Genomic DNA, 115,343 nt, shown 5'->3' with positions numbered 1-115,343 from the left:
TGGATTTGTTTTTTTACAATCTAAAATCCACTAGTGGAAAGGATGTAACAAAATGATAGCAAAAAAAGCGAAAGATAGCCGAATTATTAATACTGCACAAGTGTTATCTTGTGATTTAAATAACTACAACACATTGTTTGGCGGCGTTTTGATGAAAAAACTTGATGATGCTGCTACATTATCAGCCCGCAGACATTCCAGAGTGAAAGAATGTGTGACAGCATCTACAGATTCAATCGATTTCTTATGTCCGATTCATCAAACAGATTCAGTCTGTGTAGAATCGTTTGTAACCTATACTGGAAAAACATCAATGGAAATCTTCTGTAAGGTTATTGCTGAAGATATGATGAATAGTGAGCGCCGGATTGCAGCAACAGCATTTTTGACGTTTGTTGCACTTGATGAACAGAAAAGGCCTGTTGAAGTTCCAAATATTATTCCTGAAACAGAAGAGGAAAAATTCCTTTACAACACAGGTAAAGAAAGAGCAGAAATTCGTAAATTAAGAAGACGAAAAAGCAAAGAATTAGCTGAATATATTTCACTTGAAAAACCTTGGGACAAATAAGAGGAGGAAAAATTCATGTTAACTTTATCGAGCATTGATGAACTAAAAGCTACAAACGAAGATCTTAAGAAGTTAAAAAAAGATTATCCTGCCCTTTATGAAAAACTTTTGGATATTATTAAACTTACCTATTCATTTCAATTTAAATATCATTATATGGGTTGTTTACTTATGGACGAAAATCCTGATAAATACTCTCCTAATTCTGTGTACGGTTCAGTACTGCGATTGTATAAAAAAGAACTGCAAAAGGTAAAAGAAGATCAAAATTTTACCGTGTTAAAACAGTTTTTAGCTAAATTTAGAAATACTGGTTACGCAAAAATTAGTCTATTAGTACTTGGTATGTCACCTGAATCATTAACTGGTCCTTCTATGATTAGATAAGCTTGTATCCTGCATTTTTCAAACTATATTTTTCATTATTTGCTTCAGGAAGATAATGAATGAATCCCTCTAGATACATTCCGATTTCAGGTAGTAGTTTAAGCCGATTATCCAGTTTGCACTTATAGCTTGCGGCCAGGCTCTCCTACTTCAGACTAATAGCCGATCTTTTTTAGTAGAAAGATCGGCTTTTTTATTCAATTTAAGAAAATACTTATGTATTAATTACATGGTGTGTCTGGGCTTGGACGTGCTTAGGGTAATACCTAATAGGAGCATTTACAGAAGTTAATGTTTGCCTTCAGTGTAAATTTGAAACTCTACGCCAAACTTATCTGTTACATTGCCATAAGCCGGACTAAAAAATGTTTCTTGCAGCGGCATATTCACTTTTCCGCCTTCCTGTAATGCATCATACATTTTTCTTGCCTTTTCTGGATCTTTCGTTGAAATACAAATTGTTACTTGATTTCCACTTTGATGTGGTTGACCAGGAAAAGTATCACTAAACATCAGTTCTGTTTCACCAACTTTTAACGTCGCGTGCATAACACGGTCCTTTGCATCTTCTGGTAAAGGATATTCTGGATTTTCCGGTCCCTCTTCGAAAGATTGCATATAAAGAACTTGTGCATCTAAAGCATTTTCATAAAATTTGATTGCTTCCTTTGCATTTCCATTCATCACTAAGTAGGGAATTAATCGCACTGTCAAAGTATTCAGCTCCTATAGTCATTAAATTTTTTACTAGCCTGCATGATCAATAGATCTTCAATTCAACAATTCAATTGACACTTTTCAATACTGCCTATCTCCTATTATTACCCATAATCACATTATAAACCAAGAACAAATGTTCGTAAATAGAAATTTATCAATAACCATGTTTTTATTTGAATAGTTCATTTTTGAGCTAAACACTGCATGACTTTTATTAACAAATAAATCACGACTATTCGTGAACCATGCTCCCTTTCCATTTTTTTGGCTCTTTTCAAAAAGATTGTTGTTTTTTAAGTAAAAAACTATTTAATATTTAAGGTTGATTGGAGCGGAAGTGCGAGACTCCTGCGGGTGTAGCGGGACGGGTGAGACCCCGCAGGCGTTTACGCCGAGGAGGCTTACCGCCCGCCCCGCGGTCATCGTGCATCTCTCGCTGCAATCACCCCCTTCGCACTACTAAGTAAATAGCAACAAAGTTTGCGAAAACAGCTCTCTTAAAAAAGTTCTTATTAGTTAGACTAAAGTATTTTCAAAGAGGGTATTAAAGATTGAAAGGATAAAAAGGGTTTGGAGGAACAGATATGCAAGGTGTCCTATTTTCTTTAGCAGCTGGGGTCTTAATCAGTCTGCAATCAGTTTTTAATACGAGGCTCAGTGAAAAACTTGGGTTTTGGCAGACTAATACAATTGTCCATGGCTCAGGTTTTATTTTATCGCTGCTATTATTTTTAATAATAAGAGATGAAACTACTACCAAGTGGAATGAGGTTGAAAAGATCTACTTTTTAGGCGGGGTGTTGGGGGCGGTAATTGTTTATAGTGTTATGCAGGGCATGACAAAAATTGGTCCTACATATGCTGTTATTTTACTGCTAATCTCTCAGTTAATCATTGCACTAATCATTGATTCTCTTGGGTTATTTGGAACAGAAAAGGTACCTTTTACTATTAATAAAGCCATTGGAATCGTGATTATGATTGCGGGAATTATTGTTTTTAAATATAAATAATCCCTATATCGCACACAAATATCGTAGTGATAAGAAATTTTCCATTTTTGTGTATATAATAAAAAAGAGCCTCTCCAAAGGGAAAGGCTCTTTGCTAACTAGTTCAGCTCATTTTTAGAAGGAAAAGAGAAAAAGGGCAAGCGTAACAGTTTGCTCCTCCTCTATCCGGTTGGCAGCTTCATTTTATCCACGATTGAAGAAAAATAACTTCTGACAGTTCCCTTTTTTTGATTTTGCTTTTTAGAGATTTCTCCGTTGATTTGGCCATCAGCCGACAGTTTTAAAACTTCAATTTCCCGTTCATTGGCAACGAAATCCTCTTCAACTAGCTCAGGCGAGTAAATTTGCTTTCCATCCATTATACTGCGAATCGAGCAGGCTAACTCTTCACTTGGTCTGTCCTTCAATAGATAACCTCTTATATCCGCTTTTAATGCATAATGGAAATAACCATTCTTAGCAAAGTTTGTTAAAATTATGACTTTACATCCAAATGATTTGATAGATTCTGCTGCCTCAGGTCCGATTTTTTTAGGAATTTCAATATCCATGATACAAACATCCGGCTGTAATCGGTGTACAAGAGTAAGGACCTCTTCTCCATTTCTTGCCTCCCCAACCACTTCCATATCATCTTCCAAATTAAGAAGGGAACCTATTGTACCTAACAGCATTTCCTGATCCTCTGCAATGACAATTCGAATCATTATGTTCTCTCCTTATCTGGCAATTATGAAAGACTCTTCCTTTCAATTTGATAAGGGAGTCCGTCATAATTGTTGATGTCATAGTTCTGGTTTAGGTTTAGATTGAACAGACATACTCTTTCTAGCTAAAGATTTAACGTCTTTAAAGCTTACAAAATTCTTTTTCTTCTCATCCCATAAACGGAAACGAAGTGATTGCAAGCTTGATGCAAGGGTAATCGTTGGTACATTTTGTAAAGGCTCAGTGTTATTATGTGCCTCTTCTAGTTTGTAGTTTGGCACCCTTGGGCTTAAATGGTGAACATGGTGATAACCAATATTTCCTGTTAAAAATTGCATGATTTTTGGAAGCTTATAGTAGGAACTTCCTTCAACTGCTGCTAACACATATTCCCACTCTTTATTTTCCTCAAAGTAGGAGTCTTCAAAAGTGTGCTGTACGTAAAATAACCAAATACCTGCTGAACCTGAAAGTAAGAAAATAGAACCTTGTACTAATAGGACTGCCTTCCATCCGACAATCAAGCAGAGCAAACCTATCAGAGCAACGATTAATATATTCGTTAAGTAGGTATTCATGCGTTCCTTCTTTCTGGCGCCTTTGCGATTAAATCTGTTTTTAAGAAGGAAAACATAAATTGGTCCTAATCCAAACATAACGAAAGGATTGCGATAAAAACGATAGGCTAAACGAGTTTTAAGTGGTGCTGCCAAATATTCATCAACTGTAAGGGTCCAAATATCTCCTGTCCCCCGCTTATCCAAGTTACCACTTGTAGCGTGATGAACCGCGTGGTCATGCCCCCATTGATCAAAAGGGAATAATGTTAAAACACCAGTAATAGTCCCAATTATTCGATTGGCTCGACGACTTTTTAAAAACGAATAATGTGTACAATCGTGAAAAATAATGAACGTTCTTACTAAAAAACCTGCAGCTAACACAATTGGAACTAATGCTAACCAATAAGAAACAGACAAGCTTTCATAGGCAAGGTACCATAAAATAATAAATGGCCCGATTGTATTGATAATCTGCCATATGCTTTTTTGGGTTGTTGATTTTTCAAAAGGAGCAATTTGTTTTCTTAAACTTTTCGTATTATTTTGTAAGGTCATTTTGTTTGAATTCCCTTCCTTATGTTGTTAACTCGAATTATAGAGTAATTAAATGAATCATGTTAGTAGCAGGTGTCATATGCAGGGTATGACAAATGTCATGTACAAGATGTCACTTCAGATATCTTGTATAATACCCGATAAATATTTTTAGAAAACTTGGCTCTTCTCTAGTAATTATGGTGACATTTTTATTTTTTTCTTATACTTGTTCCATTCAAAGTAAAACTAAAAAATAAAACCACAATTCATACTTTGAGGATGTCATTAGCCCTGTGTTTTAGTTCACACCCTAAGGTTTCGTACCATTACAAAAAAAAAACAAAAATGCAGGTAATCTTAATATAATTTTTTAATTTTAAAATTAGAGTGATTCTCTTGCATTTCAAGTATAATGAACCATATTCAGGTTATGCATATGATGTATCTTTGAGAGAATCCTATATATAAGTCGGATAATATAAAAAAAGAGGTTATTACATGAGTAAAAAAAGTTTTGAGGACTATCATTTAAGCGATGAAATTAAAAGAGCACTTGTTTTGTTAAAATACAAAGCTCCTACAGAGGTTCAAAGTGAAGTAATACCGAAAGCCATGGAATATCAAGATCTAGTTGTGAAATCACAAACAGGGAGTGGAAAGACTGCCTCCTTTGGTATACCTATTTGTGAAATGGTTAATTGGGAAGAAAAAAAGCCACAAGCATTAATTCTTACACCTACTCGGGAGCTTGCTGTTCAAGTTCGAGAGGATATAACCAATATTGGAAGGTTTAAACGAATTAAAGCAATGGCGGTTTATGGAAAAGAACCTTTTGCAAAGCAAAAAGAAGAATTGAAGCAAAAAACTCATGTAGTCGTCGGTACACCGGGCCGTGTAATGGACCATATCGAAAGAGGAACACTAGTCTTAGACGATATCAAGTATCTTATCATTGATGAAGCGGACGAAATGCTAAATATGGGTTTTATCGAAGAAGTAGAAGGAATCATTAAAGAACTTCCTTCAAACAGAGTCACGATGGTCTTTTCCGCTACATTACCAAAAGATGTTGAAAATCTCTGTCATAAATATATGAAAAACCCTATTAATATCGAGATATTAGCTACAGGGATAACAACAAATACAATTGAACATCGTGTAATCGAAGTGAAAGAGAAAGACAAGATTTCACTGCTTAAAGACGTAACGGTCGTTGAAAACCCAGACAGCTGTATCATTTTTTGCAGAACGAAAGAAAACGTCGACAAAGTGTTTTCCGATTTGGAAGAATCCAATTATTCTTGTGAAAGACTCCATGGTGGATTAGAACAAGAAGATCGGTTTGCCGTGATGGATGGTTTCAAAATGGGTAATTTCCGTTATTTAGTCGCTACCGATGTAGCTGCAAGAGGGATTGATATTGATAGTGTGACACTAGTGATCAATTATGACATTCCAATGGAAAAAGAGAGCTATGTCCACCGAACAGGAAGAACCGGTCGAGCCGGCAATAAAGGAAAAGCAATTACATTTGTGACACCTTTTGAAGAGAAATTCCTAAAAGCAATTGAAACATACATTGCTTTTGACATACCACTAATGGAAGCTCCTACACATCAGGAAGTTGTTGCAGGATTAAATGAGTTTGAAGAAAAAAGTAGCGGCCGCCGCGTCGTTAGAAACAATAAAACTGCTCGAATAAACCAAGACATCATTAAACTCCATTTCAATGGCGGGAAAAAGAAGAAAATACGAGCTGTAGATTTTGTTGGTACGATAGCAAAGATTCCCGGAGTAACAGCAGATGATATTGGAATTATAACCATTCATGATCAAATGTCATATGTTGATATCCTTAACGGAAAGGGCTCACTAGTCTTACAGGCTATGGAGAATGCAACAATTAAAGGAAAAAGGTTAAAAGTTAGTAAGGCAATTAAATAATAATAGTAGTTAGTTACCATTTCTAAAGTGAACCACTTTCATGCAAGCAAGACTGCATGAGTGGTTCACTTTATATTTTTACCTTTTCACTTATTATTAGTGAATTGCGTTTGTAGATTTACCCCTTTTTTCCCATATTTACGCTCTAAAGAGACCATTTCTGCTATATCTCTTTCATATTTCTTTGCACATTCATAGGAACATGTTCTATTAAATATTATTCTGCTTTTTACTCCAATTCCATCGATTCCTTTTACTTCATAATATGTATCACCACTATCAAGAGATACTTTTTCACCACAAATCTTACAAGTCCATGCCCATCTCTTTTTTCTGTTCTTCTCCTTTAACTTCATTTCTTTAATAACTATTTTCATCGTATATCCCCCTTTTGCGTTCATACTATATAAAAGTTAATATTTCCCTTTAGATACGAATTAAGTGTGACTAGTCCATTATCATTTTCCCAAATGGTGTTAGAAAATTCAATCATTACCTATTCATACAAAACTAGGAAGAGGGGAATTCCCTGGATTAAGATATCTAAATATTAATCTTGAAACAGGTCTTATATATATAACATCAGGAAGGGCTCCTCTATGCCAGAAATTGAACTACTTCCGTACTGTGGGATCTTCTGACAACTGTCCGTAATACAACAAGAGCCTCTCTAAATAGAAAGGCTCTTTCCTCACTGATGCATCTCATATTATTCTTGTCTTACATGTAGTGAATAGCACTCTACATGTTTGGACTGTGTCAACAGATCCAACTAAAACACAACCTGGGTATATTCAAGTTTTACTGATTTCTTAATCTAGATCCCTATGATTAATACGATCATATATCTTAAGAAAGAGAAGGCAAAATCATTACGTGCAGATTTTTTAAAGCACTTTATCTTTTATTCCTTCTCTTATATTAAATGGGAGTGCGATATAGAAGGTTGTTCCTTTATGTAGTGTGCTTTTTACTTTTATTTCTCCCTCTAATAGTAAAACAAGGTGCTTGACAATTGATAATCCTAGACCTGTGCTTCCTATTCTATTTGATCGGGATTTATCAACCTTATAAAACCTTTCAAATATATAGGGAAGATCTTCTTCTGGTATGCCAACACCTGTATCCTCTATTAAAAGATGTACTTTCTTTTTCTCTACCACCCCTTTTACTTTTATATGCCCATTCAACTTGTTGTAGCGAATAGCATTTTCCAATAAGTTCATTAGGATTTGTTCTAAACGAGCTCCATCTGAAAAAATAAAAGGAATATTTGTATCTAGTTCCTTTTGAAGGAGAATCTCTTTTTCTTTTGCTTTTAATGCTACCTTTATGAGACAGCTTTCAATCAATTCATGGACATTAATCCAGTTAAGTTGTAGATCTAATTGCCCGCTTTCAATTTTTGATAACTCAAACAAGTCCGTGATCAACACATTCAATTGATTGGCTTCATCAAGAATGATCGATAAATAGAGATCCTTTTCTTTTTCATCTTTATATAATTCATCCTGAAGCACCTGTATATAACCTTTTATATAGGAGATGGGGGTTCTTAAATCATGAGAAATGTTAGCAAAAAATTCCGTCTGCCTATTTCTGTATCTTTCTAGCTCTTGACCTAAATCATTAATAGCTGTAGCCAATGAACCTACCTCATCGTTTGAAGAGATGGTGACTTTCTTATAGAACTTTCCCTTAGCAACATCCCTTGTCACTTTTTCCATTTGCAATAATGGTGAAGCAAGCTTCTTTGAAGCGATATACGTAAAACCTAGTGCCATACAAAGAGCGCCAATCATAGTGACCCACAATAAAAGCTCAATATCATGAACTGATTTCTTTATATGTTTGGCATTAGAGAATACTAATAGACCAACATCTTCTTGGTTGGATAAATATAAGGGTTTTCCTGAAACAAAATAGTTAAGATTATTAGTGGTGTTATGATATTCAATTTGAGTATCTTTTTTTGAATAGGCCTCTTCTACTAGCTCTCTTTCAATTTGCGTATCTTGATGAAACGCTTCATCGTTAGAAGTAAATAAAATTTTCCCTTCCCGATCAATAATACAAATTTCCGTCTTTGTCAAATTTGCCACAGCTTGTAACGAATCAAGATCTTCCCTACTTGATAAGGAATTAGAATATTGAGCGGCTAATTGATTAATTTGATAATGGGCTTCACTTAAATAGCTTTTATAAAATAGTCGGTCAATGGTATAAATCAGTGGTAAAAGTACGCTAATTAATATAATAAATATAGTAGCCCCCAATTTAAAAACAATACTGTTCCATTTCATAAAGAGCCATCCACCGGGTTGAATTTATAACCTACACCCCACACCGTTTGAATTGGATTATATGTAGAGGCTAGTTCTTTTACTTTAATGCGGATATTTTTAATATGAGAATCGACAGTTCTGAGATCTCTCATATCTCTCATTCCCCAAATAACATCTAACAATAAATCTCTTGTAAACACACGTTGAGGCTGATTCGCCAATAAATAAAGTAATTCGTATTCCTTAGGAGTTAAATCTACCTTCTCCCCTTTTACGAAAACCGTCCTGCTTTCTGTTTTTATGATGATGAATTGATCCCCAAACATCAATGCATTTTCTGAATAGTGTTCATTAATAATAGACCGTCTCAATAAGGCCTTAATACGGGCCATGAGCTCTTCAGGCTCAAATGGTTTTTCTAAATAATCATCAGCCCCGATATCTAATCCATAAATCTTATCTTTTAACTCATTTCTTGCTGTAAGCATAAGAATGGGGGTATGCTTTTCTTTTCTAATTTCCTTACAAATCTTCCACCCATCCATGTTGGGGAGCATAATGTCTAGAATGATTAAATCAACATGTATGGAAGAAATAAAAGCTAACGCTTGTACGCCATCTTCCGCTTCTATAACATCATATTCTTCCTCTAGATAGATCCTTAATAAATTTCTCATATTCCATTCATCATCAACGACTAATATTCTCTTCTCCATCAATACCTCCCAAGGTTCGTTTCATTCTCTTACTTACCTTTCCTATCTGTTCATGAACACGAGAGCTATAAACAAAATAAGAATACATCATTCAAACGATCTGTAGCTCTTTCCCTTTCACTTTATTAACTAGTAGACAATAAGTGCTGCCACTTCCTCTATAACAAGAACATAGGCTGATATTTCCCGGCATCTCGGTGTCAGATAAAGTAACATCACTCACCCTAAATATTAATCTATATTTTTGAAAAATTGGGGAATAACCCCTATTTTGAGACTATCGATTCACTTTTTTGAAAATTAGGTAAAAAGAAGGGAAATAGAAAAACTGCACAGTTTCTTCAAATTTACTCAGTAGATTATTAATTACTTCTACAATCCTTAGAAAGGAGAAATGTTAAATAAGTGTTTATTCAAAAATGATCTATCAATAAAGCCTTTGTTGGACTGCTTCAAGTTTTCGTGGAGACATTCAACGTTCAAATTGGAACTTTGTGTAAAAAAGATCGAAATCGTTTCTCATCAATTTCTAATCGTTCTTTTATTAATTTCTAATCTACCTGTCATTTTATTATCATTTAGCACTCTTAAGATGGAACCTGAGTTTAAACAAAGGAGGTTTTAGGGTGGCGTTCATAAAACTGAGATTAATAAGGCAGAAAAATACGAGAGATCCAGATTTTTGTACATAAGCTATTTTTAGTAGATTCCTTCGCTTCACGAGTACTACCCTCTTGATAAAAAATGGTAATTGAAAGGAGCCGATTATATGACGATTATTTCTAGTGTTCTTAACTATAACAAAACATTTGTCGATCAAAACAAGTATGAGGAGTTTCAAACAACTAAATATCCAGATAAAAAGGCGGTTATTTTAACATGCATGGACACACGATTAGTGGAACTGCTTCCTAAAGCGATGGGGTTAAGAAACGGAGATGTGAAAATGATTAAAAATGCTGGGGCAGTTGTTTCTCACCCCTTTGGCAGTATTATGCGGAGCATCTTAGTCGCTATTTATGAGCTAAAAGCTGAGGAAGTATGTGTTATTGGACATCATGAATGCGGGATGGTGGGTCTTCACTCTTCTCCACTTCTTGAAGCAGCAAAGCAGAAAGGAGTTAGCGAAGAGCGAATCAATACACTTACAAACGCCGGTATTGATTTATCGAAATGGCTGACAGGTTTTCAATGTGTTGAGGAGAGTGTCAAAAATAGTGTTCAAATGATCAAAAATCACCCGTTAATGCCAAATCATATTGCCGTTCATGGATTGGTCATCCATCCCGGTACAGGTAAATTAGATCTCGTCGTAGATGGATACAGCACTGTTCATTCTAGCAACAATGAAATATACAGTATATAAAGGGAGGGTATTCTAAATGATTTCTTCTAGAAGATTTGATGGATACAACTTAGGCCATTTTCAGAAAGACCTCGTTGCGGGGTTGGTAGTTGGGATTGTCGCTATTCCTTTAGCAATGGCTTTTGCTATTGCTTCAGGGGTTAGGCCTGAATATGGACTTTACACCTCGATTATTGCTGGAATTATGGTTTCTCTTTTTGGAGGATCTAAATATCAAATAGCTGGCCCAACTGGAGCCTTTGTCCCGGTTTTGTTAGGAGTCGTCATGCAGTTCGGATACGAGAAATTGTTGATTGCCGGTTTTTTAGCAGGTATCATGATTTTTCTTATGGGTGTGTTCAAATTAGGAAGATTTATTAAGTTTATCCCTCGGCCTGTAACCATTGGCTTTACTGCTGGAATTGCAGTGATTATCTTTTCTGGCCAAATTGCTAATTTTTTAGGACTTAGTAACTTAAAGAAAGAAGAATCATTTCTTTTAAATATGAAAGAAATCTTATTGAATTTACATACAGTGAATATCTACAGTGTTCTCGTAGCTGTTATAAGTTTAGCTATTGTCATTTTGGCTCCAAGATATATAACAAAAATCCCTGGTGCACTGCTTGGATTGATTGTATCAACTCTTTTTGCTACCTTGTTCTTTCCAGATCAAGTGGCAACAATTGGATCGACTTATGGAGCAATTCCTAATGAATTACCTACCTTTGAGTTCCCTCAGATCACTGGTAGCCTAGTCATTGAACTCCTTCCTGCTGCGTTAGTTATTGCCATGCTTGGAGGAATTGAATCATTATTATCTGCGTTAGTAGCAGACGGCATGACCAACGGTAAGCATAACAGTAATAAGGAGCTAATCGGTCAAGGATTAGCGAATATGATCACTCCTTTATTTGGAGGGATTCCAGCTACTGGTGCCATCGCTCGAACAGCAACAAATATTAAAAATGGGGCTGCCTCCCCTTTATCAGGAGTGATACATGGGATTGTCGTATTACTTGTATTAGTCATTCTAGCGCCTTATGCCTCGGCCATTCCTTTGGCGAGTATGGCTCCTATTCTTATGTTTGTTGCGTGGAACATGAGCGAACGCAAAGAATTTGCTCATATTTTAAAAACGAAAACAATGGATTCGCTAGTATTAATCGTTACCTTCTTGTTAACCGTTTTTATCGACCTAACAACAGGTGTTGGGATCGGCTTACTTTTAGCCCTTGTCGCTTTTGTTAGACTAATGAGCCGTACTTTGAAAGTGTCAAAGGTTTTACCAGACCCAATTGATAAGCAAGTAAAACCAGAAATGGTCTATCAAGGGTCTAACTGTCCACAAATTAACATTTATACCCTAGAGGGACCATTATTCTTTGGATCGACGGAAAGATTTGAGGAAGAACTAGAGAAAATTCTTCGTTCTAAACCGAAAATTCTCCTATTAAGAATGAGTAAAGTTTCATTTATAGATACATCGGGGGAAGCACTTCTCACTACCATTGTGAAACAAATCAAGTCCAAAAACCAACAAGTGTTGATTTCCGGTCTCCAGCATCAGCCAAAAGAATTATTTGAGCGAACGGGTTTTTATCAAATAATTGGTGAGGAACATTTTTTTTCCCATACAGGTGATGCAATTAATAAAGCTCTATCGAAATTAGATGTTGGACGTTGTAAAGGCTGTAAACAATTTTCTTTTGAGGAATGTACAACACTCTCACAACAAGCTCCTAAGCCTTCCGTTATGAAGCAGAATAGAAAACAGGAGCTGGGATTGACATAAACGATTGTCATTCTTTTCTTTCATACAATCTTACCCTTTCCTCGTTATCATTCGGGGAAAGGTACTAAATAAAAAACCTTCCAAAAAGGAAGGTTTTTATTATATTTCTTGGATATTGTGAATTAACATCTAAAAAAGTCATGTAGACTTTACTCTCTTTATTAGTGGATTATCACCCTTCTTTTTAAAACACGTAAAGAAAGAACATATTAAAATGACTATTTCCCATATGTTTATTTTACCGAAAACCGAGTCTAAATCGGAAATGTTTATTTTTACTGAGAAATATTTATTTTTGGGTTACACTTTTAAAAGCATCTACGAGACCCAGAGTGTATGTGGCAACACACTCCATAACCACCTAACTACTGCTGGAACGCACAAATATTGTTAATGGAATATTAATCTAGTATTTTAGAGAATACCATTTTTCCTTTTTAGTCAGATTACGTCATTTGCTAATAGCCATTAGATTTGATCCTTTCGGTGGTCACTATTTTAAGCGCCTTTCCGTGTTTTCATATGTGAGACTTGTTGTTCGGAAACAATTGATTGATGACTGGATTAGTTTTTTGCATTGTCTTCTTAACAAAAATAGGATTTAGAACCACAAGTGTTATGATATTTGCGAGTAATCCCCAGAAACCTTCATAGATACCGAAGGATTTTCCTGTTGCGTATACAGTAAAGGTAACAATTAGTCCAACGATTAAGCCTATTATTGTAGCCTCTTTCGTTTGTTTTCTCCAGAACAGACTAAAGACAATTGCTGGGAAAATTTGAACCATTCCAGAAACACCAAGAAGCTGAAGAGATACAAGTGCTGTCGGGAATAGCATCCCAAAAATTAAAGCTAGTCCAATAACGACAAATACCATTGAACGGGTAATCATCGTTAATTTTTCTGGTTTTACCTTTGGATTAATAAAATCGCGATAAATATTATTCGCAAACAGGTTTGAAGCACCAATCGCCATAATGGAACAAGGAATAAGCGAAGCTAGTGCAATTGTAGAATATGCTAGTCCTTGAACAACACCACCGTAAGACATTTGAATTAAATTTAATAATGCGAAACGAGGATCGCTTCCTTCTGGCAATATATGAAATGCAACAAAACCCAGGAATATAACAAGAATCAAAACAATATTATAAAATGGCAAAAAGATTGCATTTTTTCGAAGCGCATCAGCATTTTTAGCGGTAAATACGCCTGTTGCAGCATGAGCCCACATAAATAACGCCAATCCTGAAACTAATGATGCTGTGATAAACCATGGAAAACCTTTTGGCCCTGTAGTAGGGATGGTTAGTAGCTGAGGAGATTCTGCCACGAGTTTATCCATCATTGAACCCCAACTTCCAAAATGTATGATTGGAAGTGATACAACCAGGAATAACATAATAACCCACACTAAAATATCTTTTATTATAGCTGTATAGGTTGGCCCTTTAATACCACTAAAGAATGTATAAAGTGCTACTAATAAGAACGATATAATAACAACGACTTTAACATTAATAAACCCTGTCCCAGCTACTGTTAGCGTATCTTGAATCCCAGCTAACTGTAAATCAATATAAGGGATTAACATTAAGACACCAACTATTGCGATTAATAAAGATAAAAATTTACTATCAAATCTTTCCTTTGCATAATCCGCAAGTGTTGTTAACTTACGATTTTTAGAAACTTCCCAAAGCTTCGGAAGATAGAAATAAGAAGTAAAGAAAGCAATAATGGTATAAGGAATCGCAAAAAAAGCAAGACTCCCGCCTGAATAGGCTGTACTAGTTAAACCTAAAAAAGTATAAGCCGTATATAAATCAGCACCTACTAAAAGCCAAACTAGTAATGGTCCAAATCGTCTGCCACCAACAGACCACTCTTCCACAGAGCTTCTATTCGCTTTATTTCGTCCAGCAATAAATCCGATTAAAACAACTGATAAAACAATGAAACTTGTGATTAACAAAGCTGTTAAATTACCTTGCATCATTCAATACTCCCCTCTGATTTTTGTAATCGATAAATTACATACGTACAAATTGGAGTGATAAGCATTCCTAAAAAGAGCCAAAAATGAAGAAATGGCAAACCAAAAATAATAGGATCAATTCGATTTACAAATGGTAATGCTCCTAGCATAAGTATAAAAGGCAAAACGACTAAGGTTATTTTTATGAATTTTTTTCCCATATATATTCCCCCTCTTTTAAATAATGATATTTCAGAATATTAATAATTTATTAATATTATCAATTAATAGATAGTAAAACAAGGGTATTGTATTAAAATGGAGAAAATAATGAAAAAATCAGATTACAAAAAAGTAAAAAACTTACAGTTAACTTCAGTTTTTTACGGTAACTCTAAAAAAGACCTTATCGATTTAATCGATAAGATCTTTCCCTTACTGTATCATTTTTTTATTCATTTCTTACAAGTAGTGAACAGCATTCGACATGCACCGTAAACCATAATGAATTAAACATTATATAATTGTTTTAAGTGCATAAATTGTAATACATATTCACTTATAGAATACTTTGATACACTGAAAAAACTTAAGTGTGTGGTCATTATGTGGTCAATTTGTTATCACCTTATTCAGCCCTAATTTTAGGGCTTTTTTTAATAGAATAAGATTTTTTCAACCTCTTACCACAGAAAAAAATAAAACTTATAGAATTGGAACTTACTTTTAAAATTTTATAAAAAATTAGTTAAAGGATTGTTTCATAGTTCCATTTCGTATGAAAGTTCGTTTATTTTTAATGATGTATACGACGGAGTAGAAGAACTCTTAACAGGTACATTAACTTTATATAATTTAATATCTTCTAATGCTCTAGGATCCATAAAGGAAAAAGGAGAGTCCACTTCTTGAAAAGATAGTAGTTGCCTTGATTTGAATTACAATGAGTACAATAATGCTGTGCATTTTTTCTTTTAACCAAGTTCATATAACTTTCTACTACAGGATAACTACTTGATAGTAAATCATGGATTTTCTTAGGAGTTAAGACAGATACTGGCGCAAAAACGGTTCATAATCTTTATGCCTACTATACCAAATTACAATTAACCTTCATGATTCTTAAATGTTTTCCCATCATGATAGTAAAGTTCAGAGCCTAAATAAACACTTCCTTCTTCTTTCAATTGTTGAACAAGTTCTTCACTTTTTTCTTTATTCATTTCCCTATACCATGTCCCTTGTGGGTATAAAACAACAATTGGACCATACTTGCATTGGCCATTACATAATGTTTTTGTTGTGTGAATCTCCTTTTGCAGCTCTAAGTTTTTCAATTCTCCCCTTATAGTCTCTGTTACTTCTTCTGCTCCATTTTTCGTACATGTTTTCCCATTGCAAATTAATAGATGTTTGCTAACCCCATCTAAATTCATAAAAACTCCCCTTTATTTCCCTTTTTATTTAACTTCTATTACAAATGGATAGGCATGAACCTTACCTTCAAATTTAAATTCTCCCCACACTTTGTAGATCCCAGGTTTATCAAATTTCGTTTCAAATGATGTCTTTTCTTCTGAGGCAGGGTGCACATGAACAAAATTGTCACCCTTTTCATCCAAAATAACAACATGACCTAAAGCTCCCAGATAAGGCTCTGGTGTAATCCCTTTTGTATCAAAATTTAACGTAACATCTTTATTTACTCCTAGCTCTGTAGTTAGTAATTCAACGGTCTTTTCATTGATTGTTTTTGTTAGGGTAGTATCAACCTTTAGTGAATAATTATCATGTTCAATATGACCTTCCCCCACATGCAGCTCAATTGGACTAACCTGGTAGGCAAGGTTTTTTGGTTTAATATCAACAAACGCTTTATAAGAGTTTTCATGCAGTTCGAATTTTAAAGTATATACGCCATTTCCATTTTCCTCAGGATGTAAATGATAATAATCTTCTAGGTCAGTACTTACAATAATTAAATGCATAATCTTTTCATGTGATATTTCTAATTCCGGTGAATTTTGGTCTTGATCCTTCACATCTATAGCAATGATACTACCATCTTCATATTTTACAGTTGTGATTACTTCACTTTCTGTTTGAGCATTATGAGCTGAATGCCCATTACCAACACTTTTTTGTCCGGTATGATTATCGTTATGTGCTTGCTCATTAAGAGACTTTTCCTCGTTATCATTTGCTGACTCATGGGTATAACCGTGATCGTCATCATTGTCCAAGCTTGCATATACGGTGTATCCCCCAATTACTATCCCAAGATAAACAATGGCTGAAATCGCCCAGGTTAAAATGCTTTTTTGTTTCATAAAAACACTCCTCTGTTTTTTGATCGATTATCCCTTTAATTTAATCCGTTGTAATCTGAGTGCATTTAATACAACTGAAACTGAACTAAATGCCATTGCTACTCCTGCAAGCCATGGTGCTAGAAAGCCTAGTGCTGCAATTGGAACGCCTAAAGCATTATAAGCAAGGGCCCAAAATAGATTTTGCTTTATATTTCGAATTGTCATTTTACTCATAAAGATAGCATCGGCAATGCTAGTTAACTCGCCTCTGATTAAGGTGATATCAGCAGCCTCCATTGCTACATCAGTACCAGTGCCAATTGCCATGCCAATATCTGCAGTAGCTAACGCTGGCGCATCGTTAATACCGTCTCCGACCATCGCCACTTTCTTTCCAGCTTTTTGGAGCTTTTTCACTTCCTCTGCCTTTCCTTCTGGCAGAACTTCAGCTATAACATGGTCAATTCCGACTTCATTTGCAATCGCTTGAGCTGTCTGCTTGTTATCTCCTGTTATCATCACAACCTCAAGGCCCATATTCTTCAGCCTATCAATCGCTTTTTTAGAGGTTTCTTTAATTGTATCTGCGACAGCTATCACTCCAGCTAATTGATTATCAATTGCGACTAGCATTGCGGTCTTACCTTGCTTTTCTAAGGTTTCCATCTTAGGTAACATGTTCGTAACATCAATATTATTTTTCGCCATAAGTCGGCGTGTACCGATAAGCACGGATTTGCTTTCAACTTTAGATTCGATTCCAAAGCCAGGAATGGCTTCGAAATGTTCAGAACTTCCTAGGTCAATCCCCTTTTCTTTAATGCCTTCAACAATTGCCTCCGCTAACGGATGTTCAGAATTTCGTTCTGCTGTACCGACTAACTTTAAAAATTCCTTTTCTTCAAATCCATTTGCAAGAATCACATCTGTGAGTGTTGGTTTTCCATTTGTTACAGTCCCCGTTTTATCAAGGATCACGGTATCCAATCGATAAGTTGTTTCAAGATGTTCTCCGCCTTTGAACAAAATTCCAAATTCAGCAGCGCGTCCTGATCCTGCCATAATGGACGTAGGAGTAGCTAAGCCTAAAGCACATGGACAAGCAATAACTAATACAGCAATTAACTTTTCAAGAGCTACTGCAAACTCTCCGGGACTTACAACAAAATACCAAATTAGAAATGTTACAATGGCAATCCCAACGACAATTGGGACAAAAATTCCTGAAATCACATCAGCTAAACGTTGGATTGGTGCCTTTGATCCTTGAGCTTCCTCAACTACTTTGATGATTTGCGCTAAGGCAGTTTCCTTTCCTACCTTTGTTGCTTTTACTTTTAAAAACCCGTTCTTGTTAATAGTTGATCCTATAACTGTATCTCCCGCTGTTTTATCAACAGGAATACTTTCACCTGTAATCATTGATTCATCAAGGGCAGATCTTCCTTCAACAATCTCTCCATCTACAGGCACCTTTTCACCAGGCTTCACATAGACAACATCACCAGCAATTACTTCTACGATAGGCACGTTTAATTCTTGCCCATCTCTTAAAACTGTGGCCGTTTTTGCCTGCAGGCCCATAAGTTTCTTAATGGCTTCAGATGAACGTCCCTTTGCTTTTGCCTCAAACAGTTTTCCTAAAATAATAAGAGTAATTAATACTGCACTTGTTTCGAAATATAATTCCACCATATGGGTATCAGAGCCAATTGATAAAATGCTCAAGTAGATACTGTAGAAAAACGCTGCAGACGTTCCAAGCGCGACCAAGACATCCATGTTTGCACTTTTATTCCTTAATGCTTTATAAGCCCCTACGTAAAATTGACCACCGACTAAAAATTGAACCGGTGTTGCGAGCGCGAGTTGAACCCAAGGATTCATGAACATCTCAGGAAGCCAAATAAAAGAAGTAAATTCAAAATGACTTACCATCGCCCAAAGTAAAGGGATGGATAAAATAGCCGAGAAAATAAATTTTCCTTTTTGCTTTTCAATTTCTTTTTGTCTATGATCAACCTTTTCACTTTTATCTTCTTGCTTTTGCTCTAAACGATAGCCCAATTTTTTAATGGCTTCCTTCATATCCGTAATCGACACTTCATCGGGATTGTATTCTACTAGAGCTGATTCTAAGGCGAAATTTACAGTCGCGGTTTGAACACCATTTAACTTATTTAAACGCTTTTCAATTTTATTAGCACACGCTGCACACGTCATGCCACTTATATCAAACTCAGCTTTTTCACTTACTACTTTATATCCTAAAGCTTGCACTTTTTCTTTTAATTGATTTACATTTGCTTTAGACGGATCAAATGTTACTTTTGATTTTTCTAATGCGAAATTTACACTGGCATCTTCTACACCGTCGATTTTTTTGAGTCCTTTTTCTATTCTCACTGCACAAGCAGCACATGTCATACCAGCTATTTGAAGTGTTGTTTCTTTTTTATCACTCATACCTTATACTCCTTTAACCACATACTATAGTGGGGTATATTTCGATGGGAATAAAACGTGCCGAAGGGACAACACGTTTTTTTTCTTCTTAACGATAATTTTACTATACCCAGGTATAGTATTTTGGGTTTATAAAGAAATCGTGCTTTTTAGTGCACGCTCTTTATTACAATTTATTGAACATCATAACCTTGATCGTCAATTGTTTCTTTGATCTTATCAAGAGTTACTTCATTTGGGTTAAATTCCACTTTAACTGTTCCTGAATCCAAGTTTACTTTAACATTGGTAACTCCGTTTAGTTCCCCAACACTTCCTTCAATTGAGTTAATACAATGGCCGCATGACATTCCTTTTACGTTCAAAGTTACAATTTCCATTTAAGATCGTCTCCTTTATTTTTTAATTAATTTTTGAATGGTTACCATTACCTCATCAAGAATCTCTGTATCTCCTTCTTGAATTTTCTCTAGAACACATGTCTTCATATGACCTTCAAGTAAAATTCGGGCGACACTATTTAGAGCAGATTGAGTAGCAGCTATTTGAGTAATAACATCATCACAGTACGTATCTTTTTCAATTAATCCTTTTATTCCTCGAATTTGTCCTTCAATTCGATTTAATCTTGTTACTAAATTATTTTTCACTTTATCTGAGTGATGGCTTTTTCTCCCACCGTCTGATGAGCAGCATTGATCGATTTCAACAATATTATCATGACTTTCTGAAGTTATCGACATTGCCTCACCTCCTTAACCAAATAATACTATACCCCCCTAAGGTATGTAAAGTGTTTTTATTAAAAAATTTATAAATGGGGATTTGACATGATAAAATTATATTTTTATTGCTTTGCCTAATATGTATTTAGTGTAATTTATACTTAAATAACCTATGCAACAAGAAACGGCACGAAAATTCGGAGAAGCAATTTTAAAAGGCAATGGATAATATGTGGTCAAAATGTGGTCATTCACATATCCATTGCCTTAAAAATGTTGTTATATCAACGTTAATTGAGCAACACACTCCACATGCGCCGTATGCGGGAACATATCCACCGGCTGAATATACTCAACCTTGTAATCCTTTGCTAAATATTCAATATCCTTGGCTAATGTTGAAGGATTACAAGATACATATACAAACTTCTTCGGTTTTACTTTTTTAATCGCATCAAGAAACTTTTGATCACAGCCAGTTCGCGGAGGATCTACCACGACCACATCCGGTTTCCAGCCTTCTTCAACCCACTTCGGAAGCCAGTGCTCAGCTGTTCCTGTTACATAGGTTGCATTATCGATGCCGTGCCTCTTTGCATTTTCCTGGGCATCAATAATAGCTGCTTCAATGGTGTCCATACCGCGGACTTCACTAGCACCGCTTGCCAGCCACATGCCAATTGTTCCTACACCACAATATGCATCTGCAATCTTTTCTTGACCTGTAAGACCTGCTGCTTTTTTCACTTCATCGTACAACTTCACGGTTTGGACTGGATTTAGTTGAAAGAACGCACGGGCTGATAGTTCAAAACTCAGGTCTCCCAATGTTTCTTGAATCACTTCTTCACCGCTTAAATGAAGCGTTTTTTCACCAAAGATAAGCGAGGTTTTATTGCCATTTATATTTTGAACTAGTGATTTAACCTCTGGTAATCGCTTTTGAATTTCAGCCATAATTAGTTTTTTTCTTGGTACTTCTTTTTGTGTGGTAATTAAGACAACTTGGACTTCACCTGATCGGAAGCCTGCTCGCGTTACAATCGTTCTCACAATTCCTTTTCGTTTGCGTTCATCGTAGATTGGGACTTGAAAGTCTTCAAGGATTTGTTTGACTTCTTCTGACACTTTATTCGTTAATGGATGCTGAACCATACAGTTTTGAATCGGGACTAAACGGTGGGAATCTTGACCATATAAACCGGCAATGACTTTTCCGTTTTTAAGCTGACCTACTTGGAATTGGCTTTTATTTCGATAATTCCACGGATCTTCCATTCCGATCGTTGAGCGAATATCAAGTTTGTTTACATGCAACTTTGTATGGCGTTCCATTGCCTGAATGACAATATCCCGTTTTTCCTTTAATTGCTGTTCATATGCTAAATGCTGAAGCTGACAGCCACCGCATTCCTCATAAATAGGACAAGGCGGTTTAACACGAAAAGGTGATTGCTTGCGAATCTTTTTTACCTTTCCCTCTGCGTATTTTGGATGAATCTTAGTTGCCTCAACGACAATTTCTTCACCAGGCAGAGCCCCAGGAACAAATACAACCTGCCTTTTATAATGGCCTACACCTTCTCCATTAATGCCTAGCCGTTTAATTGTTAATGGAAAGGTTTGCCCTTGTGATATTTTTATTGAATGATTATTACTTTTTTCCCTCATCTTTTAAACGCTCCGTTTCTACTCAATGCTTCGCCAAAAATACAATGTTGCGTAGCTTAAATATGGCGCCCATTGCAGGCTATATTCATCCATTTCCTCACTTGTAGGTTTTTTCTCAAGTTTGAAATGCTTTTGAATGGCTTTTTGTACACCAATATCGGCTTTTGGAAATAGATTAGGGCGGCCAAGTCCTGCTAATAAGAGATTTTGAACTGTCCATGGACCAATTCCGCGTACTTTTATTAGTTTTTTCATGATTTCCTCATCAGACATCATCTTCAATTCTGCTAAATTCAACGTACCTTCAGCAATTAAACGTGATGTATCGATAACATACTCTGCTTTTCTCCCACTGAATTGCAATGCTCTTAAGTCATCATACTTAAGAGCGGCCACTGTTTCAGGTTTAGGGTAAAACCACACATCTTCAACTTGATAACCAAAGTTTGTCACAAACCGCTCTGTTAATGTGTGTGCAAATGCAAGGTTTAGCTGCTGATGAATAATGCATTTTATCAAACATCGATAAAGATCAAATTCTAACACAAGTGGAGTTCCGGCATGTTGTTGGAAGATTTCTGCTATATTTGTCTTTTCAAAATGTAAGCTAAGTGTTTGTAAGGGAAAATCAAATTGGAAGATTCTTTTTACTTCCTTTATTGCTTGTTCTTTTACTTTTTCATCATTTCCACTCACTTCAAAGAGAGGATCTGCAGTTGAACCGACAGCTTTCACTCTAATAACATAGGGCATTTCTTCGATAACTAATGGGACTTTTACAAATTTTTCTTCCAGATGAAGAAAATTCACAGGATCTATAGATAAACGATCTAACACTCGATCAAAATGATATGGGCCTGCCGTTGCGATAATTTCCTTCCACATTCCCTTCAGCGTCCTTTACTTCTTTTATTGCCTATTATAGCATTTTACATAACGCTAGTTTTAAGAGCAATTTTAAAAACCCTTTGAAAAAGATCAAAGGGAAATGAGAGCAGGATTGTCGATCATTTTATTTATCATTAAATCGTCTAAGCTTCTAAATATATAGCCTTGCTTTTCTAGATCTGTTATCGCTTGATCAAGTGCTTCTGCGTTATCTTTTGAGACAGTATGCAGAAGAAGAATAGACCCTGGATGAATTTGTCTCATAATATTATCGTAGGAATACTTCCAGCCCCTTTGTGCATCAACTTTCCAATCAATAAACGCCAGAGACCAAAATACGGTTGTATAGCCGAGCTCTTTTGATTTTGCTAAAACACGCTCACTAAAAATTCCTCTTGGAGGCCTGAGATAACTCATTCCTTTTTGACCAGTTAGTTCTTCCACCTTCAAACGTACGGACTCCAATTCTTCTTTTAGCTTTTCGTCACTTTGCGTTGTTAAATCTGGATGGTACCAAGAATGGTTTCCTACAATATGCCCTTCCTTGACCATGCGTTTAACGAGATCAGGTTCTTTTTCTAAATAATGGCCTGTAACAAAAAATGTAGCTGGAACCTTATGTTTTTTCAGTACATCCAGAACTTTTGGAGTATAGCCATTTTCATAGCCATTATCAAATGTTAAGTAGATTTCTTTTTTTGAAGGATCTCCTAAATAAAACGACCTATATTTTCCGATAAGTTCATCTAATTCAGCTCCAGCAGACGGTGGTTCATGATTTTGACTTCTTTTAAAACCCCAATGAATTGGTTTATTTGATTGCGCATGAACAGTATGAATAGATAGGAAAAATAAACAAAGTACACTTATAGCTATGGCGCATTTTTTCATTATCTTCTCTCCTCATTAATCTTCATTATTACTATTGTTTTTTTTAGAGAGAATTTCCATACTGAAAAAAACTTCCATTTGCCTCTATTTTTCGTAAGTGAGTTACGTACATATTTAAAGGAATGTAGAGGAAAAATAGTAAAAAAAGGAGGCAATTGTTAATGGAAAAAGATTCATTTGATGTCGCAAACTCACATGTAAAAAGCAATGACGAAGTGCTGGAAATAAGTTCAACTGGTTATGGGTTAGAATCTGTAGAAAAAAAGAACCTGGAAAAACAGAATGTGCAGGACTTAGATAATACAAATTCACCTGGGTGTGGCGGATTATAACATTATTTAATCAATATTAACCACTGATATTCCCTTCCACTGTTAGAGGCAGTCTTTAAGGTAACTGAAGGCTACCTCTTCACCATACATCGTATAAAAGCTAAAATTAGTTAAAAAAGACTATCTATTAATACTTCATTATATGTCATTTTCCTTAAAGTAACTGAGGCTGATTAATACGAAAATACCATATTATTTTGATCTCATAGAAAAATATTACATAACAGTAAAAATTTATTACATAATAAAAAACAATGTAAATTTCTATAGGTAATATTTCGCAGAAAAATTTACCAATTCCTAAAGTTCTTCAGACAATATTCTTAATTTCGACGGTTCTATCCCTGATGTTACAAATTTCTATCCTCTTAAAAAGAATATTCACGAATAATAAATATGGCTTTAATAAAGAGTTTACAGATAAAAGGTATGCTTTTTTTGTACTACATAACAAGGAGGGAAATACATTGAAAAAAGCAGTAAATCCTTTTTTATTATTGGCCATTGTAACAATGTTGGTGAGCAGCATCTTTACAGGAACATCCAATGCATTAGCATCAGAAAAATCAAGACAAGCATCTGCAGTAGATTTAAAGATCATGACTTATAATTTAAGGTATTTAAACAATAATGATCCTTCACCACATACCTGGGCAGAAAGAGTGCCGGCCATAAAAAAACTCATTCTTAATGAGCAACCTGATATTATTGGAACTCAGGAAGTTTTATATCAACAATTGAAAGATCTTGAAACGAATTTAGATAATTACGAATGGATTGGCTTAGGCCGAGAGGGAGGAAGCAAAGGCGAATACTCAGCTATTTTCTATAACGAAAATCAATATTCTCCTTTAGAATATGACCATTTCTGGCTATCAGATACACCAGATGTGATTGGATCTAAAACGTGGGGAAACACAATCCCTCGCATGGTAACTTGGGCTAAATTCCTTGATAAAAAAAGCAAGCAAAGCTTTTATGTTGTGAATACTCATTTCGATCATCAATCTGCAAATGCTAGAGAGAAGAGTGCACAATTAATTCTTGAGAAAATAAAAGAATTTGATCCAGCACTTCCTGTTGTTTTAACAGGGGATTTTAATACAAGTCCTGATAGTGTCCCACATCAAACCCTAACAAGTGAAGGAGCATTTAATGATTTATGGGATACTGCAAAAGTTAGAATCAATGAAGATCTTGGAACATTTAACGGATTCCACGATCCGACTGGCGGCGGACCTGAGAGACGAATTGACTGGGTCCTTGGAAAAGGAAACGTATTTACACATAAAATTGAGATCTTGAATGATTATAAAAATGGGCAATTCCCAAGTGATCATTACCCTGTCATGGCTGATGTAACATTGTCATACTAATGAAAACCAAGCCTATTTCTTAGTTTTCTACCCAATAATGAAAGGGAGTTCAATTCATTTGCAAATTGAACTCCCTTTTGAGTTTTTTCATCTTTTACTTTTTCATTCTCTAAAAAAGTTTAATTAAATACTGGCTCTTTAAATTGGGCAAGCTTTTCTAAAGAGGATTTATCAACATCAGCATGTAAGCTATTTCCATGAGAGTCCATTGTAACAACTGCAGTAAAGCCTTCTACTTTTAAGTGCCACATTGCCTCTGGGATACCAAATTGCATAAGGTCTACACCTTCTACAGATTTAATACAATCAGCATAATATTGAGCAGCTCCACCAATTGCATTTAAATATACTCCGCCATGCTCCCCTAATGCTTGAAGTGTTTTTGGTCCCATTCCGCCTTTTCCAATAACCGCACGAATACCAAAACGTTTCATAATGTCACCTTGGTATGGTTCCTCACGAATACTAGTTGTCGGTCCAGCAGCTTTAACATGGTAGTTGCCGTCTTCATCCTTCATCATAACCGGTCCACAGTGATAAATAATTTGTCCATTTAAATCAACTGGTGAATCATTGTCTGAAAGATATTTATGGATTGCGTCACGACCTGTGTACATCATTCCATTAATACGGACAACATCGCCGACTTTTAGTTCTCTAATTTTTTCTTCTGTAATTGGGGCTTCAAGGACAACTTCTCTTGGTGCCTCACTTTGTTCTTGTGTTGCTGCTACCTCATCTTGAGCAAATTCAACTTCTTCTCCATCTTGGTATAACCATTCATTGATTGAACCATTAACTGGATCAATGTATACACCTAGACGGCGATATGCCCAGCAATTGTACGCAACAGATACGAAAAAGCTTGCTGGAATACGGTTGATTACTCCAACTTTACAACCTAAAAGAGTTGTTTCCCCGCCGAAGCCCATTGTGCCAATTCCAAGTTCATTTGCATGTGTAAGTACATAGTCTTCCAGCTGACGTAGATCTTCACGCTCATTCACATCATCTACTCTTCTAAAAAGTTGTTCCTTCGCAAGCTCATAACCGCTTGTACGATCTCCGCCAATTCCTACTCCGATAAAGCCCGCACTACAGCCTTGACCCTGTGCTTGGTAGACTGAATGCATGATACATTTGCGAATACCATCAAGGTCACGTCCTGCTTTTCCTAAGCCGTCAAGTTCACATGGTAAGCTGTACTGAATATTTTTATTTTCACATCCGCCGCCTTTTAAAATCAAACGAGCGTCAATATAATCCTTTTCCCATTGTTCAAATTTAATGACAGGTGTTCCATCACCAAGGTTGTCCCCACTGTTCGCTCCAGAAATTGAGTCAACAGAGTTAGGACGTAATTTCCCATCCTTTGTAGCTTGTTCAATTGCACGCTTTATTTCTTTTTTCATTTCTATTTGATTTGCCCCTACAGGCACTTTTAATTTAAATGTTGGTAAGCCTGTATCTTGGCAAATTGGTGAAATATTTTCATCAGCCATTTTAATATTGTTTGTAATGGTTGCAAGCGACATTGCTGAACGTGTTCCGGCACTTTCTTTCAACTTGGCAGCAGCAATTGCTCTTCTTACGTCTTTTGGTAAATTAGTTGAAGTTTCTACTATTAGTTGATACATGCTTTCATAAAAATTCTCCATCTCGATTCTCCCCTTTAGTATAGTTAAGCTCGCAATAAGAATAGATATGCTAGACTATACCATTTTATCTAATTATTTTAACTTTCGGTCTCTTTCCCACAATTATTATTATACTCCTTCTGATATTCCTTGAAAAGGCATATTCAAAGCGCTTTCAGAATAGAAATATATGCTAGATACATAAAAGACTGGATTGTTTTTGCAACTTTTAAGGAGGATTTTGCAACATGGAGTACTTATTTTGCAACGTAAGAGAGGAATCTTGCAACTTTGACTATTTATTTTGTAACTTCTTTATTAATTCTTGCTTTCGATTAAATTCGACATTCTTCTTCAAAAAGAAGAGCTGACACATTTTTCGTGTCCAGCTCTCCTTTTTATTTATCCCAGTCTTTTTTAAATTGATCATGCTTAAATTCAAGCTCATCGAGCATTTGTAATAAACGATCTATATCATCTACATCTGTAGATTCTGGATCCATCGAATCAAGTACTTCTAAAAACATATTTAAGCGGTTTTTTAAATAAGATAGTTGTGAATCTTTATCTTGTACTGCGTTACCCATCTTATCTCTCCTTTCAGCTAAACTTATCGTAGCTTAATCAATATTTTTTGACAACCTTTATAAATAATCTTCAAATGATGAAACCCTTAATTCTTCGTGATAAAATGAGAGTTATGCAATCTGGAAACGGAAGCGTCGTGTAAGACTCCAGGCTTTCGCTAGATGCTGGACCAAACACTTTGTTAACTGTTAAATAAAGGAGTATCCTCATGAATGCAATAAAATCTTTAACACCAATAACAACTTCATATGATCCATGGGAAGCTTACCTTGATGTTGAGCAATATGGAAAAATGTCGTTGACGAATATTGAATTTACAACAACAACCTTATGCAATATGCGATGTGAACACTGTGCCGTTGGTTACACATTACAGCCAAAGGACCCGAATGCTCTACCAATTGAGCTTCTTTTAAAAAGATTAGACGAAGTATCGACACTCCGCTCCCTTAGTATTACGGGTGGTGAACCAATGCTTTCGTTAAAATCAGTTGAACAGTATGTTGTTCCTCTTTTAAAGTATGCCCATGAACGTGGTGTGCGTACACAAATTAATTCGAACTTAACACTTGATTTGAAACGCTATGAAAAAATCATTCCTTATTTAGATGTGTTGCATATTTCTCATAACTGGGGAACGATTGATGAGTTTGTCGAAGTGGGATTTGCAATGATGGATAGAAAGCCAACTTATCAGCAAAGAGCCGCTTTATTTGAAAGGATGATCGATAATAGCCGCGCACTTGTTAAAGCTGGTGTCGTTGTTTCAGCTGAAACGATGTTAAATAAACGGACTCTCCCTTATATTGAAAAAATTCATAAGCAAATTGTGGAAGAAATGCTTTGTCAGCGCCACGAGGTTCATCCTATGTACCCGAGTGATTTTGCGAGCAGTCTTGAAACTCTTTCATTATCAGAAATACGTAAGGCCATCCATCATTTATTAGATATTCGTGATGAAAATGTGTGGATGCTTTTTGGTACATTGCCATTTTATGCATGTAGTGATATCAAGGAAGATTTGAAACTTATTGAACGCCTTCGTCAAAGTAAAAATGTTACCGTTCGGAATGATCCTGATGGACGTTCACGTCTAAATGTTAATATTTTTGATGGCAGCATTATTGTTACAGACTTTGGGGATGCACCTGCTTTAGGAAACATTCAACAGAATACACTTCAATCAGCTTATGATAAGTGGATGGCCTCGTCATTAGCAGAAACTCTTAATTGCCACTGTCCAGCAGTAAAATGTCTTGGACCTAATATTCTTGTGAAGAATAGCTACTATAAGGATATAGATTTTACAGTTAAAGAATCGAATCTATAAGGTGTAATGTAGACAAGAACTGAATCGTACTTAAGATTCAGTTCTTTTTTAGTAAGACCATCGTTAATTTTCAGCTTACATAGAATTCCTTCCAAAACTTTCAAAAATCACCATTGCATAGCATTTTGTAATCAAACCAAAAAAGATCAACACGCCTCGCGCATTGATCTAATCTATCTTATCTTGGCCGATCTGAGGTAACAAAGCCAAATGATGCGTGGTCTTGTAATGGGATCCATGCACCTATTCCTTGTGATGTGATATTTTTCACGACAATACTCTTTTTATTTCCTTTTAATACTAAGTACACTTCCCCATATGTTACTTTTCCTTTTTCATTTACTGCTGGCGCATAAGCGTATAAATAACCAAGTTTTTTCGGTGGAATATTATAAACTTGATCCTTTTTTGTTCCCGCTCCAATAATTGTCTCAAAGGAGAGCGGCAGGTTTGTTTTCTTCATTGCCTTGAGAAGCATCATTTTTTTTACATGCTCTGCTTCAGGTACTTTTGCAGTTAATCCACCTTTAACAATTTTCTGCCCTTCTTGCTTATAGTGCACCTGGACAGGCAATTTTCCACCTCTATTATCTTGAAAGTTTGTATTAATTTTTTGATATTCCCAATTTGTAGCTGTTTCAGTCGATTCGTAATTCAGAGCCCATTCTCCTAAAAAAACCGTTGCACGATAACCCAATGCCAATGGTGCATCTGATATTGTCGACTCATTTAAAATCCGGATTAAATCTGGATTTTCGATTGGTACATCAGAAGTATCAATTAAGCTTCGAGTTAGTTCACTTGGTTGTAAGTACGGCAAATCTTGCGTTGGATTAGGGTAAGTGTTTTCCTTAGATATTTCCATCACAGAACTAGGGATTTTAGGCTTTTGTTTTCCTTCTGCTAATACAGCGCTTGAAAAACTAAATGATAACAAAAATACTAGTGAAACGAGCAAACTTTTTTTCATTATTCCTACTCCTTTCATAATCCGTACCATTATTGTTTTCAAGTGTGAATTTGATTATACTATTAGAATTTCCATCTTTGCGAACATACTAAAAAAACTTTCACCTAGGTTTTGGTGAAAGCATTTTATCTTATCTTTTGATTAAAATTTCGTACCGTTTTGTCATTGGTTTATTGATTAATTCAATAATCGGACCAATAAAAAACGTAATAATAAGCGTTCCTATTCCAATTGGTCCTTGAAGGGCAAAGGCTAAAATTAATGCACTTAGCTCACCTATTGTTTTAGCAGTCATGTAGCTTAATCGAAAACGCTCATTTAAAGAAATCATTAGCTGGTCAATAGGATTCACAGCAAAATGGGTTTGCAAGTACATGGCAACACCGACAGCAAGGGTTAATATCCCTCCGATCAATGAGAGAACTTGATGTAAGAACAAATCAAATTCAACATTTTTCAAGAGAAACATAAGCCAAAAATCAACGGAAAAGCCTATGAACAAGATAGTGATTAAAGAAAAAAATTTAGGTCTACCCTTTACAATAAACGCATTTAAAAACATCAAAATGATTCCAATAATAATAACCCAACTTCCTACAGTTAAACCAAATGCATTTGAAAGACCTACATTTAATGCATCCCATGCTCCTGCTCCTAAATCCGCTTTAATGGTTAATGTAACGCCAAACCCTATTAAAAATAGACCGATTACATAAAAAAGAATCCTAATTTTCATCTTTCATTTCCTTTCTAGCAAATACTATACAATATGCAGAAAACCGAAATATAAGACATGTTGTGAAATAAATAAACAGATTATTTACATTCTTTAGAGTTTGAGGTACAATAGGAAACATAAAGAGTGTCACTAGGTTATAAAATCGTTTCTTTTGGAAGCGTTACCAATACCTCTGGTCATTGTTTCGTCCTACACAAAATCTAAGACTCTGTGCCTGCTGCACAGAGTCTCTTTTTTTCCTCATATTACACGATAAGCTGCGTACTTATTTAATCTAAAGTAAGTAAAAGCCAATGCCCATAATCACATATGCAGCTAATAATGTAGCCCCTTCAAACCAGTTTGTATCTCCATCATTTGTGATCGAAATGGTTAATAGTACAGCGGTAACCATTGAGATAAGCTCTGGTAAGGTAAAGACCAGCGGCATTTTATCATTAAATAATAATGATATTAGAACTAATAAAGGTGCTACAAACATCGCAATTTGCAATGTCGATCCGACAGCGATTTCTACAGCGATATTCATTTTATTTTTATAAGCCATAATGATTGCTGAAGCATGTTCAGCAGCATTCCCTACAATCGCAACGATAATTACCCCAATGAATAGCTCTGACCATCCGAACTGTTCGCCAACTGCTTCAAACGTATGAACAAGATTTTCTGATACATATGCTACAGCGATCGTTGCAAGTAATAAAATAATTAAAGCCTTCTTCTTCGACCATTCGGGCTCCTCATGTTCTTCTACTACATCTGTTTTATGTTGATATACACCACGATGGGTAACAAGCTTGAAAAGGAGGGCTGCCAAGTATAAGACAATTAAAATGACGGAAATTCCGATACTAAGTGAAAGGGTTTTTGTTTCAGGCATTCCCATCGAAAAAACTTCAGGTATAACAAACGCAACAATAATAGCAAACATTAGTAACCCAGAATTATGACGTGCATCATAAATGTTGAATTCCTGACGCTTGAATTTTAAACCTCCTACAAAAAAACTTAATCCAGCAACAAGGAGAAGGTTTCCAAGCACTGAACCAGTTAGCGAAGCTAAAACAACTCCGACTAATCCTTCCTTTAAAGCAAAAATAGAGATAATTAACTCTACCGCATTCCCGAACGTTGCATTTAATAATCCCCCAATACGAGGGCCAGCTACAATGGCCAAGCTTTCAGTTGCTCTTCCCATAAAACCTGCAAGGGCAATGATTGTAAGACAGTAAACTATAAACATAATAACTGAAGGCCAATGGAAAATACTGCCTAGTACAGAAAGTGGAACACCAATTAATGCAATAATTAAAAATAATCGATTTACCATACATTCACCTATCCTCTATAATGACATTCATATAACATTCATTACATTACCTGTTTTATGCAATTTTTAAACAAGAAATACATTTTTAGTATTTACCTTGTAGGCAATATTATCATTATTCTTTTGATAGTCGGACGGGTAGGCAAATTTTTTATGCTAGTTCAAATGTTTCTTCAATAACAATGCTGTCTTTTACAGATTGAGCCATCGGACAATTTTTACTTGCTAGTTTAATCGATTGTTCAATTTTATTATGATTTAATTCTTTTCCTTTAATCGTATAGTGAATATGTATTTTTTCAATTCGGTTCGCTTTAGCTTCATTACGCTCAACATTCGTAGAGATGGTCATATCTTCAATTTGCATGCGTTTCTTCGCTAAAATTTTTCTTAACACTCCTCCGCTGCATACTGCAATTGATGCAACCATAAGCTGGTATGGTCGATAACCATATGCCTCATCACCTGCTACATGTAATTCACCATATTCCGTCGTTGTATGAAAACCAACTTCTTTCATTTTAAATTCCATGGGATTTCACCTCTCTTTTTATCCCGCCTTAACGGGCAGTAAGACTCCCACTTCAAGATTCGAGAGGAGCAAAGAAGTTAAGTGGGAGAAACTGCCCGTAAAGATCCGATAAGTCTCGCTTTATCGACATTGTATATGAAAAATGGAAATTACTGAAGTAAGTTGTTTCTATACTTGTATTCTTTATTATTTCGTAATAACATTTTAAGTGGAAAATTTTAAAAAAGAGGTATTTAAAAATGAATAAGCATCGCATACGATTTTGGCTACTTGTATCAATCGTCGGGATTTCTGGTTTTAGCCAAGGAATGCTTCTTCCGCTTATAGCCATTATTTTTGAAAACAGTGGAGTATCCTCAAGCTTAAATGGTTTAAATGCCACTGCCTTGTATATCGGTATTTTACTTGTTTCACCTTTTATGGAATACCCGCTTAGAAAGTTTGGCTATAAACCAATCATCATCCTTGGCGGACTCCTTGTTGCAGTGTCACTTAGTTTATTTCCACTTTGGCAGTCCTTCTGGTTTTGGTTTGCTTTACGACTATTGATTGGTATAGGTGATCATGCTTTACATTTTGCAACACAAACATGGATTACGTCTTTTTCACCAGAAAACAAACGCGGTCGGAATCTATCACTTTACGGATTATTTTTCGGAGTAGGTTTTGCAGCAGGACCGTTAATGACTCCTTTAATTAACTTACACGAGGCATTACCATTTATCATTTCTTCTATTTTGTGTTTTTGTGGATGGTTTTTATTATTTCTATTGAAAAATGACTTCCCTGAGCAAACAATTGAGGTAAATTCAATGAAAGAAACGATTAAACGGTTTAGAAGTGCTCTTAAATATGGATGGGTAGCATTTTTACCACCTTTTGGGTATGGATTTTTGGAATCTTCACTAAACGGAAGTTTTCCAGTATATGGTTTACGAATTGGTTTGGAAGTTCCAAACATATCTGTATTATTATTTTCATTTGCCATTGGCGCGATTGTTTTTCAGCTTCCACTAGGTATGCTTAGTGACAAGTTTGGGAGAAGAATGATTTTAATGTCGATTCTATTTATTGGCTTTGTCAGTTTTACATCAGCAAGTTTTCTTGAAGAATCTGTTTTTGCCCTTACAATATGCCTATTTATTGCTGGTATGGTTGTAGGTTCCACATTCTCATTAGGAATTAGCTATATGACTGATTTAACCCCTAAAAACTTATTACCAACTGGAAACCTATTATGCGGAATTGCCTTTAGTATCGGAAGCTTAACAGGTCCTTTTTTAGGTGGGTTATTCATTGAATATACGAATAACATTAGCTATTTTCTCATCATTAGCGGTATGCTGCTGATCATTTTCATCGCTATTTCAGTTTATCATCCAACACAAGTAAAAGAATACAAAACCCATATCACTTATTAAAACCAACAAGAAAGCTGGCAATTTGCCAGTTTTTTATTTTCAATTTTTTTATAAAAAAACAATTGAACATTCTAAATAATCTGTTATATAATAACATTAATAAAAGTATATTGTATTATAACACAAAAAGGGAGATGGTCCTATTGATGAACAGACAAGAGCGTAAGAATATGATTGATTTTATTGAAAGAATGAGGGGTATTGATAAACATTCCCTTCTTTATATGACAGATGCTGATATCGAACATATTTATCATACTGCTTATACTAAATTTATTGAGCTTGCTGAATAGTTTGTTTATGAAAAGCAAAAAAAAACAGCTGACATGTCAGCTGTTTTTTTTTTACTTAGTGATAGCCGTTCTGTCCGTTTGCGCTACCACTCGTCTTTTGCTTTGGCTTACTATTTGAATTTTGTTTGTTATGGCTGCCGCCTTTTTTTGTGTGTTTTGTCATTTTACATCCCCGCTTTCACAGTAGTAAAGACTCTTCGTCTTCAACAAATACTATTCCACAACGGTCATGTCTGTATGTGCAACAACAATTGGAAAATCATTTGATTGCATGTTTTCTTTTATATAACAAGGCATTAAGTTCTCCGCCTAAGATAATGATCATTCCCGATAAATAAAGCCAGATCATTAATACGATTACTCCACCAATGCTCCCATATGTTGCACTGTAATTAGCGAAATTTCCTACATAATATGAAAAGGCTAATGAAGCTAAGATCCAACCGATTGTCGCGGCAAACGCACCAGGCACTCCATGTTTTACTTGTAAATGTTTATTTGGTGCGACATAGTAAAGTGCGGTAAATACGATAAACAGGATGATGCCGCTGACCAGAAAGCGCAACGTATTCCATACGGTTAAAAATTCCTCTGAAAATCCAAAATTCGAAAATATAAATAAGCCAATTTCTTTCCCGAAAACAGGTAATAGCAACGCAACAACAATCACAAAAACCATAGCAATTGTCATAAGGATCGCCATCCCTCTTGCAACAAGAAATGAACGGGTTTCCTCTACCTCATAAGCTTTATTAAATGCCCTTACAATTGCATTAATTCCATTAGATGCAGACCAAAGTGTTGCAATAATACCAAACGATAATAATCCACCATTCTTATGATTTATGATTTGGTCTAATGTTTGATCAATTATTTGCAATGATTCACCAGGCGCAAACTGCTTAATCGTACCAAGCACATCTTCTTGTGTAATTGGTAAATAACCGACTAAGGTAATTAAAAAGATGAGAAAAGGAAACAAGGACAACAGAAAAAAGTAAGAGAGCTGTGCAGATAAACCTGGTACTTCATCACTTGTAAACCGCTGAAGTAATTCTCTTAGAAATGAGCCTTCTTTATACACCAAATCACCTCACGTTTATTGACGTTTTGACTGGAATCTGTCCCTCGTTTCTTGAATCATCTTGACCACTTGTGGTGTTGTTTCTTTCAATTCGTTTACTTTATCATTTAAAAATGCAAGGTCCTCTGACACTTCATGAACAGTATCTTTTACATCGTCAATTTTTTGCTTTACTTCTTTTGTAAATGTAGAGGGCTGTTCAATGTACTCTTTCATCTTTGATGAAACCTTTTGACTAGAAGCAATGACATCCTGACGAGTTTGTTTGTCCAAAAGGGAAACAGCAGCACCAACAAGTGCACCAACTAGTATCCCAGTTAACAGTTTATTCTCTTTTGCCATAATGTTATCCCCTCCTATTTATAGATGATGCTTTGTTTTAATTTCCATCAATAAATTTTCACAACTTTTACTAACTAATTCATAAACCTCATCAAAATTGCCAGTAAAATAGGGGTCTGGAACATCGGTAAAGGGATGATCCTCTAGATAATCAAGGAGACGAGAAATTTCACCAGTTCGATCATATCCTGCTAGTCGTCTAATATTCCCCATGTTTTCATTATCCATGCCAATTATGTAGTCAAAACAAGACAGATCAGCTTTTGTCAATTGTCTAGCTTTTTGCCCTTCATAGGATATTTTGTATTTGCTTAAAATATGACAAGTCCCTTCATGTGGCGGTTTTCCAACATGCCAGTTTCCTGTACCCGCAGAATCAACAGAAATGACTTTCTCTAATCCTTCCATCTTGATCAAATGTCTCATTACAGCCTCGGCCATCGGTGACCGGCATATGTTCCCTAAACAAACAAATAAAATTTTAATCATTTTATCCTCCTATTAATATGTACCCATATTTTTTTAATAAAAACGATCTCTATTTATAATGATAATCTTTTTTTAACATGTTTTCCTCAAGTTCGATACGAAAAATTGGTATTTACGGTTCATTTACGGAATATCCTTCAATAAGTGATCAAAGGGACAGTCCTTCTCCTAGGTCATACTACAATCAACAAGGGGGATATTATGGAACAACTAGAAGCTTTCATCAGTGATGTAAGTAGTTTTGTTTGGGGACCGCCGCTGCTCATTTTATTGGTTGGTACAGGTTTATATTTAACAATCCGTTTAGGTTTATTGCAATTTAGAATGTTGCCTTATTCACTAAAATTAGCATTCACAAAAAAACAGGACAAAAAATCTGATGGCGATATCTCTCACTTCCAAGCACTAATGACAGCACTAGCTGCAACGGTCGGGACAGGGAACATTGTTGGGGTGGCGACAGCTGTCTTAATGGGTGGTCCTGGTGCGGTATTCTGGATGTGGATCACAGCACTAGTCGGCATGGCTACAAAATATGCTGAGGCCATACTAGCAGTTAAATATCGCGTAAAGGATAAAAACGGCGAAATGTCCGGTGGTCCTATGTATTATTTAGAACATGGTTTAAAGCAAAAATGGCTTGGTATCCTTTTTGCCATCTTTGGGGCAATCGCAGCATTCGGCATTGGAAATATGGTGCAAGCTAATTCTGTTTCTGGAGTGTTGGAGTCAACGTTTTCTATCCCAACTGTAGTGACTGGGATAATTATTACGATCTTTACAGCGCTTGTTATTTTAGGCGGTATTAAATCAATCGGACGAGTAACAGCTTACTTTGTTCCAATTATGGCCTTATTTTACTTAATTTCAGGATTAATTGTGTTAATAATGAATGCTAGTTTAGTACCAGATGCAGTGGCGCTTATTTTTACAGATGCTTTTACTGGTGAAGCCGTTGCAGGTGGTGCAATTGGTACCGTTATTCGCTGGGGTGTTGCCCGTGGTGTGTTCTCAAACGAAGCCGGTTTAGGTTCTGCACCAATCGCAGCAGCTGCTGCAAAAACGGATTATCCTGCACGACAAGCACTTGTTTCCATGACACAGGTTTTTATTGATACGATCTTGATTTGTTCAATTACAGGGATCACAATTGTGATGGGTGGGTTATATACAAGCGGAGCTGAAGGAAATGCCCTTACATCAACCACCTTTGAACATTTTCTTGGTCCAATCGGTTCCATTATTGTTGCCATCGGCTTGTTGCTTTTCGCCTATTCAACTATTCTTGGATGGTCCTATTACGGAGAAAAATGCTTCACATATCTCTTTAGTGAATCAGTGATAAAATACTATCGCTATGCATTTGTGCTCGCTGTATTCATAGGTTCCATTACCACAATCGATATCGTATGGGGAATTGCAGATGTCATGAACGGGCTAATGGCATTACCAAACTTAATTGGCCTTCTCGGCTTATCAGGTGTTGTTGTAGCAGAAACGAAGAAATTTTTAAAAGTCGTAAAAGAAGAAAAGGAACAAGAAAAAGCCGATAGTGCTTCATAAGCCTTTATTTAGATAATTGACAAGTTTTTGAATGCCTGTCAACATTTCATGTTACAATAACAATAATTATTGAGTAGCAAGAAAGGGATGAATATAGTGAACTTAACTGAAAAATCTGTTGAAAACGTCGAGTATATGATTGAACAAATCAAAGAAAAGCTTAGAGTTCTTAACTTCGGTGCAATCAAACCTTCACATTTTGATGAAGAAATGTATGAAGAGCTTAAAGATATTTACGAACTTGTTATGAAGAAGAATACATTCAGCCCTAATGAAATGCAAGCCATCGTTGAAGAGCTAGGAAGTCTTCGCAAAGTCTAATATTCTTGTATTCTGACCTCCCCCTTATCCACATATACATGTGATAAGGGGGAGGTTTTTATGATAAATTGGTGGTTAACAACAATCAGTTTAGGTGGATTCCTCATTATTTCAATCAGTCTTTTTCTGTATGCATTGAAAAGTTCTGTTAACACAGAAGAATCTTATCGGATCGATCCTTTACCAAATGATGAAAATGAAAGTAAGGAAGAATGAAAAATCCCCCTCTTATTGAGCACTCTTCAATGCTCTAGAGGGGGGTTTTCATTATCACTATGTTATTTTTTCATATAATCGATGCTTAATTAAACGTTTGTTTATTAAGATTCGCTTAATAAATTTAGTGATTCTCTTGTAAAGGCAGGAATATCTTCAGGCGTTCGACTTGTTACTAATTGGTTGCCACAAACAACAACCTGTTTATCATGAAATCTTGCCCCGGCATTTTTCAAATCGACCTGAATAGATTTGTAACCTGTCACATCACGATCATTTAACGTTTCTGACGTAATCAGCAATTGTGGTCCATGACATATGGCAAAAACCGGTTTTTTGTCCTCCATAAACGATTTAGCAAATTGTACAAACCGATCATCTGCTCTTAATATATCAGGAGAGAATCCACCTGGAATAAATAAAGCATCGAATTGATCTGGATTAACCTCATTAATAGCAGCATCAATTTCTACTTTTGCCTCACCCTGTTTTCCTTGTACTGTTTTTCCTTTTTCTTTTTCAATAACTGTTATGTTATGTCCAGCCTCTTTAAATGCTTTAGCAGGTTCGGTATACTCCACATCTTCAAATGAATCAGTTAATAGAACGGCAATATTTTTTGACATGTTGAAAACCTCCTATTTTAATTTACACTTTCTTTTTACCCTAACTTATCCTAGTGAAACGTATATACCTCCATAAAAGCTGTTTTCCAGCCGTTAAACGAAATTCAAAATTCAATCCTTTAGAAAGGAAAAGCAGCATCAAATAAAGATTTCCTATCTTTATAAAATAGAAAAGAGTTGATCTTATGTGTATTCATATCAAACCTGCAACTTCAGAAGATATTCCATTATTATGGGACATGCTTTATGAAGCGATCCATATGGAAGATGGGGAAGAAAGGCCGCCCCGTAGTATATTGCAAAAACCAGAGCTAGCAAATTATGTTAAGAATTGGCGATCATGCACTTATTGCAACTGATTCCGATGGTAAAAAAATCGGGGCTGTCTGGATCCGGTTATTTAATGATATGGTTAAAGTCTACGGCTTTGTTGATGAACAAACCCCTATTTTAAGTATGGCGATTTCACATGATTATCGAGGAAAGGGAATCGGTACAAAGCTGATGAATGAAATGTGTAAGCTCGCTTCTAATCATCAATACAAAGCAATTTCACTTAGCGTTGATCCATCTAATCCTGCCTTACGGTTATACGAAAGATTTGGTTTTAAGAAAATCGGTGTCGATGGAACATCATGGAATATGATGATCTCTCTATAACCATATGTTGGCTTTTTCTCTTGAGCAAACATGTTCAATATCTCTAATGAAGTCACTAACTATCTTTTCATAGCCCTTAGGATCAGTGTTATAAGCTTCAGCATGGCCAGCTCGCGGAACTAAATATAATTTTTTATTGCCTATTTTACGTTTAAACATATCCAGCGTCATTTGCAGCGGAATAAATGAATCTTCTTTACCATGAATAAATAGAATCGGTGTTTTGGTTTTTTCTAGTCCATTGATCGGAGAAATGTCCGGAAAGCTCCAGCCATGACGCAGCTTTACGAGCAAGCTAATGATATCAATTAATGGGTAGAATCGAAGTTTATATTGATTTAATTTTTGCCTTAAGAGTGAATGAAAATCACTAAAGGAGCAATCAGCAATACAAAAACATACTCGTGAATCGGACTTACTAACTTCTAATGCAGATGCAGCTCCTAATGATTCTCCCAGCAATCCGATAATCGCCTTTTCGCCTACTCGATTTGATACATAATCCATCCAGGCTTTTAAGTCATCTTTCTCATAATAGCCATAGGAAGTATAATTACCGCCACTTAAACCATGAAATCTATGATCACATAATAAGACATGAAAGCCACGTTTTTGAAACATGTTTACGTATTTGAAGCTGCCATAAAGCGACCATGTAATTCCATGTGCAATAAGGATAACCTTTTCACTATTTTCAACTGGAAAAAACATGCCATGTAGTCTGTACCCATGATAAGAGCGAATAAAGATCTCTTCCTTTTTTATTGCATGAAATACATCGACATCAATGTCTCCTTTTTGAATTCCAAGCTTATATGTTTGTTCATATGAAAATCTTTTTGGGGAAAGAAGGAGACGGCTAAGTACATATACAAAAATGGCACTTATCATAACAACCGCTAGAACGAATGGAACAATCCAATTCCACATCAACTCTGCTCCTTTCTAGGCTTTTTTATATCTTATTAAAAAGCCTAGAAGGGTGTGATAAATCTGTATCCTACAAAAAAAGCTGAGTCATATTATACTTAAAACGACATATCCTGAGGCTTTTGCCAGTTTTGAACATCTTATCTTCTATTCTTCGTCAGACATTTATGGGCATTCATCCCCACCTCCGCATTTTGTCCTACCTTGCATAAGGGTGGCATTTTATTGCCCATATTAATAAGGCATAAAAAACCACCGCTTTTTGTCATTAGCGGTGGTTCACTCAACTTATATTGTCCATTGATCATGCACGATTGCCACTAGCTTCCACTCACCTTGGGCATCTTGTTCAAACACAAGGTTTAACGCCTTCCAATCCATATTATCATTTTCTTCAGTACCTTTAATATAGTATTCTACTGTGTGTGAGTTTGGGAAAACCTTGCTTATATTTCGAATTGTATTTCCTCTCGACTCCACTCGATCAACCGTTATTTCATCCGCTTGCTCAAAATCCCCATTGTAAATATACTTTTTTTCATATTCACTTGGCGTTAATTCAATCGGTTCACCACTGCCATCTTGAGCTCCCCAAGTATATGTTTTAGTATCCTCAAAAAATCCTTTTATCTTTTCTTTATCAAACGTTACCGCATCTGATTCTATATATACATAAGGAGAAAAAAGAACTCCTTTTTCAGGATGTACATATGCTGACAATTCTTCTCCATCTTTAGCCTTTAATAACTTCAATACCTCTTCAGCATTTTTCTGTACAATTTCCTTAGACTCATCATTAGTCTGATTATTTTTATTATCATCTGTTTTTGACTCTGATGCACCCTCGTTAGCAATCTCTTCATCCGCTTCCTGAGGTTTATCTCCCTCTAGTTCCTTTTCATTAGCAGCTTGATTTCCACAAGCAGTAGACATAAACATGGTCAAAAGGATAAATGGTAAAATTAATTTTTTCATTGTGCTCCTCCTTATTGTTTTTTCTACTACATCTTTTCCAAAACTTACTATTTCAAATAATATAAACGAACAGCTATCGGAAGGAAAGCCTCTATATTACTGTTTTTTCAATCGTTCTAACATTCTTTCTTTATAAAAAGCTGATGCTTTTGTATCAAGTGATTTTCGTTTCTTCAAAAGAGCCTCCAATTTCTTTTCGATCAACCGTTTTTCCTTATTAAGTCTGTTACTATTTTCACTACTTTTACATGAATCAATTAAATCATCTATTGTCATTAATTCTTTTTGCAATGTATCTAGATCATTTACTATGTTTGCATTTTTCATTACTTTATAGGCAACACGCAGTTCTTCTGGAATATGTGATAGGTCTTCTAGCTGTAATGGTTTTCCTTGTCCAGGCAGGTTATCAAACTCTCCATTTTCCATTGCTTTTCGGATTTTTTCTTCAGCAATTATTGAAAAAATATCCATCTTGACCACACTCCTTCTTTTTTAGTGTTGCCCTAGTGTGGAGGTAGAATCCTCCTTTATCCTATTAAATAGGTTTAGAAAGAAGTTTTCTTTATCCACCCTTAATTAAATTTGGACTACACTATTCTTTATTTTAAATGGTTACGCTTACTAACATAACATTTTTAATTATCCTGAGTTCGTGTACACGATATTGTATTTCATGTTTTGAGAGAGTATGATAGTTACGGTAGTTTACGAGAACAGGGGTAACAACTATGAAAATACGAGATTGGGATTATAACCTTAAAATCCGTTTATTTGGAGAGGCTTTGATGAACATCACTTATTGGATGTTTTTCCCTTTCCTTACAATTTACTTTGCAGATGCTTTTGGAAGAGAAAAGGCTGGATTATTCTTAATCATTTCACAAGTCTTTTCAGTCCTTGCTAATTTAATGGGTGGTTATTGTGCTGATCGTTTTGGAAGGAAGAAAATGATGGTTTTCTCATCCTTTTGTCAAGGGTTAGCCTTTGTGATATTTGCCATTTCAAATTCACCATGGCTTGATTTACCTATTTTAGGGTTTATCTGTTTTTCGTTAGCAGGAGTTTTTGGTGCCTTTTATTGGCCTGCTTCACAAGCAATGGTTGCTGACGTTGTAAGTGAAAAAGACCGTAGCAGTGTATTTGCTATTTTTTATACGTCAATTAATATAGCTGTTGTTATTGGACCTATTTTAGGAGCCATTTTCTATGTCAGTTATCCTTTTGAAGTTCTTTTAATCGCAGGTATTGTTTGCATGCTGCTTTCATTTATCCTTGCAAAATACACTCGGGAAACTGCTCCTGCCTTTTATCCTAGTAACAATGGAGTTCCAAGGAAATGGTATCACGCCATTGTTCAACAATTTCAAGATTACCGTATTATCTTTAAGGACAGCGTATTTTTACTTTATATAATAGCAGGTGTTCTCGTTGCTATTACCTTTATGCAGCTTGATATGATTATTCCTGTTTATATAACAGATACGATTCATCAACATGAATTCATTCAAATTGGTGATTGGTCATTACAATTAACCGGTGAACAAGCATTTGGTGTCATACTTTCTGAGAACGGTCTGTTCGTAGCACTTTTCACGATTGCTGTGACGAAATGGATGAGTAAGTATAAAGAACGAAATGTTTTTATTCTTTCCTCTGTTATTTATGGTGTATCTATTATACTATTCGGTTTGACTGCGTCATTATGGGTCTTTATTATTGCAATGGGATTATTCACTTTTGCGGAGCTCATGACTGCTGGGATTCAACAAACATTTGTTTCAAAACTTGCACCAGAGCATATGAGAGGTCAATACTTTGCAGCATCAAGTCTTAGATATACGATTGGGCGAACCATTGCACCAATCGTCATTCCAATGTCACTATGGTTTGGATATCCACTAACATTTGGATTTTTAGGAGTATTAACTTTTATTAGTGGTGTACTCTATTATGTCATGTTTCAAAAAGTTGAACAGCCTACACCTGAACACGTGGAGGCTGAATAAAGAAAAGCTGATCAAAGGCAATAACCTTTATCAGCTTTTCTTTTTTATCGGCTCAATTTATAAAAAATTGTGCTGTTGAAATAATTCATTATGACAAAATGTCCATCTTCAAGATTTATCAAATATATGTACATTGCAACATCCTTATTTAGATTTTACCTATAAGGTGTTTCTTGATAAAAATAATTTGGTTTTACGATTTCATTTTTATAGCCTCTATGAAAAATATGTGTTGTTGCAGGAGAAACTGGCGGTATTAGCCAAGTCCAGTCTCCAGTAATATGTCTGCAGCTTTCTGCCTCATTTTGTTCAAACCGTTTAAATTGCTGGGCTGCTGTGTGATGATCTACGATGCTCACGCCATCTTTTTTAAAGGAAAAGAGAACCGCTGCATTCAGTTCAATCAAAGCTCGATCCTTCCAAAGATTAACATGACTATTTGTCTCTAAATTCATGATTGAAGCTACCTTTGGTAATAAATTATATCGGTAAGAATCCGCTAAGTTACGGGCGCCAATTTCCGTTTCCATATACCAGCCATTAAATGGTGCTGCTGTATATTCAATCCCGCCGATCTCCAATCGCATATCTGCGATGATTGGAACGCTATACCACTTCAAATGCAAGTCTTCTATTCCACGGAGCTTTGGATGTGTAATTGGGACCTCTAAAACTTCATCTTTAGATAATGACAACCATTTTGGTGATTGATTATTTAATTGCACAACAAGTGGAAGAATATCAAAATGTGTTCTGTCACCACTCCAGCCTAATTGTTCGCATTGTTTTGTAAATGAAATAGATGCGGGATCTCCAATTACACCAGTTTCTGATTCATATCCAGCATAGCGAATGAGTTGATGATTCCAAATTCTAACTTGGTCATTTTCCCCTTTAAAAGGTTTAAAAATGGTTATAGTAGGTTTAATCTTTCCTTCATTAGTCGCATATGAAATATGATGCTGTAACGCACGAAAAATGGCTTCTTCCGAATTCGCTTTTCTTTCATCAAAGACATTTAAAGTATTCCAAAACAATCGCCCAATGCATTTATTACTATTTCTCCATGCCATTTTGGCACCATGTGCTAATTCTTCATATGTATGTTCATAATAGCCCATTTCTGCAATTTCAATTTTTATATGGTCCATTCTATCTTTTATTTCTTGCTCTGATTTCCCAAGTTCATTGTACGCTTTTTTAATAAATTGTTCTGCTTCAACTTCCAGCTGTGTTTTTGCAGCCAATACGGACACCTCTAATCGTACTATTTACGTGAATTTCACTTTTGTTGTTATAAGTTGGACATGCCGGGTAGAGTCATAAGGATGAATAAGTTAAACCTATCCATCATTAAGAAAGGATAAGGGGGTTTTCGATTGTTTGGTCTAGATGATTTACTTGTTTTTTTTCGTGCCTTTTTCATCATCTTTCCGATCGTTACTCTCATTCATGTGTTAGGACACTATCTATTTGCTAGAATGTACGGCTGTCAGGATGTAAAGCTAGTATTGGGGTGTGGGGCAAAGCTTTTTACTTTTCGATTTATCGAATTTCGTATTTGTTATTTTTGGTATGGCGGCTGTGAATTTTCAAAAATTAATGTGACTAATCGTTTACACCATCTACTTATTTATTTTGGCGGATCCTTTTTCAATATTTTAAGTATCATCATTATTCACATGTTTATTAAAATAAATATCATAAACGCTTCAAGTATAACTTACCAATTTATTTACTTCTCTATTTATACGATTTTCTTTGCATTATTACCAATGGATTATCCAGATGGAAGTCCGAGTGATGGTAAGGCGATTTATCGTATCTTAAGAAAAAGACATGTGCATCAATCAACTGATTGCAAAAAAAGAAAGAAGCAAAACAGTGTTAGAAGCTGGTGAAGCTAGACTTTTAAAGGGACCTAGTCCTTTCTTTTGAAAAAAATAGCCTTTAGCCTATGCTCTCTTATTATGAAAGAAAGAAGGTCTTCATTCTTCCTCTCGAAAGGTGAATGAGCTCCTTCTTTCTTTCTTTCTTATTTTTCTTGTTCAATCTCCTCGACAAGCAGAGACAATTCTTCCCAGCGTTCCATTGTTGCTTCTAATTCTACATCAATTTTTTCTTGTTCCTTATATAGCTCTGTTACTTTCCCTAAATCACTACCCGCAGAAGCAATTTCCTGTTCTAACTGCTCCTTTCTTTCCTCAAGGCTTGTGATTTTATCTTCAATCTGCTCCCATTCCTGTTGCTCTTTATAGGAAAGCCGTTTTTTCTTTTCCTTTTTATATGTTGTTTTATTAGTTGCAGGTTCCTTTTCTTGCATCATTTCTTGAAGCTTGCTTTCTTCCATGTAGTCTGTGTAACTACCTTGGAATCGACTGATTTTTCCATTACGATCAAAAACAATTAAATGATCCACTACTCGATCAAGGAAATAGCGATCATGTGAAACAGTTAGAACGACGCCTGGAAATTGATCTAAGTAGTCTTCTAAAACACTAAGTGTTTGTGTATCAAGATCATTTGTTGGCTCATCTAAAAAAAGGACGTTCGGTTCTTCCATTAATACCTTTAATAAATAGAGACGCCGTCTTTCTCCACCAGATAATTTGCGGATATATGTCCATTGGGCAGAGCGTGGAAATAAAAAGCGTTCTAACATTTGCTCTGCTGTAATGACTTGTCCGTCTATCGTATGAACAATCTCAGCTGTCTCCTTAATATATTCAACAACGCGAAGATTTTCATCCATTTCTTCATGGTCCTGTGTATAATAACCAATCTTCACAGTCTCGCCAACTTCAATTGTCCCTTTATCAGCTGCTATACGACCAGCCATAATATTGAGCAGCGTTGATTTGCCACTTCCATTTGGTCCAATAATCCCAAGTCGTTCACCTGGCGTAACTAAATAATTAAAATCTTTGATCAGATTTTTCCCATCATAAGATTTAGAGATATTTTCCATTTCAAGAACTTTTTTTCCTAATCGAGTAGAACCAATTGCAAAATCAAGGTCTTTAGATAGTGCAGGTCCTTTTTGGTCCTGAAGCTCTTCTACACGTCCTATTCGAGCCTTTTGCTTTGTCGATCTAGCTTTCGCACCTCTGCGCAGCCAGGCAAGCTCACGTCTTAATAGATTTTGCCTTTTCACCTCTGCTTGCTCAGTATTGATTTCTCTCTCTGCTTTCTTCTCCAAGAACACTTCATAGTTTCCTGCATATGTGTAAAGATGACCTTGGTCTAATTCAAAAATTTGGTTTGTAACACGATTTAAAAAATAGCGGTCATGTGTAATTAATACAATTGATCCTTTGTATTGGGCCAAAAATCCTTCTAACCATTCAATTGTTTCATTATCAAGATGGTTTGTAGGCTCATCTAATATTAATATATCAGCCGGCTGAATAAGTGCCTTAGCTATTGCTACACGCTTCTTCTGACCGCCCGATAAATACGCAACAGGCTTCGAAAAATCAGTGATACCAAGCTTCGTTAATACCGTTTTCGCAACTGTATTAGCTTCCCACGCTTCGTGCTGATCCATTTTTTGCTGCATATTCATTAAATGCTTTAGCTTTGTTTCATTTTCTGGATCTTTCTCTAATTCACTTAAAGCAAGCTCATACTCTCTCATCGTTTCCATAATCGGCGCGTCACCGTAATAAATTTGCTCAAGAACAGACAAACCTTCTGTGAGTTCTGGATCTTGTGGTAAATATTCAATCCTCATTGTATTTGAGTGAGTGATCTCACCTGTATCAGCTGATTCGATCCCTGCAATTACTTTTAATAATGTCGATTTCCCTGTTCCATTTACACCGATTAAACCGATTCTTTGCTTCGGTGCAATCGTAAAGGAAATATGATCAAATAAGACTTTTTCGCCATATGTTTTATATAAATTTTCAACTTGTAAAATACTCATAATTTATCCTATCCTTCTGCACAGTATGTTTCTATTGTAAAGCAAAATAGCTGCTCAATGCTATTTTTTGAACAGATCTTTTTCTATACAAATTTAGGCATTTACAGTCGGGCATGTTAGAGTCTTTACTCCATAATTTTTCAAATGATAGATTTAAGAAGAAAGTTGATAAATTTTTTTGAGAAGTTGATAGATTTCTTCGGAAAGTTGATAGATTTGAATATTGATGTTTCTTTATTGTTAAGTGGTGGTATATAAATGACAAACACTTAGAAGGCAGGTGGAAAGGTTGGATTCTAAAAATAATAAACAGAGAAAAGAAATGGATCATCCAGAACAATATAAAACAAATAATAAAACATTATTTGATCGTTTTGAAAGTGAGCAAAATGTAGATCCGATCCCAATGGAGGATTTAAAAATGGAATTACGAGAAGAAAAACAAAAGCATAAAACGAAAGATCAATCATCAAGTGAAGAAAAGTATAAATAGTATCGGTATTCTATTATGACCAGATTTTGATAAAAAAAAGGATAGACATACGCCTATCCTTTATATTTCTAAATTACCCCATAGATTAGACTTGTTTTATTATGCAATCTCAAGTTCAGTTTTCTCACGATAGGACTGTAACGAATGATAAATCACCGTTTCAACTAAGCTAGGATCAACCTCTTTTAAATAAGATTCCGCATAACGCCATGCATTTTCCTCAATCGTAAGTGCAAGCTTATTTCTTTCATGTTGAGTTGTGCATTCATCAAGCTGATCGCATAACATAGCTAGTTCTAAATCTTCTGCATGGCCTATTTCATGGGCAAAAACAATTTTTAGATAGTCTATAAAATAGGCATCTGTTGAAAATAACTGAACGCATTGCTTTTTTATTTCATCAATATATAAAGTAATTGTATGAGTACTGATATGATATTTTCCACCTACAAGACGATTCTCCGGGAACGATGACTCCATTTTCACCTTTACAGATGAGCCAGTATGTTGCAATAGCTCATGAACAACGTTTTCTATTACACTTTGTTGCAAATTTTCACACACCTTACTTTCAATGATAAAAACTTCATTTCCCATTCTATCTATCATCTCATATTTTTCATCCGCCATGTGACCTATTTTTCCACTTCCCCCCTTGTTTTTTCCTTTTTTATCCTATACAATCTAACTGTACTAATCACATTAATACAGTTAATACGAAGGGGGTACTCATGTTTCAACTTGATGTAAGAAGCAGAAAGCCCATATATGAACAATTAGTCGATAAAATTAAAGAATTAATTATTACTCAAATCCTTAAACCAGATGAACAATTGCCTTCAATAAGAATGCTTTCAAGCCAATTAACTGTTAATCCGAATACGATTCAGAGGGCATATCGCGAGCTGGAAAATCAAGGATACCTCTATTCAATAAAAGGGAAAGGTAATTTTGTCGCTGCAATTGAACATATGCCTAATGAACAGAAATTAACTGAACTAAAGGCAGAGATTAAAAAACTTATTGCAGAAGCCATTTACCTTGGGTTAACAAAAGGAGATTTAGATGTACTTTTTTTTGAGGTGAATCATACAAACAAAGGGGATAACAGTGATGATACAAGTTCTATCCGTAAGTAAACAATACAATAAACAACTCGCTGTAAATGACCTTTCATTGACAGTTAAGAAAGGCTCAATATATGGTCTGCTTGGCTCAAATGGGGCTGGTAAAACGTCGCTATTAAAAATGATTGCCGGCATAAATCGCCAAGATAAAGGAACAATCAAAATCGATAAACAACCAGCTTTTGAAAATATCCCGATCAAAGAACGCGTTGCCTTCATTCCTGATGTCCTTTATTTTTTCCCGCAAGCTACTGTTGCGCAAATGGCTGCACAATATAAAGAATATTACCCAAATTGGAACCAACAACGGTTTGAACAGCTTAAGCCAGCCTTTAAAATCGAATTAGATAGAAAAGTACATCGATTGTCAAAGGGGATGAAACGGCAGGTAGCCTTTTGGCTTGCCTTATCTGCAATGCCCGATGTATTAATTCTAGATGAACCAATTGACGGACTTGATCCCGTAATGAGACAAAAGATTAAAAATTTACTATTTCAAGATGTTGCTGAACGGGAAATGACTGTCCTTATCTCCTCACATAACCTACGTGAAATTGAAGATCTTTGTGATCATGTTGGGATTATGCATCAAGGTAAAATATTGATTGAAAAGGAAATTGATGATTTAAAAACAGATACTCATAAGGTTCAATTAGCTTTATCAGATCCTTCTCAAGAAGAACAGCTATTTAATAAACTTAACATTTTGCATCAAGAAAAAAGAGGAAGTGTTTCACTCTTAATTGTCAAAGGACGAGAAGATCAAATTCATGAGATCATCCATTCAACTGAGGTTATCTTATTTGATCTTTTACCACTAACACTTGAAGAAATCTTTATTTATGAAATGGAGGATGTCGGATATGAAATCGAAAAAATCCTTCTTTAAAAGCGGCTTGATTAAACAGGATATTAGACAGCATGGCTGGATTGGGATTATTTATTTTCTTTTCCTTTTATTCGCGGTACCTTTGGAGCTTATGCAAATGGCTTCTAGAGACTATATTATCTTTTCTGACTATAAGAATTACTTATATATTAACACTGAGTTACAGGTACTTATCCTCTTTTCAATACCAGTTGCAACTGGTTTGCTCTTATTCCGTTATCTACAGAATGAGGCATCTGTTGATATGATTCACAGCTTACCAATACGAAGAATCACATTATATATCAGTCATATTATTAGTGGATTGCTATTATTGTTAATTCCGATTTTCCTAACGTCAATTGTCACATTTTTCGTGACAAGATCAATTCCAGAATTTCAATCCATTTTAAGCTTGACAGAAATATTATCATGGACGGGTCTTATTATCCTACTAACAATCATGATGTATTTATTTACAGTCGCTGTTGGAATGTTGACAGGTATGTCTAGTGCACAGGCTATACTAACTTATATTTTTCTCTTTTTACCGATTGGAATGGCTACAATGGTAAGCTACAACTTATCATTTTTGCTGTTTGGATTCTCACCAATTGCAATCGAAGAAAATCTTGTTTACTTATCTCCTTTTTTACGATTTATCGATACTTGGACAACAACAAATCCTTTTTCTAGTCTTGAACTAGTCATTTATATGATTATTACCGTTTGTTTATTTTTTGTTGGAATGGGACTTTATAAGGCAAGAAAACTTGAAAGTGCAACAGATGTCATTGCATTTCACTTTTTAAAACCTGTTTTTAAATATGGTGTTACCTTTTGCAGTATGATTGTTGGCGGGACTTATTTCTCGGCTACTAGCACCCTAAATTGGAATTGGATTATTTTTGGTTATATAAGCGGGGCAATCATTGGTTATGTTGCAGCTGAAATGATCCTTCAGAAAACATGGAGAATCTTTCATTACCGTATATTTACTGGTTTTATTTGCTATAGTATACTATTTGCTTTTATACTTATTAGCATTAAGACAGATATTATTCAGTTCGAAAATAAACTTCCTCGTATGGACCAAATTAGCGAGGTATATTATGGTAAGAAATATGAAATGCAGGAATTATTAAGTAAAGATGAAGATATTTTCTCAGATTCAAAGCTTTATATTCAAGATGTAAGAAACTTACATGAAGCCATTATTGATCAACAACAGCATATCGAATCACTGACATATAATGAGAAATATCAAGAAAAAGTTGTGATCTCCTATCGTCTAAATAGTGGAAAATCATTTACAAGAGAGTATAGTCTCCCTGTTGACTTAATGAAGGATAAGCTAAAATCTGTTATGGAAGCAGAGTCTTACAAAAAGAATCTTCCGCAATACACACTATTACGTGAAGATATTCTTTCGATTAAATTTATTCCAAATGGCCCTGTTACAAAACAAGTGTTAATAACAGATCCAGAGGAAATCAAACAATTAAGAAACGTAATAGAAAACCAACTTCTTAAGCAAACACTAGATGATTTAACGGACCAGACAAGTCCTTGGGGATATATTGAATTCAGCTATCAAAAAGCGGATAAGAACCAACAATCATTCGAGGGAATTTCTGTAGATTGGAAGAAATCTTATCATGAGATCTCAAAGTGGCTTGAAGAGCATGGGTATTTAGATGATGCACGCGTAAATAGTGATGATCTAGTTAATGCAGAGGTAACGAAAATAACGAGTAAAAAAAATCGAAACGAAGAAGTTTATAGCCTTGTTGAAATATTCAAATCAGGAGAACAGTATTTTACGATTACAGACAAAGATGTTTTAACAAAAGCACTTGAACGGTTCACCGAGTATCCTGAAGAACAAACCTATCTCATTAAATTCCGTTTGAAGGATGGTAATGAATGGTATGGTTCATTCTCAGATGAACAAGTTCCTGATGAAATAAGAAACTTATTTAAATAATGATAAGAGGGCTGAACCGTTTAGTTGTTCAGCCCTTTGTTTTCTTTTCCTATTTCTTATTAACTTGTTTACCACTTTTCTTTTGGCTTTGATGCTTGCTATTTCCTACTTGAAAATCGCTGCCAAATTCAATATCATTTTCACCTTGCTGTTTCGCTATTTGCTGACCTGACTGTTGTTTATTCTGTTTCCCTTGTTTTGACATAGTGAGCCCTCCTTATAATTGGTACTCCTTTACTATGTGCAAAAAGATTTGAAACATTCCAATAATCTCTTCATCTAATAGTAAATCCAATTTTCCCTAATTGTTGTGCTTTTTCCAAGCGACTGAATGCTTGCTCATATTGTTCAAGTGGATACATTTGGTCAACAATAGGTTTGATTTGATGTTTCTCAATAAATTGGAGCATTTCACTATATTCTTCCCCACTTCCCATTGTCGAACCGAAAAGATTATATTGGCCATAGAAAAACTCACGAATGTTTAGTTGAACGACGTCTCCTGCTGATGCTCCAAATGTAACGATCGTGCCTCCGGAACGCAGTTGTTTTAATGACTTATTAAATGTTGCTGCACCTACACATTCAATGACAAGATCCACTTTTTCTCCATTCAATGCTTTATCCCAATCCTCTTCACTATTTATTGCTAGATCAGCACCAAGTTCAAGGGCCTTCTCGCATTTAATCTTTGACCTTGAAGTTACATATACTGTAGCACCGACAGCTTTTGCAAATTGCAGTAAAAACGTCGCAACTCCGCTACCGATACCAGGAATGAGCACTTTCATCTCAGGACTTATTTTACCTCTAGTAAACAAGGCGCGATAAGCTGTTAATGCTGCTAATGATAAAACACCTGCTTCTTCCCATGACAAATACTCTGGTTTATGTACTACATTTTCGGCTGGAACAATAATTTTTTCTGCAAAAGTACCATGTGTAGGGAGACCAATGATCCCAAATCCTTGTGGCGGCGCATCACTTTTTTCTCTCCATCCAAGGCTTGGATTAATGATCACTTCATCTCCAACTTTAACATTTTCTACTCCATCACCAACCGCATCAATAATTCCGGCACCATCAGAACCAATGATTATCGGTGGATCTGATGGTTTATGATTTTGGTCTATTGTAAACAAATCACGATGATTTAAGCCTGCTGTTTTAAGCAAGACTCTTACTTCCTCTGCTTTTGGAATTCTCTCTTCCATTTCTTGATAAGCTAATCCATTAATACCCGCTATTTCTGCATGAACTAATGCTTTCATCTTCTCGCTCCCATTATTTGTATATGTTTATATACTCATCTTACTAAAAATCTGCCATAATAGTTAGTCTTTTATTCTATGGTCGAAAGTATCATGTCATATTTTCTCACACGATATATTGATAAATTTACTAATATATGTAATAATTTTTTTCTAAGATGAAAATTTTATTTAAAAATAATATAAACGGATGATAGTTGTGAGAGAGTGCAAAATGTTTTTACGCCACCGAAGGAGCAAGTTCCAAAAAAAGACCCTTGGAAACGAATCTCTCAGGTAGATGGAACACAACTGGACGTAGCTCTGGAGAATGTGTATTAAATTAAGCTTCTATTAGTAATAATAGAGTTTAAATTTTAGGTACAAGGACAGAGAAGGGTACCCCTTTCTGTTTCCTTTTTACGTTTTACACCTAAACAACCCTATCACATTTTCAAAACATCTGAATTTATATTATAGCCGAATACATCAAGTTATATGTAAACTACTCACAATGGACTTCTTGTAAATATTTCAAAATTAAGTCTATTCCTAGAAAGAGTTTTTAGGACTTTAGTATATCGCTATACAAAGTCTTTATTAATATTAGTGTGACATTCATTAAAAATCTTAAAATTTATCTAGGGGGGAATGCGATTGATTTTGCGATTCTTTAAACAGGAAATGTAATATATTTTTCAGTATGAATTTTTGTATCAAGCTCATTATTTGTCATTCTTATATTTTTCTTAAAATGAAAAACAATCATGTTACAATTTCTAATTTGGTTTATAGACCAATCTATATGAAAACGTTAGAAATTTACGAATATTTAATTTAGGGGGGATTTTCTTGTTCGAACAAATCGTTACGAATCTTAGCAATTTTTTATGGAGCACACCAATGATCATCTTTTGTGTTTTAGTTGGATTATTCTTTACTTTACGTACTAATTTCTTACAGATTCGTCATATAAAAGAAATGGTCCGTTTATTATTTAAAGGAAAAAGCTCAGATGAAGGTGTTTCTTCCTTTCAAGCATTATCTTTAGCTTTATCCGGTCGTATTGGAGTAGGTAATATCTCTGGAACGGCAACAGCTATTGCATTCGGAGGACCTGGCGCTGTATTTTGGATGTGGGTGATCGCATTTGTCGGTGCCGCTTCAGCTTTTGTTGAGTCTACACTTGCCCAAATTTATAAGGAAAAGCAAGATGGAGAATATCGAGGTGGTCCTGCCTTTTATATCGAAAAAGGACTTGGCTGGAAGTGGTATGCTGTTATTTTTTCAATTGCCACACTAATTGCTATGGCAGTTTTAATGCCTGGCGTACAATCCAATTCAATTGCAGTATCCATTGATAATGCATTTAATATCGACACTACCATAACCGGTATCGTACTTGTTGCAATTTTAGCTCTTATTATTTTTGGTGGTATTAAGCGTATTGTAAATGTTGCACAATTTGTCGTCCCTTTCATGGCTTTAAGTTATTTACTTGTAGCTCTTTATATCGTAGCTATTAATTTCAATGATATTCCAGAAGTTTTTTCACTTATTTTTACCAGCGCTTTTGGGGCAGATTCATTATTCGGTGGAATAATTGGTTCGGCGATTGCTTGGGGTGTAAAACGTGGCCTTTATGCAAGTGAAGCTGGACAAGGAACAGGAGCTCACCCTGCTGCTGCAGCAGAAGTGTCTCATCCTGCTAAACAAGGGTTAGTACAAGCATTTTCTATTTATCTAGATGTGTTCTTAGTTTGTACAGCAACTGCTTTCATGATTTTATTTTCAGGAACGTACAATACAATTGATGAAAGTACAGGAGACTATTTAGTCCAAAATATTACCGGAGTGGAAGAAGGTCCCGGATATACGCAAGCAGCAGTTGATACAGTCTTCCCTGGATTTGGTTCAGGATTTGTTGCTATCGCACTTTTCTTCTTTGCATTCACAACAATTATGGCTTACTACTATATCGCAGAAACAAATCTCGCTTATCTGATAAAGGGTAGAAACAGTAAAATTGCTTTAAATCTATTAAAAGTTATTCTCTTAGTTGCCACTTTCTATGGAGCAATAAAAGAAGCGACATTAGCATGGACACTTGGGGATATTGGACTTGGAATTATGGTTTGGTTGAATTTAATTGCCATACTATTATTATCTAAACCAGCGTTTATCGCTTTAAAAGATTATGATCAGCAAAAGAAGCAAGGCCTTGATCCCACTTTTAATTCAACCAAATTAGGTATTAAAAATGCAGATTTCTGGGCTAATGGTTATGAACACACTGATAATAAAGAGAATGAGAGAGTTTCATAAAGCGAGATTTATTAGATCTTTACGGGCAGTTTAGCGCCACCTTTCTTCTTTGCTCTCTCCCCTGATTTTAAAATTGGGGTTTTACTGCCCGTCATGAAGGGATAAAGCAAAGCTTGATTAATAAAGAGTAAAAAGCACCAGCATGAAGCTGGTGCTTTTTTAATATCCTTCAAAGAAATATTGAGAACAATAGGTACGCCAAAACATGAAAAGTACTTGAACTACATTTTATTCTGAAGCTCATAATAAAAGCCCTTTTCCTTTAGTAAATCATCATGTGTCCCGTTTTCAATAAGTCGACCGTCTTTTAAAACTAATATTTGATCAGCCTTTCGAATCGTATTTAGTCGATGTGCGATAACAAAGGTCGTTCTTCCCTTCATTAACCTTGTTAAAGCTTCTTGAATTCGAATTTCAGTAATCGTATCGATACTGCTTGTCGCTTCATCTAGAATGAGAATTTTAGGGCTTGCAAGCATAGCTCTTGCAATGGCTAATAGCTGTTTCTGGCCATGGCTAATACCGTTACCTTCTTGTGTAAGGATAGATTGATAGCGATTTGGCAGCTTTTGAATAAATGAATCTGCATTTGCTAATTTTGCCGCTTCTACAACTTCCTCATCTGTTGCATCTAATCGTCCATATCTAATATTTTCTAAAATCGACCCTTGAAAAAGAAACGTATCTTGTAAAACAAAGGCCATTTGCCTGCGAAGATGATCACGACTCATTTGAACCATATTCATCCCATCAACACTAATGACTCCTTGATCTGGATCATAAAATCGGGAAATAAGATTAATAATTGTTGTTTTCCCCGCCCCAGTTGGTCCTACGATAGCAATCGTTTCACCAGGAGCTGACGTGAAGCTAATATGTTCAACTGTATGTCTCTCCTTTTCGTCATCATATGAAAAGGATACATCTGAAAAAACAACTTCTCCGCTAATCACCTCTCCACTAGAACCAGCTGTGTACTCATCTTTTTCTTCCTCTTCATCAAGAATATCAAACACTCTTTCTGCACCTGCAATTGCTGATAGTAAGGTATTAAATTGGTTGGCGAGATCATTTAATGGACGTGTAAATTGTCTAGCATATTCCGCAAAGATCACGATAACTCCAATGGTCACCATTTGATTCAGTGCTAAAATACCGCCAATTCCAGCAATAAGCGCAAAGCTTAGATTATTTAAGACATTCATCACCTTTGGAATAAAGCCCGAAATCGTTTGTGCCCAAAAACCCGAACCTTTTAGGTTCTGGCCCTTTTCAATAAAAGCTGCAATTACCTTTTCCTCTTGAGAATATGCTTTGATCATTTTTTGTCCAGAAATGACTTCTTCAATATAACCATTTAGTTCTCCTAAATGCTGCTGCTGTTTTTTAAATAATGTACCAGTTCTATTTGTTATCCATTTCATCCCGAATACCATTAATGGAATAATCACCATTGTAATGACAGTTAAAAGCGGACTAAGCCATATCATGATCGATACTGTACCAACTAATGTTAAGACACTTGAAAAAATTTGAATAACAGAACTATTTAATGTGGAGCTTACATTTTCAATGTCATTTGTCACTCGACTCATTAATTCGCCATGCTGTCTTTTATCAAAAAAAGAAATTGAAAGCTTATGTAAATGGTGAAATAAGTCTTTTCTCATTTGATTGACCGTAAATTGTGAAACACCAATCATCAAGTAATTTTGTAAAAACAATGAGATTGAATAACAACTATAGATGATAATTAGGACAATTATTAAGGGAAATAAGCCTTCTTCTTCTCTTGTTACAATATATTCATCGATCGTTATTCCAATTAAATATGGACCTAATAAACCGAGTCCAGAGCTTGCCAAAACCATTAACAACACAATTGACAACAGAACTTTTTTTACTGATAAATACTGCCACAATCGATATAAGGTCTGAACATTCATTTTCTGTTTTTGCCACTTTTTATCTTTATTTTGCAAGGGAATTTTTTCATATTTAAACGGACTAGTTAGTTGCTTGAACATCAATTAACTCCTCCATTTTTTGAGAGTGATAGATTTTTTCGTAAAGAGGAGATGTCTTACGTAACTGATCATGGCTACCCTCTCCTATTAGTATTCCATCCTCAAGCAGTAAAATTTTATGTGCCCCTTGTGCAGTACTGATTTTTTGTGTGATTAAAAGTGTCGTACAAGAATAACAGCGTAATGCTGCTAATAGCTTTGATTCTGTTTTGACATCTAATGCACTCGTACTATCATCTAATAAAAGCAGCTTCGGCTTACGTACTAAAGCTCGTGCTACAGATAGACGCTGCTTTTGCCCCCCTGAGAGATTGACACCCTTTTGACCTATTATCGTCTCATATTTATTAGGTAGTGCTTCAATTGTTTCATGAATTTGTGCTGCTTTAGCTGCTTCGATTATTTCTTCAAAGGTTGCATGCTCGTTACCCCACGCTATATTTTCCTTTACAGTACCGCTAAAGAGCACCGCTTCTTGGGGAACAAATCCAATTTGATCACGTAAATTCTTCAAGTTCATTGAATCAATTGCTATATTATCAATGGAAATTTTCCCTGAATTCACTTCATAAAGACGAGGTAACAGCTGGAAAAGTGAAGACTTACCTGATCCTGTACCACCCATTACAGCAATCATTTCCCCAGCATTTACAGTAAATGAAAGGTCGTTAAGAACAACTTGGTTCGTTCCAGGGTATGTGAATGAAACCTGGTCAAAGACCACATTTCCTTCTGTGAATGTATATGTATCCTCATATTTTTGCCTATCATTTTCTATATCTAGCACTTCTGAGATTCTTGATGCTGATGCATGTGAACGAGAAAGAAACATAACAATAAAAGAAAACATTGATAACGCAGAGGTTACCCGAAAACCATAATTAACAATGGCTACTACTTCCCCTACCTGAACACTTCCATTTATCACATGTGTATGTCCGTTCCACAAGATAAATAAAATTGCAATATTCATGATAAATAACAAAATTGGCATCGAAGTTTCAATCATCCGTAGAGCATTAACTGTTGAATCTCTAAGAGAATTTGTCGCATGTGAGAATCGCTTCCCTTCATGATCTCTTCTAACATATGCCTTAACTAATCTCATACCTATTAAATTTTCTCTCAATACGTCATTCACCTTGTCTAGCTTAGACTGAACTCTTTTGAAATAACGACTTCCTCGTTTCATGATCCAAATGAGTAAAAGAACAATTAGTGGTATCACCACCACAAAAATACCAGCTAATGCAGGGCTGACGATAAATGACATAATAATTGAGCCAATAATAAGAAGCGGCGACCTTAACATTATTCTAAGTCCCATAAATAACGTGTTTTGCAATTGGGTAATATCATTTGTCATTCTAGTAATTAATGATGCAGCAGGAAATCGACTTAAATTTTCAAATGAGAAAGATTGCACCTTAATAAAAATCTGCTTTCTAATATCAAAACCAAAACTTTGACTAACATGGGCTGCATAAAATGAGTTGACCATCCCTGAAGCAAATGCTAAAAGTGAAATTCCTACCATAATCCCTCCCCATTGCATAACAACAGAAAGGTCTTCTTTAAGTATTCCTTCATCAATAATTTTAGCCATTAAAAGTGGATGAATAAGTTCTACCGCCAATTCAATGAGCATCAATAGTAATGCAATCGACATCGGAAATCGATAGGGCTTAAGAAATGAGCGAAACTTTAGCATATCTGTCCTCCAAGCTAGTAATTACATATAACCAAGCATTTACAAAAAAAAGAATGGAAGCGTTTTTAATAGTTTACCAGAAATAGGTGATCACACCAAAGAATGAGACTATGTACAAGGTATAATACTTTCTTCATTATCTTTATGATAAACTTCCTTGGATTATTAAAAATTTGCAACGATTGCTACATTAAGTATGGCCATTTCAGAAGCTCGACTCTCCCTAAATTGTTCTATCACTCCCTATGCGATGTTTATACAAAGCAATAGTTAATCACAAACGATTAACCTAAAAGACTTTCTTTTATCACCACTAAAAGACAGTCTTTTATTTTCTCTATAAATCTCCACATCTTACGATTTTTCATATTTACACATACTTAACAAAATAAAAACCTTTTGTTTAACCACTCTTAATAATGAATTACTAGACTTATACTACAGGAGGTGAAATGGCGAGAACTACATAAGCTATTCAATTTTCACACGTGAATAAAAAGAGAAACCAATGAATTAATACAGGAGGTCAAAATGAAAATAATCAAAAAAACATTAACGTTTATGTTCATTCTTTTACTATTAGCAGCATGCAGTAGTAATACAGAAACAACTGGAACAGCGAATAATGAAAATGAATCGGAAGAACAAACAACAATAGAAGGAAATCTTTCTTTTTATACATCACAGCCTGACGAAGATGCGCAAAAGCTCGTAGATTCATTCACTGAGAAATATCCAGATGTAAAAATCGAGATTTTCCGTTCTGGAACTGAAGAAGTTGTGAGTAAAATCCTTGCAGAAAATAAAGCAGGTGAAGTACAAGCAGATGTTTTGCTAGTAGCAGATGCCGTAACATACGAGAATTTAAAAAATGAGGACTTATTATTATCCTACAAATCAGAAGAAGCAAATGAAATTCCTGAATCGTTTGTAGATAAAGACGGAATGTATACAGGAACAAAGGTTATGGCTACAGTTTTAGCTGTAAATACAGAAAAGGTAAAAGAATTACCTGACTCTTGGAATGTGTTAGCTTCAGAAGCTGCTAAAGGACAAGCTGTTATGCCAAGTCCCTTATATTCTGGTGCCGCTGCCTATAACCTAGGTGTTTTCACAAGAAATGGCGAATTCAATTGGGATTTCTATGAAGGCTTAAAGAAAAACGAAGTGATGATCACAGAAGGAAATGGTGCTGTTCAACAAGCAGTTGCTGCAGGTGAAAAATCTTATGGCATGATTGTTGATTATCTTGTTGCTCGTGCTAAAGCAGATGGTTCACCAATCGATCTTATTTATCCAAAAGAAGGTGTTCCAGTCATCACTGAACCAATCGCAATCATGAAAAATACAAAAAACGAAGCTGCAGCTAAAGCTTTTGTAGATTTTGTTCTTTCTGAGGAAGGTCAACAGCTTGCAGCAGAAATAGGCTACACACCAATCCGCAACGGAATTGATGCTCCTGAAGGACTAAAAACCATTGAGGAAATGAATGTTTTAGAAGCTGATTTATCCGAATTATATGAGGCACGTGAATCTGATAAGGAAGAATTCAGCAACTTATTCGGAGATAAATAGATAAGAAATGAGGCGTCAAACATGGCAAGATCCGCAATCACTTCGGGGAATCTTTTCACAAAGTATTCCCCTTCTTTTTTTAAGATATTTGTATTCTTCTTAGTTTTCCTCGTCTTTTTCATACCGATTATTAGACTAGTTTTGTTAAGCCTTAGCTCTGAAAACGGCTTAAGCCTCAGCCATTATGTTGAGGTATTAAAAAACCCTGTAACCTGGAAGACAATCTACAATACAATCATCATTGTTACTGGCTCTACAATTATTTCTGTCTTTCTCGGCCTGCTAACTGCCTGGATAGTAGCATATACAAATGTACGTCATAAAAAACTGTTGAATCTATTTATTTTTTTACCTTTCGTTATTCCATCTTATATTACAACACTTGCTTGGACACAATTTATGGGGGTTAATGGTCCTGTTGCTAAACTATTAAACATTCTGCCAGGTCATATACAGCCTATGAATTTATATAGTTTAACAGGCATTATTTTAGTAATGGGAATTTCTCATTATCCATTAGTTTACTTATTATCTGGTAGTGTACTAAGAAAAATACCAAGAGAACTAGAGATGGCAGCAAAAGTATCTGGTGGATCTAAATATATTTCACTTAGAAAAATAACAATACCTCTAGCTCTCCCAGGAATTGCAAGCGGTGGGCTCTTAGCATTTTTAGCAAGCCTTGATAACTTTGGCATTCCAGCTTTTTTAGGAATACCAGCTAATATTCGTGTTTTAAGTACATATATTTATGAACAAATTATTGGATTCGGGCCTTCTGCTTTTGCAAAAGGTGCGGCATTATCCGTCATTTTAGGGATATTCGCTATCATCGGTACCTTTTTTCAATGGTTGCTGCTTCGGCGATCTAAACAAATTGAAACTTCTAGAGTAGACAAAGAACCACGCGTGATATTACCTGGAAGAATGAGGTTAATAATAGAAACATTGTTATGGACCTTCTTAATTGTGACGAGTCTAGTTCCTCTTCTATCCATGGCTTCCACATCCTTAATAAAGGCATACGGATTGGATTTCAACTTGCAAAATATTAGCTTTAAACATTACGAATTTATTTTATTCTCTAGCTCGAAGGTGCAAGGAGCTATTCAAAATAGTTTACAACTTGCATTTATTGTGACATTGATAGGACTATTTGTTGGGACATATATTGCTTATATACGTGTTAGAAAACCATCTTTATTAAATAAATCGATAGAAGTTATGGTCGGACTTCCATATGCACTTCCTGGTACAGTTTTAGCACTTGCCATGATCTTTACATGGTTAGAACCTATTCCCGGTTGGAACCCAGGCATATATGGATCAATTTTTATCCTTTATATCGCATATATCACCAGATTTCTAATTCTGCAAATTAGAGGGAGTGTAACCTCTCTCTTACAAATAGATGGTTCAATGGAGGATGCTGCCAGAACAAGCGGGGCTTCTCCCTATTACAAATGGCGAAAAATTTTGATTCCACTTATCTTACCAGGCTTATTAAGCGGAGCTTTTCTTGTTTTCTTAACTGCCCTAACTGAATTAACTGTCTCTTCTCTACTCTGGTCTAGCGGCTCGGAAACAATTGGTCTTGTCATTTTTAATTTTGAACAAGCTGGAAATACAACATATTCAACTGCTTTTTCAACGATCATCGTATTGCTTATCCTAATTGGATTTATAATTATTTTTCTATTTCAAAAGTATTGGGAAAGAAAGGTGTTACCTAATGACGACAGAAATTAAAAATGTTAGCAAATTTTTCGGATCAACACATGCATTAAAATCCATTACCTTATCAATTAAAACTGGAGAATTCATTGCCATTCTAGGCCCTTCAGGTTGTGGAAAAACGACTTTGCTTAAACTATTAGCTGGATTTGATACACCATCAGAGGGTGAGATTTTTATTGATCATCAACTAGTTAGTGAGAAAAACCAATCAACACCACCTGAAAAAAGAAATATCGGTATGGTTTTTCAATCATTTGCATTATGGCCGCATATGAATGTAAAAGATCATATTAGGTTTCCACTGCTTCATCATCGATTTTTACAAGATGATCTTAAAATAAATATTGAAAATAGGCTTAAAGAGGTTTTAAACATTGTAGAACTTCAAAGCTTTGCAGAGAGAATGCCACATGAATTATCAGGGGGACAAAAACAGCGAGTTGCTCTAGCAAGGGCAATTGCTCCAAAACCTGCGTTATTACTTATGGATGAACCTTTAAGCAGTTTAGATGCAGAATTAAGAATGGAAATGAGACGTGAAATACAAAGTCTTCATAAAGTGACAAGAGCATCCATTGTTTATGTAACACATGATCAAGATGAAGCACTTGCATTGGCAGACAGAATTGTTGTCATGAACAATGGACAAATTCAACAAGTTGGTACCCCTCGAGAAATTTATGACAAGCCAAATACCGAGTTTGTTGCAACATTTGTAGGTAAAGCAAATTTGATTCATGGTGAATGGGTGGATGCCACTACCTTTAAGCCCTCTTACAAGAACATTCATTCACATTGGGCTAAATTGGATGTGTCAGCAGATTTAAGGAAAAAAGATCTTTGTCCGATTAGACCAGAGCAATTTTCACTATCATATACAGGAGAAGGCATTGAAGGAACGATTAAAAATGTTCAATATCAAGGGAAAGAAATTCATTATACAGTTGATATTGGTCCAGAGCTAATCACCATTCATGAGGATTCTCAATATGATCCTTTTCATGTTGATGATTTCGTTTATATAAATCTAAAACAAACAATAAAATCAGATAAACCAGCAGTTACTTTTCGTTAATCCTCATTTACTATTCTCTTATCCTCTTGAATTTTTTCCTTGTATTTACAATAATATGATTATTGGGGAAATTAGTGAGATGGAAAAATAAATTCACGAGGAAGAAGGAGTAATATGTCTATAGCTTCAATAACAAAACAACCTGTGAAAACACAACAGGAGACAAAGACCGTTTACAATATTTTATTTATTATTAGTCTTTGTCATCTTTTAAATGATAGTATCCAAGCCATTATTCCTGCGATGTTCCCAATTTTAGAAGGTTCGATGGGTCTAAGCTTTACTCAACTCGGGTTGATCGCATTTGCCTTAAATATGGTTTCGTCAGTAATGCAGCCTGTTGTTGGCTTTTATGCCGATAAAAAACCAATGCCATACGCTTTACCAATTGGATTAACGAGCAGTTTGCTCGGAATTCTTGGTTTAGCCTTTGCACCATCGTTTTTAACCATCCTTCTATCTGTCATTTTTATCGGATTAGGATCTGCGATTTTTCATCCAGAAGGATCAAGGGTTGCTTATATGGCAGCGGGAAAACGGCGTGGATTGGCACAATCGATTTATCAAGTTGGTGGTAACAGCGGTCAAGCGCTTGCCCCGCTCATTACAGCTTTAATTTTAGTACCGCTTGGTCAGTTTGGTGCAATTTGGTTTACGATTGTAGCGGCAATCGCAGTTGGATTATTAACGTATATTGCTATCTGGTATTCTAGACGTTTATCTATTACTAATACTGCTAGTAAACCAAAAACCGAACCGAAAGTGAAAAACGAGGCTATATCCAAATCGATTATTACAGCACTAATCATTATTATTTTCCTTATTTTTGCACGCTCCTGGTATGTGAGTGCCATTTCAAACTTCTATACGTTTTATGCAATCGATAAATATCATTTAACAATTGCTCAATCACAAGTATATATTTTTATTTTCTTACTAATGGGCGCTGTCGGTACATTCTTTGGGGGACCTTTAGCTGATAAATATGGTAAACGGAATATTATCATTATTTCGTTGCTTTCAGCAGTACCACTCACAATTATTTTGCCTTTTGTTAATGCTACCGTATCAATTATTTTGTTAGCTTTGATCGGATTCGTCTTAATGTCTAGCTTTTCTGTTACCGTTGTTTATGCCCAAGAACTCGTTCCTGGAAAAATTGGTACAATGTCAGGTTTAACTGTAGGTCTTGCTTTTGGAATGGGTGCAATCGGATCAATTGCATTAGGTGCGATGATCGATTTTGTTGGATTAACACCTACGATGATAACGGTTGCCTTATTACCTATAGTGGGAATTCTAGCATTTCTATTACCAACCGATCACATGCTAGTTATGTGGCAAAAAGAGAATAAATAGAATAACAGGAATAAATTGGATGAATATTTAATCTAATTGTAACCTAAAACAGCCCCTTTCTATGTTATAACTATATACGAGAAAGGGGTTGCTTTATGCGGGCTTTAAAGCGAACAATTGCCACACTTTGTATCCTTCTATTATTATTACCTTTTACTAATGTGGCAAATGCAGCATCAACTAAAGACACTTTACATAGTGCGGAGGAACAGCTAGAGCAGAATCAACAAACCATTCTTCAAAAGGAAAAAGAACAGCAAGCTGTTCATGAAGAAGTGAAAAGTATTCAAGAAAATTTACAAATTTTAGAGAATGATATTTCTCAAAACCAACAAAGCTTAGCTCAAGTTGAAGGTAAAATTGATGAAATTCAGCAAATCATCGAACAGAAGAAAGAAGAAATTGTCCTTCTACAGGACAAGGTGTATGCGCGTGAAGACATTATGCAAAAAAGATTAGTCGCTCTTCAGCATAGCGATCATACATCTATTGTCATTGAAACTCTCGTAAACTCTGAAAGCTTAGGAAATTTCTTTGAACGGGTTGGCGCAGTTGCGACACTTTTAAATGCGGATCAAAATATTTTAGATGAACAAGAAGCTGACCTAAAGCAAATTGAGGAAGATAAAAAAGAAATCGATCGACAAGAACAGCTCCTCATTAGTCAACAGGCTGAAATCGAAGAAAAAAAGGCAAAGCTTGAAGAGAATTTTTCAAAAAGAAACGCTGCATTAGTTGCAATGCAGGATAAATATACTAAGATAGCAAACGAAATCGACCTTGCTGAACAGGATAAAAACAATATACAATCACAAATTAAAACAATTCAAACTCAAATACAAAAAGAAGAAGCTGCAGCAAAAGCTAGAGCTGTGGAATTAGCTAAAGCTAAAAAAGCTAAAGAACAAGCAAAAGTCGTACAAACGGTTTCTGCTCCACCTTCAACAGCAAAAAAACCATCTGCATCTTCATCAGGACAAGCTTCAACTTCTAAATCTGGTAAAGAACTGTATGTAGCAGCAACAGCCTATAGTCACGAAGATACACAAAGTGACCTCACCTATCTTGGATACAATATCAAAAAAAATCCAAATATGAAGCTCATTGCTGTTGATCCTGGTGTTATTCCTCTCGGATCCAAAGTATGGGTAGAAGGTTACGGTGTTGCAATTGCTGGCGATACAGGCGGTGCCATCATTGGACATAAAATTGATGTATTAATGCCAAACAGCGCAAAGGCTAGACAATGGGGCCGTAAAACGGTGAAGATTATTATTTTAGATTAAAAGAACAATCATTTATGATTGTTCTTTTTTTATGTGGTTTGCCGAGTATTTTGCAATCAATTGGCTTGTTTATTAAGATGGATGTGTTCTTACTATTCCAAGTTCCTCTAGCTTCTATCCTTCTTTTATTAAGGCTGTTTTCGCATACTTTATTGCTATTTACCAAGTAATGCGGTGTGGTTGATTGCAGCGAGAGATGCTCGCTTTTTAGCGGGGCGGGCGGTGATCCTCCTCGGCGTAAACGCCTGCGGGGTCTCACCTGTCTCGCAATCTGCTCCAATCAACATTAAATAGTTTAGTTTTCGTTTTAAAAACAACAAAATCCTCTTTATTCTTTTATAGGAATAGTTCTTCTTCAACGAGAGATGTTAAGAATATGGTAAAAAAGGAGATGATAACATGGATAGAAGAAATCAACATTCAGTAATAACTCCTCATCCTGATGGAGAAAAAGAATCAATCATAAACGATTCATTAGCAACAGCTGGATCTCAAATTGGCATTAAATTAAATGCAGATCCTGAGTTTGCCCAAGAAAAGAATCCTTTTCATCTGCAAAACAAACAAGATCCAACTATGGCTCCATTTGAAAAACTAATGCGAGGAAATGAAGTTGAAGAATAAGTAAATATCTTACTTTACATGTGTGAGGTGATCTCTAAAATGGCTGATTGGAATGAACAAGCAGCACCTAATAATAATTTACCAGCTAAGACAATTCGTTCATCTGATTCAATTTCTAATAAGCAAAATACAACGAAATCTTTGAAAAAATCATCTGACAACAGAAAATAACGAATAAAGAGGCTGTCAATCATGCCCTGCACATATCAGCCTCTTTTTCGTTTATCAATGGTTTATTAAAAATCTGTTAGTTACTATTTTTCTTAATTAGTTGATAAATATCTTCCTTTGTCGGTAATGCTGAAATAGCCCCTTTTCCTGTTGTTGTTAAAGCACCACTTGCATTTGCAAATGATAGTATTTCCTGATTTTCTTCCTGTAAAGTCTTCATTAATTGAGGGACAGATGCATTTTTCTCTAATAATTTAAATAAAAATCCTCCGATGAATGCATCACCTGCACCTGTTGTATCCTCAACAGTAACGCCAAAGCCAGATGAACTGTAGCATTTTCCATTCACATAGAGATCGGCCCCTTGTGAACCTCTCGTATAAATGACTGCTTTTACGTCACCAACAAATAATGAGTGAATCGCTTCATTCTCATTCGCTATTCCTGTAATAAATTCTAATTCTTCATCAGAAATTTTTACGAGATGTGCTTCTGGAATAAACTGAAGAATCGTTTTTCTACAATCTTGCGGGTCTTTCCATAACGGTAAGCGAACATTTGGATCAAAACTAATGATCGCACCCTTTTCCTTTGCCGAACGGATAGCTTTAGCGTGAGCTTGCTTCATAGGACTTTCAACTAAATCGACCGAACAGAAATGAAGGATATCTCCTTCATTAAACCAGTTCTCACCAATCTCTTCCTCTGACAATAGTAAGTCCGCTGATGGATTGCGATAAAAAGAAAAATCTCTTTCTCCATCTTCTTTTAACGAAACAAATGCTAATGCTGTATTAGCTTCATTTGTTCTGTATACATAATTCGTATTTACGCCAACTTCATTTAGTGTATCAATGAGGAAGTCACCAAATGCATCAGATCCAAGTTTTGTAATCATTGAAGCATTCCCGCCAAATTTCGCAACAGCTGCTACTACATTTGCAGGTGCCCCTCCTGGTGCTCGCTCAAATGAAAAGACATCTTTTAATGCTTTTCCTTTTTGTGCAGGAATAAAATCGATTAGCACTTCTCCTATTGAAAATAATCTAGCCACAATTTTTCACCTCTTTTTTAGATATCCCATTTTTTAGCAATGAAAGTAACAGTCCCACCTTCTGCAAAAAAACGAATTTCATTACTATCTGCTTTCGGGAAAATTCTACTAGTAAATACTTCCTCACCATTATTAATAAAAATCTCCACAGATGATGTATCAACAAATAGATGAAATTTAATTTTTCTTGATTCCATTGAACACTGGCGTCTTGTACCAAAAGCTTCACCGACAGGTTGTCCAGACAAACTTCTGTCTAACATAACCCTTTTTTCATGTGCATCATACTGAATGACTGTTTTTTCATCACCTTTTGCACGGAATTCAATACCAAATACGGCTGAATCATTTTCAAGAACCTCACAGATTAGTTCATACTTCTTTCCACTGAAAGCTTTAAGTTTTTCATTCGTGATGGTAGCTTCCAACTCACTCTTATCTTTTCGCAGCTTCTTTAATTCCTTTGCAGGCTGCTGAAAAAGTTTTCCATTTTTTACGCTTAACTCTCTTGGGAGGGTTAGGCAATGTGCCCAATCATTTCGATCTGTTGGATAGTCAATTTCCGGAAGGCCCATCCAGCCAACTAGAAGACGACGTCCATCTGAGGATAATGTCGTTTGTGGGGCATAAAAATCAAAGCCACGGTCAAGTTCATGAAACTCTCCATGAGAAAAAGATAAGGTCTGTAAATCTAGTTTATCACCTACTAGATAACCTGATTGATAGATATTTTGAAAATGATCACCCTTTGGTTCTAATCCTTGTGGTGAAAAAACAAAAACTCCGTTTCCATCTAATTCAAAGTAATCAGGACACTCCCACATATAACCGAAATGCTCCAAATCTGTTTTCATTTCACCTAAAAAAGTCCAATCTGACAAATTGATTGATTTATATAGAACTGCACAACCAGTAGAATTCGCCCTTTGAGCACCGATTACCACATAAAATGTATCACCTGATTTCCATATCTTTGGATCTCTAAAATGGTCAGTATAGCCTTCAGGCACATCTGCTATAACTGGAGATTGAGACTTAATAATCTTCCCCTGTTTATTCATAACAGCCATTACTTGATAAGGATGGCGCTCCCACTGCTTATTGCGAGTATTCCCTGTATACATTAAATACAAGTGATTTTCATGCTCGATTGCACTGCCAGAATAGGCACCATGACTGTCATAATCATGATCTGGCTTTATTGCAACCCCAACATTTTCCCAATGAACCAAGTCCTTTGATTTTGTATGGTACCAATATTTTAGTCCATGAACTGGGCCAAGTGGGAACCATTGATAAAATAAATGATATTCACCATTGAAATAAGAAAATCCATTCGGATCATTCAATAACCCAGTTGTGGGCTGTATATGATAGCTTTGTCTCCACTCGCAGTTTTTTACCTTTTTTGTGATTGTTTCAATCTCTTCCTTGCTTGCATTTTCAAGTCGACGATATCTCATTTCTCTTGTCCATTCCATATTCATCGTTCTCCTCATGCTTAGTATTCATAACCTTAGAAATAAAGACAGGAGAATCATGTAGATTCCCCTCTAAATTGTTAAATTATCCTTGTTTTTTAGCAGCTCTTTTTCCTAATACAATTGTTACGATAAAAGCAACTGCACATGAGATGAGCATACCTAACACATAAAATGTGATCGTACCAGGTTTAATTGAAATAACACCTGGTAGTCCTGCAGCACCTAAAGCGATTGCTTTAACATGAAACAGTGACATAAAACCTGAACCTGCAGCTGCTCCAATTATTGCAGCAATGAATGGATAACGCAGCTTCAAGTTAACACCAAACATAGCTGGTTCAGTTATACCTAGTAGTGCTGAAATACCTGCTGCTGACGCTACACCTTTTACTTTTGCATCACGAGCTATTAATAATACAGCAAGAGTTGCAGCTCCTTGCGCTACATTTGACATAGCAGCAACAGGGAAAATGAAAGACCCTCCTGTTTTTGCAATATCAGCTAGTAATTGTGTTTCAACTGCAATAAAGCTATGATGCATACCAGTAATAACAATCGGTGCATATGCTAAACCGAACAATGCTGCTCCAATGAAGCCAGTTGTATCGTATAACCAAATAAGTCCATCTGATAATAGGTTTCCTGCAGTTCTAGTAATAGGTCCTACTAATGTGAATGTTAAGAGACCAGTAATAAAAATAGATAATAACGGTGTTAATAGATTATCTAATGATGACGGTGTTATTTTACGTAAATTGGTTTCAATTTTTGCTAAAATAAATGATGCTACTAAAACCGGTAAAACTGTACCTTGATAGCCTATCTTTGCAATCTCATATCCAAAAATATTCCAAACAGGTATTTCCCCATTTGTTAATGCCTCACCATATCCCCAGCCATTTAATAAGTCGGGGTGAACCATTAACATCCCAAGTGTTGCTCCTAAATAAGGGTTACCACCAAATCGTTGTGTTGCTGAAAATCCAATTAAGATAGGTAAAAAAACAAAAGCCGCATTTGCAAATGTATTAATAAGTGCTGCTAAATCAGCCATTCCGGGATTTGCCTCAACAAGTGACATTCCTTCAATAAATAAGTCTTGAGCTGTTAATAAATTATTAATTCCCATTAATAAACCACCAGCTACAATTGCTGGAATGATTGGCACAAAAATATCTGACAGCATCTTTACAAAACGCTGGAGAGGATTCATTTTCTTAGAACCCGCACTACTTACTTCTTTTGTGGACATTTCTCCCATGCCAGTAAGCTTTGACAGCTCCTTGTACACTTCATTTACAATTCCGGCTCCTAAAATGATCTGGTATTGTCCACCTGTTGAGAATGTACCCTTAACAATATCCATCTCATCTAACTTTGCTTGATTAACTTTTTCTTCATCATTTAAAACGAGACGAAGTCTTGTCGCACAATGTGCTGCAGCAGAAACATTTTCTTTTCCGCCAATTGCATCTACTATTTGTTTTGCAATTTGTGAATAGTTCATTGTTATCCCCCTTACCCTTATAAGTTTTACGGAACCGGTTCCATTCTTTTATAAAAAATATATGGTACCGGTTTCAATCATGATTAATTTATAAACCGGTCGTGGAACCGGTTCCATTAATAGTATATAAATTCTAGTTAAGTTTGTCAACACTCTCTCTAATAATCATGTCGAAATTTGAAACGGTAATCTTTTCTATTTCTTCATTATTAACCAATTTCACAATATTTTTAGCTGCTAGAACACCTGCTTCCTTATAGTTAAATTTTGCTGTCGTTATACTAGGATGAGTTATTTCTGTCACCTCATAGCCGCCAAATCCTGTAATCGATAAATCTTCTGGTACATGTAATCCTTCCATTTGTGCTGCCTTTAATACACCAAGAGCAATATTATCAGTTGCACAGACAATAATCGAAGGTTTGTAGGTTACATAGATTTCAGGAAACTTTTTTATTGCTTCTTTTAAATTAAAGCTTGTTTCAAAATAGGTAACCTCGCAATCACTTTCATGTGAGATAGCTTTTTTAAATCCAAGTTTCCTTTTCACTCCAACTGCTATATCTTCTTCTGTCACCCCAAGATAAGCAATTTTTCTGTGACCTTGACCAATAATATATCTCCCAAGCTCATACCCAGCTTCTTCATCATTATGGATTAAACTATAGCAACGTGGATCTTGCTGCCCAACTAACAATACTGGGACATCTATTTTTTGAAAGGCTTCAAAGTGCTCATCTGTTAATCGTGTCGCCAACAGAATGATTCCTGCAATTTTTTGATTTGCTAATGTATAGATACTTTCAATTTCGCGTTTAATATCTTGACTAGTATTTGATATGAGTAACTGATAATTCTGTTCTCTTAGTTGCTCATCAATTCCGATTAATGTTTGAGATGTTGCATAAGAATTAAGCCTAGGAACAATTGTGCCAATAATATTCGTCTTCTTCGCTTTTAAGCTACGAGCAAATGTATTAGGAACATATCCAGTCTCTTTAATAACACGCTCAATTTTTATTTTTGTACGTTCACCAACAGATCCGCCATTCAAATACCGCGAAACTGTACTTTTTGCAACACCAGCTAGTTTTGCAATTTCTCCAATTGTCATCTTTAATACAACTCCAACTTTAATTTGCTTGTAACAAGTATACACGAAATCAACTTATCTAATAATAGTTGAAACTGATTTTTAAAACAGCAAATAAAAAGGCCTCTTTTTTAAAGGCTGTTTTCTAAAAGATAGTTGCTTTTAAATAGGTTCCTTGAACAAAAACTATTTAGGTTGATTGGAACGGATATGCGAGACTACTACGGGAGCAGCGGGACAGATGAGACTCATGCAGGCGCTAGCTCCGAGGAGGCTCACCTCCCGCCCCACGGTCATCGTGCATCCTCTCGTTTTTAATCAACCATTCCTAATACTGTTATATAGCTACAAATTTTTCCTTTTTAAAAGATTGTTGTTTAGATTGTAACGAATTCAAGATAAATGTTTGTGATAAAGATTCAGCATAGTCCGGTCGACTCAAACCTGTAGAAAATTAGTGTTTGGTTTATAACTTTATGAGTTGGGACAAAAAAATTCAACAGGAAAAAATTATTTTGTTCAAGCAATACTATCGAATATAGACAATTTATTGTTTTCGCATATTTCATTATTAAGCCAATATTGCAATGCTTATGAAAACAACAAAAAAGACACTAGGTTAACCTAGCATCTTTATTCTTTATTTCTAACAATTAAACTGGCACAGCTACAAAAAACTCATTATAAAGGGCTTGAACAGCTCGTTTTTCCTGCAATTCTTTTACCCCAAACATCATGCTAACTTCTGATGAACCTTGATTAATCATTTCAATATTTACACCTGCATTAGCAAGTGCTTTTGATGCACGTGCTGTCGTACCGACATTATGACGCATTCCTTCACCAACAACCATAATCAATGTAAGGTTATGTTCTATGATCACTTCGTCTGCATGTAATTCAGTCATAATACGGTCTTGGATTGCTTTTTCCATTTCTTCATCCATTTGATCTTGTCTTAAAATAACTGTTACATCATCAATACCTGATGGTGTGTGCTCATATGTTAAACCGAAATCTTCTAAAATTTGCAGCAGTTTACGACCGAAGCCGATTTCTCTGTTCATTAAGTATTTGCTCACATAAATACTGCAAAACCCTTTATCACTTGCAATTCCGATGACAGGACCGTTCGAATTAGTTCGTTCATTAACAATTCTTGTTCCCGGTGCAGATGGGTTATTTGTATTCTTTACATTTACAGGAATACCTGCACGGAATGCTGGTATTAAAGCTTCATCATGAAAAACAGAAAACCCTGCGTATGAAAGCTCGCGCATTTCACGGTATGTTAGCTCTTTAATCTCCTTTGGATTTTTTACAATCGTTGGGTTAACAGAGTAAACAGCATCCACATCTGTAAAGTTTTCATATAAATCCGCTTTTATTCCGTTAGCTAAAATAGAACCTGTAATATCTGAGCCACTTCTTGAGAACGTAAGAACTTCACCGCTCTTTGTGTATCCAAAAAATCCTGGAAAGACAATGATTCCTGATCTTTCACGCAATTTATATAAATTATCATAAGACTCCGGCAAAACTTGCGCATTTCCAGGTTCATCTGAAACTAGTAATCCTGCATCCTTTGGATTTACATAGTGTGCTTCAACACCATGATGTTGAAAATAAGCAGCAATAAGCTTCGCATTATTGTCCTCTCCACTTGCTTTCACTGCATCTAAATAACTTTCTGGCTTACTCTTATCTCCGTTAAGAATATCCTTTAAATCATTAGAAATTTTCTCTATAATATCGAGGGAAATTGATAATTCTTTTGCAATGCATGCGTATCTCTCGATGATCGCCGCAAAAACAGGTTCAGCATGATCATTATTTAAATGCTTTTTGGCACACTCAATTAATAAATCAGTCACTTTAATATCGTCGGAATAACGTTTCCCAGGAGCTGAGACTACTACGATTTTTCTATCTGGATCTGAGACAACGATTTGCAGTACTTTTTTAAGTTGTTCCCCTGACGCTAAGGAAGAACCTCCGAACTTTACAACCTTCATTTCCACATCTCCTACAATTTAAAATTTTCAGTCAATAATATGTTTTATTATCGCCCGTTTTGCTTAATTAATCAAGAAATTTCTTCTGCATAAATACATTTGTTTATCCAGAAAGGACAATACATTGTAACTTTTAAGCCATGCAGGAGACTAGCATATAGCCTCCATATCCTCTATACAGTATGCTCTAAATTGGTAACAAATGTGCTTCAAATGGAAAAATCCATCCCGTTATTTTTTTCTGTAATAAGTAAGCGCAAGTGCAAATGCAAGTACTGTCCCTTTTACGATATCCATTGCAAAGTAAGGTACAGACATCATCACAAGTCCGTTTTGAAGAATACCGATTAAAACAGCCCCAATAAAAGTGCCAAATGCATTTGGCTTTCCTGCACCTAAAACAGAAAATCCGATAAACGCAGCAGCAACTGAATCCATTAAATAAGGAGATCCCGCATTTATTTCAGCTGTCATCACGCGAGAAGCAAGGACAATCCCGCCAATTGCAGCAAATAATGCTGATAACAAATAGGCGATTACTTTATATTTATTAACAGGAATTCCTGTTAACCTAGCCGCTTCGATATTACCGCCAATCACATACATATAACGTCCATGTTTTGTGTAAGTTAGGAAAACATGAACGACAACAACAACAACGACCATTATAAGGATAATCCATGGTACTTGACCAATTTTTTCAAAAAGAGGACTGATGATTCCTGTTGAAAAGGTTCCGTCAGGCATTACCATATTTTGCGATACTGTTGCTCCTTTTGTGTACGTGAGTGCTATCCCTTGTACAATGAACATAGTCGCCAGCGTTATAAGCATATCCGGAACCTTTAGCTTTACAATGACAAATGAATTTAAGGCTCCGACAAGCAGTGAAGCTACAATAGCCGAAAAAATAGCCACAACCGTATTTTGCGAAAACCACACAAACATTGAAATGACGATTGCATTCGATAGAGAGGCTACAGAACCAACTGATAAATCAAATCCATTTACAGCGAGAGAAATGGTGATTCCAATCGCGATAATTGTCACAATCGAAATAGAACGTAAAATATTAATTATATTATTACCTTGAATAAACGATGGATTCGTAGCGGCAAATATGATGATTAAGAGAAAGATTGTTAGGATTGTTCCATATTTATATAAAAATTGGAATAAATCGAATGTCCTTTTAGAAGGATTATTCACTTGTACAGGATGTGATTGATTCATCCTTACTTCCCTCCTGTTGAATAAAATAGTAGCTCTTCTTCGTTTGTTACGTTTGTTTCTATTTCCTTAGCGACTTGTCCATCATATAGAACATATAAACGATTCGTAATCCCAATTATCTCTGAAAGCTCAGAGGAAGCATAAATGATCGCTTTTCCTTTGTTGGCAAGTTCTAAAATGAGTTCAAAAATATCTTTTTTAGCCCCGACATCGACTCCTTTTGTCGGTTCATCAAAGATATATACATCAGCATCAGCGATTAACCATTTGCCAATTGCGATTTTTTGCTGATTTCCCCCAGATAAATGTTGAACCATTGCTTCTTCTGAAGGTGTTTTTATCCCAAGGCGCTCAATGAGCTCTAATGATGTGCTTCTTTCTGCCTTTCTATTTATAAAACCCAAACGTTTTGTAAAACGCCCTAAATTCGCTGCCGTTAAATTTGTCGAGACAGATTCCATAACGAGAATTCCTTCTTTTCTTCTTTCCTCCGGAACTAATGCGATTCCTTGCTTAACTGCTTGATATGGATTAGATAAGCGCAATACCTTTCCATGCAGTTTTACTTCTCCAGTCTTTATTTTTGTTTCGCCAAATAATGCCTTACATAATTCTGTTTTCCCTGCGCCAACTAAACCTGCTATCCCAACAATTTCACCTTTATTCACTGTTAAAGATATATTTGTTAATTTATCTGAATCGCAAAGATTTTTCACTTCAAAAATGGCTTCACCCGTCACGAAAGATAAAGATTTTTGAGGAAATTGTTCTGTAAGTTCCCTTCCTAACATTAGTTCCACGACCTTATTTGGTGTAGTATTCGAAATTAACTCATGTGTCACAACCTTTCCATTCCTCATAATTGTAATCTCTTCACAAATCTCAAATATTTCAGGAAGGCGATGCGATATAAAGATAATTCCTACACCTTTGTCTTTCAGCTCCTTCACAATACGAAAGAGCTCCTTTGTTTCTGAATGGCTTAACGGGGCCGTTGGTTCGTCTAAAATGAGAAAGCGGCAATTTGTTGAAACTGTTCTTGCAATTAGCACCATTTGTTTTTCTGCCAAGGATAATTCGCTAACTAATCTTTTGGAAGATACATTTATGTGTAAGCTTTGCAGAATATCTGTTGCTTCTTCATGAAGGTTCTTCCAATTTACAAAGAAGCTTCTCCCCTTATCATTAACAGTTTTGGATAACAGAATATTTTCCCCTACTGTTAAATAAGAAATTAATGCTGTGTCTACCTCTTGATGAACAATTTGAATACCGCTGCTTTGCGCATCCTTTGGTGTTCGGATATTCACTTGCTTTTGATCAATTAATATATCACCTGTGTAATGATCATAAGCACCTGATAAGACTTTCATTAACGTTGACTTTCCAGCACCATTCGCACCGATAAGTGCATGTGTTGTCCCAGTTTTTATTGAAAAACCGACTGAATTTAATGCTCTTATTCCTGGAAATTCAATCGAAATAGCTTTCATTTCTAACAACGTACTCAACATAACATGCCTCCTTTCTTATAAATCAGCATTCTACCTTATGCTAAAAACAAACACTCTCTTAAACTAGCAAAGAGAGTGTTTGTAAGACCTTAAAATTATTTTTTATAATACTCTTTTAATGTTTTGATCCACTCTTCTTCAAATGCTGTTGATTGTCCCCAGCCTTCAATTGAATCTGCAAGATTAACCATGTTAATAGGTTCACTAGATTTTGCTAATGCATCTTGAGAAATAAGTGAAGCTTCAAGGTTATACGTCTCAGGTGTTTCTTCACCAGCTAACTTTTTAGCTAGTAATCTCATATCTACCGCACCAATCAGCTTAGGATCAACTGCTGCTGTATATTTCCAAGAACTGCTTTTATCCTGGATTTCTTGAAGATCAGCATTTGAGACATCGATCCCATAAAGTTTTATTTCATCTCTTCCGGCTTCTTTAATTGCACGAGCTGCACCAATTGCAAATGCATCCCATGTTGCAAATATTGCGTCAATTTCACCTTTAGGATGTTTATTTAACATTGCTGCTACAGCATTTTGAGTTTGTACTGATGTATCAGCTGAAGCCACTCCAAATCGTTCAATTTCTTTCAAACCAGGATTACTGGCTAATTTTTCTTGATAGACCGCATTACGTCTCACCATTGGCGGAAAACCGTCTACCCAAAGATATACAATGTTAGCTTCACCTTTTGTATCTTTAATAAGCTGGTCTAAAGCTAACGTAGCAAGTGCTTCATCATCTTGGGATGTCAGTGTTACACCTTCAACTTTCGCTAACTCTTCATTTGAATCAAAAGTTACAACGCTTTTACCTGCATCAACAAGTTTTTGTACTTCAGCGACTGTTGCTGCATCATCTCCATGTGAAATAATAAACCCGTCATAATCTTCCTCTAATCCCTGTGCAATAGCATCATGAAATTTAGCTGTGTCACCATTTGCTGTAAATACATCTACCTGGAAGCCAAGCGCTTCACCCTCTTCTTTTGCACCGGCAAAAAATTGAGCAGTATGATCATCACCACCAATTTTTCGAATCACTTTAATTTTTGTTACATCATCACCAGTAAATCGTTCTGGAACACCATCTAGTGATACATCTTGATTTCCTTTCTCTTTAACAGACGCAGTTGTTTCTCCACCACCTGAAGAGCATCCAGTTAATAACAAAGTAAATACAAGAATTAATAAATATGCAGAATTTAGAAATCTCTTTTTCATGTGTTTGTGACTCCCCTTTTCTCTATTGATATTGCTTCAATTACATTTCATTAACATAATAAAAACTTGACGTAACACCATCGTTTAGTAGTGAAAGTCTTCGTTTTTCTTGTACTATCGCCTTTTAAAAGATAAAACCTGATAATACAAAAAACCTCTCTAAAGATAGAGAGGTTTCGCCACAAAATATATAAGGAGTCTCCTCTCTTATCTTTCAAAACCAAATAAGGTTTTGCAGGAATTAGCACCAATTCTATATAATAGAACGGTTGCCGGGCGTCATCGGGCCAGTCCCTCTGCCACTCTTGATAAGAGATTGTTTATATGCAATTCAGTAAAAGAAAGAATAAATATACTTTAATTGGGTATCGCAATAATGTCAACTATTTTTTGAATATTTTTTAAACAGAAAATATTTTATTCTCAATGAAAAAGCCGTTTATAAATAGAAGGTTCATACCCTTCAATTCATAAACGGCAGGAAATCTGTTAGACTGTATTTGTGATCTTTACGCAAAAATATGACAATATGGTTCACTTTTTCTTTTGGCTCTTCGCTCGATTACGATCAAGCTCTGCTGCATACTCTTCTTGAGATTTACCTTGCTTTTGACTTTCAGATTGTATCTTTCTAAATTTATTATCATTTAAATTTGGCATGGTTACACCTCCTTTTAGACTCCGTTATTATATTCATAATTGATTTTTATATACGTTGGTATATCTATTTAGTAAGATAAAGTATGTATAAATACTGATATAATCTAGAATCAAAAAAAGCATAAGTATGTCGTAAATGACCACTACTTATGCTTCTGTTTCATCCCATTTCTTTAGCTGAAAATTTCACATCCTTCTTCTGATCCTTCCTGTTGAGTACGAGGGGCATCACAAGTATGACACCAATTATCAGGCAAATGGCAGAAATTTGATAGGCTAAAGCTAAACCTGTAAGCTGTTTGACTATCCCTGCTAGGCTCATCATCAACACCATTCCACCCATAAAGAGCGGTGTCATAATCCCGTTTACCCGTCCAACAAATGGTTCTTCTGCATTTTGAAGAATCATTGTATTAATACTAATTTGGATTGCCGGCATCATTAATCCCGCAAAAAACTGTGCTGCTAATGTAAGCCAAAGAATAGTTGAGAAACCCATTATTGAAATCATAATAGCATTTACAAGCATTCCAGCCGCAAGCATTCGAATCGGCTTGACTTTTTTTGAAATGGCTAATGCAATTCCACCGCCTATAATCATGGCAACTCCATTTATCGCCATAAACCATTGGATAAATTCCTTATTCATCTGCAGCTTCTCTGTCACGATAAAAATACCTAATGGCTGTATTAAGCCGATTGCTAAACCAGCAACAAAGAAATTCGCTCCAAGAAGTGTTAAAAATTTATTTTTCAATACATACTTAAATCCCTGAACAAACTCTGTTACAACGGTTGTTTGTTCAGTCGTTTTTTCCATTGTTTTATCTGCAGGTAAAAACATTAATGCTACAGCTGAAAACAAAAACATAACACCGGTAATGGCTATTGATACTTCAATTCCAAATTGTTGAAACACCACAGTCCCAATAACTGGCCCAATAATCATAAACAAGGCAAACATTGTTTGGTAAATAGACATTCCCATTTGAAGTTGTGCTTCAGGAACATGTACTTTGAATAGCTTCATTCCAGACGGCTGTGAGAACTGCGAAAGTATTGATGATATTAGCATCGCAAAGAAGACAACATGCCAAGATGAAAAGATTAACGTAATTAAAACAGCAAAAACAGAAATAGCACTTAAAATATCACACCAAACCATCGTCCTCTTTGGTTTCCACCTGTCTGCAAACGTCCCTCCAATAATGGAAAAAATAAAAATTGGAGCATATTCAGCAACCGAAATCATTGATACTGCAAAAGGATCTTCATTCGTTTGTTCCATAACAAAAAGTAACACAGAAAAATTTCTTACCCAAATACCAAGCTGCAAGAACAAACCTGACAGTAAAATCGCGCGAATAAATCGATTTCCAATAAAGTCTTTAAAAGTAGTTTCTTTTTCCATCCGATTCCTCCACTAATTCTAGTCGCACTTCATGCTGTTTGCGGGTGTTAAGGCTGAAATAAACAACTATATTTCTAGTCCTGCAAAACCATAATGTACCATATATAATAATTGCAAATACCCAAAAAAATTCCTTTAATTAGGAAACTGGAAGAACTTAAATTTTTATTATTTTTTGTGGGTCCGATTTAACATGTTCACTTTTAAATACAACTCTGTTTCATACCATGTGGTTACTCCATATTCCTTCTTATCTTTTTTCTAATGAAACTCATCTGTATACAGATGAGTTATCATGTAAATAGTGATATTATTACTAAATATATTAAGAGAGTAAATTACCCTTTTTCGTTACTATTGGTATAATGGTTACAGAACTCATTTTTACATAAAAAAGAAAGGTTTGATTTCATTTGGAACACAATTCCTCAAACTTTATAAAAAGTATTATTAAAGAGGATCTTGAAACTGGAAAACGTGATAATGTCTATACTCGTTTCCCACCTGAGCCTAACGGATACCTTCACATTGGTCATGCAAAATCAATTGTGATTAACTTTGGATTAGCAGATGATTTTAATGGAAAAACAAATTTACGTTTTGATGATACAAACCCATTAAAAGAAGATATTGAATACGTTGAAGCAATCAAGGAAGATGTTGCATGGTTAGGCTATCAATGGGACGGATTATTTTTTGCCTCTGATTATTTTGAAGAAATGTATAATCGCGCAATGCTTCTTATTAAAAAAGGCAAAGCATATGTTGATGACTTGAACGCTGATGAAATTAGACAATACCGCGGCACATTAACTGAGCCTGGTAAAGAAAGTCCTTTTAGAAATCGTTCAGTAGAGGAAAATATCGATCTATTTGAACGTATGAGAAAAGGCGAATTCGAAAATGGTGTGAAGGTTCTTCGCGCAAAAATTGATATGTCTTCACCTAACATCAATTTACGCGATCCAGTTATTTATCGCGTATCACATGCAACACATCATAACACTGGTGATGCTTGGTGCATTTATCCAATGTATGCCTTTGCCCACCCACTAGAAGATGCAATCGAAGGAATTACACATTCTTTATGTACGACAGAATTTGAAGATCAACGCCCTCTTTATAACTGGGTGATTGAAGAATGTGAAATGGAAAATAAACCGCAACAAATTGAATTTGGCCGTTTGAACATTTCTAATACTGTTATGAGTAAACGAAAATTAAAACAGCTTGTAGATGAAAAGTTTGTTGACGGCTGGGATGACCCGCGTATGCCAACAATTTCAGGCTTACGAAGAAAAGGGTACACTCCTGAAGCAATCCGTGAATTCGTAAAAGAAACTGGCGTATCAAAAGGCTTTGGTACTGTTGATGAAGCAATGCTTGAACATTTTGTTCGTGAAGATCTAAAGCTTAAAGCACCTCGTACAATGGGAATTCTAAACCCGCTAAAAGTTGTCATTACGAATTATCCTGAAGATCAAGTTGAAATGTTAGACGCTGAAATCAATCCTGAAGTTCCTGAAATGGGTATGAGACAAATTCCGTTTTCTCGTGAAATTTACATCGAACAAGAAGACTTTATGGAAGATCCTCCTAAAAAGTACTTCCGTTTGTTCCCTGGTAATGAAGTACGTCTAAAACATGCTTACTTCATTAAATGTGAAGAGGTTATCAAAGACGAGGACGGAAATGTGCTTGAGATTCATTGTACGTATGATCCTGAAACAAAAAGTGGAACAGGATTTACTGGACGTAAAGTGAAAGGTACTCTGCATTGGGTTGATGCAAAGCATGCTCTTCCTGCCGAATTCCGTTTATATGAACCACTAATTCTTGATAATGAAGAAAACGAAACGGAAAACCCTGAAGAAGAAAGTTTTGAAGAAAAAACATTCTTAGACTTTGTGAACAAAAACTCGTTGGAAGTTTTACAAGGATTTGTTGAGCCAAATATGAAGGATGTAAAAGCACACGACAAATATCAATTTTTCCGTCATGGATATTTTAATGTTGACCCTAAACACTCAAAAAAAGATCATATCGTTTTTAACCGTATCGTATCATTAAAAAGCTCGTTTAAATTAAAATAAAAATGAAGGGACATTCTCCAAATGGAGAATGTCCCTTCATTTTTATTCCTTACAATTAATTAGTCTTCATCTTTTACATCAATATCCTCTGGTATTGGTTCCTTCATATAATCATCTAATAATCTTTTATACTTTTCTAATTGCTCAAAGTGTGTTTGAAATTGATCTTTGTATATTAAATATTGTTCACCATCATATAAAGCTCTAATTTTTTTTTGTAGTATTAAACTTTTTACTTGTTCTTCTGGTAAAGAGAGGTATTCTGCTGTTTCTTGAATGGTTAAGTACATGTGATCAGTCCTTTTATTATGTATCGTTTTATGTTAACAATTATGAAACAAGTAAAAGCATGATTGGTACAGTAATGATACTCAAAATTGTTGTAATAAGTGTACTTGATGACACAAATTCCGGCTCAGTATTAAATTGCAAAGCATACAAAGTTGTATTTGCAGCCGTTGGCATGGCTGCCAAAACAAGTAATATTTTAGCTAATAACCCTTCAATTGAAAATATCATGATAATGAAATAGGCAATAATAGGAGACACAACCATTTTTATCATAACCATACTAGCTACTTCACCTAATTTCATGTTGTTTCTACTTAATGTTGCTAATTGCATACCTAGAACAAGCATGACCGTCGGGATTGCCGCATCTGCTATTAATTCGACAGCTTGTATAACAAAATTCGGTACGATTAATCCTGACACTTGAATAATCAGACCAAGTGCCGCCCCATAAATAATTGGCATTTTAACTACTTTCATTAATGATTCTTTCATAGTATTTGTCTCTTTACTACCTTTTGCAGCATAATACAAGCCAACCGTATTCATCAATAATGATTGAATGACCATCATGATAACTGCATAATCAAATCCAACACTTCCAAATGCAAATAAAATAATTGGTGCCCCATAATTCCCGCTATTCATAAACACACCTGATAAAATCATTGCAGAAACTTTAGGTTGTTGCAATTTTTTCACTTTCCCAATGAAAAGAATTAAAACTAACAAGACTGCACATAGAGTAAGACAAAATAAAACGATATAAAGATACTCGATTGACACTTTATTCGTATAGAATGTTCGAAAAGCCAAAAAAGGCGACATTAAATAAAGGGCAGTAGTAGAGACTGATTTTCTATCGATTTTTAACTTTTTTTGCCCGATATACCCGATAGCTAAGATTAAAAATGCAGGTAATACAAGAATGACAAAGTTCATATAAATCCCACCAAATAATTAAATGATACCCTAACTATACAACTTTCTGGCTAATTTTACATTTAATTTTGTATGAGATCTATCTTTTCAATATGATCAATTAGGTTAAAGAGAAAATGCTTTTTAACACAACAAAACCGCTCGAATTCCGAACGGTTTCATCACTTTCTTCTATTTAAAAATCAAAATTATCAGGATCTGGTCCAACTCGTAAATCTTGATTTAATCCATTAATGCGTTCCATATCGGCTTCTGACAATTCAAAATCGAAGACAGAAGCATTTTCTACGATACGATGCTCTTTCGTAGATTTCGGTATGGTTACAACTCCATTTTGTAAATCCCAACGCAAAATGACTTGGGCAATAGATTTTTTATACTTATCTGCAATCTCTTGTAAGACTTTATTATCAAGCAATTGACCTTGCATTAAAGGTGACCAAGCTCCTAGTTGAATGCCATTGTCCTGACAAAACGATTTAAGCTCCTTTTGTGTCAATCGAGGATGGTATTCTACTTGGTTAACCATCGGTTTAATTTTTGAATCTTTTATCAAATTTTCAAGATGATGGACTTGGAAATTACTTACTCCAATTGCTTTTATTTTCCCGTCTGTGTAAAGTGTCTCCAATGCTCTCCATGCCTCTTTATATTTTCCTTCTACAGGCCAATGAATCAGATACAAATCTAAATAGTCCAATCCAAGCTTATTTAAACTCGTTTCATAGGCTGCGATCGTAGACTCGTATCCTAAATCAGCATTCCACACTTTTGATGTAATAAAAAGTTCTTCTCTAGTAACACCAAATTCAGTAATTGCTTCTTTTATGGCTTGTCCTACGCCCTCTTCATTTTCATAAATTGCTGCTGTATCGATACTGCGATAACCATGTTTAATCGCTGTTTTTACTGCGTTCACTAACTCTGGGCCTTCTTCTACTTTAAAAACTCCAATACCGAACCAGGGCATTTTCACACCATTATGCAAAGTTGTTGTATCTTGTAAATTTTTAATCATTTTATATAAACCTCCTAAATTTTTAAAAGTATTATTTATAACATGCAGCCGGTTTTTAGCAGGATCACCTCCTCTCATCCTGACTACTATCCTGCTAGTGCTTCACTCTTTTTATCCTTTTGTTCAAGTGCACGACTGAATCCTGTTAATATTGCAGCTGTTAATACCATCAATGCGCCGATCCATGAAGTATGAATAAGACCGATCGATTCAGTAATTAAACCACCTAAATACGAACCAATAGCAATACCAGCATTAAACGCAGCTATATTGATAGCAGAAGCTACATCCACTGCACTTGGCACGAAACGTTCAGCTAACATAACGACATAAACTTGTAATCCAGGCACATTCATAAAGGCTAATAGTCCCATTAAGAGAATCGTAATTAAGCCTGCTGTTTTAAATGGGGCTGTAAACATTAATAGAAAAAGGACAATTGCCTGTATAATAAACATATAAAATAATGAACCAATCGGATTTATATTCGATAACTTTCCACCAACCATATTTCCAATTGCAATCGCAAGTCCATAGGCAAGCAGGATGATAGCAACTGTATCTTCCTTAAAGCCTGTAATATCTTGAAGTAATGGAGATAAATAGGTAAACACAACAAATGTACCTCCATAACCAAGAGCTGTAATGATAAATAAGAGCAGTAAACGGCCATTGGTCACAAGCTTAAATTGGTCACGAAATGTTGTTCGAGTACCTTTTCGTAAATCAGATGGCACAAGGATACTGTTAGCAATTAAGGCGATAATACCGATAATAATAATAGCAATAAAAGCCGTTCTCCACCCTAGTTGCTGTCCAATAAATGTTCCAAATGGTACACCGGTAACGGTCGCGACAGTTAGTCCTGTAAACATAATAGATATCGCACTTGCTCTACGATTTTCAGGAACTAAATCTGCAGCTATTGTAGAGCCAATTGACATAAACACACCATGTGATAACGCAGAAATGACACGTGCCACTAGTAATACACCAATACTTGTCGCACTGGCTGCCAGACTATTACCAATGATAAAAATAATCATAATCCAAAGTAATAATGTTTTTCTCGACATACGAGATGTCAAAGAGGTTAGGATTGGCGCACCAAATGTTACGCCTAAGGCATATAAAGAAACGGTTAACCCGGCTGTAGTTACTGGAATCGTTAGATCCTCTGCAATTAATGGCAGCAGGCCTACACTAATAAATTCTGTGGTTCCAATTGCAAAAGCGCTGACCGCTAATGCAAGAAGTGCAAATGTACTTCGTTTTTTATCTAAAGTCATGATTTCTCCTCCTACTTATTAATCTTTAACTTTTGAACAAACTATATAAATAAAGCGAGATTATCACGCTCATACCCTGCATTGTGGCAATCTCCTAACTCTTGGACTTCATGGCCTACTTTGGTCTTCTTTACGGGTATTTCCCCTCCACAGATGATCAGCTTTCCTTTCACCTTAATCTTAATGGTGGGGTTTTACGCCAATAAAGAATGGAATAAAAATCTGTTCGTTATCAGCTGGCAAATGTTATTATGAGATATAACAGTCATAAAGAAAAGTACGCACTTTAAAGTGATTAAGGTACCTTTTTGTACTATAGGTACTTTTTAGTGCCTATTAAAATAGGAGAGATTCCATATGCAGAAAAAGAAATACAATATATCAGTTGAAGCAACACTTGAAGTAATAGGCGGAAAATGGAAATGTGTAATCCTTTGTCATCTCACACATGGTAAAAAACGGACGAGTGAATTAAAGCGACTTATGCCTAACATCACACAAAAAATGCTAACTCAACAATTACGAGAGTTAGAAGAAGATGGAGTTATTAATCGGATTGTTCATCATCAAATTCCACCAAAAGTGGAATATGAACTAAGTGAGTATGGCGAGACCTTACAGAGTATTTTGGACTCCTTATGTGCGTGGGGAGAAAAACATATTACAAAGGTTTATGGTGATCCTTCAGATTTATTGGAAGATAATATCCTAAATAACAAATGAAATAAAAAGCTATGCAGGTGAATGTTATAAAATGAAGTACGAATGGCGGAAAAGAGAAAAGGATATCTATTTACCTAATAAAAAAACCGACTTTATTGGATGATAGTGAAAAATGGTATATCACAGTAAATGGTGTAGGAAAACATCCTGATCGTGATACATTTCGTTTACATATAGAGCTTTTGTATGCATTGTCTTATCGTATTCGGATGATGCCGAAAAGAGGAATTGCTCCTGATGGTTACTATGAATATACGGTGTACCCGCTTAAAGGTATATGGGATTTAACCGAAGCAGGAAAAAAGTTAGACTATTTTGATAAAAATGAGCTTGTGTATTAATTAATGATTAGGCAGCCTGATTTTGTAACAGAAGACCTTTTTCAACAAACAATTGAACATGTAAGGATGAAAAAGAAACACCTGCCTGTCCAATTGGCAAAATATGAACGATTATCTGATGGACTTTTTACAGATGAGATGCATCATGGCAGTTACGATGATGAACCTGCTACTTTCTCAATTATGGAAAAATATTGCGAGGAGAATGGACTAATAAGAATTGATAAACGACACAAAGAAATCTACATTTCTGATGTAAGAAAAACGGTTGCAGAGAAATGAAAGACTGTTTTAAGATTTAAAGTTCAAAAATTATCTTAGTTTATTGTTATAAAAACAAGGCTCTTTTCGTAAAGATTGTTGTTTTTAAAACGAAAACTATTTAAGGTTGATTGGAGCAGATTGCGAGACTCCTGCGGGAGTAGCGGGACAGGTGAGACTCATGCAGGCGTTTACGCCGAGGAGGCTCACCGTCCGCCCCGCGGTCATCGTGCATCTCTCGCTGTAATCAACCACACCGCATTACTTGGTAAATAGCAACAAAGTATGCGAAAACAGCCAACAACAAAAAGGAGTGAGATGTACTCAACTCCTTTTTCTATTTAAAAATTAAAGGGCATTCCTCGCAAATATGTGACTCTTGGTCTATATTCACTTACTTTCCGAGAATGTAAAAGCCATCTTAATATACTAAATGATCTATATTTAAATAAACGATTGTATAACCACCAGTATGCTTAAGATAAATCCTATTATTCCCAGAAAGGAAAAAACGAATAACTCTTTTAGTTGCTTTTGTTTTATTAATTTGGGTATTTCCCAAGAGAATATAATGATAAAGATGACACCAATGAGCAAAAACTTAAACATATATCAACCCTTCTCTTTTTTTGATGAATAGTTTTTATTTCGTTAGACCAATCCGTCTTACATATACCTTCGGATTAATCGACACATCTAATTCTGGAAAATCCTTTTCCCATGATTTTTTATATTTTTCATTCCATTGTTTTGGATATTTTTTATATACAGCTTCACCAAATCCGAATATATCTGATTCCAAATCATCTTTTGCTTTATCTAACGCTTTTTGGATTCTATTTTTAATTTCTTTTTCGATTTCTTTTTGCAATTTCTCAATATTTTTCGAGTCATCTAACGATAACTCTGAAGCATTTTCCATTACATTCATCTCTGACGTGGTATTTACAGAAATATGTATTTTACCATTCTTTATTTTAGGTTCTATGTTTGTTTCAGATCGAATAATATTTGAGCTAATATGGCCATCACCCTTTCCTTTAGGGAGATCAACCGTTATGACTCCCATATTCATCTCATTGCGAAGCCATAATATTCCCCTTGTTTCGTTATCATTCATCCACCCAACTAATTTATCTCCCCTAAAAACTGCAGCACCAACAATCGCTTGTGCATTTTCACTTTGACTATCCGTATTAACTTCCAAAGGCTCTGAGGCAAATTGTGGAGCTACTGGTTCTAACCCTTCTGTAAGAAGCATATCTAGAAAATCTTTGATATTAACTGTTAATCCGACAGTAAGCTTCGTTAATTCTCTCGTTTCCTCAGCTGAAACACTTTCAAGTTGCGGCTGGTTTTTTATAACATCGAAAGCATCTCCTTTTGTAAACATGATATAACTATTCATACGTGGTTGATGGTACCGTGAATAGAAATCAAGAATATGGGAAACACCTTCCTTAGCTAAGTCTTCCCCTATCAATAAAACCCTGCTATGTGAGAAAAATACACGTCTTGATAACTTCCCTTGAAGGTGGCGGAACGCTTCAGAAAGTGTTGCACCTGTCTCAGATATCATAAACGTACTATTGCCGCTCCCTGATGTACCTGTACCACTAGTTGGCCCCAGCTTAGAGGGAATTGCAACTTGAAGTGATAAACGGATTTTATCATCTTCTTGGAGATCCAATCCAATAGCAGTCACAATGGCAATATCATTTACCTCGATTCGATTCCAGCAACCAGTAAGTAATGAGATCGAGATCATCACTATGAAATAGAATTTAATGGTTTTCATCAGCATCACCCTGTCTGTCCTCTTTGACATCTAGTTTTTTCTATTTTGTGAGCCTAACCTTTTTAAATTACTTTTCCCAACCTGTTCAGGGCGTTCGTTCATTTTCCACCATGGTGCTCGAATAAGGATATCTTTCATATTATTAAAATTAAAAGGGGCAAGAGGTGCCAAATATGGAACACCGAATGAACGCAGCTGAACAAGGTGAACAAGAATAAAAAATACCCCTAATAGAATTCCATAAAAACCAAGAAATGCAGCTAAAAACATCATAATAAATCGCAGGAGGCGAATTGCCCCTGTCATGCTGTAACTCGGAAACATAAACGAGGCAATCCCGGTAATTGAAACGACAATAACCAAAGGCGCGGAGACAATCCCCGCTTCTACCGCAGCTTGACCGATTACTAATGCTCCTACAATACTGACTGTTGAACCAATTGGTCTGGGTAATCTTAAACCGGCTTCCCTTAGGGCCTCAAAGGTAATCTCCATTAACAATGCCTCTACGATTGCGGGAAAAGGAACTTTTTCCCTAGAGGCTGCTACACTAAATAAAAGGTTTGTTGGTAATAATTCCTGATGAAAGGTTGTTACAGCAATATAAATAGAAGGAAACAATAAGGCAATATGAAGAAATAAATACCTGATCATGCGTATAAAAGTTGCCATAATAAATCTTCCATAATAGTCCTCTGGAGAATTCATCATTTGGAAAAAAGTAACTGGAACGACAAGTGCAAAGGGACTATTTTCGACGATTATGCTTACCCTTCCTTCAAGAAGATTTCCAACTACTCGATCAGGACGTTCCGTTTGCAGCACTTGCGGGAAAACAGAGTATGGTTTATCCTCAATAAATTCTAAGATGTACCCGCTATCTTCTATAGCATCAATATCAATCCTTTTCAGTCTTGTACGAACTTCCTCAACTAATGATGACTCTGCAATTCCCTCGATATATGTTATAACTACCTCAGTTTTTGATAATTTGCCAATCTTCATGCTTTCCAACTTTAGGTTGGATGATTTAATTCTCCGACGAATCATGCTTGTATTTGTTCGAATATTTTCAGTAAAACCTTCTCTAGGACCTAAAACAACAGCTTCTGAAGCCGGTTCTTCAACAGATCGTTTTTCCCATGATTGTTCGCTTATTAAAAGGGATTGAGTAAGACTGTTAATAAGTAATACTGTCCCTCCAGCTAATACATGATCTGTAATCTGTTGGATTGTATTTGCTATCTTTACTTTCCCTGAGCTTATTTCATCCTCTATTTCGTTAATTGTCAGATCATCTTTTTGAAGTAAATCCTTACTTTGATTTAATAATGGATCGATAATATTACTTTCCATTCTTTTCATATCTACTAGTCCATCAAGATATAGAATAATAGCTGTATACGTATTAAATTTGAACTTTCGATACGAAAAATCGGAAGCCCCCTCCATCTGGCGTTTAATTTTATAAAAATCTTCTTCTATCATCCCTGTTAATAAATCATTAGGATTTATATTGGTCCCTTGATTAGGACTTTTCTTACTTATAGCTTGTTGAGTAGAATTTAATAATTTCATCCACTTTAACATCTTCATACACTCACCTCCAGAAAGGCTGAATACTATTAATTATGAAAGTTTTTTATTTCGAATAAATGCGATACAGAACAAAAGAATCGGTATAAAAATCTGCAAAAATGTGTGAACGTATGGTACAAAAAAGTCAAAACCAATTTCAATATGCTCTATATAATTATTTGCACTTAAAAGCGATATGGGAACAATAATTGTACTGAGAGCTACTAGTACAGGCTTCATTTCCTTTACTTTGAATAATTGAGAAACGGCCAAAGCTGCCCCAAATGTCCATCCACCCGCTTTAAAAAACACTCCCGCTACCATCATTAAAATAACGACCGCATCAAAACGCTCTAAAAAATCTGCAATAGAAACCATTTGTGTAGCTGTTAAAAGTTGGAAATAATTCCCGCTATATATTTCAGGTCCTATAGTAGATATCAGCATAATTGAGTTAATGGTTAACAATATCCCTCCCACCAATACGACCAACATTCCTATTTTGCTGATATTCAATTTATTGCTTAGAAATGGAAAAAACATTGTTATGATAATTGTTTCACCAAATGGAAAGTTTATTCTATTTGGAAACACTTCATTCAAGACCGGTTTCACACCATTACCTAATACCGGGGTAAGGTTTCGGGTTGTAAAATCCTCTACACTTAATAACAAAATCCATATGACGGCTAATGAAAATAGATAGATTGGAAAAACCATCTCACTCATTCGGCCAAATGATTCGATTCCACCACAGAGACAATAGACGATTAACAACATAAAACTGCCAATAACAACAAAAATTGGAGTCTCAGTTAATATTGTTGCAAGGATAAGATCTCCTAACTCCCGACAAGCTCTCGCAGCTGAATAAGTAAAATGGCCAATATAAAGAATGATTATAGGATATGAAAGATATTTCCCAATAATCTTAGGTATCATCTGAATGAGAGTATCATCTGGGTAATAGGTCGATAATTTAATAAAAACCCCCATTACAATAAGGCTGCAAAGCATACCTAAAACTAAAACCAGCCATGTATCTTGCTTTGCTTCACCACCACCACCTAGAATTATGGCTGTCCCAAGTTCATATCCAACCATTATGTAGAAAAGTTGAAGCCCACTAATTTTTTCGATTTTCATGATAAACTCCCATATCACTAATTATTTTTGCTTGTAAGAAATTTCTTCCGGATAAATCCAATACAAAGCAACAAAAGAGGAATAAGTAATTGCATAATAGGTTGAACTTTATTATTGAAAAACCCTAAACCAAATTCTAAAAAGCTTACAAGGTTATTTCCTATTAATAGTGATAGTGGAGTGATAATGGTACCTAAACCTAGTAATATCGACTTCATAGTGTTGACTTTGATTAATTGTGATAACCCTAAAGCTGCACTATACGTATAAATACCTACCTTAAAAAACACTCCGGCAACCATCATTAGAATAATAATGGCGTCAAATCTTTCTAAAAAATCGGCTATACTAACTAATCTTGTAGCCGAAAGAAGCGGAAATTGAGCTTCCTGAATTATTTCCGGGCCTAGCACAGATAAAATGAGAACTGAATTAATTGTTAATAGAATTCCTCCAATTAAGATAACAGCAAACCCAGCTTTTCCAGCATTCTTTTTCTTGTTTAAAAATGGAAAGAACATCATGATCGTAACAGTCTCACCAAATGGAAACATTGTAACTGATGGAAACACCTCTGTTAATACCGGCTTTAATCCATTTCCTAATATAGGGGTTAGATTCGAAATATTGAAAGATTTGACCGTTAATAAGAGAATCCAAATAATACCTAAAGAAAACATAAACAAAGGAAATACAGCTTCTCCCATACGGCCAAACGTTTCAATTCCACCTCTAAGACAATAAATCATCAAAACCATAAAGCTGCCAATAATGACAACAATGGGAGTTTCAACTAAAATAGTTGTTACCATTAGTTCACCAAAATCGCGACACACTCTTCCAGCAATGTAAATAAAATAAATAATATAAATAACAATTATCGGATAACCCAAAAATTTCCCTAATGAAACTTGAAGCATTTGCACAAATGTTTGGTTAGGGTACAATGCTGCTAGTAGAATATAGATCCCCATTAAAATCAAACCACATAATGTACTAATTAAAAGAACGAGCCACTCATCTTGCCTTGCTCCTTCCCCTACTCCCAAAATAATCGTTGTTCCAAATTCAAATCCAATAAAAAGATAGAAAAGTTGCAGTGAACTAATGTTTTCCTTTTCCATTTCCATCTCCCTTTTATCGCCCGAAAATCAATCAACATTTAGAGGGAAAAATTTCATTCCTAGTTGAGATTATCATTTCCGAATCTATCCTTAATATGTACTCAATAAATCAGAAACAAAAAAACAAGACAGTCAATGTCTTGGTAAATAAGTCGTACACTTATGAATGATTTTTCCTTGATTGAAACTTCTTTCGCATAAACCCAATACAAAGCAAACTGAAGGGAATAATCATTTGCAGTACTGGATGAATATATACGGTGATAAATTCTAAACCAATTTCTAAAAATCTTATAAAGTTGTCTCCTATTAATAAAGATAGTGGCGTTAAAATCATACCGATTCCAAGAAGGATGGACTTAGTATTTTTCACATTGAATAAATGTGATATCCCTACTGCAGCGCCGAATGTGAACATTCCAACCTTAAAAAAAACCCCAGCTACCATCATAAGGATAATGATCGCATCAAATCTTTCTAAAAAATCTGCGATACTAACTAATCTTGTAGCAGAAAGAAGCGGAAAGAAATCATTCTTGTATATCTCAGGACCTAACACAGATAAAATGAGGATTGAATTAATGGATAAAAGGGTTCCTCCAATTAAAATGACAGCAAAACCTACCCTTCCAGCATGCTTTTTATTGTTTAAGAAGGGAATAAACATCAAGATAATGACAGATTCACCAAATGGAAAAGTAAGAGTATTTGGAAATACTTCCTTTAAAACAGGTTTTATTCCATTTCCTAATACAGGAGTAAGGTTTGTAATATTAAAAGAATGAACCGTTAATAAAAGAATCCAAATAATCACTAAAGAAAACATAAATAATGGAAAAACAGCTTCTCCCATTCGACCAAATGTTTCAATCCCACCGCGGAGACAATAGATCATTAATACCATCAGGCTCCCAATAACTACCGCAATTGGAGTTTCTACTAAAATAGTTGATATCATTAGTTCACCAAAATCGCGACACACTCTTGCTGCGATATAAATAAAATAACCTATATAAAGAACAATTATTGGATAAGCTAAATATTTTCCTACTATGACCGGAAGCATTTGCAGCAATGTATAATTTGGGTACAAAGCTGATAACTTGATATAAATAGTCATTAAAATCAAACTGGAAATAGCAGCAGTCAAGATGGCTATCCATACATCCTGCTTTGCCCCTGAGCCTACCCCTAATATGATCGTTGTTCCAAATTCAAATCCAATAAGTATATAAAAAAGTTGCAGTGAGCTAATCGTTTCTTTTTTCATTCGTAACTCCCTTTAATTACCCATAAGATCGTCATAGCATCTCATTAAAACTTTAATTGTTGTTGAATTTATCTTTTCCAACTTAATTTTTGTTATACGGATGTTCCTATTCTTAACAATTTATAGTAAAGGAATGTGTATTTTAATTATTTGGAGTTAAAGCATGTGTGAAAATCTCGAGGAAAATTGTCTTTTTCATAGAACAATTGTCGAAAGCATTTCAAAATCTTTCAAAATCCTTAATAATATAAATATACGATCTTACCATCTTATTAGGAGCTATGAACTATGACATATTTAGAATCTGAATTAGCAAATAAAATTAGTCTGGCTAGAAGGCTAATGATTGTAACCGCGCAAACAAAAGGAATGGATAACCCGGAAACAATTAAATATAGCCAAGAATTGGACAAATTAATTTTCGAAACTCAATTATTATTAAAGTCATGTAGTTAATGATTATCCTCTTGCTTCTGCCTAGTCATAATATTTTCAAAAAAAAGCCCTTAAAAAGCCCTTATTAAGGGCTTTTTAGTTTTTCGATATAAGAGGCTCAGAATCTATCTTTCTGAACCCATTTTGTGATTTTATCAAGTTAACATCATTAATGAGAGAAGAACTCTACGAACACTCTCTTTAATATGAGGGCATGCAGCCGATATAGTTACTAGTAATGGCAGGTGTTTTGTGAATTGTGTTAATTACATATTAAAAAAACTGCAGGCAAACTCAAATTTCACCGAGTTTGTCTACAGTCTGAAAATCCTTAAAAAGGGCTATTAATTCATGACACTATTCATGGTGTTTACCTTTTTTACTTCTAAATATATGATATGGTGACCATCAATCTCTTTCACTTTAAACACATAATCCTCTGCTTCAATTTCAGTGCCAACTTGCGCATCAAAATTTTGTGTCAGCATCCAGCCGCCAATCGTATCAATTTCTTCATCATCTAAATTCGTACCAAGTAAATTATTTACATCACTGATTAAAACTTTAGCATTCAAAAGATAATGATCTTCTGCTAATTTTCTAATTTCAGAAACTTCATCATCATCAAATTCATCCCTAATTTCTCCAACAATTTCTTCTATGATATCTTCAACAGTAACTAAACCGGATGTACCGCCGTATTCATCGATTAAAATCGCGATATGTGTGCGGTCCTTTTGCATTTTTACTAAGAGGTCATGAATTGGTATCGTTTCAATGACACGAATAACGGGATTAATGAATGTTTCTAATTTCATATCCTGGACATTTATATCATTCATTACCTTTGCAGTTAGAAATTCTTTTACATTTAAAAATCCAAGAATGTTATCTTTGTCTCCATCCACTACAGGATATCGTGTATAGTTCTCAGATTGTACGATCTTTACTACCTCTTCGTATGAATTATCAATTGAAATACTTACAATTTCAGTTCGGGGTACCATAATTTCTTTTGCGATTCTTTCATCGAATTCAAAAATATTATTTACATATTTCAATTCACTTTGATTTATTTCCCCGCTTTTATAACTTTCCGACATTAAGATACGTAATTCCTCTTCAGAAAGTCCCAATTCATGTTCTGAGGCTGGCTTCATCCCAAAGATCCCTACAAGCAATCGTGCTGAACCATTTAATGCCCAAATAAATGGGTACATAATTTTGTAAAACAAAATAATTGGACGAGCAGTAGCTAGGGTAATTGCTTCAGCTTTTTGAATGGCAACCGTTTTAGGAGCAAGTTCACCAACAACAACATGTAAAAAGGTAACAACGGCAAAGGCAATACCAAATGAAAGAATATGTGTTAAGGATTCATTAAAGTTAAATCTTTCAAACACAGGGTGTAGTATTTTTTCTACTGTAGGCTCTCCCAACCAACCTAAACCTAATGCAGTAACCGTAATTCCTAATTGGCAAGCTGATAAATATTCATCTAAATGAGAAACGACCTTTTTAGCGGCAAGTGCGCCTTTTTTTCCTTCTGCAATTAGTTGATCAATTTTAGACATACGTACTTTTACAATTGCAAATTCTGTTGCCACAAAAAATCCAGTTAAAGCGATTAATAATACAATTAATGATAAGTTAAAAATGGTCAATGAGTAGTCTTACAGTAGTAAGACCTACACCTCCTATAATGATTAATTTAATAGTAGCAATAAGGTTTGTATTAATGACAAACTTTCTTGAGAAATACTCTTTTTAATAGACTCATGAGCATTAGGATCGTTTTTATCAAAATTAGCTAACAGCTTTGAAACATCACTCTCTAGTCCTTTTATTTTCAATCTTAAATCTTGGACATCGATTTCTTCAGCATCCTTCTCAAGTAACTTACTCTTAATATCTTCTAAAGACATATTTTCTTTTTTACATTTTTCAATAAAATTCAGCTTTTCTATGGAACTATGATCGTAATAACGGTAATTAGAAGGAGAACGTTCTGCTTTTAATAAACCAATCGTTGTATAATAGTCAATTGTTCGCTTTGTTACATGTGTAAGTTCAGCTAGCTCGCCTATTTTCAGTTTGTTTTCCCCAATTTATCCTCCTCCAAACCATAACGCGATAGAATTACATAAAATTTTACCCTAACTTGGTATTCCATACAAATAATTTACCTTATTAAGGATTTGTTAAACCTGCCTGTTGATTGCAGCGAGAGGCGTTCGCTTTCCGCTACAATCAACATACATAATGCTAAAATCAACAATAAGCTTTCACAGAACCTTTATTAAAAATATGATATGTGCATTTTTAGCTGCTTATTTGGTACGACCTTTATCTTGCTGTGCAGTACTACCCCAAGCTTCAACATTTTTTAACCCTTTAATATTTGAAACATGAAAGACTGGATTTTTCCCGCTTGCTTTTTGCTTCATATAATCATTGAGTGCAGCGATAGCAATTTTCCCTAATAACACTATGGCTATTAAGTTAATGATTGCCATTATCCCCATAAGCAGGTCCGCAAGACTCCATACAAAACTTAATGATGCAAGAGAGCCAAAGGCAACCATAGCAACAACTGCAACTCGATATACATTTAACCACAATTTATTAGTGTTAATAAATTCAATGTTTGTTTCACCGTAATAATAATTTCCTACAACCGAACTAAAGCAGAATAGGAATACAATGACAGCAAGCAATATCCCTGCCCAAGATCCCATTGCTGTTTCAAGTGCATTTTGTGTAAGCAAGATACCGTCTGATTCATTTGAAGTATAAAGACCTGACAATAAAATGATGAAAGCTGTTGAACTACAAATTAAAAGAGTATCCACAAAAACACCAAGAGCTTGAATTAGTCCTTGTTTTACAGGATGACTAACATCAGCAGTAGCTGCCGCATTAGGAGCACTACCCATACCAGCCTCATTTGAAAATAATCCACGTTTAATTCCATTCATCATCGCAGCACCTAGTGCACCGCCAGCTACTTCATTTAAACCAAATGCGCTCTGAAAAATTAGAACGAATACACTTGGTATTTCCGTAATATTCACGATTACAATATAGAGAGCCATTAAAATATAAGCACCTGCCATAATTGGCACCATAAATTCAGATACTGTTGCAACCCTTTTTAATCCGCCAAATATGATAACAGCTGTAATAATTGACAGGACAATTGCAATTAACACCTTGTTAATTCCAAATGATCCATTAAGAGCACTTGTAATCGTGTTAGCCTGAACTGAATTAAATGCCAATCCAAATGTCAATGAAATGATCACTGCAAAAGTTACACCCATCCAGCGTGCATTTAGTGCTCTTTCCATATAGTAGGCAGGCCCGCCTCGGTATGTATCGCCATCTTTCACTTTATATATTTGAGCCAATGTACTTTCTATAAACGCTGACGCTGATCCTATTAATGCGATTAACCACATCCAAAATACAGCCCCAGGACCTCCAGTTGTAATGGCTATTGCAACACCAGCGAGATTACCAGTACCTACCCGTGAAGCAGTACTAATACAAAATGCCTGAAAAGATGAAACACCTTTTTTATCAGCCATTGCTCCTTCACCTAAAAGTCTGAACATTTCACCAATCATACGAAATTGAACAAATTTTGTCCGTACGGTAAAATAAACACCTGCTCCAATTAATAAAATAATTAGTACATAAGACCAAAGAAGATTATTCGTTCCATTTATTAAGTTTTCGATTACCTGCATTCCCTTCAACACCCCTTTAAAAATATTTCTATTTTTGACAGTATATTTTGTGCAATTATGATTCAATATACACTTTAACTATTTTAACATATTAATTTTTCTGCACTAAATTTCTATACTTTTCCCAACATTCAGATATTCAAAACATTTATATGTAAAAGCTAAAAAACCCACTCTCGATACAAATTACTCCAAATCGAAGAGTTGGTTTTTAACTTCTTATAATGTATCTAAAGCCTGTTTTAAATCCTCCCAAATATCTTCCCAAGCTTCAAGTCCAACCGATAAACGCAGCAATTCATTCGATATTCCCATTTCGATTCTTACTTCCTCAGGGACTACAGCATGTGTCATCGAGGCTGGGTGCTGAATAAGTGTTTCAGCATCACCAAGGCTTACTGCAATTGGAATTAACTTTAACTGATTAACGACCTTTACAACATCTTCAAATGTCCCGTTTACCTCAAATGAAAGAAGCCCCCCAGCTTTTTTCATTTGTTTCTTCATGATTTCGTAATCTGGATGGTGTTTGTCTCCTGGGTAATAAATAGACTTCACTTTTGGATGTTTTCTCAACTGATCAGCAAGCTTTTCTGCATTTTCACAATGGCGGTCCATTCTTACAGCTAATGTTTTAATCCCCCGCAGTAAAAGCCACGCATCAAAAGGAGAAATAATTCCGCCTATATCCTTCTGGGCTGATTTCTTTATTCCTGCAATCATGTCCTGATTCCCAACAACGAGGCCGGCAATAACGTCACCATGCCCGCAAATATACTTTGTCGCACTATGGATGACAAGATCACAGCCTAATTGCAAAGGTTTTTGCAAATATGGAGTTGAAAAGGTATTATCGACAACAACAATTATTCCCTTTTCTTTTGCAATACTAGCGATTAACTTTAAATCAATTAATTTCATTGTAGGATTTATTGGTGTTTCGATATAAATACACCTTGTATTTTTCCGAATATTTTTAAGGATGTCTTCTGTAGATTTTAATTCGGAGAAGGAATAATCGATCGAATATTTCTCATGGAGCATCTGTAGCAAACCGAAAGTGCAGCCATATAAACCTTTTGAACATAAAATATGATCATTCATTTTTGTTAATCCTATTAACGCAGCTGAAACTGCAGCTATGCCAGATCCAAAAGCAAGGGCAGCTTCACCTCCCTCCAATTGTGCAATGCGTTCTTCAAGTACGGAAACAGTAGGATTAGAAAGCCGGGAATAAATATAACCATCTTCAGTTCCAGCAAATCGATTCGCCCCTTGCTGTAATGAGGAAAAAGCAAAAGTAGAGGTTTGATAAATTGGCGGAGTTAAGCTATCCGAATGTTTTTTTGCATCATATCCTGCATGGATTGCTTTTGTTTCAAAGTGGTACGAGCCATCTTTTTTCATTGTTATCCCCCTTGTCCGGAAATACACAAAAATCTCTTTTTTATATCCTATTTTTATTTTTTTGGTTTTGTCACCTATGTACTAGTTGTTTTGTTAGAATTATCACCGAAGTTTACAAATGAATTTCATGTGAGTATTTATGTTAAACGAAAAAACAGGCTTGATTTTGTTTTTATCAAACCTGTTTTTCATTCTTATTTTATTGGTCCATTTGTAATTCTCGTTAAACCTTCATTGATGTCAAATATTCTGAATCTTGGATTTGAAACACCTAGATTCGCCATTCTTTTTTTGTGCATGTCTGCATATGTTACTGCATCTTCTTTTGTTGCAAAAGCATAAATACCGCCTGCTTCTTTTGTTTCTTGATTTTCCGTCCAAATCTTCCATAGAAAACCGGGCTCTTCTGTAATGCTTTTTGCTAAATCAGAGAACGCCTCTTTCATTTCATTTCCAAAAGGCCCCTCGAGTGGAAAGTCTACTTGTAATAATACAGCCATGATCTTAATCCCCTTATCATTTATGTTTTTCGAAATATACTTCACCAAGAATTTCCTTACGTTGATAATCACCTAAAGTAAGTTGTCCTTCTACAAATGATTCAACTTCGCTTTGTTTGAGATCATACATATCCTCTAGTTCTCTTGAAAACAACAAACCTTCTTTAGCTAGTAGATTTTTCAGTGTCGGAAGCTCTTGTATTTGTAGCGGATCCGTTAATTCCAGAACTTTTTCAAGTCCCTTTACATAATAGTCTAATGGTCGTGCACCAACAATTTTAACACCTTTATTTTCCTCATTTACCATAATAATTGTTGGAAATCCACGAACCCCCAGGCTCCTAGCAAGGGCAAAGTCTTGATCTAAAAGCATTTGACTTGATTCCTTACTAGCTTCTTTCACAATTTCTTCACCATCTAGTCCTAGATTATTTACAATCTCAATTAACACTTCATCGTCTGCGATGTTTTGATTAAAAGCAAAAACTGCTTCTCTTGCACGACGTAAGTAAGTGACAGCAAGCTGCTCATCCTTTTGTTGAATTAATTTATATACACGTGATGGCGGGTAAGAAGATTGCACAGGGTTATCAAGCCATAGTGTCCCATCAATTGGCATACGTGAATGCTCACCAACTTCTCTCCAATGACTTGCTACATCTGAAGGACTGCCTATCCCATTTGCAACATCTGCAAATCCCTTCCAGCTTGGTAATAATCCACCCATCACCGTTTGAGTGTTAAAATATTGTCCATATTGCTCTTTAAACCGGCGTAATACCGGCTCAACCGCCCAACAGTGTGAACATATTGGATCAGTAACATAATAAAGCGTGATCTTCTTTTGTGGTTGAATAAGGTTGATAAATTCCATTGAATCTTCCCCGGCTACACCGCATATACCTGTTTCTAAATCACAAATCATATTATTTTTATCCATCTATTCTCCTCATTTCCTTATTTATCTTTAAATTGTTGTGCCCATTCCTGTATAGGGGCTAATGCAGTTGTTAAGGAGCGACCTTTTTCTGTTAAATGATACGAAATGGAAACTGGAGATCCAGACGTGACTACCTTTTCAATTAACCCGTATTCTATAAGCTCAGTAAGCTTTAACGAAAGAGCTCTAGGTGTAATTTCTGGAAGATCTCTTTTCATATCAGAAAAATGAGCTGCTCCATTCGAACATAGGGATAAATAATGGATAATCAACCCATTCCATTTCTTACCTAATATTTCAAAAGCAAATTGTAAGTATGGACATATATTAATAAAAACCACCTCTTTGTATACTTAGTATATCAGATATAAAAAATATATCAATTTTTCTCTATTATCATTGTTATTCGTTGAAATTAACCACTAAAAAAAAGAAGCCTAGGATCCTCGATCCAGGCTTCTTCATTGATATTTATATTGAGGAACTATTAACATAACTGTTAGATTTCCCTTTTTTCATCTCTTTATTATTTTAAGAGTTAGCTTCTTTTAGAACAGGTTCCGTTCGGATACGATTAATAATAAATCCTAAAATACCCCCAATAACGGCAGGTGCAATCCAGCCTAATCCGATCTCATAGAACGGAAGAAATTGAGCAAATAATTGATTTACTCCCACAATTTCAATTCCAGCTGCATTTAATCCATCAAATAAACTAACAATGAATGTTAATAATAGACTTCCTTGATAAACAGCAGCTTGTCCTTTAAACAGTGAATGTGTAAAAGTTAAAGCGATTAAAACGATAGCTAATGGATAAATAGCTGTTAATACTGGTACTGAAAGAGAAATTAATTGCGATAAGCCGAAGTTAGCAAAAATCGTACTAATAACCGAAAAAATAATCGCAAAATTTCTATAAGAAATGCTCGGAATTAGTTTATGGAAATAAGTAGAACAAGCTGTAATCAAGCCAACACTCGTTGTTAAACACGCTAATAATACAATCAAGCCTAATATGACTCCGCCAAATGGGCCAAAGTAAAATGTTGATACTTCCGTTAAAACTTGTCCTCCGTTATCTAAATACCCTAAGTCCTCTACACTTAAAGCACCTAAATAAGATAATCCTGTATAAATTAATGCTAATAGACCTGCCGCAATAAGTGCAGCTTTTGTACAGATCATAAGAAGTTTCTTTTTATCCGTAACCCCTTTGTCTCTAATCGCATTGATAACAATAATTCCAAACACAAATGCAGCCAGTGCATCCATCGTCAAATAACCTTCTTGGAAACCTTTAAAAAAAGCATGAGTTGAATAAGCATCAGCAGGTGCTTGGAAATCGCCCATAGGATTAAATAGTACAAAGGCTATGAGGATCGCAATAAACAAGAGCATAATTGGTGTTAACCATTTCCCAATAATATCAACCATCTTGGAAGGATTTATGGAAATAAAACATGTAATAGCAAAGAAAATAATTGTAAAAATAAGCAAACCTAAAAAGCTTACTTGCTCCCCTAAAAATGGTCGAATAGCAATTTCAAATGAAACTGTTCCTGTTCTTGGTATGGCAAATAGCGGTCCAATAGAAAGATACAAAACAATCGTAAATAACAATCCAAATGTTGGATGCGCACGACTTGCTAATGATTGTAAATCATCTTTTCCTGAAATACCTAACGCTAAAATTCCAAGCAATGGAAGACCAGCACCTGTAACTAAAAACCCAGCATTTGCAGCCCAAACATTAGATCCAGCTGATTGTCCAAGCAAAGCAGGAAAAATTAAATTCCCTGCACCAAAAAATAAAGCGAACAACATGAAACCAACTACAATCAAAAATGAGAATGGTAAATTTTTTGACATAAATAAACCCTCCATAAAAATCTTTTTATCGATAATCGATTTTTCACTAACCTAAATGTTTCCATATTTTTTATATTAAAAATAATCAGAAATTTTATAATGTAAAATATCTATTTAAATGCAAATAAAGGCTAGTTAAAAATTCAGCATTTTTATACAATATCATATCCTAAAGAAGTATACAATATATTAAAATAACATTGGATATTTTTGTCATTATTATATTTCACTATCATGCAGAGTATATTTATTAATAATTCATAATAATCAATAAAAATAATAGAGGGAATTACATTTTTTTCTATAATAAAATCATTGAAAAAATATTAGTTTAAAATAACTTACTTAGTACTTTTTTGACCAATTTTTCCACGTGAATATTATTCGATTTTCATTCAACTTATTATAATATTAGCAAATAAAAAGAATACGCTCTTTTTTCTAATACCCTATTTAAAAGGAATCATTCTATATTTTCTCGTTTTATTAAAAAAGTTAAACATCTACTATTTGAGCAAAAAAATAGAACAGCACTCTATATATGCTGTTCGTTTCTATTAGAGAAATGTGATGATCTTTTCGGCTGTTCTTTCGCCACTTTCGATACAGTCAGGTATGCCAACACCATAATACGAGCAACCGGCTATCATCATCCCCGGGTACATTGTTTCCATATTTCTCTCAAGTGTTTTAACGATTTTTGGATGGGTAATTTGGTAATTCGGCATACTATCAAACCAATTTGTTACTTCGCTTGCAATTGGCTTAGCTGTAATACCAAGACTTTTATGAATATCTTGACGTGCAACTTGCAGCAGTTCTTCCTTGTTCATTTTATCTAAAGAAGAAAATACGCGATGGCTGCTTTTATAAAATAGTCTTACGAGCAAATTGCGGCTTGAAGATGTATGTTCCCATTTTCTGCTTGTCCATGTACAAGCATTACAAGATAAGTCATTACTATTTGCTGAAATAAACCCCGTACCTTCTGTTGGAAGCATATTGTCTGGTACATCAAAGCCAAGATACACACTGATCATTGAACTTGATTTTAATTGGTCAAAATCTTGTTTGAGCTTACTATTATTTATTAGTTCATTTGCAGCTGTATGTGGCATACAAAGCACTACATAATCCGCTTCGACGAACCTATTATTGTTAAAAGAAACATAATAACGATTAGAACATTTTTCAAGTTTGCGAGCGTTTGTATTTTTTAATACTTCAACATTCTCAAGCCTTTTTTCAAATGCATTTATTAGTGAAACCAAACCATTTCTAAAGGAAAGAAACTTCTTTTCCCCACCACTTTGGAAGGTTTCTTTATTTGCCTCAAACCCTTTCATAATACTTCCATACTTTTCTTTATAATCAAGCACATATGGAAGAGTAGAAGCTATTGTAAGGTCATTAAGCCTGCCAGAATAAACACCTGAGAGTACTGGAGCAATTTGTTTTTCAACTAATTCTTTTCCGAGAAAATGTTCAAGAAACTCGCCAATTGAATCATTTTTAGTAAAACGCTCATTCTTTGTATAAAAATCTTTTAGCGCTTCAACCTTTCCTTGTGCTGATACAAGGGTACTTTTCGCCAAAGACTCGATAGTAGCAGGAATTCCAAAAACTGAATCAGCAGGAATTGGCTTTAGTTCTCCTTCTGTGTAAATAAATGATTTTCCTGTAGCATTATATACAACTTCATTTTCCAGACCAAGCTCTTCTATAAATGTCATCGTATTTGCTTTACGAGTTACAATGGAATCCGCTCCCGCTTCCATGACAAATCCACTATTTTTTACAGTGCGAATTTTCCCTCCGAGTTCAGAAGATGCCTCTGCAAGAATAAGCCTCACATCAGATTGATGTGCTTTTTTCCATTTTGATAAATTATACATGGTGGATAAGCCAGTAATACCACCGCCTATAACCAAGACTGTCTTCACCTATGCTCACCTCTATTTACGTTCCTTTTTTCATTTAAAGTTTACCATACTGCTCTGTTTTTAAGTCAGTGACTTTTCATACAACATGTGAAACTAAAGGTGGATGACTTAAACAAACGTTTGATTATGTGCTCAATTATCATCTTGTTTATGTCAAAAGTATGAATTTCTCTTTTTAGAGTGAAAAAGTAGTACGTATTCGATTGCTCTTTGCTGATGAATTTTTTATGCTTAAGGTAGGAAATATTTTTTAGGAGAGAAAACATGAGACAAAAACTAGATAATCCGAAACAACATAACTACAATCCTCTCATTTGGGTTTTATCGATTGTCATTGTAGGTGTCATTATTGCAACGTACTTCTTGCCTAAAAGTTCAGACGGTACTTTGTTCGGCATTGATTTAAAGATTTTGCCGTTAATGAACGCCATTTTTAACACTTTTACATTTTTATTTTTAATTGCCGCTTTAGTTATGATTAAGCAGAAAAATATTAACATGCACCGCCGCTTTATTATTGCAGCATTTACGACGACATTTTTGTTTTGTATATCTTATTTAACCTATCATTCAATGGCTGAATCAACTAGCTATGGCGGGGAAGGCATCTTCATGTATGTTTACTACTTCTTTCTCCTTACCCATATTGTTCTTGCTGCAGTGATTGTCCCGCTTGCTTTGATCACACTTGGACGAGGTCTAAATATGCAGGTAGAAAAGCATCGCAAAATTGCTCGCTGGACAATGCCTCTCTGGTTATATGTTAGCTTTACAGGTGTAGTAGTCTACTTAATGATCTCGCCTTATTACTAATATCATATTATTGCTAGCTCAACATGATTAAGGACATCTTGGTTTTTATATAAACTCCCAGGTGTCCTTTTCCATTTATAGGTCTAAAATGGCAAGATTTCTGAAAACGAGCAAAACAGGTTAAGATTTCATATTACGAATAGTGAGTGTGAAAACAGTGAACTATTTTAAAAGTTTTATTGCAGCGATCTTACTAACAAGTCTTTCGTATTTTCTAGGAGATTTATTCTTAACTTAAGGTTTATCATTTTTGCAGGTCATTGGAGCTAGTGTTGTTATTTTAGGAAAGATTGTTGAAAAGTTGCATTCACCTTTGTGGCTTATCATTCTGACACCATTTCCAGTCGGTATGTTCTTGTTGTTTATGTTTTTAAATGGATCCTTCATGGATTGGCTTATCACTTATTCTGTAACACTACTAATCTACGTCATTCTTCATGTCTTAGCGAGTTTGTTCTTTCATTTCCATTCCCTTATTCCCGCATGGAAACTTTCTGCGAAAGGCTGAGGCAGTCGCAAAAAGTTACGATTATAAAAATTAACTCCTAACACGCTCTACCGTTCAGATTCTTACTTATTAAGAATTGTATGTGAAAATATGCGGAATCTTTTCTGAATTATTAGTTGTACTATTTATATATATTTTAGAGAAAAAGTAGTTTCATATTTTAGTGTTGGTGAGGAGGCTTTTAATGAAAATAAAGTTTACAAATCCACGGAAGGATATCCATTTAAACACGATTAGTTCTGGTACTGTTGCCGCAGTCTTTGGGTGTACAGGACCCGCACTGATTATTATTGGGGCAGCTTCGAGCGGTGGTTTAACACATGTTCAAACAATAAGCTGGCTATTTGCTGTTTATTTTTTTGGGGGTTTACTAGGTCTGTTTCTCTCTCTAAAATATCGTCAGCCCATTTCAGGAGCTCATTCAATTGCTGGTGCCTTATCTCATTTTTCATTAAATGAAGCAATTGGGGCATATCTCATTGCCAATATTATTGTCTTTATACTTGGAGCAATAGGGTTAATTGAAAAAGTAATGAATTGGATACCTGTTCCGATTGTCATGGGGATGATAGTAGGCGTCATGATTCGATTTGCGACCGAAATGATCACTTCTGTACAGCTTTCACCCTTACTTGCAGGTTCAGCCATATTAGTCTATCTTTTTTCTTCACGAATGATCCCAACGTTCCCACCTGTATTATCTGCATTTATCGTTTCTGTTTTATTAGCCATTTTTACGAATGAATTTCAATTACATACAATACAAAGTTCATTTATTTTTCCTCAACTAGAAATGCCGACATTTCGTTTTGATGCTATCATATCTATTTCCATCCCACTTGCGATCTTAATCATCTGCACTGAAAATGCCCAAGCAACTGGTGTTTTAATGGCTAAAGGGTATAAGCCACCCATAAGCGCAATGTCAATTTACGGTGCTATACTTGGGTTTATCGCATCATTCTTCGGTGCACACGCAATTAATATCGCTGGACCAATGACAGCAATTTGTGCATCAGAAGAAACAGGTAAGAAAGAAAGCAGATATGCTGCATCTGCTGTAAATGGATTTTTGTTTTCACTATTTGGAATCCTTGCAGGATTAGTTGTTCCCTTTGTGATCGCTATGCCGGGGGTAATCGTGAGTTCAATTGCAGGTCTTGCAATGATTGGGGTTCTCTTAAGTTCACTGAAGATTGCCTTTTCAGATAGTAAATTCCAAATGGGGGCTTTTTTTGCCTTAATTATAGGGATGTCGGGGGTGAATTTTTTAGATATAGGGGCACCTCTTTGGGCTGTAATCGGCAGTTTAATCGTCTCATTCCTTATCGAAAAGGACCATTTTGAATGGAAAAGAGTCGAGAAAAAAATAAAAATAAGTAGCTGATGTATTAAGCAAGACTACTTACCCTACAAAAAAATTGCCTGTCACTTACTGGATGTGAAGATGAAGTCCAGATAGTAACAGGCAATCGATTTGCTATTTATTAAATAGAAGCATTTGCTGGTCTTTTCTTAAGGCTTAGCATAAAGATAAAGGAGATACAGTATAAAGCTGCTAAATATGTCATAGCTACTGTCATATCATAGCTCTGTAGAATATAACCAACAAGAATTGGCGACAGCCCTCCGACTGCTCTCCCGAAATTAAATATCGTGTTTGTCGCAGTACTTCTAATTTGAACTGGATAAAAACTACTTATTAACGCTCCATATCCGGCAAACATTCCATTTGAGAAGAAGCCCACAATGGCACCGCCAACCAATACACCTGCACCACCTTCAGCATATGAGTATAAAAATACTGCAGATGCCGAGGCAAGTAGGAAAATACCGAAGGAACGCTTTGCTCCAAATCGATCCATAAATTGTCCAAAGGTCAGCATTCCTATAATCATTCCAACAGCAGTACTGATTGTCCAAAGTGCTGAACTTGAAACAGATAAACCTTGTGATTGTTGCAGCATTGATGGAAGCCAGATCATTAAACCGTTATATCCTGCAATTTGAACAGTTGCCATAACAGCTAATGTTATTGTGGTCATGGCGACTTTTGGTGAAGCAAACAACTGAAGCAGCTTACCATCCTTTTGTTTTTGAGCCAATTTCTCCTCTTTTTGAGCAGCAAGCCATTCAGGTGATTCATCTAAATTTTTTCTCACAATAAAGGCAAAAATGACCGGTAGCACTCCAACGAAAAACAAAGCTCTCCATCCTAACGTTGGGAGAATGATTGCGCTGATTAATGCCGCTAGAATGACACCATATTGTGCACCAACACTTACATAAGAAGACGCTCTTCCTTGTTTTTTCTTCGGCCAAGCTTCCGCTACTAGGGCCATTCCAATGCCATACTCTCCACCAGCACCAAGTCCAGCAATAAACCTAAATAAATATACTTGTTCAATATTTGTTGCTAATCCTGTTAAGGCCGTACCTATTGCAAATAAAATAATCGTATAGGTGAAAATTCGGACACGTCCAAATTTATCTGCCAATATCCCGAAGATGATTCCACCAGCAAGCATTCCAATATTAGTTATGGAAGAAATGAGTCCTCCTGTTGCTAAATCAATGTTAAAATCAGCAATGATCATTGACATTGCAAATGAAATAAACATGATGTCCATACCTTCTAATGTCAAACCTGCAACCGATGCGACAACTGTTTTCTTACGATAATCCATATGATTCCATCCTCCCTAAATAATCTTTGATGATAAAACTTCTTCGTGTTTGAAGGAATGGAATTGTATTTTACAGATCCATTCTCTTTTGAAGTCTCACAGGACTTCGCTTAAAAGAGGTTCTAACCTACTTCAATTTCTACAAAATAAAAACCCTTTTGTCACAGAGGACAAAAGGGCAAAGTTATACAAAGTAAACATAATTATACGTAATTATGCTGCCGCCCTTCTCGGCCTCTCTGGACCGTATTAAAGGTATTATTATATTGATATTATACTAGCATGTTAGAATGTCTTATTCAACAAGAAATACTCTTGTACAATTTGGAATAAACCAAACTTTTCTGCTATTATACGACTCTTCCTCAAAAACGGATGTTCATGTTCAACTAAAGATGGTAAGATACTATCTGGTTTAGAATACAGAAAAAGAAGGTGAAAAATTGGCATCCAATCGAGCAAATGGTCTAGAAGATCAACAACGAAATCATCTTAATTTATTTTTTCTAACATGGCCCATCTTTTTGGAAATTTTTCTTTTTATGCTAATGGGTATCGCAGATACGTTTATGCTTAGTGCAATTTCAGATGATGCGGTTGCAGGGGTTGGCGCTTCAAATCAATTTTTACACATCGCGATATTAATTTTAGAGGTTATCGGTAATGGAGCATCGATTGTAGTGGCTCAATATATCGGATCACGCAGATTTCATGATGTAGCTAAAATTTCAGCTTTAGCGATAACATTGAATGTAGTAATCGGTCTGTTTATCAGTGTATTATTCCTTTTATTTGGCAGCAGTATGTTGAAGGCATTGAACTTACAAGGCTTAGTTTTAGACTATGCTGTCAGCTATTTAGCCATTGTCGGTGGAGCGATTTTCTTACAGGCAATGATTAATTCTTTAGCAGCAATCATACGTGTGCATGGACATACGAAAGAGACGATGTATGTTTCGCTCGGAATGAACATTATTCATGTCATTGGAAACTATTTACTTATTTTCGGTCATTTTGGATTTCCTGAAATGGGTGTAGAAGGAGCAGCAATTTCTTCTGTTGTCAGTCGATTCCTTGCTCTCATTGTGTTCTTCTGGCTGTTTTACCAAGTAACTGAAATAAAGACGAAAGTTGTTTATTATTTTTCACTATCAAAAGAATTCATAAAAAAAATCCTCAAGATTGGCATCCCGTCCGCTTTTGAACAGGTTATGTATCAGTCATGCCAGCTTGTCTTTTTATTTTATGCAACATTTCTCGGTGCAAGCTCACTGGCGGCACGCCAATATGCAGCAAATATTTCGATGTTTATATACCTTTTTGCGATGGCAATTGGTTTAGGGACGGCAATCATTGTTGGCAGATTAGTTGGCGGAGGATACAAGCTTGAAACATATAACAGAGTATGGAAAAGTGTACGCTGGGCAAGTGCTATAACTGTACTTATGGTCGTGATCGTGATTGTATTACGCGATCAATTAATGGGGTTATTTACTAATGATCAAGAAATCATTCGATTAGGCGCGAATGTTTTGCTCTTAAGCTTTTTACTTGAAACAGGAAGAACAATCAATATTGTTATCATTAATTCGCTGCGGGCAGCTGGTGATGCAAAATATCCTGTTATCATCGGTGTCTTTTCAATGGTTGCCATGAGCTTACCTCTCGGTTATTTCTTAGTCTTCCACCTGGAATTAGGTCTAGCGGGTATTTGGCTTGCTATAGCAGCTGATGAATGGACACGTGCTGTTATTATGTTTTTCAGATGGAGAAGCCGTAAATGGGAAAAACATGCGTTGGTCGATCGAGGAAAGCCTGAGGAAGTTGTTGTTTAGGCACAGGCAATTTTTAAAAGTACAATAGCCCTCTTTTCATGCAGCTTTTATATGAAAAGAGGGCTTAATTCATACATATATATTGCTGATTAACTACTGCAGCCTCCTCCACAACTAGAGCAGCTTGATCCTCCCGAATCTCCATCGCCTCCTGAATCATGATCAGAAGAACTGCTGCAGCCAATACCAGAGCAAGATGATCCCCCTCCGTTATGACCAGCTTTATAATATTCATTCGGCAGCAACTCACTCATATGGTCTTGAAATTGGTCTTCTTCATATATGGAATAAAAAACCGCTGCTCCAAGTGCATATTGATACACCTGGGTTTCTGACGCAGTACGTGGAATATCGAGAGTTTTTTTGCCACTTTTGATAAATTCAGACTCAATGATTTCATTTTTCATTTTTTTGATTAAACTTTTTTTGACTTCAACCCAATCATCATTTTTTCTAAAATACTTACTAAGTAAATCTTCTTCTGCTAAATGTTTAAAATCATCAAGAATCTCACGCTCAATAGGATTTTGCAAAAATCTCCCCCAAATCGTTCTGCTGTTGGGTGTTGAGTCAAATAAGCTTAAATAAACCCAATCAAAAAACGCTCTTTCACCAGGAATTGGGGTACTGTCCATATTTGGAATATGATGTAGTGTTTCATGGTAAAAATCCTTTGAAAACTTCTCATAGTCTCTTGTAAACATAAGCATCTCATGCCAAATAGTATCTACCATTGGACTAAACATAGGAACGGATTTTAATAAGCTATTCATAATAAAATACCGCTTCAATTCAAAAAATGCCCAATCAAACTCATAATCTCACCATTTTGGATGTTCCCTTAACACGCGATCTTTGACATTTTCCTCATAAGAACTTGATAAGGTTTTTTCTAATGTTTGAATAAGAGGAAGTCCTCCATCTATATGGATTCCTAACTGGTCAGGGATAGAGTGATTATCTCGTCTTTTTTTATTTGATACGTTTTTTCAGCTACTTCATTCCAATAAACAATTTCACCTTTTGTATTAATGACCGAAATTGCCACATCTAACGAAGAGATCAATGATTGAAGAGTGTGGATAGCAAAAGAATCATTAACTAACATATGAATCATCCTTTCCTGCAAATAATAAGAGTGTACAAAAGTGTTTATTTTTTATACACATATTTACAATTATGTTAATAAAAACTTACAGTTTTCATATTAAAAAGTAAATAAATTTAAAGAAGATTAAGATTATTGACAATTTAATTTGTTGGCATATTTTTTGCATGTAAGTTAGTAATTAAGGACAAAATCTACTATTTAGGAGGGGAATGATCTTTTTAGACCATTTTGTTACAACGCTTTTTTAATCTTTTAAATATAGGGGGTAAAGAATGGAAAAGAAAACTACAAACAAAATACTTATTGCTAGTCTTATAGGGAGTTCAATTGAATGGTTTGACTATTTCTTGTATGGGACAGTTGCTGCACTTGTGTTTAATGAAGTTTTTTTTCACAGTGAGGATCCAACAATTGGTTTGCTATTAGCCTATGCTTCTTTTGCCTTAGCCTTTTTTATTCGCCCGCTTGGCGGCATTATTTTCAGTCATATCGGAGATCGAATTGGAAGAAAAAAGACGCTCGTCCTAACACTTTCTCTCATGGGTGGCTCAACTGTCCTAATGGGATTTCTTCCTACATATGAATCAATCGGTGTAGCTGCACCAATTCTTCTTATTATTCTACGACTCGTTCAAGGGATTGGACTCGGCGGTGAATGGGGTGGAGCTCTTTTACTTGCTGTGGAATATGCTCCTAAAGAAAAGCGCGGCCTATTCGGAAGTATTCCTCAAATGGGTGTAACCATTGGGATGTTACTAGGAACGCTCGCATTGTCGATCATGACATTACTTCCTAATGAGACATTTATGACTTGGGGCTGGCGCATTCCATTTATATTAAGTGCCTTACTCGTCATTTTTGGTTTATGGATTCGTAAAGGGATTGATGAAACACCTTCTTTCAAAAAAGCTCAAGAAAAAGGCGAGATTGCAAAAATTCCATTTTTTGAAACAATGCGTACTCACTGGAAAGAAGTATTGATTGCGATCGGCGCAAAAGTAGTTGAAACTGCACCCTTTTATATTTTTGGAACATTTATTGTTTCTTATGCAACAACACAACTTGGCTTTTCACGTACAATTACGTTAACGGCTGTTACTGTCGCAACAATTGTTACGTCCATCTTAATCCCAGTTATGGGTAGTCTCTCAGATAAAATCGGCCGTAAAAAACTTTATATAGCTGGAACCATTTTAATGGCGCTTTATGCCTTCCCTTATTTTTGGCTGCTTCATCAAAATTCCGCCGTTCTGCTTATTATTGCAACCATAATTGGGCTTGGTATCATTTGGGCTCCAATTACCGCTGTGCTTGGAACAATGTTCTCAGAAATTTTCAAATCAAATGTCCGTTATACAGGTATTTCATTAGGCTATCAAATTGGCGCAGCAGTCGCAGGTGGAACCGCTCCGCTAGTTGCAACAGCACTTCTCGCTGCATATAACAATTCCTATGTACCAGTAGCATTGTACATCATTTTAACGTCAATCATTTCATTAATTGCAGTTGCTGCTGTACGTGATCGTAATAATGAAGAATTAGATAAAATAGATGTTATACTAAAAAATGACAATAAGGAATTGACACTTTAATTGTACGATCGAAATCTAGCAAAAGAGATTCATTAATTGAAAGAAGGTTAAGCATGCTTATTCTATCAGAAAAACAAATACGCTCCTTATATTCAATGAATGATGCTATTCAAGATTTACAAAAGGCTTTACATTATTACAGTAATGGGGAAATTTTGAATCCACATCGTACGGTTCTTGAATTTCATGATAAAAACGCATCTGCTCTGTACATGCCAAGTGCAATGGAACCTGTAGGAATATCTGCTATAAAGGTAGTAACAATCTTTCCACATAATCCGTCTATAGGGAAAAAGACCACACAAGGTGTTATTTTATTAAGCAATACCGACAATGGCGAGCATCTTGCCTGTATAAACGCCTCCTACTTAACAAGATTACGGACAGGAGCAGTTAGTGGGATTGCAACGAACTATCTCGCTAAAGAAACAGCCTCTTCTGTAGCAGTTATCGGCTGCGGTGCAATGGCAGAAGAGCAACTACAAGCAGTTTTAGAGATCCGCGATATTAAGACAATCATGTTGTACAACCGTACAAGAGAAAAAGCTGCGTCCTTTTCACAAAAAATTGCAGCACTAAAACCGGATTATACAGGTTCAATTATGATAAGTGATGACCCAGATGAAGCTGTTTCGAAAGCAGATATCATCATCTGTGCAACTCGCTCAGAAACACCTGTTTTTTCGGGGAGTGCCCTTCAACCAGGCACACATATTAACGGTGTAGGCTCCTACCTCCCTCATATGCAAGAAGTGGATGAAGAGACACTTTTAAGGTGCTCTAAAATCGTTGCAGATACAATTGAAGGTGTTAAGGATGAAGCAGGTGACTTTATTATTCCTGCCAATGCCGGAAGATGGAGCTTTGAGAGCCTTCATGGAGAAATAGGCGATTTGGCCTCAGGTCAAATCGCGGGTCGTGAACTTGATGAGGAAATTACTTTCTTTAAATCTGTCGGAATTGCCTATTTCGATATGGCTGTAGCTGCTGCAGTTTATGAAAAAGCGATGAAAGCTGGCGTGGGGTCCAAAGTAGAGTTATAAAATACTAAAAAGGTCATTTCTTCACTGATTTAATTTATACAGTGTGGACTGACCTTTTTAAATTTATTGTTACGTGATAGTCTGTTAATCTAAAAATCTATTATTAACTATCGACATTCTTAATAATTAGGATCCAATATGGTGTTTTCTCCAATAATCATATATAACCTCTTTAAAAATTCCAGATAAATCCCGTCCATTTTTTTTACTTAGCCATTCAGTCTGGTCGATTGGTAAAGTTAATGTCAATTTCACCTTTTCATTAGGCATTTCATATTTTCTTATTTCTTCTAACGTGATGCCTTCTTCTACGTTAGGAAACACTAAATCGTTTTCGTTCACATAATGAAAATCTTGATAGTCATCCATATCATTTAGCTCACAATATAAGTTTAGCTGTGGTAATCCTCCCTGTAAGCTTTTTTGATGCATAATTGTATTTATCACTCTACCATCATGTAATTCGATTTCTAAGATTAGGTTTTCCTCACCTCTATATTTTCTTTCAACAATCTCACTGACGATGATATCTAATTCTAAGGTAAATCCCGTACTTGACTCAAAGATATAGATCGCACTATTAAATATATAGATACTCTCGCCATCAATTTTTACCTCTTTAACCTTTACCATAAGATTATCTCCCTTCAAACAATGTTTCGACAAAAAAGAGGATCACCCTGCAAATAATTTGGAAATCTTATCACTTTATTCTAGCAATCGTTAGAAGGACTAGTAAAATGCCTTTTAAATTTTCTTGGATGGCTAAGATTCATGTTGTTTTTCTTCCTTAAGATCTTTTACTTGTTAAGAGTATATAAATCGTGTACGATTTATATAAGGTCTATGAAATTTTAAAACGAAAGTTACAAGGAGGAACAAATAATGAAAACTGTGTATGATTTTACTGTAAAAATGACAAATGGCCAGCAGAAATCCTTAAGGGATTATGAAGGCAAGCCATTAATCATCGTGAATACAGCAAGTAAATGTGGTTTGACTCCTCAATTTGAAG

Annotated in this window: 108 protein-coding genes, 1 pseudogene and 2 riboswitches (1 of these 111 running past the window's edge); of the genes and pseudogenes, 39 read left to right on the top strand and 70 right to left on the bottom strand. The window is 35.4% G+C overall.

What is annotated here, in order from left to right; translation table 11 throughout:
- Positions 1-52: 52 nt before the first annotated feature.
- Both GMB29_RS02510 and GMB29_RS02505 read left to right on the top strand, forming a co-directional pair.
- Entirely contained in the window at positions 53-571 is a 519-nt protein-coding gene (locus GMB29_RS02510) for an acyl-CoA thioesterase (RefSeq protein WP_136355958.1), read from the top strand.
- 15 nt (positions 572-586) lie between these two features.
- Positions 587-958: a hypothetical protein gene (locus GMB29_RS02505; RefSeq protein WP_136355956.1), complete on the top strand. Its 372-nt coding sequence runs from the start codon at positions 587-589 to the stop codon at positions 956-958.
- 288 nt (positions 959-1,246) lie between these two features.
- Here the strand turns inward: GMB29_RS02505 and GMB29_RS02500 are convergent, their stop codons facing one another.
- Positions 1,247-1,672: a VOC family protein gene (locus tag GMB29_RS02500; RefSeq protein ID WP_136355954.1), complete on the bottom strand. Its 426-nt coding sequence runs from the start codon at positions 1,670-1,672 to the stop codon at positions 1,247-1,249.
- A 590-nt stretch (positions 1,673-2,262) separates the two neighbouring features.
- On the opposite strand from GMB29_RS02500, the gene GMB29_RS02495 reads away from it, so the two are divergent.
- On the top strand, positions 2,263-2,691 hold the full coding sequence (locus tag GMB29_RS02495) for a DMT family transporter (RefSeq protein WP_136355952.1): 429 nt from the start codon (positions 2,263-2,265) through the stop codon (positions 2,689-2,691).
- Positions 2,692-2,852: 161 nt separating this feature from the next.
- On the opposite strand, the gene GMB29_RS02490 is transcribed toward GMB29_RS02495, so the two are convergent.
- Positions 2,853-3,398 carry a response regulator transcription factor gene (locus GMB29_RS02490; protein ID WP_136355950.1) on the bottom strand — a complete coding sequence of 182 codons (546 nt, stop codon included), beginning with the start codon at positions 3,396-3,398 and terminating at the stop codon, positions 2,853-2,855.
- A 78-nt stretch (positions 3,399-3,476) separates the two neighbouring features.
- On the bottom strand, positions 3,477-4,517 hold the full coding sequence (locus GMB29_RS02485) for a Delta(5) desaturase DesA (protein WP_136355948.1): 1,041 nt from the start codon (positions 4,515-4,517) through the stop codon (positions 3,477-3,479).
- A 480-nt stretch (positions 4,518-4,997) separates the two neighbouring features.
- Here GMB29_RS02485 and GMB29_RS02480 point away from each other — a divergent pair, with 480 nt between their 5' ends.
- Entirely contained in the window at positions 4,998-6,443 is a 1,446-nt protein-coding gene (locus tag GMB29_RS02480; protein WP_136355947.1) for a DEAD/DEAH box helicase, read from the top strand.
- 86 nt (positions 6,444-6,529) lie between these two features.
- Here the strand turns inward: GMB29_RS02480 and GMB29_RS02475 are convergent, their stop codons facing one another.
- The 3 genes from GMB29_RS02475 to GMB29_RS02465 form a co-directional block, all read right to left on the bottom strand.
- The gene (locus tag GMB29_RS02475) at positions 6,530-6,820 is read right to left on the bottom strand and encodes a hypothetical protein (RefSeq protein WP_136355945.1); all 291 of its coding nucleotides are present in this window, start codon (positions 6,818-6,820) and stop codon (positions 6,530-6,532) included.
- Positions 6,821-7,330: 510 nt separating this feature from the next.
- On the bottom strand, positions 7,331-8,746 hold the full coding sequence (locus GMB29_RS02470; RefSeq protein ID WP_136355943.1) for a HAMP domain-containing sensor histidine kinase: 1,416 nt from the start codon (positions 8,744-8,746) through the stop codon (positions 7,331-7,333).
- The gene (locus tag GMB29_RS02465) at positions 8,743-9,444 is read right to left on the bottom strand and encodes a response regulator transcription factor (protein ID WP_136355941.1); all 702 of its coding nucleotides are present in this window, start codon (positions 9,442-9,444) and stop codon (positions 8,743-8,745) included. The genes GMB29_RS02470 and GMB29_RS02465 overlap by 4 nt, the downstream gene beginning before the upstream one ends.
- Before the next feature lie 769 nt (positions 9,445-10,213).
- On the opposite strand from GMB29_RS02465, the gene GMB29_RS02460 reads away from it, so the two are divergent.
- Both GMB29_RS02460 and GMB29_RS02455 read left to right on the top strand, forming a co-directional pair.
- Positions 10,214-10,810, top strand: coding sequence for a beta-class carbonic anhydrase (locus GMB29_RS02460; RefSeq protein ID WP_136355939.1), 597 nt, complete (start codon positions 10,214-10,216; stop codon positions 10,808-10,810).
- A gap of 16 nt (positions 10,811-10,826) precedes the next feature.
- Positions 10,827-12,584, top strand: a complete 1,758-nt coding sequence (locus tag GMB29_RS02455; RefSeq protein ID WP_136355937.1) for a SulP family inorganic anion transporter — start codon at positions 10,827-10,829, stop codon at positions 12,582-12,584.
- A 518-nt stretch (positions 12,585-13,102) separates the two neighbouring features.
- Here GMB29_RS02455 and GMB29_RS02450 read toward each other — a convergent pair.
- The 10 genes from GMB29_RS02450 to pdaA all read right to left on the bottom strand — a co-directional run bounded on the left by GMB29_RS02450 (position 13,103) and on the right by pdaA (position 23,516).
- Positions 13,103-14,581 carry a sodium:solute symporter family protein gene (locus GMB29_RS02450; RefSeq protein ID WP_136356105.1) on the bottom strand — a complete coding sequence of 493 codons (1,479 nt, stop codon included), beginning with the start codon at positions 14,579-14,581 and terminating at the stop codon, positions 13,103-13,105.
- Positions 14,581-14,784: a DUF3311 domain-containing protein gene (locus GMB29_RS02445; protein ID WP_136355935.1), complete on the bottom strand. Its 204-nt coding sequence runs from the start codon at positions 14,782-14,784 to the stop codon at positions 14,581-14,583. Before GMB29_RS02445 ends, GMB29_RS02450 begins: the two co-directional genes overlap by 1 nt.
- A gap of 885 nt (positions 14,785-15,669) precedes the next feature.
- The gene (locus tag GMB29_RS02440; protein ID WP_136355933.1) at positions 15,670-15,999 is read right to left on the bottom strand and encodes a (2Fe-2S) ferredoxin domain-containing protein; all 330 of its coding nucleotides are present in this window, start codon (positions 15,997-15,999) and stop codon (positions 15,670-15,672) included.
- A gap of 24 nt (positions 16,000-16,023) precedes the next feature.
- The gene (locus GMB29_RS02435) at positions 16,024-16,893 is read right to left on the bottom strand and encodes a DUF8832 domain-containing protein (protein ID WP_136355931.1); all 870 of its coding nucleotides are present in this window, start codon (positions 16,891-16,893) and stop codon (positions 16,024-16,026) included.
- A 27-nt stretch (positions 16,894-16,920) separates the two neighbouring features.
- Complete coding sequence (locus GMB29_RS02430; protein WP_136355929.1) at positions 16,921-19,341, bottom strand: heavy metal translocating P-type ATPase; 2,421 nt, start codon at positions 19,339-19,341, stop codon at positions 16,921-16,923.
- A gap of 173 nt (positions 19,342-19,514) precedes the next feature.
- Positions 19,515-19,721, bottom strand: coding sequence for a copper chaperone CopZ (gene copZ, locus GMB29_RS02425; RefSeq protein WP_136355927.1), 207 nt, complete (start codon positions 19,719-19,721; stop codon positions 19,515-19,517).
- A gap of 15 nt (positions 19,722-19,736) precedes the next feature.
- A complete protein-coding gene (locus GMB29_RS02420; protein ID WP_136355925.1) occupies positions 19,737-20,084 on the bottom strand; it encodes a metal-sensitive transcriptional regulator in 348 nt (115 codons plus the stop codon).
- 261 nt (positions 20,085-20,345) lie between these two features.
- On the bottom strand, positions 20,346-21,737 hold the full coding sequence (gene rlmD / locus GMB29_RS02415; protein WP_136355923.1) for a 23S rRNA (uracil(1939)-C(5))-methyltransferase RlmD: 1,392 nt from the start codon (positions 21,735-21,737) through the stop codon (positions 20,346-20,348).
- An 18-nt stretch (positions 21,738-21,755) separates the two neighbouring features.
- Positions 21,756-22,622: a DNA-3-methyladenine glycosylase family protein gene (locus GMB29_RS02410; RefSeq protein WP_136355921.1), complete on the bottom strand. Its 867-nt coding sequence runs from the start codon at positions 22,620-22,622 to the stop codon at positions 21,756-21,758.
- Positions 22,623-22,715: 93 nt separating this feature from the next.
- Entirely contained in the window at positions 22,716-23,516 is an 801-nt protein-coding gene (pdaA, locus tag GMB29_RS02405; protein WP_136355919.1) for a delta-lactam-biosynthetic de-N-acetylase, read from the bottom strand.
- 161 nt (positions 23,517-23,677) lie between these two features.
- On the opposite strand from pdaA, the gene GMB29_RS26860 reads away from it, so the two are divergent.
- Together GMB29_RS26860 and GMB29_RS02400 are read left to right on the top strand one after the other, a co-directional pair.
- Complete coding sequence (locus GMB29_RS26860; protein ID WP_168733899.1) at positions 23,678-23,848, top strand: hypothetical protein; 171 nt, start codon at positions 23,678-23,680, stop codon at positions 23,846-23,848.
- Between the two features lie 467 nt (positions 23,849-24,315).
- On the top strand, positions 24,316-25,224 hold the full coding sequence (locus tag GMB29_RS02400) for an endonuclease/exonuclease/phosphatase family protein (protein WP_227551472.1): 909 nt from the start codon (positions 24,316-24,318) through the stop codon (positions 25,222-25,224).
- 119 nt (positions 25,225-25,343) lie between these two features.
- Here the strand turns inward: GMB29_RS02400 and GMB29_RS02395 are convergent, their stop codons facing one another.
- Together GMB29_RS02395 and GMB29_RS02390 are read right to left on the bottom strand one after the other, a co-directional pair.
- A complete protein-coding gene (locus GMB29_RS02395; RefSeq protein ID WP_168733898.1) occupies positions 25,344-26,882 on the bottom strand; it encodes a fumarate hydratase in 1,539 nt (512 codons plus the stop codon).
- Positions 26,883-27,259: 377 nt separating this feature from the next.
- A complete protein-coding gene (locus GMB29_RS02390; RefSeq protein WP_136355915.1) occupies positions 27,260-27,448 on the bottom strand; it encodes an SE1561 family protein in 189 nt (62 codons plus the stop codon).
- A gap of 209 nt (positions 27,449-27,657) precedes the next feature.
- Here GMB29_RS02390 and yfkAB point away from each other — a divergent pair, with 209 nt between their 5' ends.
- Entirely contained in the window at positions 27,658-28,779 is a 1,122-nt protein-coding gene (gene yfkAB, locus GMB29_RS02385; RefSeq protein ID WP_136355913.1) for a radical SAM/CxCxxxxC motif protein YfkAB, read from the top strand.
- Positions 28,780-28,957: 178 nt separating this feature from the next.
- Here yfkAB and GMB29_RS02380 read toward each other — a convergent pair whose 3' ends face one another.
- The 4 genes from GMB29_RS02380 to GMB29_RS02365 form a co-directional block, all read right to left on the bottom strand.
- A complete protein-coding gene (locus GMB29_RS02380) occupies positions 28,958-29,749 on the bottom strand; it encodes a YfkD famly protein (protein ID WP_136355911.1) in 792 nt (263 codons plus the stop codon).
- Between the two features lie 130 nt (positions 29,750-29,879).
- Positions 29,880-30,485: a YczE/YyaS/YitT family protein gene (locus tag GMB29_RS02375; protein ID WP_136355909.1), complete on the bottom strand. Its 606-nt coding sequence runs from the start codon at positions 30,483-30,485 to the stop codon at positions 29,880-29,882.
- A 277-nt stretch (positions 30,486-30,762) separates the two neighbouring features.
- Positions 30,763-31,818 carry a calcium/proton exchanger gene (cax, locus tag GMB29_RS02370; RefSeq protein ID WP_136355907.1) on the bottom strand — a complete coding sequence of 352 codons (1,056 nt, stop codon included), beginning with the start codon at positions 31,816-31,818 and terminating at the stop codon, positions 30,763-30,765.
- Positions 31,819-31,969: 151 nt separating this feature from the next.
- Complete coding sequence (locus tag GMB29_RS02365; protein ID WP_136355905.1) at positions 31,970-32,350, bottom strand: OsmC family protein; 381 nt, start codon at positions 32,348-32,350, stop codon at positions 31,970-31,972.
- A 239-nt stretch (positions 32,351-32,589) separates the two neighbouring features.
- Here GMB29_RS02365 and GMB29_RS02360 point away from each other — a divergent pair, with 239 nt between their 5' ends.
- Both GMB29_RS02360 and GMB29_RS02355 read left to right on the top strand, forming a co-directional pair.
- Positions 32,590-33,771 (top strand): MFS transporter, encoded by a 1,182-nt coding sequence (locus tag GMB29_RS02360; RefSeq protein ID WP_136355903.1) that lies wholly within the window; start codon positions 32,590-32,592, stop codon positions 33,769-33,771.
- A gap of 146 nt (positions 33,772-33,917) precedes the next feature.
- Positions 33,918-34,064 carry a BH0509 family protein gene (locus tag GMB29_RS02355; protein ID WP_136356101.1) on the top strand — a complete coding sequence of 49 codons (147 nt, stop codon included), beginning with the start codon at positions 33,918-33,920 and terminating at the stop codon, positions 34,062-34,064.
- 259 nt (positions 34,065-34,323) lie between these two features.
- Here GMB29_RS02355 and GMB29_RS02350 read toward each other — a convergent pair whose 3' ends face one another.
- From GMB29_RS02350 to GMB29_RS02340, 3 genes are read right to left on the bottom strand one after another with little or no spacing between them, the layout of a single operon-like run.
- Positions 34,324-35,148 carry a YihY/virulence factor BrkB family protein gene (locus tag GMB29_RS02350; RefSeq protein WP_136355901.1) on the bottom strand — a complete coding sequence of 275 codons (825 nt, stop codon included), beginning with the start codon at positions 35,146-35,148 and terminating at the stop codon, positions 34,324-34,326.
- Between the two features lie 15 nt (positions 35,149-35,163).
- Positions 35,164-35,490, bottom strand: coding sequence for a YtxH domain-containing protein (locus GMB29_RS02345; protein ID WP_136355899.1), 327 nt, complete (start codon positions 35,488-35,490; stop codon positions 35,164-35,166).
- Positions 35,491-35,508: 18 nt separating this feature from the next.
- Positions 35,509-35,979 carry a low molecular weight protein-tyrosine-phosphatase gene (locus tag GMB29_RS02340; RefSeq protein WP_136355897.1) on the bottom strand — a complete coding sequence of 157 codons (471 nt, stop codon included), beginning with the start codon at positions 35,977-35,979 and terminating at the stop codon, positions 35,509-35,511.
- Between the two features lie 201 nt (positions 35,980-36,180).
- On the opposite strand from GMB29_RS02340, the gene GMB29_RS02335 reads away from it, so the two are divergent.
- The 3 genes from GMB29_RS02335 (at position 36,181) to GMB29_RS02325 (ending at position 38,079) form a co-directional block, all read left to right on the top strand.
- Positions 36,181-37,542, top strand: a complete 1,362-nt coding sequence (locus GMB29_RS02335; RefSeq protein WP_136355895.1) for an alanine/glycine:cation symporter family protein — start codon at positions 36,181-36,183, stop codon at positions 37,540-37,542.
- Positions 37,543-37,638: 96 nt separating this feature from the next.
- Positions 37,639-37,863 (top strand): DUF1128 domain-containing protein, encoded by a 225-nt coding sequence (locus GMB29_RS02330; protein ID WP_136355893.1) that lies wholly within the window; start codon positions 37,639-37,641, stop codon positions 37,861-37,863.
- A 60-nt stretch (positions 37,864-37,923) separates the two neighbouring features.
- On the top strand, positions 37,924-38,079 hold the full coding sequence (locus GMB29_RS02325) for a hypothetical protein (RefSeq protein ID WP_155443822.1): 156 nt from the start codon (positions 37,924-37,926) through the stop codon (positions 38,077-38,079).
- 104 nt (positions 38,080-38,183) lie between these two features.
- Here the strand turns inward: GMB29_RS02325 and GMB29_RS02320 are convergent, their stop codons facing one another.
- Positions 38,184-38,705, bottom strand: coding sequence for a type 1 glutamine amidotransferase domain-containing protein (locus GMB29_RS02320; protein ID WP_136355892.1), 522 nt, complete (start codon positions 38,703-38,705; stop codon positions 38,184-38,186).
- 321 nt (positions 38,706-39,026) lie between these two features.
- Between GMB29_RS02320 and GMB29_RS02315 the strand changes: the two genes are divergently transcribed.
- The gene (locus tag GMB29_RS02315) at positions 39,027-39,365 is read left to right on the top strand and encodes a GNAT family N-acetyltransferase (protein ID WP_136355890.1); all 339 of its coding nucleotides are present in this window, start codon (positions 39,027-39,029) and stop codon (positions 39,363-39,365) included.
- Here the strand turns inward: GMB29_RS02315 and GMB29_RS02310 are convergent.
- From GMB29_RS02310 to GMB29_RS02300, 3 genes are all read right to left on the bottom strand, one after another.
- Positions 39,360-40,295, bottom strand: coding sequence for an alpha/beta hydrolase (locus tag GMB29_RS02310; protein ID WP_136355888.1), 936 nt, complete (start codon positions 40,293-40,295; stop codon positions 39,360-39,362). The genes GMB29_RS02315 and GMB29_RS02310 overlap by 6 nt on opposite strands.
- 288 nt (positions 40,296-40,583) lie before the next feature.
- Positions 40,584-41,270 (bottom strand): hypothetical protein, encoded by a 687-nt coding sequence (locus tag GMB29_RS02305; protein ID WP_136355886.1) that lies wholly within the window; start codon positions 41,268-41,270, stop codon positions 40,584-40,586.
- A 96-nt stretch (positions 41,271-41,366) separates the two neighbouring features.
- The gene (locus GMB29_RS02300; RefSeq protein WP_136355885.1) at positions 41,367-41,744 is read right to left on the bottom strand and encodes a DnaJ family domain-containing protein; all 378 of its coding nucleotides are present in this window, start codon (positions 41,742-41,744) and stop codon (positions 41,367-41,369) included.
- Positions 41,745-42,001: 257 nt separating this feature from the next.
- On the opposite strand from GMB29_RS02300, the gene GMB29_RS02295 reads away from it, so the two are divergent.
- Positions 42,002-43,279 carry an MDR family MFS transporter gene (locus GMB29_RS02295; RefSeq protein ID WP_136355883.1) on the top strand — a complete coding sequence of 426 codons (1,278 nt, stop codon included), beginning with the start codon at positions 42,002-42,004 and terminating at the stop codon, positions 43,277-43,279.
- 155 nt (positions 43,280-43,434) lie between these two features.
- On the opposite strand, the gene GMB29_RS02290 is transcribed toward GMB29_RS02295, so the two are convergent.
- Complete coding sequence (locus tag GMB29_RS02290) at positions 43,435-44,526, bottom strand: nitric oxide synthase oxygenase (protein WP_136355881.1); 1,092 nt, start codon at positions 44,524-44,526, stop codon at positions 43,435-43,437.
- A gap of 132 nt (positions 44,527-44,658) precedes the next feature.
- On the opposite strand from GMB29_RS02290, the gene GMB29_RS02285 reads away from it, so the two are divergent.
- Positions 44,659-45,180, top strand: coding sequence for a zinc metalloprotease (locus GMB29_RS02285; RefSeq protein ID WP_136355879.1), 522 nt, complete (start codon positions 44,659-44,661; stop codon positions 45,178-45,180).
- Between the two features lie 134 nt (positions 45,181-45,314).
- On the opposite strand, the gene GMB29_RS02280 is transcribed toward GMB29_RS02285, so the two are convergent.
- Positions 45,315-47,207, bottom strand: a complete 1,893-nt coding sequence (locus GMB29_RS02280) for an ABC-F family ATP-binding cassette domain-containing protein (protein WP_136355877.1) — start codon at positions 47,205-47,207, stop codon at positions 45,315-45,317.
- A 280-nt stretch (positions 47,208-47,487) separates the two neighbouring features.
- Between GMB29_RS02280 and GMB29_RS02275 the strand changes: the two genes are divergently transcribed.
- Positions 47,488-47,700, top strand: a complete 213-nt coding sequence (locus GMB29_RS02275; RefSeq protein WP_406600309.1) for a hypothetical protein — start codon at positions 47,488-47,490, stop codon at positions 47,698-47,700.
- A 99-nt stretch (positions 47,701-47,799) separates the two neighbouring features.
- Here the strand turns inward: GMB29_RS02275 and GMB29_RS02270 are convergent, their stop codons facing one another.
- Complete coding sequence (locus tag GMB29_RS02270) at positions 47,800-48,330, bottom strand: hypothetical protein (protein ID WP_227551469.1); 531 nt, start codon at positions 48,328-48,330, stop codon at positions 47,800-47,802.
- Positions 48,331-48,431: 101 nt separating this feature from the next.
- Here GMB29_RS02270 and GMB29_RS02265 point away from each other — a divergent pair, with 101 nt between their 5' ends.
- From GMB29_RS02265 to GMB29_RS02255, 3 genes are read left to right on the top strand one after another with little or no spacing between them, the layout of a single operon-like run.
- Positions 48,432-48,839, top strand: a complete 408-nt coding sequence (locus tag GMB29_RS02265) for a GntR family transcriptional regulator (RefSeq protein ID WP_136355873.1) — start codon at positions 48,432-48,434, stop codon at positions 48,837-48,839.
- Entirely contained in the window at positions 48,814-49,716 is a 903-nt protein-coding gene (locus tag GMB29_RS02260; protein WP_136355871.1) for an ABC transporter ATP-binding protein, read from the top strand. The genes GMB29_RS02265 and GMB29_RS02260 overlap by 26 nt, the downstream gene beginning before the upstream one ends.
- On the top strand, positions 49,691-51,682 hold the full coding sequence (locus GMB29_RS02255) for a DUF6449 domain-containing protein (RefSeq protein ID WP_136355869.1): 1,992 nt from the start codon (positions 49,691-49,693) through the stop codon (positions 51,680-51,682). Before GMB29_RS02260 ends, GMB29_RS02255 begins: the two co-directional genes overlap by 26 nt.
- A gap of 49 nt (positions 51,683-51,731) precedes the next feature.
- Here GMB29_RS02255 and GMB29_RS26855 read toward each other — a convergent pair whose 3' ends face one another.
- Positions 51,732-51,887, bottom strand: coding sequence for a hypothetical protein (locus tag GMB29_RS26855; protein ID WP_168733897.1), 156 nt, complete (start codon positions 51,885-51,887; stop codon positions 51,732-51,734).
- Between the two features lie 70 nt (positions 51,888-51,957).
- Positions 51,958-52,953, bottom strand: coding sequence for a zinc-binding dehydrogenase (locus GMB29_RS02250; RefSeq protein ID WP_136355867.1), 996 nt, complete (start codon positions 52,951-52,953; stop codon positions 51,958-51,960).
- 190 nt (positions 52,954-53,143) lie between these two features.
- Positions 53,144-53,251, top strand: a riboswitch (glycine riboswitch).
- Positions 53,252-53,784: 533 nt separating this feature from the next.
- Here GMB29_RS02250 and GMB29_RS02245 point away from each other — a divergent pair.
- Positions 53,785-55,257, top strand: coding sequence for an alanine/glycine:cation symporter family protein (locus tag GMB29_RS02245; RefSeq protein ID WP_227551466.1), 1,473 nt, complete (start codon positions 53,785-53,787; stop codon positions 55,255-55,257).
- A gap of 221 nt (positions 55,258-55,478) precedes the next feature.
- Here the strand turns inward: GMB29_RS02245 and GMB29_RS02240 are convergent, their stop codons facing one another.
- Positions 55,479-57,284 (bottom strand): ABC transporter ATP-binding protein, encoded by a 1,806-nt coding sequence (locus GMB29_RS02240; RefSeq protein ID WP_136355865.1) that lies wholly within the window; start codon positions 57,282-57,284, stop codon positions 55,479-55,481.
- Positions 57,265-58,995: an ABC transporter ATP-binding protein gene (locus GMB29_RS02235; RefSeq protein WP_136355863.1), complete on the bottom strand. Its 1,731-nt coding sequence runs from the start codon at positions 58,993-58,995 to the stop codon at positions 57,265-57,267. The genes GMB29_RS02240 and GMB29_RS02235 overlap by 20 nt, the downstream gene beginning before the upstream one ends.
- Positions 58,996-59,526: 531 nt before the next feature.
- Between GMB29_RS02235 and GMB29_RS02230 the strand changes: the two genes are divergently transcribed.
- The 6 genes from GMB29_RS02230 (at position 59,527) to GMB29_RS02205 (ending at position 66,651) form a co-directional block, all read left to right on the top strand.
- Positions 59,527-60,570 carry an ABC transporter substrate-binding protein gene (locus tag GMB29_RS02230; protein ID WP_136355861.1) on the top strand — a complete coding sequence of 348 codons (1,044 nt, stop codon included), beginning with the start codon at positions 59,527-59,529 and terminating at the stop codon, positions 60,568-60,570.
- Between the two features lie 21 nt (positions 60,571-60,591).
- Positions 60,592-62,319, top strand: a complete 1,728-nt coding sequence (locus GMB29_RS02225; protein WP_136355859.1) for an ABC transporter permease — start codon at positions 60,592-60,594, stop codon at positions 62,317-62,319.
- The gene (locus GMB29_RS02220; protein ID WP_136355857.1) at positions 62,303-63,382 is read left to right on the top strand and encodes an ABC transporter ATP-binding protein; all 1,080 of its coding nucleotides are present in this window, start codon (positions 62,303-62,305) and stop codon (positions 63,380-63,382) included. Before GMB29_RS02225 ends, GMB29_RS02220 begins: the two co-directional genes overlap by 17 nt.
- Positions 63,383-63,496: 114 nt before the next feature.
- On the top strand, positions 63,497-64,741 hold the full coding sequence (locus GMB29_RS02215; protein WP_136355855.1) for an MFS transporter: 1,245 nt from the start codon (positions 63,497-63,499) through the stop codon (positions 64,739-64,741).
- 95 nt (positions 64,742-64,836) lie between these two features.
- The gene (locus GMB29_RS02210; protein ID WP_136355853.1) at positions 64,837-66,027 is read left to right on the top strand and encodes a 3D domain-containing protein; all 1,191 of its coding nucleotides are present in this window, start codon (positions 64,837-64,839) and stop codon (positions 66,025-66,027) included.
- A 399-nt stretch (positions 66,028-66,426) separates the two neighbouring features.
- Positions 66,427-66,651 (top strand): hypothetical protein, encoded by a 225-nt coding sequence (locus GMB29_RS02205; protein WP_136355851.1) that lies wholly within the window; start codon positions 66,427-66,429, stop codon positions 66,649-66,651.
- 14 nt (positions 66,652-66,665) lie between these two features.
- On the opposite strand, the gene GMB29_RS02200 is transcribed toward GMB29_RS02205, so the two are convergent.
- From GMB29_RS02200 to GMB29_RS02155, 11 genes are all read right to left on the bottom strand, one after another.
- Positions 66,666-66,854 (bottom strand): hypothetical protein, encoded by a 189-nt coding sequence (locus GMB29_RS02200; RefSeq protein WP_136355849.1) that lies wholly within the window; start codon positions 66,852-66,854, stop codon positions 66,666-66,668.
- Positions 66,855-66,898: 44 nt separating this feature from the next.
- Positions 66,899-67,876: a carbohydrate kinase family protein gene (locus tag GMB29_RS02195; protein ID WP_136355847.1), complete on the bottom strand. Its 978-nt coding sequence runs from the start codon at positions 67,874-67,876 to the stop codon at positions 66,899-66,901.
- Between the two features lie 17 nt (positions 67,877-67,893).
- On the bottom strand, positions 67,894-69,357 hold the full coding sequence (locus tag GMB29_RS02190) for a glycoside hydrolase family 32 protein (RefSeq protein ID WP_136355845.1): 1,464 nt from the start codon (positions 69,355-69,357) through the stop codon (positions 67,894-67,896).
- Between the two features lie 85 nt (positions 69,358-69,442).
- Entirely contained in the window at positions 69,443-70,867 is a 1,425-nt protein-coding gene (locus GMB29_RS02185; RefSeq protein ID WP_136355843.1) for a sucrose-specific PTS transporter subunit IIBC, read from the bottom strand.
- A gap of 133 nt (positions 70,868-71,000) precedes the next feature.
- Positions 71,001-71,981: a LacI family DNA-binding transcriptional regulator gene (locus GMB29_RS02180; protein WP_136355841.1), complete on the bottom strand. Its 981-nt coding sequence runs from the start codon at positions 71,979-71,981 to the stop codon at positions 71,001-71,003.
- 632 nt (positions 71,982-72,613) lie between these two features.
- The gene (locus tag GMB29_RS02175) at positions 72,614-73,975 is read right to left on the bottom strand and encodes an aspartate kinase (RefSeq protein ID WP_136355839.1); all 1,362 of its coding nucleotides are present in this window, start codon (positions 73,973-73,975) and stop codon (positions 72,614-72,616) included.
- Between the two features lie 231 nt (positions 73,976-74,206).
- Positions 74,207-75,208, bottom strand: a complete 1,002-nt coding sequence (locus GMB29_RS02170; protein ID WP_136355837.1) for an ABC transporter permease — start codon at positions 75,206-75,208, stop codon at positions 74,207-74,209.
- A gap of 2 nt (positions 75,209-75,210) precedes the next feature.
- Entirely contained in the window at positions 75,211-76,722 is a 1,512-nt protein-coding gene (locus tag GMB29_RS02165; RefSeq protein WP_136355835.1) for a sugar ABC transporter ATP-binding protein, read from the bottom strand.
- A gap of 95 nt (positions 76,723-76,817) precedes the next feature.
- Positions 76,818-77,945: a sugar ABC transporter substrate-binding protein gene (locus GMB29_RS02160; protein ID WP_136355833.1), complete on the bottom strand. Its 1,128-nt coding sequence runs from the start codon at positions 77,943-77,945 to the stop codon at positions 76,818-76,820.
- A gap of 204 nt (positions 77,946-78,149) precedes the next feature.
- Positions 78,150-78,260, bottom strand: a riboswitch (SAM riboswitch).
- Positions 78,261-78,479: 219 nt separating this feature from the next.
- The gene (locus GMB29_RS27575; protein ID WP_264766588.1) at positions 78,480-78,605 is read right to left on the bottom strand and encodes a hypothetical protein; all 126 of its coding nucleotides are present in this window, start codon (positions 78,603-78,605) and stop codon (positions 78,480-78,482) included.
- 160 nt (positions 78,606-78,765) lie between these two features.
- Positions 78,766-80,016 (bottom strand): MFS transporter, encoded by a 1,251-nt coding sequence (locus GMB29_RS02155; protein ID WP_136355831.1) that lies wholly within the window; start codon positions 80,014-80,016, stop codon positions 78,766-78,768.
- A 413-nt stretch (positions 80,017-80,429) separates the two neighbouring features.
- Here GMB29_RS02155 and GMB29_RS02150 point away from each other — a divergent pair, with 413 nt between their 5' ends.
- Positions 80,430-82,109, top strand: a complete 1,680-nt coding sequence (locus tag GMB29_RS02150; RefSeq protein ID WP_136355829.1) for a glutamine--tRNA ligase/YqeY domain fusion protein — start codon at positions 80,430-80,432, stop codon at positions 82,107-82,109.
- 59 nt (positions 82,110-82,168) lie between these two features.
- On the opposite strand, the gene GMB29_RS02145 is transcribed toward GMB29_RS02150, so the two are convergent.
- The 4 genes from GMB29_RS02145 to GMB29_RS02130 form a co-directional block, all read right to left on the bottom strand.
- Positions 82,169-82,399, bottom strand: a complete 231-nt coding sequence (locus GMB29_RS02145; protein ID WP_136355827.1) for an excisionase family DNA-binding protein — start codon at positions 82,397-82,399, stop codon at positions 82,169-82,171.
- Positions 82,400-82,439: 40 nt separating this feature from the next.
- On the bottom strand, positions 82,440-83,342 hold the full coding sequence (locus GMB29_RS02140; RefSeq protein WP_136355825.1) for an AEC family transporter: 903 nt from the start codon (positions 83,340-83,342) through the stop codon (positions 82,440-82,442).
- A gap of 175 nt (positions 83,343-83,517) precedes the next feature.
- Positions 83,518-84,360, bottom strand: a complete 843-nt coding sequence (locus tag GMB29_RS02135) for an aldo/keto reductase (RefSeq protein WP_136355823.1) — start codon at positions 84,358-84,360, stop codon at positions 83,518-83,520.
- Positions 84,361-84,446: 86 nt separating this feature from the next.
- Positions 84,447-85,649 carry an MFS transporter gene (locus GMB29_RS02130; protein WP_136355821.1) on the bottom strand — a complete coding sequence of 401 codons (1,203 nt, stop codon included), beginning with the start codon at positions 85,647-85,649 and terminating at the stop codon, positions 84,447-84,449.
- 357 nt (positions 85,650-86,006) lie between these two features.
- Here GMB29_RS02130 and GMB29_RS02125 point away from each other — a divergent pair, with 357 nt between their 5' ends.
- The 3 genes from GMB29_RS02125 to GMB29_RS27155 all read left to right on the top strand — a co-directional run bounded on the left by GMB29_RS02125 (position 86,007) and on the right by GMB29_RS27155 (position 86,995).
- Positions 86,007-86,372, top strand: coding sequence for a winged helix-turn-helix transcriptional regulator (locus GMB29_RS02125; RefSeq protein WP_136355819.1), 366 nt, complete (start codon positions 86,007-86,009; stop codon positions 86,370-86,372).
- A gap of 95 nt (positions 86,373-86,467) precedes the next feature.
- A complete protein-coding gene (locus GMB29_RS27160; protein WP_227551463.1) occupies positions 86,468-86,713 on the top strand; it encodes a hypothetical protein in 246 nt (81 codons plus the stop codon).
- A 3-nt stretch (positions 86,714-86,716) separates the two neighbouring features.
- The gene (locus GMB29_RS27155; RefSeq protein WP_227551460.1) at positions 86,717-86,995 is read left to right on the top strand and encodes a GyrI-like domain-containing protein; all 279 of its coding nucleotides are present in this window, start codon (positions 86,717-86,719) and stop codon (positions 86,993-86,995) included.
- Between the two features lie 622 nt (positions 86,996-87,617).
- Here the strand turns inward: GMB29_RS27155 and GMB29_RS02115 are convergent.
- The 5 genes from GMB29_RS02115 to GMB29_RS02095 form a co-directional block, all read right to left on the bottom strand.
- On the bottom strand, positions 87,618-88,772 hold the full coding sequence (locus tag GMB29_RS02115; RefSeq protein WP_168733896.1) for a Ger(x)C family spore germination protein: 1,155 nt from the start codon (positions 88,770-88,772) through the stop codon (positions 87,618-87,620).
- 30 nt (positions 88,773-88,802) lie between these two features.
- Entirely contained in the window at positions 88,803-90,368 is a 1,566-nt protein-coding gene (locus GMB29_RS02110; RefSeq protein ID WP_227551458.1) for a spore germination protein, read from the bottom strand.
- Between the two features lie 33 nt (positions 90,369-90,401).
- Positions 90,402-91,496 (bottom strand): GerAB/ArcD/ProY family transporter, encoded by a 1,095-nt coding sequence (locus GMB29_RS02105; protein ID WP_136355815.1) that lies wholly within the window; start codon positions 91,494-91,496, stop codon positions 90,402-90,404.
- Between the two features lie 17 nt (positions 91,497-91,513).
- Positions 91,514-92,620: a GerAB/ArcD/ProY family transporter gene (locus GMB29_RS02100; RefSeq protein ID WP_168733895.1), complete on the bottom strand. Its 1,107-nt coding sequence runs from the start codon at positions 92,618-92,620 to the stop codon at positions 91,514-91,516.
- 160 nt (positions 92,621-92,780) lie between these two features.
- Entirely contained in the window at positions 92,781-93,890 is a 1,110-nt protein-coding gene (locus GMB29_RS02095; RefSeq protein WP_136355811.1) for a GerAB/ArcD/ProY family transporter, read from the bottom strand.
- Positions 93,891-94,178: 288 nt separating this feature from the next.
- Here GMB29_RS02095 and GMB29_RS02090 point away from each other — a divergent pair, with 288 nt between their 5' ends.
- Positions 94,179-94,346, top strand: coding sequence for an aspartyl-phosphate phosphatase Spo0E family protein (locus GMB29_RS02090; RefSeq protein WP_136355809.1), 168 nt, complete (start codon positions 94,179-94,181; stop codon positions 94,344-94,346).
- A 323-nt stretch (positions 94,347-94,669) separates the two neighbouring features.
- Here the strand turns inward: GMB29_RS02090 and GMB29_RS02085 are convergent, their stop codons facing one another.
- The 10 genes and pseudogenes from GMB29_RS02085 to GMB29_RS02045 all read right to left on the bottom strand — a co-directional run bounded on the left by GMB29_RS02085 (position 94,670) and on the right by GMB29_RS02045 (position 104,739).
- The gene (locus GMB29_RS02085) at positions 94,670-95,989 is read right to left on the bottom strand and encodes a hemolysin family protein (protein ID WP_136355807.1); all 1,320 of its coding nucleotides are present in this window, start codon (positions 95,987-95,989) and stop codon (positions 94,670-94,672) included.
- A 42-nt stretch (positions 95,990-96,031) separates the two neighbouring features.
- Positions 96,032-96,250 carry a hypothetical protein gene (locus GMB29_RS27900; protein WP_235883159.1) on the bottom strand — a complete coding sequence of 73 codons (219 nt, stop codon included), beginning with the start codon at positions 96,248-96,250 and terminating at the stop codon, positions 96,032-96,034.
- 30 nt (positions 96,251-96,280) lie between these two features.
- Positions 96,281-96,370, bottom strand: a pseudogene (locus tag GMB29_RS27895) (MerR family transcriptional regulator); the annotation flags it as partial.
- A gap of 285 nt (positions 96,371-96,655) precedes the next feature.
- On the bottom strand, positions 96,656-98,077 hold the full coding sequence (locus GMB29_RS02075) for an alanine/glycine:cation symporter family protein (protein WP_136355803.1): 1,422 nt from the start codon (positions 98,075-98,077) through the stop codon (positions 96,656-96,658).
- A gap of 219 nt (positions 98,078-98,296) precedes the next feature.
- On the bottom strand, positions 98,297-99,484 hold the full coding sequence (gene megL / locus GMB29_RS02070; RefSeq protein WP_136355801.1) for a methionine gamma-lyase: 1,188 nt from the start codon (positions 99,482-99,484) through the stop codon (positions 98,297-98,299).
- A 194-nt stretch (positions 99,485-99,678) separates the two neighbouring features.
- Positions 99,679-99,984 carry a monooxygenase gene (locus tag GMB29_RS02065; RefSeq protein WP_136355799.1) on the bottom strand — a complete coding sequence of 102 codons (306 nt, stop codon included), beginning with the start codon at positions 99,982-99,984 and terminating at the stop codon, positions 99,679-99,681.
- Positions 99,985-100,000: 16 nt separating this feature from the next.
- Positions 100,001-100,924: a DsbA family oxidoreductase gene (locus GMB29_RS02060; protein WP_136355797.1), complete on the bottom strand. Its 924-nt coding sequence runs from the start codon at positions 100,922-100,924 to the stop codon at positions 100,001-100,003.
- Between the two features lie 17 nt (positions 100,925-100,941).
- Positions 100,942-101,256 carry a winged helix-turn-helix transcriptional regulator gene (locus GMB29_RS02055; protein ID WP_136356093.1) on the bottom strand — a complete coding sequence of 105 codons (315 nt, stop codon included), beginning with the start codon at positions 101,254-101,256 and terminating at the stop codon, positions 100,942-100,944.
- A 199-nt stretch (positions 101,257-101,455) separates the two neighbouring features.
- Positions 101,456-102,796, bottom strand: coding sequence for a branched-chain amino acid transport system II carrier protein (gene brnQ, locus GMB29_RS02050; RefSeq protein WP_136355795.1), 1,341 nt, complete (start codon positions 102,794-102,796; stop codon positions 101,456-101,458).
- Between the two features lie 557 nt (positions 102,797-103,353).
- Entirely contained in the window at positions 103,354-104,739 is a 1,386-nt protein-coding gene (locus GMB29_RS02045; RefSeq protein ID WP_136355793.1) for a protoporphyrinogen oxidase, read from the bottom strand.
- A gap of 264 nt (positions 104,740-105,003) precedes the next feature.
- Here GMB29_RS02045 and GMB29_RS02040 point away from each other — a divergent pair, with 264 nt between their 5' ends.
- Positions 105,004-105,552: a DUF420 domain-containing protein gene (locus GMB29_RS02040; protein ID WP_136355791.1), complete on the top strand. Its 549-nt coding sequence runs from the start codon at positions 105,004-105,006 to the stop codon at positions 105,550-105,552.
- A 692-nt stretch (positions 105,553-106,244) separates the two neighbouring features.
- Entirely contained in the window at positions 106,245-107,447 is a 1,203-nt protein-coding gene (locus GMB29_RS02035; RefSeq protein WP_136355789.1) for a benzoate/H(+) symporter BenE family transporter, read from the top strand.
- A gap of 100 nt (positions 107,448-107,547) precedes the next feature.
- Here GMB29_RS02035 and GMB29_RS02030 read toward each other — a convergent pair whose 3' ends face one another.
- Positions 107,548-108,747 (bottom strand): MFS transporter, encoded by a 1,200-nt coding sequence (locus tag GMB29_RS02030; RefSeq protein ID WP_136355787.1) that lies wholly within the window; start codon positions 108,745-108,747, stop codon positions 107,548-107,550.
- A gap of 443 nt (positions 108,748-109,190) precedes the next feature.
- Between GMB29_RS02030 and GMB29_RS02025 the strand changes: the two genes are divergently transcribed.
- Positions 109,191-110,582 carry an MATE family efflux transporter gene (locus GMB29_RS02025; RefSeq protein WP_227551456.1) on the top strand — a complete coding sequence of 464 codons (1,392 nt, stop codon included), beginning with the start codon at positions 109,191-109,193 and terminating at the stop codon, positions 110,580-110,582.
- An 89-nt stretch (positions 110,583-110,671) separates the two neighbouring features.
- Here the strand turns inward: GMB29_RS02025 and GMB29_RS02020 are convergent, their stop codons facing one another.
- The gene (locus tag GMB29_RS02020; protein WP_136355785.1) at positions 110,672-111,355 is read right to left on the bottom strand and encodes a glycine-rich domain-containing protein; all 684 of its coding nucleotides are present in this window, start codon (positions 111,353-111,355) and stop codon (positions 110,672-110,674) included.
- A 161-nt stretch (positions 111,356-111,516) separates the two neighbouring features.
- Positions 111,517-111,690: a PAS domain-containing protein gene (locus GMB29_RS02015; RefSeq protein ID WP_136355783.1), complete on the bottom strand. Its 174-nt coding sequence runs from the start codon at positions 111,688-111,690 to the stop codon at positions 111,517-111,519.
- A 275-nt stretch (positions 111,691-111,965) separates the two neighbouring features.
- Between GMB29_RS02015 and GMB29_RS02010 the strand changes: the two genes are divergently transcribed.
- Together GMB29_RS02010 and GMB29_RS02005 are read left to right on the top strand one after the other, a co-directional pair.
- The gene (locus GMB29_RS02010) at positions 111,966-113,285 is read left to right on the top strand and encodes an MFS transporter (RefSeq protein ID WP_136355781.1); all 1,320 of its coding nucleotides are present in this window, start codon (positions 111,966-111,968) and stop codon (positions 113,283-113,285) included.
- Between the two features lie 53 nt (positions 113,286-113,338).
- Complete coding sequence (locus tag GMB29_RS02005; protein WP_136355779.1) at positions 113,339-114,328, top strand: ornithine cyclodeaminase family protein; 990 nt, start codon at positions 113,339-113,341, stop codon at positions 114,326-114,328.
- 126 nt (positions 114,329-114,454) lie between these two features.
- Here the strand turns inward: GMB29_RS02005 and GMB29_RS02000 are convergent, their stop codons facing one another.
- Positions 114,455-114,961, bottom strand: coding sequence for a hypothetical protein (locus tag GMB29_RS02000; RefSeq protein WP_136355777.1), 507 nt, complete (start codon positions 114,959-114,961; stop codon positions 114,455-114,457).
- Between the two features lie 252 nt (positions 114,962-115,213).
- Between GMB29_RS02000 and GMB29_RS01995 the strand changes: the two genes are divergently transcribed.
- A protein-coding gene (locus tag GMB29_RS01995; RefSeq protein ID WP_136355775.1) for a glutathione peroxidase crosses the window boundary here: on the top strand, positions 115,214-115,343 show its 5' end (the start). The gene runs 350 nt beyond the window's last position; 130 of the gene's 480 nt are visible here — the first part of the coding sequence; its start codon is at positions 115,214-115,216; the stop codon falls past the right edge of the window.

Origin of the sequence: Metabacillus sediminilitoris, from assembly GCF_009720625.1 — a bacterium.
GTDB lineage: Bacteria > Bacillota > Bacilli > Bacillales > Bacillaceae > Metabacillus > Metabacillus sediminilitoris.
This window is presented reverse-complemented; position numbering and strand designations above follow the sequence as displayed.

Coding starts and splice junctions, on each gene's coding strand:
- GMB29_RS02030 (WP_136355787.1), bottom strand. CDS start 108,747: ATGGATTATCGTAAGAAAACAGTTGTCGCATCGGTTGCAGGTTTGACA.
- GMB29_RS02470 (WP_136355943.1), bottom strand. CDS start 8,746: ATGAAATGGAACAGTATTGTTTTTAAATTGGGGGCTACTATATTTATT.
- GMB29_RS02300 (WP_136355885.1), bottom strand. CDS start 41,744: ATGGATATTTTTTCAATAATTGCTGAAGAAAAAATCCGAAAAGCAATG.
- GMB29_RS02360 (WP_136355903.1), top strand. CDS start 32,590: ATGAATAAGCATCGCATACGATTTTGGCTACTTGTATCAATCGTCGGG.
- GMB29_RS02270 (WP_227551469.1), bottom strand. CDS start 48,330: ATGGCGGATGAAAAATATGAGATGATAGATAGAATGGGAAATGAAGTT.
- GMB29_RS02235 (WP_136355863.1), bottom strand. CDS start 58,995: ATGCTAAAGTTTCGCTCATTTCTTAAGCCCTATCGATTTCCGATGTCG.
- GMB29_RS02140 (WP_136355825.1), bottom strand. CDS start 83,342: ATGAACTTTGTCATTCTTGTATTACCTGCATTTTTAATCTTAGCTATC.
- cax (WP_136355907.1), bottom strand. CDS start 31,818: ATGGTAAATCGATTATTTTTAATTATTGCATTAATTGGTGTTCCACTT.
- GMB29_RS02060 (WP_136355797.1), bottom strand. CDS start 100,924: ATGGATAAAAATAATATGATTTGTGATTTAGAAACAGGTATATGCGGT.
- GMB29_RS02020 (WP_136355785.1), bottom strand. CDS start 111,355: ATGAATAGCTTATTAAAATCCGTTCCTATGTTTAGTCCAATGGTAGAT.
- GMB29_RS02180 (WP_136355841.1), bottom strand. CDS start 71,981: ATGACAATTGGAGAAATTGCAAAACTAGCTGGTGTTGCAAAAAGTACA.
- GMB29_RS02335 (WP_136355895.1), top strand. CDS start 36,181: ATGGAACAACTAGAAGCTTTCATCAGTGATGTAAGTAGTTTTGTTTGG.
- GMB29_RS02240 (WP_136355865.1), bottom strand. CDS start 57,284: ATGTTCAAGCAACTAACTAGTCCGTTTAAATATGAAAAAATTCCCTTG.
- GMB29_RS02090 (WP_136355809.1), top strand. CDS start 94,179: ATGACATATTTAGAATCTGAATTAGCAAATAAAATTAGTCTGGCTAGA.
- GMB29_RS02125 (WP_136355819.1), top strand. CDS start 86,007: ATGCAGAAAAAGAAATACAATATATCAGTTGAAGCAACACTTGAAGTA.
- GMB29_RS02075 (WP_136355803.1), bottom strand. CDS start 98,077: ATGCAGGTAATCGAAAACTTAATAAATGGAACGAATAATCTTCTTTGG.
- GMB29_RS02430 (WP_136355929.1), bottom strand. CDS start 19,341: ATGAGTGATAAAAAAGAAACAACACTTCAAATAGCTGGTATGACATGT.
- GMB29_RS02505 (WP_136355956.1), top strand. CDS start 587: ATGTTAACTTTATCGAGCATTGATGAACTAAAAGCTACAAACGAAGAT.
- GMB29_RS02215 (WP_136355855.1), top strand. CDS start 63,497: ATGTCTATAGCTTCAATAACAAAACAACCTGTGAAAACACAACAGGAG.
- GMB29_RS02345 (WP_136355899.1), bottom strand. CDS start 35,490: ATGGCAAAAGAGAATAAACTGTTAACTGGGATACTAGTTGGTGCACTT.
- GMB29_RS02000 (WP_136355777.1), bottom strand. CDS start 114,961: ATGGTAAAGGTTAAAGAGGTAAAAATTGATGGCGAGAGTATCTATATA.
- GMB29_RS02355 (WP_136356101.1), top strand. CDS start 33,918: ATGAACAGACAAGAGCGTAAGAATATGATTGATTTTATTGAAAGAATG.
- GMB29_RS02325 (WP_155443822.1), top strand. CDS start 37,924: ATGATAAATTGGTGGTTAACAACAATCAGTTTAGGTGGATTCCTCATT.
- GMB29_RS02485 (WP_136355948.1), bottom strand. CDS start 4,517: ATGACCTTACAAAATAATACGAAAAGTTTAAGAAAACAAATTGCTCCT.
- GMB29_RS02065 (WP_136355799.1), bottom strand. CDS start 99,984: ATGGCTGTATTATTACAAGTAGACTTTCCACTCGAGGGGCCTTTTGGA.
- GMB29_RS02255 (WP_136355869.1), top strand. CDS start 49,691: ATGAAATCGAAAAAATCCTTCTTTAAAAGCGGCTTGATTAAACAGGAT.
- GMB29_RS02495 (WP_136355952.1), top strand. CDS start 2,263: ATGCAAGGTGTCCTATTTTCTTTAGCAGCTGGGGTCTTAATCAGTCTG.
- GMB29_RS02340 (WP_136355897.1), bottom strand. CDS start 35,979: ATGATTAAAATTTTATTTGTTTGTTTAGGGAACATATGCCGGTCACCG.
- GMB29_RS02380 (WP_136355911.1), bottom strand. CDS start 29,749: ATGAAAAAAAGTTTGCTCGTTTCACTAGTATTTTTGTTATCATTTAGT.
- GMB29_RS02260 (WP_136355871.1), top strand. CDS start 48,814: ATGATACAAGTTCTATCCGTAAGTAAACAATACAATAAACAACTCGCT.
- GMB29_RS02170 (WP_136355837.1), bottom strand. CDS start 75,208: ATGAATCAATCACATCCTGTACAAGTGAATAATCCTTCTAAAAGGACA.
- GMB29_RS02115 (WP_168733896.1), bottom strand. CDS start 88,772: ATGAAAACCATTAAATTCTATTTCATAGTGATGATCTCGATCTCATTA.
- GMB29_RS02175 (WP_136355839.1), bottom strand. CDS start 73,975: ATGAAGGTTGTAAAGTTCGGAGGTTCTTCCTTAGCGTCAGGGGAACAA.
- GMB29_RS02305 (WP_136355886.1), bottom strand. CDS start 41,270: ATGAAAAAATTAATTTTACCATTTATCCTTTTGACCATGTTTATGTCT.
- GMB29_RS02110 (WP_227551458.1), bottom strand. CDS start 90,368: ATGAAGATGTTAAAGTGGATGAAATTATTAAATTCTACTCAACAAGCT.
- GMB29_RS02095 (WP_136355811.1), bottom strand. CDS start 93,890: ATGAAAAAAGAAACGATTAGCTCACTGCAACTTTTTTATATACTTATT.
- GMB29_RS02210 (WP_136355853.1), top strand. CDS start 64,837: ATGCGGGCTTTAAAGCGAACAATTGCCACACTTTGTATCCTTCTATTA.
- GMB29_RS02410 (WP_136355921.1), bottom strand. CDS start 22,622: ATGTGGAAGGAAATTATCGCAACGGCAGGCCCATATCATTTTGATCGA.
- GMB29_RS02295 (WP_136355883.1), top strand. CDS start 42,002: ATGAAAATACGAGATTGGGATTATAACCTTAAAATCCGTTTATTTGGA.
- GMB29_RS02005 (WP_136355779.1), top strand. CDS start 113,339: ATGCTTATTCTATCAGAAAAACAAATACGCTCCTTATATTCAATGAAT.
- GMB29_RS02450 (WP_136356105.1), bottom strand. CDS start 14,581: ATGCAAGGTAATTTAACAGCTTTGTTAATCACAAGTTTCATTGTTTTA.
- GMB29_RS27900 (WP_235883159.1), bottom strand. CDS start 96,250: ATGTCTTTAGAAGATATTAAGAGTAAGTTACTTGAGAAGGATGCTGAA.
- GMB29_RS02365 (WP_136355905.1), bottom strand. CDS start 32,350: ATGGAATTTAAAATGAAAGAAGTTGGTTTTCATACAACGACGGAATAT.
- GMB29_RS02390 (WP_136355915.1), bottom strand. CDS start 27,448: ATGGGTAACGCAGTACAAGATAAAGATTCACAACTATCTTATTTAAAA.
- GMB29_RS02465 (WP_136355941.1), bottom strand. CDS start 9,444: ATGGAGAAGAGAATATTAGTCGTTGATGATGAATGGAATATGAGAAAT.
- GMB29_RS26860 (WP_168733899.1), top strand. CDS start 23,678: ATGGAAAAAGATTCATTTGATGTCGCAAACTCACATGTAAAAAGCAAT.
- GMB29_RS02480 (WP_136355947.1), top strand. CDS start 4,998: ATGAGTAAAAAAAGTTTTGAGGACTATCATTTAAGCGATGAAATTAAA.
- GMB29_RS02135 (WP_136355823.1), bottom strand. CDS start 84,360: ATGATTAAAAATTTACAAGATACAACAACTTTGCATAATGGTGTGAAA.
- GMB29_RS02460 (WP_136355939.1), top strand. CDS start 10,214: ATGACGATTATTTCTAGTGTTCTTAACTATAACAAAACATTTGTCGAT.
- GMB29_RS02190 (WP_136355845.1), bottom strand. CDS start 69,357: ATGGAATGGACAAGAGAAATGAGATATCGTCGACTTGAAAATGCAAGC.
- pdaA (WP_136355919.1), bottom strand. CDS start 23,516: ATGAAAAAATGCGCCATAGCTATAAGTGTACTTTGTTTATTTTTCCTA.
- GMB29_RS02315 (WP_136355890.1), top strand. CDS start 39,027: ATGTTAAGAATTGGCGATCATGCACTTATTGCAACTGATTCCGATGGT.
- GMB29_RS02035 (WP_136355789.1), top strand. CDS start 106,245: ATGAAAATAAAGTTTACAAATCCACGGAAGGATATCCATTTAAACACG.
- GMB29_RS02105 (WP_136355815.1), bottom strand. CDS start 91,496: ATGAAAATCGAAAAAATTAGTGGGCTTCAACTTTTCTACATAATGGTT.
- GMB29_RS02130 (WP_136355821.1), bottom strand. CDS start 85,649: ATGACTTTAGATAAAAAACGAAGTACATTTGCACTTCTTGCATTAGCG.
- GMB29_RS02010 (WP_136355781.1), top strand. CDS start 111,966: ATGGAAAAGAAAACTACAAACAAAATACTTATTGCTAGTCTTATAGGG.
- GMB29_RS02145 (WP_136355827.1), bottom strand. CDS start 82,399: ATGTACTTAACCATTCAAGAAACAGCAGAATACCTCTCTTTACCAGAA.
- GMB29_RS02310 (WP_136355888.1), bottom strand. CDS start 40,295: ATGTGGAATTGGATTGTTCCATTCGTTCTAGCGGTTGTTATGATAAGT.
- GMB29_RS02435 (WP_136355931.1), bottom strand. CDS start 16,893: ATGAAACAAAAAAGCATTTTAACCTGGGCGATTTCAGCCATTGTTTAT.
- GMB29_RS02320 (WP_136355892.1), bottom strand. CDS start 38,705: ATGTCAAAAAATATTGCCGTTCTATTAACTGATTCATTTGAAGATGTG.
- GMB29_RS02420 (WP_136355925.1), bottom strand. CDS start 20,084: ATGTCGATAACTTCAGAAAGTCATGATAATATTGTTGAAATCGATCAA.
- GMB29_RS02250 (WP_136355867.1), bottom strand. CDS start 52,953: ATGAAAGCATTAGTTCATGCAGAAATAGCGGGTATTAATGGATTAGCT.
- GMB29_RS02280 (WP_136355877.1), bottom strand. CDS start 47,207: ATGAGTATTTTACAAGTTGAAAATTTATATAAAACATATGGCGAAAAA.
- GMB29_RS02490 (WP_136355950.1), bottom strand. CDS start 3,398: ATGATTCGAATTGTCATTGCAGAGGATCAGGAAATGCTGTTAGGTACA.
- rlmD (WP_136355923.1), bottom strand. CDS start 21,737: ATGAGGGAAAAAAGTAATAATCATTCAATAAAAATATCACAAGGGCAA.
- megL (WP_136355801.1), bottom strand. CDS start 99,484: ATGAAAAAAGATGGCTCGTACCACTTTGAAACAAAAGCAATCCATGCA.
- GMB29_RS02510 (WP_136355958.1), top strand. CDS start 53: ATGATAGCAAAAAAAGCGAAAGATAGCCGAATTATTAATACTGCACAA.
- GMB29_RS02440 (WP_136355933.1), bottom strand. CDS start 15,999: ATGAATTTAGATGGGGTTAGCAAACATCTATTAATTTGCAATGGGAAA.
- GMB29_RS02155 (WP_136355831.1), bottom strand. CDS start 80,016: ATGGAAAAAGAAACTACTTTTAAAGACTTTATTGGAAATCGATTTATT.
- GMB29_RS02015 (WP_136355783.1), bottom strand. CDS start 111,690: ATGTTAGTTAATGATTCTTTTGCTATCCACACTCTTCAATCATTGATC.
- GMB29_RS02230 (WP_136355861.1), top strand. CDS start 59,527: ATGAAAATAATCAAAAAAACATTAACGTTTATGTTCATTCTTTTACTA.
- GMB29_RS02455 (WP_136355937.1), top strand. CDS start 10,827: ATGATTTCTTCTAGAAGATTTGATGGATACAACTTAGGCCATTTTCAG.
- GMB29_RS02265 (WP_136355873.1), top strand. CDS start 48,432: ATGTTTCAACTTGATGTAAGAAGCAGAAAGCCCATATATGAACAATTA.
- GMB29_RS02445 (WP_136355935.1), bottom strand. CDS start 14,784: ATGGGAAAAAAATTCATAAAAATAACCTTAGTCGTTTTGCCTTTTATA.
- GMB29_RS02395 (WP_168733898.1), bottom strand. CDS start 26,882: ATGGAGAATTTTTATGAAAGCATGTATCAACTAATAGTAGAAACTTCA.
- GMB29_RS27575 (WP_264766588.1), bottom strand. CDS start 78,605: ATGCCAAATTTAAATGATAATAAATTTAGAAAGATACAATCTGAAAGT.
- GMB29_RS02475 (WP_136355945.1), bottom strand. CDS start 6,820: ATGAAAATAGTTATTAAAGAAATGAAGTTAAAGGAGAAGAACAGAAAA.
- GMB29_RS02220 (WP_136355857.1), top strand. CDS start 62,303: ATGACGACAGAAATTAAAAATGTTAGCAAATTTTTCGGATCAACACAT.
- GMB29_RS02225 (WP_136355859.1), top strand. CDS start 60,592: ATGGCAAGATCCGCAATCACTTCGGGGAATCTTTTCACAAAGTATTCC.
- yfkAB (WP_136355913.1), top strand. CDS start 27,658: ATGAATGCAATAAAATCTTTAACACCAATAACAACTTCATATGATCCA.
- GMB29_RS26855 (WP_168733897.1), bottom strand. CDS start 51,887: ATGTCAAAACAAGGGAAACAGAATAAACAACAGTCAGGTCAGCAAATA.
- GMB29_RS02160 (WP_136355833.1), bottom strand. CDS start 77,945: ATGAAAAAGAGATTTCTAAATTCTGCATATTTATTAATTCTTGTATTT.
- GMB29_RS27155 (WP_227551460.1), top strand. CDS start 86,717: ATGATTAGGCAGCCTGATTTTGTAACAGAAGACCTTTTTCAACAAACA.
- GMB29_RS02205 (WP_136355851.1), top strand. CDS start 66,427: ATGGATAGAAGAAATCAACATTCAGTAATAACTCCTCATCCTGATGGA.
- GMB29_RS02040 (WP_136355791.1), top strand. CDS start 105,004: ATGAGACAAAAACTAGATAATCCGAAACAACATAACTACAATCCTCTC.
- GMB29_RS02165 (WP_136355835.1), bottom strand. CDS start 76,722: ATGTTGAGTACGTTGTTAGAAATGAAAGCTATTTCGATTGAATTTCCA.
- GMB29_RS02100 (WP_168733895.1), bottom strand. CDS start 92,620: ATGGAAAAGGAAAACATTAGTTCACTGCAACTTTTCTATCTTTTTATT.
- GMB29_RS02185 (WP_136355843.1), bottom strand. CDS start 70,867: ATGAACTATTCACAAATTGCAAAACAAATAGTAGATGCAATTGGCGGA.
- brnQ (WP_136355795.1), bottom strand. CDS start 102,796: ATGTCAAAAAATTTACCATTCTCATTTTTGATTGTAGTTGGTTTCATG.
- copZ (WP_136355927.1), bottom strand. CDS start 19,721: ATGGAAATTGTAACTTTGAACGTAAAAGGAATGTCATGCGGCCATTGT.
- GMB29_RS02375 (WP_136355909.1), bottom strand. CDS start 30,485: ATGAAAATTAGGATTCTTTTTTATGTAATCGGTCTATTTTTAATAGGG.